Below are 112,635 nucleotides of genomic sequence, written 5' to 3'. Positions count from 1 at the left end.
CCGCCTCGACGACGTCCTCGGTGTCGTGCTCACGCACGGCCACGAAGACCACATCGGTGCCGTCCCGTACCTGCTCAAGCTCCGCGACGACATCCCGCTGATCGGCTCCACGCTGACCCTCGCGCTCGTCGAGGCGAAGCTCAAGGAACACCGGATCAAGCCGTACACGCTCGTCGTGGCCGAGGACCAGACCGAGCAGATCGGCCCGTTCCACCTCGAGTTCGTCGCCGTGAACCACTCCATCCCGGACGCCCTCGCCGTCGCGATCACGACCCCCGCCGGTCGTGTGCTGCACACGGGTGACTTCAAGATGGACCAGCTCCCGCTGGACGACCGCATCACCGACCTCCGTGCGTTCGCCCGTCTGGGCGAGGCCGGCGTGGACCTGTTCCTGCCGGACTCCACGAACGCCGACGTGCCGGGCTTCACCGCTCCGGAGCGCGACATCGGCCCGGTGCTCGAGAACATCATCATGCGCGCCCGCAAGAAGGTCGTCGTGGCGAGCTTCTCGTCGCACGTGCACCGCGTGCAGCAGGTCCTCGACGCCGCCGCGGCCGCGAACCGCAAGGTCGCGTTCATGGGGCGCTCGATGATCCGCAACATGACGATCGCCGCCGACCTCGGGTACCTGCGGGTGCCGGAGAACGTGCTCATCGACACGAAGAAGGCGAAGAACGTCCCCGACGACCAGATCGTCTACATGTCGACGGGGTCGCAGGGTGAGCCGATGGCCGTCCTGGCCCGCATGGCGAACCTCGAGCACCAGATCGAGATCGGCGAGGGCGACACCGTCATCCTCGCGTCGTCGCTCATCCCGGGCAACGAGAACGCCGTGTACCGCGTCATCGACGGGCTGACCAAGCTCGGTGCGAAGGTCGTGCACAAGGGCAACGCGAAGGTGCACGTCTCCGGACACGCCTCCGCCGGCGAGCTGCTCTACTGCTACAACATCCTGCGGCCGCGCAACGTGCTCCCCGTCCACGGCGAGCACCGCCACCTGTACGCGAACGCCGACCTGGCGATCCAGACGGGTGTCCCGCCGCGCAACGTGATCCTCGGGCAGGACGGCATCGTCGTCGACCTGAAGGACGGCGTCGCGACGGTCGCCGGCCAGCTCGACATCGGCTACGTCTACGTCGACGGCTCCACCGTCGGCGAGATCACCGACGCCGACCTGAAGGACCGCCGCGTCCTGGCGGAAGAGGGCTTCATCTCGATCTTCTGCGCGGTGGACTTCACCACCGGACAGTGCGTGATCGGCCCGGAGATCCAGTCGCGTGGCTTCGCCGAGGACGACTCCGTGTTCGACGACGTCCGCCCGCAGATCGCCAAGGCGATCTCCGAGGCCGCCGCCAACGGCACGCGCGACTCGCACGCCTTCGCGCAGGTCGTCCGTCGCACGGTCGGTCGCTGGGTGAACACCAAGCACCGCCGTCGTCCGATGATCGTCCCGGTGGTCATCGAGGCGTAGGGCCCGTTCGCGGGGTGGGCGCGCGTCCGCGTTCGCGTCCGTCCGGCCCGGGAGGCCCGTCCAGCGTCCGTCACGGACGCTGCGGCGGGCCTTCCTGCGTTTGTCCTGAGCGGGCGTTAGGGTTCTGCCCATGGCCGGAGGCACCAAGTCGACCACGCGCTCGCGCGCGTCCACGTCGTCCCGTGGCAACGGGACGCGCGGTTCGTCGCGCACCCAGGCCACGACGAAGAAGCTGCCGCAGGCCGCACCCACGCCGGTGTTCCGCGAGCAGAACCCGCTCGTGACCTTCTGGCTCGCGATGGCGCACGGCGTCGGCGCGATGTTCCGGCTGCTCGGCAAGGAGACCCTCGAGAAGGACCAGCGGCGCGACGGGTTCCCGTTCCTGCTGTTCCTGCTGGCCATCGCCGGCGGCGTCGTCGAGTGGCTCAACCCGACCAACAGCGTCTCCGTCGCACTCGACGCGTACACGTTCGGCGGGCTGTTCGGCCGCCTGGCGTTCGCGCTGCCCGTCATCATGATCGTGTTCGCCGGGTGGCTGTTCCGGCACCCGGCCTCCGTGCACGACAACACCCGGATCGGCATCGGCCTGGGCATCCTGATCGTGTCGATCGCCTCGCTCTGCCACGTCTTCGGTGGCCGACCGAGCGCGGCCGACGGCATGCCCGCGCTGGCCGCCGCCGGTGGGGTGCTGGGCTGGGTGGTCATCGGCTGGCTCGTGACGATCGCGACCGCCTGGGTGGCCGTCCCCGTGGCGATCGTGCTGCTCGTGCTCTCGCTCTTCATCATCACCAAGACGCCGCCGAACAAGCTCGGGCGACGCCTGCACGAGCTCTACGCCTACCTGTTCGGCGCCCCGGCCCCCGCAGCAGAACCCGAGGCCGACGCCGCCGCTGCTGCGGCGGAGCCCGCCGCCCGCGCCCGCACGTCGAAGCGCGGCAAGAAGGGCGACACCGACTTCCAGCTGTTCGACGACCTCGGGTTCGGTGACGAGCAGGCCGCTGCCGAGGCCGAAGCCGGTGGCGACAACGTGCCGTGGTGGCGCCGGAACAGGTCCGGGCGCGAAGAGGACCCGGCGTACGACAGCCCGGTGCTGCCGCCGGCCGCGGGGGCCGCCCCGGCTGCTGCTGCTGTCGCACCAGCTGCGCCCGTCGTGCCCGCTGCGCCCGTCGTGAGCCCGAACGCCGGTGCCGCCGCCGGGCTCGTCGACCTCACGCCGGCCGAGCCCGCGTCGGTCAACCTCAACGACTCCGTCGAGCAGGACCTGCAGGACGCCGAGCAGGCCCTCCGCGCGTTCGGCACCGACGTCCCCGCGCGGCCGGAGCCGACGGCCGACATCCGTCCCGCGGTGCCCGAGGTGCTGTCCGAGCCCGAGATCGTCGACGAGCCCGAGGACATCGACGCCGCCGCCGAGCTCAGCGCGGCCGCCGCCGGTTCCGACGACGATCCGTCGAAGCCCTACCGACTGCCCGCCGCCACGACGCTGAGCTCCGGAACGCCCTCGGTCGCGCGGAGCCAGGCGAACGACGACATCGTCGCCGCCATCACCGGGGTGCTCACCGAGTTCAAGGTCGACGCGAAGGTCACCGGGTTCTCCCGCGGGCCGACGGTGACCCGGTACGAGATCGAGCTCGGCCCCGGCGTCAAGGTCGAGCGCGTCACGGCCCTGTCGAAGAACCTGTCGTACGCGGTCGCCTCGAACGAGGTCCGCATCCTGTCGCCGATCCCGGGCAAGAGCGCCATCGGCGTCGAGATCCCGAACACCGACCGCGAGATCGTCTCGCTCGGTGACGTGCTGCGCTCGAACGCCGCCCGCAAGTCGAAGCACCCGATGACGATCGGTGTCGGCAAGGACGTCGAGGGCGGCTTCGTCGTCGCGAACCTGGCGAAGATGCCGCACCTGCTGGTCGCCGGCTCCACCGGTTCCGGCAAGTCCGTGTTCATCAACTCGATGATCACGTCGCTGCTGATGCGCGCGAAGCCGTCCGAGGTCCGCATGGTCCTGGTCGACCCGAAGCGCGTCGAACTGTCGATCTACGCCGGTGTCCCGCACCTCATCACGCCCATCATCACGAACCCGAAGAAGGCGGCCGAAGCGCTGCAGTGGGTCGTGAAGGAGATGGACATGCGGTACGACGACCTGGCGTCGTTCGGGTTCCGCCACGTCGACGACTTCAACAAGGCGATCGAGAACAACGAGATCGTCCTGCCGGCGGGCAGCGAGCGGAAGCTCAAGCCGTACCCGTACCTGCTCGTCGTCGTCGACGAGCTCGCCGACCTCATGCTCGTGGCACCGCGTGACGTCGAGGAGTCGATCGTCCGCATCACCCAGCTCGCCCGTGCCGCCGGCATCCACCTGGTGCTCGCGACGCAGCGCCCCTCGGTCGACGTCATCACCGGCCTGATCAAGGCGAACGTTCCGTCGCGCATCGCCTTCGCGGTGACGAGCGTCACGGACTCCCGCGTCATCCTCGACCAGCCCGGCGCCGACAAGCTCATCGGTCAGGGCGACGCGCTCTTCCTGCCGATGGGTTCGTCCAAGTCGCTCCGCGTGCAGGGTGCCTGGGTGCAGGAGGGCGAGGTCGCCGAGGTCGTCCAGCACGTCACGCGGCAGGCGCAGCCCGAGTACCGCCAGGACGTCCAGGCCGTGGTGGAGCGCAAGGAGATCGACGCCGACATCGGTGACGACCTCGAACTCCTGCTCGCGGCCGTCGAGCAGGTCGTGTCCACCCAGTTCGGCTCGACGTCGATGCTGCAGCGCAAGCTCCGCGTCGGCTTCGCCAAGGCCGGTCGCCTGATGGACCTGATGGAGTCGCGCGACATCGTCGGGCCGTCCGAGGGCTCGAAGGCCCGCGACGTCCTGGTGACCGCCGACCAGCTGCCCGCGGTGCTCGCGAAGCTCCGTGGCGAGGAGCCGCCCGCCGCGGCCGCTCCGGCAGCGCCGGCCCCGACGCCGTCCGGCGACGGTGACCGCTACGGAGCAGACCCCGTCGGGGACATGACCCGCGGGTACGATGAAGTCCACGACGAGCCCGATGAGGACGCGTGGGGACTGACGGGCAGGGAGTGACGGCGATGACCGCCTCGGACAGCACGAACACCACGCACGGCGCACGGTTCCCGTGGCGCGGGCGGCTGCTGCGCAAGGGCCCCGGCCCGGCGTCCACCGCGAACGTCGCGAACATCATCACGGTGGTGCGCATCCTCATGGCGCCGCTGTTCTTCGTCCTGCTGCTCACCGACGCCGGCAACGACGGGCCGCTGCGCATCTGGGCCGCGGTCGTCTTCGTCGTGGCCATCGTCACGGACAGCGCCGACGGCATCATCGCCCGTCGGCAGAACCTGGTCACGGACTTCGGCAAGCTCGTCGACCCGATCGCCGACAAGGTGCTCATCGGTGGTGCGCTCGTCGCGCTGTCGATCCTGCAGGAGCTGCCCTGGTACGTGACCGTGCTGATCATGGTGCGCGAGATCGGCATCACGGTCTTCCGGTTCGCGGTGCTCTCCGACCGGGTGATCCCGGCCAGCCGCGGCGGCAAGATCAAGACCGTGCTGCAGGCCGTGGCCCTGACGGCAGCGCTGTTCCCGTGGTGGAACCTGGTCGGCGACTGGGCGCACTGGGTCAACGGCATCCTGATGACGGCCGCGTTCCTGGCAACGATCCTGAGCGGGATCGACTACCTCTGGCAGGCATGGAAGCACAACCGCACCACCGCATGACCGGACCCGAGCGCTCGACGCAGGCCGCGCCTCCCGTCCCGGTCGCACCGGGACTCATCGCCGAACTGACGGCGCGGGGCGAGACCCTCGCCGTGGCGGAGTCGCTGACCGGCGGCCTCGTCGTCGCGACGCTCGTCGACGTGCCGGGCGCGAGCGCCGTCGTCCGCGGTGGCGTCGTGGCCTACGCGACGCCCGTGAAGCACTCCGTCCTCGGGGTCTCGGCGGAGCTGCTCGAGACCGAGGGGGCCGTGCACCCCGAGGTCGCCCGGCAGATGGCCGCCGGTGTCCGGATCGCGCTGTCCGTCGACGGGGAACCCGCGACGTGGGGGATCAGCACGACCGGCGTCGCCGGCCCGGATCCGCAGGACGGCAAGCCCGTCGGCACCGTGTACGTGGGGATCGCCTCCGCCGCGGGGGCAGAGGCCTTCGAGCTGCACCTCGACGGTGACCGGGGAGCAATCCGGCACGCCACCGTCTCCGAACTCCTTGCACGGATGTCATCCGAGGTCCGGGGCCGGGAATAGGTCCCGTTTCCACTGGGTTACATCTCACGAAATCTCCAGCAGTACGGCAGCCAGCCTGGCTAACATGCTGCAACCGGCAACGCTATTGTTGCTGAACCCGAACTCGATCCACCGGACCGAGCGGGCGCGGAGACGACAGAGAGGAGGAGTTCTCATGGTTCTCGTTCGTCAGGAAATCGGCGATGTGCTCCGGGACTTCCGCTTGCAGAAGGGCCGGACCCTCCGTCAGGTCGCGTCCAAGGCCAGTGTCGCGCTCGGGTACCTCAGTGAGGTCGAGCGCGGGCAGAAGGAAGCCAGCTCGGAGATCCTCGCGTCCGTCGCGGATGCTCTGGACACGCCCATCTCGACCATCATGCGCGAAGTGGGCGACCGCCTCGCAATCGTCGAGGGGCTGACCCCCGTCCCCGACACGCTCCCGGACGACCTCGTCGCCGAGTTCGACAACGACCTCGCGGTTCGCTGAGCGCACCGCACCGAACGCCCTCGCCGGTCCTTCCCGGCGGGGGTGTTCTGCGTTCCGCCCACGACCACGCGCCTAGGCTGGTCGGATGCGCGTGAGTGAGTTCTGGCGAGCTGTCGACCAGGTGTTCGGTGAGGCCTACGGTTCCGTGGTCACCCGTGACGTCGTGCTCGAAGGGCTCGGCGGTCGCTCCGCCGTGGACGCCCTCGCTGCCGGCATCGACGCCCGCCGGGTGTGGGACGCACTGTGCGACTCGCAGGACGTCCCGATGGACCGTCGGCACGGCAAGGGCCTCGCCGAACCCCAGGACTGAGCGGGTTCCGCGGGGCGGCGCACCCGAAACTGTGTTCGGCGTGTTGCTCGAACGCGTGTTCGATCGGTGGTAGCTTCCTCCACAGCGGCGTCGCCCGGATGTTCCATCCACAGATCGCGTGACCGTCGGCAGTGATGTCGGTGGCTCGCCATAAGTTGATGGACATCGGGAACAGCCCGAAGCCTTGTCGCAGAACCATCGGCCTTGCACCATCGGCCGGCGTGGACGCGACAGCCTACAGGCGGCCGAACACGAGCACGAAGGAGCACCCCATGCCATCACCGGCAGACCGCGAGAAGGCCCTCGAGACCGCACTCGCACAGATCGACAGGCAGTTCGGCAAGGGTGCGATCATGCGCCTCGGTTCGGACGAACGCGCCCCCGTCAACGTCATCCAGACCGGGTCGGTGGCGCTGGACGTCGCGCTCGGCATCGGTGGCCTGCCCCGTGGCCGCATCGTCGAGATCTACGGCCCGGAGTCGTCGGGTAAGACGACCCTCACCATCCACGCCATCGCCAACGCCCAGCGCGCCGGTGGCATCGCGGCCTTCATCGACGCCGAGCACGCGCTCGACCCCGAGTACGCCAAGAAGCTCGGTGTCGACATCGACGCCCTGCTCGTGTCGCAGCCCGATACCGCCGAGCAGGCGCTCGAGATCGCGGACATGCTGGTCCGCTCCGGCTCCATCGACCTCATCGTCATCGACTCCGTCGCGGCCCTCGTGCCCCGTGCCGAGATCGAGGGCGAGATGGGTGACTCGCACGTCGGTCTGCAGGCCCGCCTCATGTCCCAGGCCCTGCGAAAGCTCGCCGGTGGCCTGAACCAGACGCAGACCACGATGATCTTCATCAACCAGCTGCGCGAGAAGATCGGCGTGTTCTTCGGTTCGCCCGAGACCACCTCGGGCGGTAAGGCGCTGAAGTTCTACGCGTCCGTCCGCCTCGACATCCGCCGCATCGAGACGCTCAAGAGCGGCACCGACGCGGTGGGCAACCGCACGCGTGTCAAGGTCGTCAAGAACAAGATGGCGCCGCCCTTCAAGCAGGCCGAGTTCGACATCCTGTACGGCGTCGGCATCTCGCGTGAAGGCTCGCTGCTCGACTTCGGTGTCGACCACGGCATCGTCAAGAAGTCGGGCGCCTGGTACACCTACGACGGCGACCAGCTCGGGCAGGGCAAGGAGAACTCGCGTTCCTTCCTGATCCAGAACCCCGAGATCGCTGCCGACATCGAAGGCAAGATCCTCGCCAAGCTCGGCGTCGGCGGCGCCAAGGCCGAGGACGCCCCGGTCGAGTCGATCGCGCCGAAGCTCGCGGAGCGCAAGGGCGCGTGAGCACCGACCACGACGACGACGGCCTCGCACCGGTCACCGACCTGTTCGGTGCGAGGTCGCGTCGCCGTGCCCCCGTCACCCCCGTGGCGCCGGCGATCCCCGATCCTCCGGTGTCACCGGATGAACCGCGCGACACCGACGGCTGGGCGCTGCCCGAGTCGGACGAAGGTCGTGCGGACGAGTTCCCCGCGTCGTTCGACGCCGATTCGCCGGTGCCCCTGCACGGTGCCCGCGGGCCGGCAGCATGGGTGTCGCCCGTGATCGGTGACGGCAGCGGGCGCTCGAGCCGTGCGGAGCAGGACGGCTACGACTCCGAGACGGCTGACGCCACCACGGCGTCGGTGTTCTCCATCGCCGGCGGCGAGGAGATCGACCCGGCCGACGCCCCCCGTCCGCTCGACGAACAGCGGGCGGACGCCGAACGGCTCAGCCTGCGTGCCCTCGGGCGCAAGGGCGTGAGCGAGTCCGAGATGCGGACCCTGCTGCTGCAGCAGGACCTCGACCCGGACGTGGTCGAGCACGAGATCGAGCGGTTGACCCGTGTCGGGCTCCTCGACGACGTCGCCCTCGCCACCGACCTGGTGGATCGACTGCACGCCCGCAAGGGCCTCGGTCGACAGGGTGTCGTGACCGAGCTCCGTCGCCGGGGGATCGACCAGGTGGCGATCGACACCGCACTCGACGAGGCTGCCGACGACGAGGACGACGAGTTCCTCCGCGCGCAGGAACTCGCCGACAAGCGGGCCCCGCAGATGCGCGGGCTCGACCGGGCGACCGCTGAACGCCGGCTGTCCGGCTTCCTGATGCGCAAGGGCTACAGCTCCGGTGTCGTCCGGATCGCCGTCGCGCGGGCACTCGACGGCGGCGGGAAACGGCCGCCTTCCGGCCGCGGGACCGTCCGTTTCGAGTAGCCGCTCCGACCTACACTGGGACGACCATGGCCACCGTCGAAGCGCGCCCCCGCACCTACGAAGTCCGCACCTACGGGTGCCAGATGAACGTCCACGACTCCGAGCGGTTGAGCGGGTCACTGCAGGCCGCGGGCTACACCGCGGCGGACGGTGCGCAGGCCGACGTCGTCGTCATCAACACCTGCGCGGTGCGCGAGAACGCGGACAACCGCCTGTACGGCAACCTCGGGCAGCTCGCGGGGATCAAGCGCGAGCACCCGGGGATGCAGATCGCCGTCGGCGGGTGCCTGGCGCAGAAGGACAAGAACGTCATCCTCGAGAAGGCGCCGTGGGTCGACGTCGTCTTCGGCACGCACAACATGGGGTCGCTGCCGACCCTGCTCGAGCGGGCGCGGCACAACGACGAGGCGCAGATCGAGATCCTCGAGGCGCTCGACGTCTTCCCGTCGACGCTGCCCACCAAGCGCGACTCGACGCACAGCGGGTGGGTCTCCATCTCCGTCGGCTGCAACAACACCTGCACGTTCTGCATCGTCCCCTCGCTCCGTGGCAAGGAGAAGGACCGCCGTCCCGGTGACGTCCTGGCCGAGATCCAGGCGCTCGTCGACGACGGCGCGATCGAGGTCACGCTGCTCGGGCAGAACGTGAACTCCTACGGGGTCGAGTTCGGCGACCGTCAGGCGTTCGGCAAGCTGCTGCGGGCCACCGGGGCCATCGAGGGCCTCGAGCGCGTCCGCTTCACGAGCCCGCACCCGGCGGCGTTCACCGACGACGTCATCGACGCGATGGCCGAGACCCCGAACGTGATGCCCCAGCTGCACATGCCGCTGCAGTCGGGTTCCGACCGGGTGCTCAAGGCCATGCGCCGGAGCTACCGCAGCGAGCGGTTCCTCGGCATCCTCGACCGCGTCCGCGCGAAGATCCCGCACGCGGCGATCTCCACCGACATCATCGTCGGGTTCCCCGGCGAGACCGACGCCGACTTCGAGGACACCCTGCGCGTCGTCGAGCAGGCACGGTTCGCCTCGGCGTTCACGTTCCAGTACTCGATCCGCCCGGGCACCCCGGCCGCGACGATGGACGACCAGCTGCCGAAGCACATCGTGCAGGAGCGCTACGAGCGACTGGTCGCCCTGCAGGAACACATCACCGCGGAAGAGAACGCACTGCAGGTCGGCCGGAGCGTCGAAGTGCTCGTCGCCTCGGGCGAAGGGCGTAAGGACGACGCCACCCGCCGGCTCTCCGGTCGCGCGGAGGACTCCCGGCTCGTGCACTTCACCGTGCCCGCCGGGTCCGAGGTCCCGCGCCCGGGCGACGTGGTCACCGTCGACATCACCCGTGCCGCACCGCACTTCCTGCTCGCCGACGACGACGCTCCGCTGCGCATCCGACCCACCCGGGCCGGCGACGCCTGGGACCGCGCGCAGGCCGAGAGCTGCGGCGTGCCCACGCCCGCTGCCGCCACGGGCGACGGGCCCCGTCCGGTCTCGCTCGGGCTGCCGACGCTCCGTGTCGGGCGCTGAGCTCCCCGGGGCTGTGCCGACGAGCGCCGCGTCGCCCGCACCCGGTGACGCCGCGGACCTGATCGCAGTCGTCGGGGCGACGGGCACCGGGAAGTCCGACCTCGGCATCGCGATCGCGGAACGGCTGCGTGCTGCCGGCCGGAATGCCGAGATCATCAACGCGGACGCCATGCAGCTGTACCGGGGCATGGACATCGGCACTGCGAAGCTCCCGCCGGCCGAACGGCACGGCATCCCGCACCACCAGCTCGACGTGCTCGACGTCACCGACGAGGCGAGCGTCGCCGCGTACCAGGTCGCCGCCCGAGCCGACGTCGACCGGATCCAGGCCGACGGTGGCGTGGCCGTCCTCGTCGGCGGCAGCGGCCTGTACGTCTCCGCGGTGCTGTTCGACCTGGCGTTCCCGGGCACCGATCCCGCGCTCCGCGCGCAGCTCGAGCGCGAGCACGAGGAGCTCGGCCCGGGCATCCTGCTCGAGCGACTCCGCGCCCTCGACCCGGCGGCCGCCGCGACGATCGACGCGCGCAATCCACGGCGGTTGATCCGTGCACTCGAGATCGCGAGCCGATCCGAGGTCGTGACCCCGAGCCTCCCGGCCGCGCCCCGCGCCTGGCGGCCGTCCCGGATCCTGCACCTGCGGCGTGACCGCGAGCAGCTCGTGTCGGCGCTGCACGAGCGGGCCGCGCGGATGTTCGACGCCGGACTCGTCGACGAGGTCGCGGCGCTCCGTGAGCAGGGACTCGAGCAGGGCAAGACCGCGCGGGGCGCGATCGGGTACTCGCAGGCGCTCGAGGTGCTCGCCGGCACGGCGACCCGCGAGCAGGCGGTCGAGGCGACCGGCATCGCGACCCGGAAGTACGCCCGGCGGCAGGTGTCGTGGTTCCGCCGGTACGCCGAGGCCGAGACGCTCGACGTCACGGGGGCGGACCGCGGCGACCTGTCGGAACTGGCCCGTAGGATCGTGCCGTGACCGAGCTGCACTTCACCAAGGGCCAGGGGACCGGCAACGACTTCGTCCTGTTCGCCGACCCCGACGCCACCGTCGACCTGACCCCCGAGCGGATCCGCGCCATCGCGGACCGGCGCTTCGGCGTGGGCGGCGACGGCGTGATCCGCGCCGTGCGGTCCGAGGCGATCCCCGAGGGGCGGGCGCTCGTGGCCGTCGAGCCCGAGGCGACCTGGTTCATGGACTACCACAACGCTGACGGCACGGTCGCGGAGATGTGCGGCAACGGCATCCGCGTGTTCGCCCGGTACCTGACCGAGTCCGGCCTGGTCGAGCTCGCTCCCGGCGAGACGCTCACCGTCGGCAGCCGCAAGGGGCTGGTCGACATCCGGCGCACCACGAACGGTTTCGCCGCCGACCTCGGCCGCTGGGGCCTGGGCATCGAGGGCGGTGGTTCCGACGACGTGCTCGTCCGGGCGAAGAACCTCGACGGGGCGCGGCCCGGCATCGGCATCGACGTGGGCAACCCGCACGTGGTCGTCGCCGTCGAGACCGAGGACGAACTGGCCGACCTCGACCTGACCTTCCTGCCGGTGCTCGACCCGGCACCGGAGCACGGGGCGAACGTCGAGTTCGTGCTGCCCGGCGACCCCCTCATCAAGGACGGCGTCGGCGAGATCACGATGCGGGTGCACGAGCGGGGGAGCGGTGAGACGCTCTCGTGCGGCACCGGGGCGGTCGCCGCTGCCCTCGCCACGCGCTACTGGGTCGGTGCGGGGGCGCCGGACACCTGGCGCGTGCGGGTGCCGGGCGGCCTGCTGACGGTGCGGATGACGGCGACCGAGGACGGCGAGCACGTCTCGCTGTCCGGTCCCGCCGAGCTCGTGTTCTCCGGCGACCTGACGGTCTGACGGTCTGACGCGGCGCCTCGTTGCCGCTTCGTGAGCAGAAATGGTCGGGTGCCCAGCGGCGACCCGACCATTTCTGCTCACGATGTGAGCGCTCGCGCTCGCGCCCTACGCGCTGCGCTGCACCCGGATCACGCGGAACCCCTTCGCCGTCGACTCCCGCGTGACCGCGAACCCCGAGCCGAGCGCCCCGACGAGCCACTTCTGCAACGAGTCACCCCCGAGGTCCTTCGACACGACGAGCCAGGCGTCGCCCCCGACCTCGAGCCGGGGCAGCCACGTCAGCAGGATCTGGTGCAGCTCGTCCTTGCCGACACGGATCGGCGGGTTCGACCAGATCGTGCGGAAGCGCAGGTCGGCCGGCACGTCGTCGGGCAGCGCGATCGTGACGTTCGACGCCCCCGCAGCAGCAGCGTTGGCGCGCGCGAGCCCGAGCACCCGCTCGTTGACGTCGACACCCCACACCTGGGCGTCGGGGGACTGCAGGGCCATCGTGATCGCGATCGGGCCCCAGCCGCAGCCGATGTCGAGCAGCGCTCCGTCGGCAGCGGGTGCGGGCACCGAACCGAGCAGGACCTTCGTGCCGCGGTCGACGCCGTCGGGGCTGAAGACCCCCGCCGCGGTCGACAGGGTGAGGGGCTGACCGGCGAGCGTGACGTGCACCTGGCGCGGCCGGAGTTCGCTCTCGGGGCTGGCCGAGAAGTAGTGGTCGTTCGCCATGGATGAACCGTACCGGCAACCGAGTGTGTCGGAGGGCCTCCAGAGGTAGCCTGTGCACAGGATGACGGATACCCATCAGCAGAACCACCAGACCAACGACGACAGCGCAGACGGTGTCGTCGAGAGGGTGTTGCGCAACGCAGACCACCGCGCAGCATCGTCCATCTTCGCACCCGCCCAGGCCATCCAGACGCAGTCGGTCGACGACCGCAGTTGGACCGGCGACGGCGACCAGTACGACCGTGAGGACCGTGCGGCGTTGCGCCGTGTCGCCGGCCTCTCCACCGAACTCGAGGACGTCACCGAGGTCGAGTACCGCCAGCTGCGGCTCGAGCAGGTCGTCCTCATCGGCGTCTACCCCCAGGGCGATGCCTCGGAAGCCGAGAACTCCCTCCGCGAGCTCGCGGCACTCGCCGAGACCGCGGGCGCCGTGGTGCTCGACGGGCTCCTCCAGCGTCGGCCGAACCCGGACCCGGCCACCTACCTGGGCAAGGGCAAAGCCCAGGAGCTCGCGATGGTCGTCAAGGCCACCGGCGCCGACACGGTCATCGCCGACACCGAACTGGCACCCTCGCAGCGTCGTGCGCTCGAGGACGTCGTGAAGGTGAAGGTCATCGACCGCACGGCCGTGATCCTCGACATCTTCAGCCAGCACGCGAAGACCCGCGAGGGGAAGGCGCAGGTCGAACTCGCCCAGCTGCAGTACCTGCTGCCTCGACTGCGCGGTTGGGGTGACTCGATGTCCCGGCAGGCCGGTGGCCAGGTCTCCGGAGGCGCTGGCATGGGCTCTCGTGGCCCCGGTGAGACGAAGATGGAGCTCGACCGCCGCAAGATCCACACGCGGATGGCGAAGCTCCGCCGGCAGATCGCCGGGTTCACCCCGGCCCGTGAGGCCAAGCGTGCCGAGCGCAACCGCAACGAGGTGCCGAGCGTCGCGATCGCGGGCTACACCAACGCCGGCAAGTCGTCGCTCCTCAACCGGCTGACGAGCGCGGGCGTGCTGGTGCAGAACCAGCTGTTCGCGACGCTGGACGCCACCGTCCGTCGGACCGAGAGCGCCAAGGGCCGGGAGTTCACGTTCGTCGACACGGTCGGCTTCGTGCGCAACCTGCCGCACCAGCTCGTCGAGGCCTTCCGCTCCACCCTCGAAGAGGTCGGCGACGCCGACGTCATCGTGCACGTGGTCGACGGCTCGCACCCCGACCCCGGTGCGCAGCTGTCCACCGTGCGCGAGGTCATCGGCGACGTCGGTGCGGGTGACATCCCGGAGATCGTCGTCTTCAACAAGGCCGACCTGATCGACGACGCGCAGCGCCTCGTGCTCATCGGACTCGTGCCGGACGCGGTGTTCGTGTCGGCGCGCACCGGCGAGGGCATCCCGGAGCTCCTCAGCGTCATCGAGGACCGCCTGCCGGAGCCCGACGTCGACCTGACGATCGTGGTGCCGTACGACCGCGGCGACCTGGTGTCGTCGCTGCACGACACCGGCTCGGTCGAGTCCGTCGACTACGTCGAGGACGGCACGCGCCTGCGAGTGCGCGTCTTCCAGCGGCAGGTCTCCGAGCTCGAGCCCTACGTGGTCACGCCGGTTCCCACCGTCTGACGGTCACCTCCGGCGGGCGCTGGCGCTGGGAAGCGCTGCCGCGCGGCCTGGAGGCCCGTCACGGGTCCGCCGGACGCCGTCACGTCGCCGAGACGCCCCGGAACACACGAAACGCCGCCGGATCCGGCGGCGTTTCGTCGTGCATGGGGCGTCGTACGGTGACGACGGCGTCTCGCGCTGGTGCAGCGCGAGCCGCGGTCAGAGGGAGCGGAGGACCGCGACGACCTTGCCGAGCACGGAGGCGGCGTCGCCGAGGATCGGCTCGAAGGCGGAGTTGCGCGGCAGCAGCCACGTGTGACCGTCGCGCTGGCGGAAGACCTTGACCGTCGCCTCTTCGTCGAGCATGGCCGCGACGATGTCACCGTTCTCGGCGGTCTGCTGCGACCGGACGACGACCCAGTCACCGTCGCAGATCGCGGCGTCGATCATCGACTCACCGACGACCTTGAGCATGAACAGCTCGCCGGTGCCGACGAGCTGTCGGGGGAGCGGGATGATCTCGTCGACGTGCTGCTCGGCGGTGATCGGGACACCGGCGGCGATCCGGCCGACGAGCGGCACGAGCGTTGTGGCGTCGATGTCCGGGCCGCCGACGTCGGACGACGGTTCGTCGACCAGGACCTCGAGCGCGCGCGGGCGGTTCGGGTCGCGGCGGATCCAGCCACCGAGCTCGAGCTGGCCGAGCTGGTGGGAGACGCTGGAGAGCGAGGAGAGCCCGGCGGCGTCGCCGATCTCGCGCATGCTCGGCGGGTAGCCCCGTGAAGCGATCGACGCACGGATCGCGTCGAAGATCGCCTGCTGCTTCGGCGTCAGCGGCTTCTGGCCCCGCAGTTCGTCCACCACGTCGTCTCGCTTTCGTCGGTGCCGGTCCGGCCGCGGCGGGAATGTCGGTGGTCCCCGTCAGGCTTGTCCCAGTCGATCGAAACAGTATCCGACCAGCCAGGGCCGGACAAACACCTGTTCGAGCGTGTCGCAAGAAAACCCCGCAGAAATCCACTCCCAGGACTTGTGCGTCGTCTGATTCGAAACTATGTTCGGTACACGACTTCGGTTCCACCGAACGGGAAGGCAAGAACGACATGAGCACCATCGCCATCGCTGACATCCAGCGCACCGCGGCGCCCGCCGTGCGTACCCGCCTGCGTCTGACGCGTCGCGGCCGCATCGTCTTCACGACGCTCGCCGCGCTCCCGCTCCTCATCGTCGTCGCCCTCGGCGTGCTGAACGGCGGGCAGGCCTCCGCCGGAGACGCCACCGCCGGCGGCGCACGCACCCAGTTCGAGACCGTGACGATCCAGCCGGGCGAGACGCTCTGGCAGCTCGCCGAGCAGACCGCGCCGAACTCGGACCCGCGTGACTTCGTGCAGGACGTCGTGAGCCTCAACGCGCTCGACGGCTCCGCGCTGCAGGCCGGCGAAGAGCTCGCCATCCCCACCAAGTACACCGACGGCGAGTAGCCACTCGGGCAGCGCCGTCCAGACGGCTGGTCGTCGCACGGTGACAGCGGCCTACGATGGATCGGTGGCATTCACGCTCCAAGACCTCCCGATCCGAGACGACCTGCGCGGGCAGAGCCCCTACGGCGCCCCGCAGAAGCACGTCCGCGTGCAGCTCAACGTCAACGAGAACACGCATCCCGTTCCGGACGACGTCGCTGCTGACATCGTCGAGTCGATCCGGCAGGCCCTGCTGACGGTCAACCGCTACCCGGACCGCGAGTTCACCGAGCTCCGGCAGTCGCTCGCCGACTACCTCGGGCACGACCTGACCGCCGAGCAACTCTGGGCGGCGAACGGGTCGAACGAGGTGTTGCAGCAGCTCCTCCAGGCGTTCGGCGGACCAGGTCGCTCGGTGCTCGGGTTCCCGCCCACCTACTCGATGCACTCGATCCTCGCGTCGGGCACCGGCACCAGGTGGATCCCTGCCCAGCGCGACGACGAGTTCCGCATCTCGCCCGAGACCGTCGTGGCGGCGATCCGAGAGCACCAGCCGGACATCGTGTTCCTGTGCGGGCCGAACAACCCGACCGGCACCCCGCTCGACATCGAGACGATCGCGGCCGCCTACGACGCGACCGACGGCATCGTGATGGTGGACGAGGCGTACGCCGAGTTCATGCCGTCCGACGCCCCGAGTGCCCTCACGCTGCTGCCCGGTCGTGAGCGCCTGGTGGTCTCCCGCACGATGAGCAAGGCGTTCGCGTTCGCCGGTGCCCGGGTCGGGTACATGGCCGCGCACCCCGCCGTCGTCGACGCCGTCCGGCTGGTCCGGCTGCCGTACCACCTGTCCGCGCTGACCCAGGCGGCGGCGATCGCGGCACTCCGGCACGCCCCCGAGATGCTGGCGATGGTCGACGACATCAAGGCGCAGCGCGACCGCATGGTCACCGAGCTGCGGGACATGGGGTACCGCACCTACGAGACCTGGTCGAACTTCGTCCTGTTCGGTGGTGTCGCCGACCCGAACGCCGCGTTCGAAGCGCTGCTCGAGCGCGACGTCATCGTGCGCGACCTCGGGATCCCGAACCACCTGCGGGTGAGTGCGGGGACCGAAGCCGAGACGACCGCGTTCCTCGACGCCATGCGGCAGGTCGCCGCCGAGCAGCCGCCGGTTAGGGTTGAGGCATGACCGCCCGCACCGCCTCGATCAGCCGTTCGACGAGCGAATCGAGTGTCGAACTCGAGCTCGACCTGGACGGCACCGGAACCTCGTCGATCTCGACCTCCGTCCCGTTCTTCGACCACATGCTGACCGCGTTCAGCAAGCACTCCCTGATCGACCTGCGGGTGCGCTCGACGGGTGACACCGACATCGACGTGCACCACACGGTCGAGGACACCGGCATCGTGCTCGGTCAGGCGATCAAGCAGGCCCTCGGCGACCGCTCCGGCATCGGCCGGTACGGCGATGCCCTGGTCCCGCTGGACGAAGCGCTGGCCCAGGCCGTCGTCGACGTCTCCGGGCGTCCGTTCCTGGTGCACTCCGGCGAGCCCGCGGGCTTCGAGTTCCACCGCATCGGCGGCCACTTCACCGGCTCGATGGTCCGCCACGTGTTCGAGGCGATCACGTTCAACGCCGGCATCACCGTCCACGTCCGCGTGCTCGAGGGCCGCGACCCCCACCACATCGCCGAAGCCGAGTTCAAGGCGTTCGCCCGAGCCATGCGCAAGGCGGTCGAGCTGGACCCGCGCGTCGACGGCATCCCCTCCACGAAGGGCGCCCTGTGACAACCGCCAAGCCGAACGTCGTCGTCCTCGACTACGGGTCGGGGAACGTCCACTCCGCCGCCAAAGCACTCGAGCGCGCCGGCGCCGAGGTCACCCTGACCTCGGACAAGCAGGCGGCACTCAAGGCCGACGGCCTGCTCGTCCCCGGCGTCGGGGCGTTCGCCGCCGTGATCGACCAGCTCGAGGGCGTGCAGGGCGGCGAGATCGTCGACCACCGTCTGGCCGGCGGGCGACCCGTGCTCGGCATCTGCGTCGGCATGCAGGTCCTGTTCTCGCGGGGCATCGAGCGTGGTGCCGACGTCGAAGGGCTCGGCCAGTGGCCCGGCACCGTGCAGGAGATCCAGGCCGAGGTGCTGCCGCACATGGGCTGGAACACCGTGCGGGCGCCCGAGGACTCCGTGCTGTTCGACGGGCTGCACGACGAGCGCTTCTACTTCGTGCACTCCTACGGGGTGACCGACTTCCCGCTCGAGGCGTACGGGCCGTTCCGTGCGCCCCGTCTGACCTGGGCCGAGCACGGGCAGCCGTTCATCGCCGCGGTCGAGAACGGGCCGCTCACCGCCACGCAGTTCCACCCCGAGAAGTCCGGCGAGCCGGGCATCCGCCTGCTCTCCAACTGGGTCCGCTCGCTCTGAACCCGGCCGGCACCGGGCGCGACGGCCGTGCCGGACGCGCACCGGGCCTCCCGGCTGTCCGCAGCCCCTTCTCCACCGCAACGAAACCGACAGGACCATGACCGACCTCACCGACACCCCGCCCCTCGTCCTGCTGCCGGCTGTCGACGTCGTCGACGGACAGGCCGTGCGACTCACCCAGGGTGAGGCGGGGAGTGAGACCGGCTACGGCGACCCCGTCGCCGCTGCCCGGACCTGGCGTGACCAGGGTGCCGAGTGGATCCACCTCGTCGACCTCGACGCAGCCTTCGGTCGTGGCGACAACCGCCGGGTGATCGCGCACGCCGTCCGCGAGGTCGAGGGTGTCTCGGTCGAGCTGTCCGGCGGCATCCGCGACGACGCCTCGCTCGAAGCGGCACTGGCGACCGGTGCGGCACGCGTCAACCTCGGCACCGCGGCGCTCGAGAACCCGGACTGGGCCGCGCGGGTGATCGGTGAGTACGGCGAGCAGATCGCCGTCGGGCTGGACGTCCGCGGCACCACGCTGTCGAGCCGCGGCTGGACCGAGGACGCCGGCGACCTGTGGGAGGTGCTCGACCGGCTGGAAGCCGCCGGGTGCGCCCGCTACGTGGTGACCGACGTCACGAAGGACGGCACGCTGCAGGGGCCCAACGTCGAACTGCTCCGCCAGGTGTGCGACCGGACCGACCAGCCCGTGGTGGCCTCCGGCGGGATCTCGACGCTCGACGACCTCCGTGCGCTCCGCGAACTCGTGCCGTACGGGCTCGAGGGCGCGATCATCGGCAAGGCGCTGTACTCCGGGGCGTTCACGCTGCCGGCCGCACTCGACATCGCCTCCGAGTAGCGCCGTGGCGGGCATCTCGAACGGCCGCGGCACCGGGCCGGACGCCGACGACGCGCACACCCCTGGCGGGGCCGCGGACTCGGCGGGCTTCTCGTGGGAAGGCCGCACGTTCGACCACCACGACACCGCGTTCGCCGACGACGACGGACTCGCCGACCCCGCGGTGGTCGCGGCCATCGGTGCGATCGCCGACGGTGCGTCCCAGGCGGCGATCGTCGAGGCGCTCCGGACCGCCCGCCTGCTCATCCCGCTCATCGCCGAGGCCGGTGACGTGGGGGAGACCGATCAGGGCAAGCTCGTCGACAAGACCCAGGAACTCTCGATCGTGACGGTCGCCGGTCCGGACGGTCGCAGCGTGATGCCGGCGTTCACCTCGGTGGACGCCATGCACGCGTGGGACCCGGACGCGCGCCCGGTGCCGGTGGAGTCCCGCCGTGTGGCGATGGCCGCGGCGAGCGAGGACACCCAGCTCGTCGTGCTCGACCCGAAGTCGCCGACCGAGTTCGTGCTGCGTCGTCCGGCGGTGTGGGCGCTCGGGCAGGACCTGCCGTGGACCCCGTGCTTCGAGGACCCCGAGGTGGCCCGCGCCTTCGCGGCTTCGGTCGAGGGAGAGTCCAGCGTCGCCCGTGTCGAACTCGCGCCGGGCGACCCGGTCGGACGGTTCGCCGGGCCGGAGCTGACGGTGGGACTGGCGCTGCACCCGGGGCTCGACCGCGAGCAGGTCGGCGAGCTCGTCGGTCGGCTGCAGCAGCGGTGGTCGACCGACCCCGTGATCGCGGAGCGGGTCGACAGCATGCGCGTCGCCCTGCGCGCTGCCTGACGAGCAGCAGTGCGGCGGTGCGACCCGGCCCAGCCCGAGGTCGCCGGTACGATGACGGGGTGAGCCCGAACCCGACGACCAACCCCACCGGCGCGACCACCCACGGTCCGACGGGGCGTCCCGTCCGGGACTTCCCCGTGCCCGAGGAGCTCGACAGCACCGGCCCCGCCCGCATCATCGCGCTCTGCAACCAGAAGGGCGGCGTCGGCAAGACCACGACGGCCATCAACCTGGGCGCCGCGCTCGCGGAGTACGGCCGCAAGGTTCTGGCCGTCGACTTCGACCCGCAGGGTGCGCTGTCCGCGGGCCTCGGCGTCCGGACGCACGACATCCACACCGTGTACGACCTGCTCATGGGCGCGGTGAAGGACCCGAACCAGGTCATCCAGCCGACGAACACCCCCGGCCTCGACGTCATCCCGGCGAACATCGACCTGTCCGCGGCCGAGGTGCACCTGGTCAACGAGGTCGCCCGCGAGCAGATCCTGGCGAGCGTGCTGCGCAAGGTCGCGAACGACTACGACGTGATCCTGGTCGACTGCCAGCCGTCGCTCGGCCTGCTCACCGTGAACGCCCTCACGGCGGCGCACGGCGTCCTCATCCCGCTCGAGTGCGAGTTCTTCGCGCTCCGCGGTGTCGCGCTGCTCATCGAGACGATCGACAAGGTGCGCGACCGCCTCAACCCGGCGCTCAAGCTCGACGGCATCCTGGCGACCATGTACGACTCGCGCACGCTGCACTCCCGCGAGGTCATGGAGCGGGTCGTCGACACCTTCGACGACCGCGTCCTCGACACCGTCATCGGCCGCACCGTGAAGTTCCCGGACGCCACGGTGTCCGCACGCCCGATCACGCAGACCGCGCCGGACCACCCTGCCGCCCACGCCTACCGGCAGCTCGCACGAGAGCTCGTCCAGCGTGGCGCCGTCGCCTGACGCGGGGTTCCGGGTCCGGCTCGCCAACTTCGACGGACCGTTCGACCTCCTGCTGTCGCTCATCACGAAGCACGAGCTCGACATCACCGAGGTGTCGCTCGGTGCCGTGACGGGGGAGTTCATCCAGTACGTCCGGCAGGCCGAGTCCGCCGACGAGCTCGACGAGGCCAGCGAGTTCCTGGTCGTCGCGGCGACGCTGCTCGACCTGAAGATCGTCGGGCTGCTGCCCCAGGGTGAGCTCGTGGACGCCGAGGACGTGGCCCTGCTCGAGGCCCGGGACCTGCTGTTCGCCCGGCTGCTGCAGTACCGGGCGTTCAAGCAGGCCGCCGACTGGTTCGGGGAGCGCTGGGGCGTCGAATCGCGCCGGCACGTCCGCAGCGTCCGGCTCGAGGAACGGTTCCGCGCGCGGACGCCGGAGCTCGTCTGGACCCTGTCGGTGCAGGACTTCGCCGCACTCGCCGCGCTGGCCTTCGCCCCGCGGGAGATCCCGACCGTCGGCCTCGACCACCTGCACGCCCCGCTCATCAGCATCCGCGAACAGGCCGCGATCGTCGTCTCGATCCTCCGCACCCGCGATGGTGAGGGCGTCTCGTTCCGTGAACTGGTCGCGGGCGTCGACCAGACGGGTATCGTGGTGGCTCGCTTCCTCGCGATCCTCGAGCTGTACCGGAACGCGTCGATCTCGTTCGAGCAGCTCGAGCCGCTCGGGGAGCTGACACTGCGGTGGACCGCCGAGGACTGGTCCGACGAGAGCCTCGCGAACCTGGGAGCCGACTATGACGGATGACGTGCACGACACGTCCAGCGCCGAACCCGGCGGCGCCGACGAGATGGCCGACGCCCGCGCCATCGAGCGCGAGATCCACGAGCGCGCCGCGTCCGAGGCCCACCCCGCCATCCCCATCGACCGGCAGCTCGAGGCCATCCTGATGATCGCCGACCAGCCGCAGTCACTCGTCGCCCTCGGTGCTGCCGTCGGCTCGCCCGTCCCCGCCGTCCGCCAGGCGATCGAACGCCTGGTCGCGGACTTCGACGGCGTCGACGGCACGATCCGCCGTGGTTTCGAACTCCGCGAGGTCGGTGGCGGCTGGCGCTTCTACGTCCGCGCCGACCTGGACCCCGTGGTCGAGCAGTTCGTCGAGGCCGAGCGCCCCTCGCGGCTGTCGCAGGCCGCACTCGAGACCCTCGCGGTCGTCGCCTACAAGCAGCCGATCACCCGCTCGCAGATCGCTGCGATCCGCGCCGTCAACGTCGACGGCGTCGTCCGAACCCTGGTGGCACGCGGCCTCATCGAGGAGTCGTTCACCGACGCCGAGACCGGCGCCATCAACTACGTCACGTCCGACCTGCTCCTGCAGCAGCTCGGCATCAACTCGCTCGACGAGCTGCCGCTCATCTCGCCCCTCCTGGACGACGGTGCGGACGGCTTCGAGCAGAACGAAGGGATCCCCGATGGCAGGGTTTGACGACCGGGGGCGCGGCGCGCCCCGAGACCGAGACGACCGCAACGGACGCTCGGGAGGCCCGGATCGCTCCGGCCGCCCGGCCGGCGGACGCGGTGGGGCCGGCTCCAGTGCCGGTGGCCGCTCCGGCGGGTACGGTCGCGACGACCGCGGGGGCGCACGCCCGCCGCGTGACGACCGCGGCGGCGACCGTGGTGGGTACCGCGGGGCTCCGGCGCCGCGTGACGACCGTGGTGGGTACCGGGGTCGCGACGACCGCGCCGGTGGCGGCGACCGTGGCGGCTACCGCGGCAACTCGGCTCCGCGTGACGACCGTGGTGGCTACCGCGGCCGTGACGACCGTGGTGCGTCCGCTCCGCGTGACGACCGCGGTGGTGACCGTGGTGGCTACCGCGGCAACTCGGCTCCGCGTGACGACCGTGGTGGCTACCGGGGTCGCGACGACCGTGGGAGCTCGGCACCTCGCGATGACCGTGGTGGGTACCGCGGCAACTCGGCGCCGCGTGACGACCGTGGTGGCTACCGGGGCTCCGCTCCGCGTGACGACCGCGGTGGCTACCGGGGTCGCGACGACCGTGGGAGCTCGGCACCCCGCGATGACCGTGGTGGGTACCGCGGCAACTCGGCGCCGCGTGACGACCGTGGTGGCTACCGCGGCCGTGACGACCGTGCGAGCTCGGCACCTCGCGACGACCGTGGCGGGTACCGGGGTCGCGACGACCGATCCGGTGGCGGCGACCGCGGTGGATACCGTGGCAACTCCGCTCCGCGTGACGACCGCGGTGGGTACCGCGGGCGGGATGACCGTGGGGCTTCGGCTCCGCGTGACGACCGTGGTGGCTACCGGGGTCGCGACGACCGCAGCTCGGCTCCGCGTGACGACCGTGGTGGCTACCGCGGACGCGACGACCGTGGCAGCTCCGCTCCCCGCGACGACCGACGCGACGACCGCGGCCGCGACGACCGCCGTACCCCGGACGGCCAGCAGAGCCGCGTCTGGCACAACGGCCGCCGCTACGTCGGCGGCACCACGAGCGTCCGCAACAGCGACCGCACCACGCCGAAGCCGAGCGGGCAGCGCGACGACCGGGGCAACCCGGCCGAGGGCACGCCCGAACGGCCGATCATCGAGGACTGGGACGCGGCGGACGGAACGGCTCCTGCCGGGGCCGAGCCGAGCCTCCAGGCAGAGGGTGAGCGCCTGCAGAAGGTGATCGCCGCTGCCGGCGTGGCATCCCGCCGGGTCGCGGAGAACCTGATCGTCGAGGGCCGCGTGACGGTCAACGGCGAGGTCGTGGACGCCCTCGGGCGCCGCGTCGACCCCGAGAAGGACGCGATCAGCGTCGACGGCGTGCCCGTGCAGATCGACTCGTCGCGGCGCTACATCGTGCTGAACAAGCCGACCGGTGTCGTCTCGAGCCTGCAGGACGAGCGCGGTCGCCGCGACCTGACCGAGTTCGTGGACCGGTACGAGGAGCGCCTGTTCAACGTCGGCCGTCTCGACACCGAGACCTCCGGGCTGCTCGTCCTGACGAACGACGGCGACCTGGCACACGTGCTCGCGCACCCGTCGTTCGGTGTGCAGAAGACGTACATCGCGAAGGTCCACGGCAACGTGAACCCCGCCGTGGTGCAGCGCCTGACCGAGGGCGTCGAGCTCGAGGACGGTCCGATCAAGGCCGACAAGGTGCGGTTGCTCGAGTCCTCGCGGGGTGAGTCGCTCGTCGAGATCACGCTGCACTCCGGCCGCAACCGCATCGTCCGTCGCATGCTCGAGGCCGTCGACCACCCGGTCCTCGAACTCGTCCGCCGGTCGTTCGGACCGCTGCACCTGGGCAGCCTGCCGCCGGGCAAGATGCGCGAGCTCGGCACCGTCGAGGTCGGCAAGCTGCTCAGCACCGTCCGTGACGCGAAGCCGTCCGCTCGTGACGACCGTGACGTCGCGCTCGACCAGGACGACGACGAGTACGAGGACGAGTCGGCGGACTGACCGAACCCGACGCTCGGGCATCGACCGATGCCCGAGCCTCGATCGGTAGGCTTGCCCGGTGACCGACGTGACCCCGACCGACATCGACCGCCGTCTGCGCGGCCCGGTCCGGGTCGTCGGTGCCGGGTTGCTCGGCGCCTCGATCGGTCTCGCCCTGCGCGAGAAGGGCGTGGACGTCGTCCTCGACGACGTCTCGCCCGCCGCACTGGCGCTCGCCGTGGACTACGGCGCCGGGCGTCGACCGGCCGCCGGCGACCAGCCGGAGCTCATCGTCGTCGCGGTGCCGCCGGACGTCGTGGCGATGGTGGTGGAGCGTGAGCTCGCTGCCCACCCCGACGCTGTCGTGACCGACGTCGCCAGCGTGAAGTCCGGGCCGCTCGCCGCCCTGGTGGCGGCCGGGGCCGACGTCTCCCGCTACATCGGGTCGCACCCGATGGCCGGACGCGAGCGCAGCGGTCCGACCGCCGCCCGCGCCGACCTGTTCGTCGGCCGCCCCTGGGTCATCGCCGGGCACGACGGCATCACGTACCAGCGTGCCGCGGTGGTCGAGGACCTCGCGCTCGACGTCGGCGCCACCGTCGTGCCGATGGACTCCGAGTCGCACGACCTCGCCGTGGCCTACGTCTCGCACGCGCCGCAGCTCGTGTCGACGCTGATGGCCTCGCGCCTGCGGGACGCCCCCGACGGGTCGCTCGGCCTGGCCGGCGGCGGCGTGCGCGACGTCACCCGGATCGCCGCGAGCGACCCGGGGCTCTGGGTGCAGATCATCGGGGCGAACGCCGGGCACATCCGGCCGGTGCTCACCGACCTGCGCGACGACCTGTCCCGTGTGATCGACGCGCTCGGCGACCCGGACGGTGCCGGATCGCCGCGCACCATCGCCGAGACCATCGCCGACGGCAACCGCGGGGTCGAACGACTCCCCGGCAAGCACGGCACCACCAAGCGCTTCGCCCAGGTGGTCGTCCTGGTCGACGACACCCCCGGGCAGATCGCCGCACTCCTGACGTTCATCGGGGAGATCGGCATCAACCTCGAGGACATGCGCCTCGAGCACTCACCGGGCGCACAGATCGGCATCGTCGAGGTGTCGGTGCTGCCCGAGCAGGAACAGCGACTCGTCGAGGAACTCGAGGGGCGCGGATGGAGGATCGCAGCAGCATGGGCCTGAACGACGACACGAACGCAGCGACGAACGACTCCGGTGTGACCGGCGGGCGCGCTCCGGCCGGCGGGACCGACGGGCCCGACTCGGGCTTGCCGACCCCGACCCCCGGCGACGGGGCGTGCGGCGGTGCTGAGGGTGGCCCCCTCGGTGGTCCCGCTGGCGGCCTCGGCGAACCCGGCGGGGAGCCCGGCTCGACCAGCGCCCCGATGCCGTCCGGCCTGGCCGACGGCGCCTACGTGGCGAAGATCGTCATCGCGGTCGACGGCCCCGCCGGCAGCGGCAAGTCGAGCGTCTCCCGTGCGGCCGCCCGCGCCCTGGGCTACGGCTACCAGGACACCGGCGCCGCCTATCGTGCGCTCGCGTGGCACGCCCTGCAGCAGCGGGTCGACCTCGATGACGCCGCGGCGATCCTGGCGAGCTGGGACACCTTCGACTACGCCATCGGCACCGACCCCGACGACTACTACGTCAAGGTGGGGGAGACCGACGTGACCGAGGCCATCCGCACCCCCGACGTCACCGGCGCGGTCGCCCACATCGCGAAGCTCCCGGACGTCCGGAAGCGCCTGGTCCAGCTGTTCCGCAACGTCATGCGGAAGACCGATGCCCCGGGCATCATCACCGAGGGCCGGGACATCACCACGGTCGTCGCACCCGACGCCGAGGTCCGGATCCTGCTGACGGCCGACGAGTCCGTTAGAATGGCCCGACGCTCGGCAGAGGTCACGACCCAGTCGGCCGCCGAGACCTCCGCAGCACTCGCTCGTCGCGACGCGGCGGACGCGAAGGTCGTCGACTTCATGAACGCCGCCGACGGCGTCACGACGCTCGACTCCACCGACCTCGACTTCGACCAGACCGTGCAGGCGGTCGTCGACCTGGCCCGCGCGGCCACGCACTGACGCACGACCGGACGGCCTCGGCCGCCTGGTCACACCACGGCCGGACCCCCGGCCCCGGCCGGCAACGGCCACCGACACCGCGGCCCCGGCCGCTCGCGAGGAACCCAAGATGGCTCAGCTGGACAACCCGGACAACGACGACTTCCCCCGGTACGACGACGCCCTCGGCGAGCGGCTCGCCGGACTCGACGAGGCCGAGGCCGAGCAGCGCGCGACCGCGCTCCGCGCCGGACTCGAGGAGTACGACCTCGAGGATGAAGACCTCGCCCTGCTCGAGGCCGGTCAGGTCGGCGAGGACGGCGTCCACTACCTGCCCGCCTACCCGGTGCTCGCGATCGTCGGCCGTCCGAACGTCGGCAAGTCCGCGCTCGTGAACCGCATCCTCGGTCGTCGTGAGGCCGTCGTGCAGGACGTCCCCGGCGTCACCCGCGACCGCGTCAGCTACAAGGCCGACTGGAACGACAAGCGCTTCACGCTCGTCGACACCGGCGGCTGGGAGCCCGGTGCCGAGGGCATCAACGCCTCCGTCGCCGCGCAGGCCGAGGTCGCGATCGACCTCGCCGACGCCGTGCTGTTCGTCGTGGACGTCACGGTCGGGATCACCGCCACCGACGAGCACGTCGTCAAGATGCTCCGCGGCACCGACCGCCCCGTCATCGTCGTCGCGAACAAGGCCGACGACGAGCGCCGTGAACTCGACGCCTACGAGCTCTGGAACCTGGGGCTCGGCGAGCCGCACCCGGTGTCGGCCCTGCACGGTCGCGGCGTCGCGGACCTGCTCGACCTGATCATCAAGACGCTGCCCGACACCTCGGCCGTCGCCAAGCAGGAGGTCGGCGGCCCCCGCCGCGTGGCCATCCTCGGCCGCCCGAACGTCGGCAAGAGCTCGCTGCTCAACAAGGCCGCCGGTGAAGAGCGGGTCGTCGTGAACGACATCGCCGGCACCACCCGCGACCCGGTGGACGAGCAGATCGAGCTCGGCGGCAAGGTGTGGCGCTTCGTCGACACCGCCGGCATCCGCAAGCGCGTCCACATGCAGCAGGGCGCCGACTTCTACGCCTCGCTCCGCACCACCGCAGCGCTCGAGAAGGCCGAGGTCGCCGTCGTCGTCCTCGACGTCACCGAGCCGGTGTCCGTGCAGGACCTCCGCATCATCGACCTCGTCCTCGAGTCCGGCCGTGCCCTCGTGCTGGCCTACAACAAGTGGGACCTGCTCGACGACGAGCGCCGCCGCTACCTGGAGCGCGAGATCGAGCAGGACCTGGCGCACGTCGCCTGGGCCCCGCGCGTGAACATCTCCGCCCGCACCGGCCGTCACCTCGAGAAGCTCGTGCCGGCGCTCGAGACCGCCCTCGAGTCGTGGGACACCCGCATCCCGACCGGCAAGGTCAACGCCTTCATCGCCGAGCTCGTGCAGGAACACCCCCACCCCGTGCGCGGCGGCAAGCAGCCCCGCATCCTGTTCGGGACCCAGGCGTCGAGCCAGCCGCCGACCTTCGTGCTCTTCACGTCGGCGTTCCTCGACCCGCAGTACCGACGCTTCATCACGCGTCGACTCCGCGAGGTGTGGGGCTTCTCCGGCACGCCGATCAACGTCAACATGCGGGTGCGCGAGCGCCGGAAGCGCTGAGCGCTCCCACCCGTCACGCAGAACGCGCCTCGATCCGTCGGGGCGCGTTCTGCGTTCGCGGTCGGTCTGGAGGCCCGGGGCCGGTCCGGCGCGCCGGTGCGGCATCATGGGTGCGTGCGTACCGGGCCGTGGGCAGCGGACCGACGTCGGCTCGCCCTGGTGGGTGTCCTCGTCGGTGTGGTCGTCGTGGGTTCGGTGTCCCTGTGGACGATCTCGCACGCACCGGACGACGGCGACTCGGTCACCCGTGCCGACCCCGTGCCCTCCGAGCCGGCGCGGTCGCCCGACGTCCGACTGCCGCCGGCCAACGGCCTCGAGGAACCGATCGAGCCCGAACCCGTCCGTCCGGTCGACGGTTCGCCCATCGACCCGTGGTGGCGCCGCGTCCCGCCGGTGTCCGGTGACATCCTCGGCATCGGGGCTGCGGCCTCCGGGCACGTCCGGATCGCCGCGAACACGAGTGACGAGACCCTCGCGGTGGAGATCGACCACCTGGAGACCGGCGGGGACGGCCCGGTCGACGTCGTGCTGTCCGCGGGGACGGTGCGCGGTGGCTCGAAGCCGGTGTGGACCCCCGCCGGGGAGTCCTACGACCTGTTCCAGGCCGCCGGGGTCGAGCAGGGGCTGACCGTCGTGCTCAGCGACCCGTGGTCACTGCCCGACGAGGTCCGTTCCCTGGTCCTGCTCGACGCCGACACCGGCACCGTGCTGGGCGGCGCGGCACTCGTCCCGTCCGACTGAGCCGTCGCCGACCCGGGCTGCGTCTGCGGGGGGCCTCGGGATGGGGCACCATGTACTGGTGACGCAGCAGAACGACGGACTCGGTGTGCTCGCCGACCGTGTGTGGTGCCGTCTGCGACTCGACCGGTTGGCCGGAGGTCGACAGGCCGGCTACGTGATCCGCGAGGACATGCTCGAACACCCGGACACTGTCCGTTCGTTCCGGTGGATCCGGTGGCTGCTCGTCGCGGAGACCGTCGTCGGCCTCACCGCCATCGTGGTCGCCGTGCTGCTGACCCGCGCAGGGGAGTCCCTGTCGTGGGCGGTGTGGTTCCGGTCCACCGTGGTGCTGCTCATCACCCTGACGCTCTACGTGTTCGCCTGGCGGGCACAGCTCGGGTACTACTGGGCGTACCAGCGGCTGCGGTTGTTCAGCCGGATCTTCCCCATCGTGACGCTGATCGTCGCGGCGATCCCCGGGCTCTACCCGTTCTGGATGGTCATCGAGCAGATCCTGTTCTCGGTGCTCATGGTCGGCATCGGCGACGTGCTGACGAGCGACCACATGCGGGCCACGTTCCCGAAGCCCGCGCGGCGCTAGGGCTCCGGCGGGCGGTGGACCGGCTCCGCGACAGAACACGAGTCGATCGACGCGTGGACTGTCGCAAAACAGATGTGGGGGCGGCGCGAGCGGGCTACGCGACCGTGGCCAGGGCGAACGGGAGCACGGCGGAGGCCCCGGCGCGCCGGAGCTCCCGGCCGGCGACGGTCATCGTCCACCGGCTGTCGACCAGGTCGTCGACGAGCAGCACCGGGCCCTCGTGCGCCTGCAGGGCGGCGGCGAGCGACGGATCGACCACGAAGGTGTCCCACACGCCGGACAGTCGGTAGGCGCTGTTCGTCGCACCGTCGCCACGAGGGGTCCCGCCGGCACGGCCGAGCGTGCCGAGGAACTGCAGCCGCCCGATGGTGGACAGTGCCCGGGCGAGGGACCCCACCAGTTCGGGCCGTGACCGCGAGGACATCGCCACGACGCCGGTCGGCCGGGCCTCCCACGGCCAGTCCTTGAGCGCCCGGACACAGCCGTCGACGAGTTCGCGCGAGATCGGGGCATCGGGGGTGGACGTCGAGAACAGCGCACGCAGGGGACCGCCCCAGCCCAGGTCGGTCAGACGCGCCACCGCACGGCCGGGCTGCACGAGCTCGTCCGCGCCGATCTTGCCCCGCACCGAGACCCCGAGCGACGACATCCCCGAGGGCCACTGGGCACGCGGAGCGATCTCGACGCCGACCTTGTCGAGCGCGGCCGCGGCCCCGGACGAGTCGGTGTCGGACACGGCGGTCGGGAACCAGGCACCGGCGCAGTTGTCGCACCGGCCGCAGGGCTCGGCCGAGGGGTCGTCGAGGTCCTGCTGCAGCAGCTGCATGCGGCAGGCCGACGTGGACTCGTAGTCGAGCATCGACGCGGCCTCCGCAGCGCGGGCCGCTGCGACCCGCTCGTACCGGGGCGCGTCGTACTCCCACGGCTGCCCGGTCGACACCCAGCCGCCGGTGACGCGTCGGACGGCGCCGTCGACGTCGAGCACCTTGAGCAGGAGTTCGAGGGTGGAGCGCTTGATGTCGACCAGGCCCTCGAGCGCCACGGTCGACATCGCGGTGTCGGTGGACAGGGCACTGAGCACGGCGGCGGCGCGGGCCTCGGTCGGCATCGAGGCGCTGGCGAAGTACTGCCAGATCTCGCGGTCCTCACGTCCGGGCAGGAGCAGGACGTCGGCGTTGTCGGTCGCACGACCCGCACGACCGATCTGCTGGTAGTAGGCGACGGGCGACGAGGGCGCTCCGACGTGCACGACGAACCCGAGGTCGGGCTTGTCGAACCCCATGCCGAGCGCGCTCGTGGCGACCAGGGCCTTCAGCTCGTTGCCCTTGAGCTGCTGTTCGAGCTGTTCGCGCTCGTCGGTGTCGGTGCGCCCGGTGTAGGCACGGACGGCGTACCCGTTGTCGCGCAGCAGTCGTGCGATGTCCTCGGCTGCCGAGACGGTGAGCGTGTAGATGATGCCGCTGCCGGGCAGGTCGCCGAGGTGCGCGAGGAGCCACCCGAGCCGCTGCCGGGCATCGGGCAGCGTCAGCACGCCGAGGCGCAGGGACTTGCGAGCGAGGGACCCGCGGATGGTGAACACCGGGTCGGCCGGACCAGCGGTGAGCTGTTCGGCGACGTCCTCGACCACGCGCTCGTTCGCCGTCGCGGTGGTCGCCAGGACGGGGACGCCGTGGGGGAGCGACCGGATGAGCTCGGCCAGTCGGCGGTAGTCCGGCCGGAAGTCGTGGCCCCAGTCCGAGATGCAGTGCGCTTCGTCGACCACGAGCATCCCCATCCGGGCGATCAGGGTCGGCATCTGCTCGTCGCGGAACTTCGGGTTGTTCAGCCGCTCGGGGGAGACGAGGAGCACGTCGACCTCGTCACGGGCGAGGGCGGCCTGGGTCTCGCCCCACTCGTGGGCGTTCGCGGAGTTGATCGACACCGCGCGGACACCGGCCCGCGCGGCAGCGGCGACCTGGTCACGCATCAGGGCGAGCAGCGGCGAGACCAGGACCGTCGGGCCGCCCCCGCGTCGGCGCAGCAGCAGCGTCGCCAGGAAGTACACGGCGGACTTGCCCCACCCGGTGCGCTGCACGACGAGGGCGCGCTGCCGGTGCTCGACCAGCGCCGAGATGGCCTCGAGCTGGCCGGGGTGGAACACCGCGTCGGGGCGCCCCGTGAGCGCAGCGAGCGCCTGCTGCGCCTCGGCGGCGATGTCCGCAGAGGGGGACACGGAAGACGACGCGGTGGACCCGACACCAAGACCAGACATGCCCCCATGCTGTCAGGAGCAACCGACGAAACCCGACCCGCGCCTCCAGGCTGTGGACAACCGGACCAACCGGGCCCTACTGGTAGGTGACCAACGACGGTGTCGGCCTCACGTCCTGCATGGTCTGCGCGGGCGTCAGCATGGGCATGTCCTCGTCGTAGAAGTTCTTCCAGCCCCAGTGCAACCCCTCCGGCGCGCCCTGGTGCAGTGCCTTCCACGTCGCCTGCTTGTCCGGCTGCGACCCCTGCCCGTCGACGTGCACGAGCATGTCGAGCTCCGGGTGGGTCTGCAGCGCTGAGCGGTCCTGGATCATCGACAGCCGGAACTGGTGCAGCACCAGGGCCTTCGGCGGCAGCCCCTCGTCGCGCACGAGTCCAGCCAGCCACGAGGAGACCTCGTTCACCTCGGACGCCGAGACACTCCCGATCTGCTTGAGGGGCACCTGGTCCTTCGTCAGCCGCCACTCCGGGTCGAGCGCCAGCCAAACGCCGGGCTTCTTCAGCAGCGACTCGTACTTCTTGGCCTGCGACAGGAAGTCCGACCGACCCGGCTGCAGGTCGATGATGACCGGCATGTCCGCATCGTGCGCGGCGTCGACGTAGGGCTCGAGCGTCGACACCGGCAGCTCCGTCGAGTAGTCGCCGTCGGCTCCGGCGTCCCCCGCGGCGACGGTCGCGATGACCTCCATCGCCGGCGTCACGAGCTCGTCGGACTCGGCCCGGTACGGCTTCGCGACCTGCTCGGCACGCTGCACGGTCTCCTTCGGCCCCTGCTCACCGAGCACGCCCAGCGCCGGCGCCCCCGGAGCCCCGTACAGCGCGACGTACCGGTGCCCGTCGAACGGTCGCTGGCCGCCGTTCCGCAGCTGGAACCCGCCCTCGGCAGCCCGGACCGTCCACTCCGGGTCCGGCAGGGCGTCGAACGCCGCGCCGACCAGGACGGTCGGGTGCTTCGCCCGCTCGTGCAGCGCGGTCACCACGTCGGGTGCGGCAGCCGGGTCCGTCACGCCCTTCGGCATGGTCACGACGCGCGCGCCGGCGGCCTTCGCGGTCGCCACGGCAGCAGCGTCCGCACTCGCGTCCGCCACCACCACGGTCGCCTGCCGGGAGGCCCGGGTCGACTCCGGCGCGTCACCGCCGTCCGGCGCCTGCCGCTGTTCGACGTCCGTGTCGACCGACACGTCGCCCTCGGCCTGGTACCAGTCGGCGTCGAGCCGGTCGAGCTCGCGGGCGACGGCGGCGCTCGTGTCCTTGGTCGTCACCAGCACCGGGACGTGTGCGCTCGCCGCAGCCTTCGCCGCATCGCGGATGCCGTCGGTGTCGCCGGCCCGGGCCACGACCGCTCCCGGGGCACTTGCGAACAACGCCTTGCTGACGCGGACCGACCGGGCTGCGGCGTCCGAGGCGTCGGCCACCGTGACGGTGTCGGCCGAGGCCTTCGCCAGGGTCGGGCGGCTCGTGTCCGGTCCGCTCGACGTGCACCCGGCGGCTCCGAGCAGCAGCCCGGAGACCGCGATCGCGACCAGGAGACGAGGGGTGGAACGAGAACGCATCGAGCCACCATACGAGCCAGACGGAGAGGTCCCTGGGAATCCGACGGGTGTCGTCTCGTAGAAGGGAGGCATGCCCCACCACCCCGACGACCGCCCGCTCATCGGACCGGTCCGGTCGCCCGAGGTGCACTGCATGACGCTCAACGTGCGTCGCCGCGTGCCGCGACAGCCGACCCACCCCGACGCCTGGGAGCGTCGCCGAGAGGCCGTGCTCGCGCTCGTCGCGTCCGAAGCGCCCACCGTCCTCGCCGTCCAGGAGGCCCTGCCCACGCAGGCAGACGACCTGACGTCCGGCCTCGGGTCGGGTTGGGAGCCCGTCCTGGCCGGACGGGGAGCGCGCGGCGGTGGCGAACAGGTCGGCCTGTTCCTCGACCGCTCCCGCCTCGACGTCGTCGAGCGCCGCACCTGGGCGCTCTCCCGCACGCCCCACCGCCCCGGCTCGCGGTCGTGGGCGACGTCCTTCCCCCGGCACGCCGTCGGAGCCGTCGTCGACGACCGCGCGACCGGCGTTCGGTTCCTGGCGATCGCCACCCACCTCGACGTCGCCTCGCCGTGGGCCCGAGTCCGCTCCGCCGAACTGCTCGGCCGGATCGTCCGGCAGCGCGGCCTGCCCGCCGTGGTCATGGCCGACTGGAACAGCCCGGCCGGTTCCGCACCATGGCGAGCCCTGGCGGAGGCGGGGGTCGAGGACAGCTGGGGGCGGGCCTCCAGGCAGGTGGGTGAGCCCTACGGGACGTACCCGCACTACGGGAGTCCGCGTGTCGGTGGCCGGCGGATCGACGGGGTGCTCGTGACGTCCGAGGCGGAGGTGGAACGCGTCGCGGTCGACGTGCGGCGGCCGGGCGGCGTGTGGCCGTCCGACCACGCTGCCGTGCACGCGGTCGTGCGGTGGGCGTCGTGATCGCGACACTCGGACCGACGTTCCTGCGGCCGCGGTTCCTGGTGGCCGACGTGGTGCGGGCGCTGACGCTCGTGAGCGTCGTCGTGGCGAGTGTCGGGTGGGGCGGGACGGCGTTCCCGGTCATGGCGCTGGCGCTGCTCGGGGTCGTGGTGCCGCGGATGCTCGGGCTGCGACCGGCGTTCGACGTGGCGGTGTGCGTGCTCGTGCTCGTCGCCGGGTGGTCGAGCGTGCTCGAGTGGTACACGACGGTCTTCCTGTGGGACAAGTTCATGCACGTCGTGCTGACGGGGCTGCTCGCGGCGGTGCTCTACGTCATCGGTGCGGACCTGCGTGCGGTGCCGGCGCCGCACGCCGAGCGCCGGGTGGTCGTCGCGGTGCTCGCGCTGTGTGCGGGACTCGCGGTCGGGGCGGTCTGGGAGATGGGGGAGTGGCTCGGGCACAACTTCGTCGACTCGAAGATCTTCGTCGGGTACGACGACACGATCGGGGACCTGGCGGCGGACGGGTCCGGCGGGTTGCTCGTCGGGCTCGGGTTGCCGTGGTTGGCGGCGCGGCGGGAGGTGGTGCGGCCGGGCTGAGCGTGTCGTTCGGGTCGCGTTGCTTCGACTCGCCGTGGCACGGAGGGGGTCTGACGTCCGCTATGCTGGACCGGTCGCTCGCGCTCCGGTCGGACGCGGGCGAGGATCCTCAGGGGTCCTGAGTTCTCCGGAACTCGCGGGCTGTGGCGCAGCTTGGTAGCGCACTTGACTGGGGGTCAAGGGGTCGCAGGTTCAAATCCTGTCAGCCCGACCGAAACGTGTCCGACACGACGACAGAAGCCCACCGAGGATCTCGGTGGGCTTCTTCGTTCTCATGGCTGTCGTTGGGTCGTACGCATGGGGTGCCTCACTGCGACGTTTAGCGGACCACCCGTGTGCGACATGGGTCTTCTGACCCCTGCGGCCCGGTCGATTCAGACACCGCGTTGCGCGACGGGACCGGCTTACGAGACGTTCCTACCGGGGCTCGTCACCGAACGAGTGCCTTTGTCCATCGAGGCGAGTCGGACACCAGCTCATGACGGCGACGATAGATTCGCGGCATGACCCCTCGACGCGTTGTACTCGTGACGCTGGGTGCACTGGTCATCATCATCGGCTTCGTGTTGATGGCCCACTCGGACAGCAGGCTCGACCGTCTGGTGGCTTTTCTCGTCATCTTCGCCGGGTTCGCTCTAGTCGTGTTCACCACGGCTCGACCGGGCCAAGCGGCGCTCGCCCGCTACTGGAGCAAGTACGAGAAGAAGTAGCCACGACACATGTCACTCCTGCCGGACCGTTGAGCGCTCGTCATGCAGGACACGGTCAGGGCCGTCAGCCCCGCCCGGTTGTGGATCCCTATCGGCAGCCGATCCGACCTCACCTGCCGTCACTCGGCGGCCCCGGTAGAGTCGGTGCGAACGCCGAAGCGGACGAGATGGGGGATCTCGATGCGCAGGATCGTGTCGGTTGCAGTGATGGCCGTTCTCGCTTGCACCGTTGTCGGTTGCACTGACAGTTCCAAGCCTGACGTCACTCCGGCCCCATCCTCCGACCAACCGTTGGCTTCGGCATCTGCGGTCTCCGAGAGTGCTCCGGCCGAAGATCACGAGAGGACCGTGACGGCGAATGGAAGCGTCACCGGCGGTCCCTCATCATTCGTCTACACCGTGGCATCGGGGGACGCCGTGACAGGAATTGCTGCGCGTTTCGGTCTCTGCACTGCCGACATTTACCTGGCCAATGAAGACCCAGAGGTATATGGGCACGAGCTTGCGGTCGGCCAGCAGCTCACTATTCGCCGGATGGTCGGACCGGGTCATACAACGGAGCAGTGCGACCAGCCCTACCCAGACGGCGTGTACTGACCATGCGAGAGCGAGACTTGCAGGGTCCGCCTACCCAGCACGGCTGGAAGTCAACACCAAGTGCGGTGTTGTTCTGGGGACTCGCGGTGGTCGGGCTGCCCATCATGGCCGGCGCGTGGTTGTGGCTCAGTCTTGCCTCGTTAGAGGAAGCTACAGAACAGCCGAAGGCCGTTGTTGCGGGCACCACTATGGCTGGCACGACGCTGCTCGTGGGCGGCAACCCGCTGGCGCTCACCCATGTCCTCGGACTGGTCGTCCTTGGCGCGGTAGCAGTCAAGGGACGGTGCCACCGGTGGACGGGAATGATCGCAACCCTGGTTGCAGTTGCTGTCGCCTCCGCGGCTGGGATCGCGTTCGTATTGATCCTGAACGGCGGGCAGCTGCTCACTCCAGTGAGTGGTTCATACGCCCCGTAGCCGCTACCGGCGCGCAACATGATGCTGAGGTCCCTCGACACGTGTGGGCCGACGAGGCCAGATGAGTTCCGGCGTCCAGTAGCGCATCGGCTACTGAGACATTTGGGCCGGTTCTATGAGCCGGTCACACTTCGTGTCATAACGATGCTGCCGTAGCGCTTACCGGGGAAGCGCACGTCGTCGACGTGCTCGAATCCCCAACGCGCGTACATGGCGACAAGGTGCTCGGCCGGTGCCGCAGTGTCGAGTCCAATCCGCGTGATACCGTTCCTCGCGGCCCACGCGCACGCGACGTCGAACAGCGTTCTGGCGACGGCGCGACCGCGCAGTTCCGGCCCGACCGCCACTTGGCACAGCCATCCGGTGCCTGGCTTCTGAGCATGCTCCGACAGTGAACGGACGTCGTCCGGTGGAGGCGCGGACATCGTCATGCTCGCTGCGACACGGCCGTCGTTCTCCACAATCCAGCAGACGCCCCCTGCCACCCGCTGACGGGTCGTCTCGACGTCCTGGGTCGCTGCGGTGAAGTTCAATCCCGCATCTTGAAGCTCTCGGTAGGCCGAGTTCAGAAGAGCCGTCAGCTCCACTGCGTCCTCAGGACGGAAAGGACGCGGCTCGACGTTGGTAGTCACCCTGCAAGCCTAGGAGGCTGCCTCACGGTAAGCCGGTCCCGCCCGCCGACGCCCGGATCGAAATCGGCTACTGGACTTCTTCTTCCTCCCCTTGAGCTGAGGGATTTGCCCTATCCGCTTGCGCGGGTGGGACGACGCACGCCTGTCGCCCTGATCTCCGCATCGCCTTTCTTGCTCGTCTCTTGACAGATCCACAGGTTGGGGTCGAAGGTGAGTGTCATGGGGACGGATCGGGGGGCTGGCGCTGAGGACCAGCCCGCGGAACGGCTTGAGCGCCTCGTTGCTGAGTCGCCCGGGTCAGTGGTTTCTGCGCCGGAGCAGGCGCAAACCTCTCGTCGAGTCCTCGGTGCGGTGGGCTTGCTTGCGGGTATCGGTGTTGTTGTGGCCGTGGGGTTGGTTGCCGTTTGGAACTTCGTGTTGTCGCACGTTGTGCGTGCGGCCATGAGTCATTGGGCCGGTTAGTAGAGATCTGAGGCACGTCCAGCATGGGCAGGGCCGTGTGGGCGTCATTTGGGGGAGAGATGGCTGAGTTGTGGTTGCGTCGACGTTCGTTCCGTACCACCGCAGTGGCGGTTCTGGCGTGCGTGGCAGTGTTTGCGGGAGGTCCAGCACTGGCTGCCGCGCCGCCTGCTGCGGATCCGGACGCCTCGTTGCCGCCGGTTCAGAGCCAGGGGGATGCATCGCAGCAGGTTCCGGAAGGCGACCGGCGTCAGGCTCTTGGATCTGAGTGGGCGTCCTCGGGAGATGCCGCGTATCAGCTGGTGGGGACGGCTGACGGTCTCGCGGTGGTGCGCGGCACCGCGAAGGCGGGGTACCGCTGGGAGACGTTGGCGCAGATCACCGTTCCGGGTGTTGAGACGGACCGGTGGATTGGGAACTTCTGCCTGACCGCTGATGCGTCGCGCATGGTTGTGGTTTATGCCCCGCGGACGACGACGAACTCGGAGCAGGGGTTCGGGGAGGGTGCCTGGGCAAGTGTCGTGGACACGAAGACGGGGGAGCAGTCCTCTCTCGGCCGGGGGTACAGCATCTCGTATTCCAATCCGGGCTGTGGAGCAGGGCAACGAGTCGCTTTGATGCGGTCCGTGGACGATGCGACGTCAATTGCGAGCTTTGACGCGGTGGACAAATCGAGCCAGTGGACGGCTGACATCCGCGGCAGCTGACATCCCCCGTGCCACTTGCCGACGGGTCAGTGCTCGGCGCCACTGCTGGGAAGATTGTTCGAGTCCGTGACGGTGGTGCGGTGGAAATGGTCGCCAAGACAACCGGTACCGCCTTTGATTTGGTCGTCGCCGGAAGTCGGCTGACGTATGCCGAGTACAAGGGTGCGACCGCCACGGTGAAGACGGGGACAGTGCCCGCGACGGGGACGGCTGCGCTCCGCTCACTTGGCTCCGGGAAACTTGAACAGGTCGGGGTTGCAGCGGATTCCCGCGGCCACACCTACGTCCTCGGCGACCTCAAGGCAGCTGGTTCGGTCCCGGATGGGATCCGTACGGCACCAGAGGTGCAGCCGGGTGCGGACATCTCGACGACGGGGCTAGTGGCGACAAGCGACGCGGCATCCCCGTCCACCCTTGGTGGTAGCGCCGCTGGTGACGCAACGATCGGGGTGCAGTCTCTCGAGACGGGGAAAGCCACAACGCTCGAAGTCCCTCCGGCGGGCGGGGACGTGACTTCTTCGCCAGTCGGTTCTCCTGCCGCATCACGGTCTCGGGTCGCCGCGGCTGCGGTGGGCTCGAAGTCGAATCCATCCGAAACGGAGCGCACGTGCGCGGTGCCCCGCAACGACCCGCGCGCACAGGCGCTGCAGCCCAAGCCGCGGCAGGTCGAGTGGGCCGTCAACCGGATCGTCTCCGGCCAGCTGACCATCTCTCGCCCCGCGAACTGGAACAGCACCGGCATGGCCGCGTACAAGCCAGCAGACCTGTTCCCGACGAAGGCGCTCTCCGGCGGCGGACGCATCCCCTCGCAGGTGCTCCTCGGGATCCTCGCGCAGGAGTCTAATTTGTGGCAAGCGTCCCGCTATACGAAGCCTGGAGCGACCGGGAACCCGCAGATTGGCGTGTTCTACGGCAACCCGCAGGCCGCAGGTGTGAATGACAACGCGTTCTGGGCGGTGGACTTCTCGAACGCCGACTGCGGCTATGGAGTCGGGCAGGTCACCGACGGGATGCGTCTCGCCGGCCGCGAGCAAGGCCGCGTTACCGCACTTCCGGTCGCGAAGCAGCAAGCCATCGCCCTCGACTACACGGTGAACATCGCTGCTGCGGCGCAGATCCTGACGGACAAGTGGAACCAGAGCCGCGCCGACGGCACCACCATCAACAACGGCGACCCGACGAAGATCGAGAACTGGTTTGCAGCGGCCTGGGCGTACAACTCCGGCTACCACGCGAAGGGAGAGCCCGAGTCGAACGGCGCGTGGGGGCTTGGCTGGCTGAACAACCCGGTCAATCCGGCCTACCCGGCGAACCGGAAGGCCTTCCTCGATGGCAACGCGGCGGACGCCGCACACCCACAGGACTGGCCCTACCCAGAGAAGATCATGGGGTTCGCGGCGAACTCGCTGACCTTAACCGAGAAGCAGACCGCCGACGCACCGCCGACCGAAGTGGGCGGGTACCGCACCGCCTGGTGGAACGGCACCGACGAGACCGCTCCGAAGAACCGCACGGCGGTGAAGCCCCCGCTGACAACCTTCTGCCAGCAGGGCGTAAACGAGTGCGCACCGATCTACACCGGCTACTGCTCCCGCTCCGACCTGCACTGCTGGTGGCATGGAAACGCGACCTGGAAGAAGGACTGCGACACCACCTGCGGCAACGAGCTCTACCGGTTCGCCCCCGCTGCCGACTACATGACCGAACAGCCCAACGGGGAAAGCTTCCCGCCTGCCTGCACCCGTACCGGTCTGCCGAGTACCGCGCGAGTCATTGACGACGTCCCGATCACGACGGACGCGGGAACCCTCACCGCCAACCCGACGAGAGCTGGATGCTCTCGAGTAGCCACAGAGGGGTCATTCCGATTCGACTTCGGTGCTGCCGGTGCATCCGGTTCGTACCCGTCGAAGATCGACACGCACCAGCTCGGCGGCGGCTTCAACGATCACTTCTACTTCACCCACACGTGGGCATCCAACAACACCCCGGCCTCTTCCGTGACTGGCACGTGGACGCTCGGCGGCAGTCTCAAACAGTGGGGAAGAGTCTGGATCCACACCCCGGACAACGGGGCATGGGCGAAAGACGCCCGCTACGACATCAATCTTGGCGACGGACGCACCAAAACCCGTGTGCTCCCACAACGCAACTGGTCCAACAAGTGGTCATCCGTTGGGGTGTTCCAGTTCAATGGCACACCGTCGGTATCGCTGTCGAACATTACGAACGACGCCGACGACAACGCCGCACGAGACGACGTCGCGTGGGACGCCGTCGCATTCGAGCCGCTGTCCGCGAAACCGAAGGACATCGTGGTCAACATCGGCGACTCGTACTCCTCGGGCGAGGGAGCGCCAGGTGACACCCCTGGCGGCTACATCCCGGTCAGCGACACCAACGGTGATGATACCTACTACCAAAACGCATGCCACCGCTCGGTGAACTCCTGGACCAACCGGGCCGTCTTGCCCGGAGCGACAGCCACTGTGGCCAGCCGCGACAGCACACGCGACGCCACGCTGGACTACCACTCCGTGGCGTGCTCGGGCGCGCAAGCGACGAATCTGCTGACGACGAAGCAATGGGAACCACCGCAGCTGTCGCAGGGGTACCTCGATGAGAACACCACCCTGGTGACGATGTCCATCGGGGGGAACGACATCGGGTTTGGCGACATCATCCGCGGTTGCATCTTCAAGGGTGTCTGCGAAGACAAGCAGAAGCCTTCCGCATACGCGGCACTCGACATTCTCAAGGGCCGCCTCGACGCCACCTACACCGAGATCAGGCGGCAAGCACCAAACGCCAAGATCGCGGTGATGGGCTATCCGAACATTTTCGAGGACGGCGTCAAATGCGTCGCGGGGATGAAGGAAGCCGACCAGGCGTGGCTCGTACAGCTCGGCGTCGACCTGAACCAAACGATCAAGGATCGCATCACGGCGCAGAACGCGGGCGCGAAGATGGTGTTCATGGACCCGGCGCCGGTGTTCAAGGGGCACAACGTCTGCAGCGCAGACCCAGCCATCCACACAACTCTGCCGATCGTCACGAACCTTTACGGTGCCCGGCGCAGCGGCGAGAAGGCCTGGTTCAACATCCCCGTTACCGAGGGCGCAGACGCGATCTTCGCGGTGTCGCAGCAGAGCTTCCACCCGAAGGTTCTCGGTACTGGCTACGAAGCGAAGCTGCTCGAGGCAGCCCTCAAATAGCAGCCCGCCGCTTTCAGACCAGGCGCCACTCGCCGCAGCACGGGTGGACGGCCGTCACAGAATGCTGCTGTCACAAGGGGATAACTATGGAACTGACCAGCAACCGCCGCATCGTCGCGACACTGCTCGCGTTCGGACTCGCCGCCGGCGCCCTCGTCGGGGGAAGCCAGACCGCCGGCGCCAGCCCGGCTGCCGCGGCCACCACCGCCGCTGCGTGCACCGACGGAGGCGAGACAGCGGACAACTTCGTCGCGTACAACATGTACGTTGAACTTCGCCGCAGCGCCAAGTGCGGAGGCACCGCCTGGTTCCGCATCAACTACAACGGCGGCGGCATCCAAGGCAACGGCGAAGTCACGCTCCAGCTCAAGTCCCGCACCGGGACCGTCTCGTCGGTATACACGAAGGACGTCCTCAGTGCCAGCCCGTCCTGGGTGAGCCCGTACTACACCGGTTACAGCCAGGCTCGGTTGGTCTACAAGAACAAGTCCGGTGGTGTCGCCAACCGCACGGGAGGGTGGAAGTCGATCTACCAGGAAGCACGGTAGTTCGACCACTTACGACTGAACGGGCTTTGAGGCGTCCTATCTCAGGGCCCGTTCAGCGCTTCATCCGACACCCTCGGGGAACGATGCATGGCACTGATCCACCTGATGACCCGGACCCTTCACATGACGGATATCCAGCCGTTGCCCGACCGAGAGTTCCTGCCCTAGGACGTCGTCATTGCTCAGGTAGATGTCCGCAGTGCAGATGCCAAACCGCTGCGCGATCGCTATCACCGCGTCTCCTTGTGCAACCCGGTACCTGTACCCGTTCCCGTCAGCGGTGCTCGATCCCGCGGCGCCGGCACGAGATCCCAGATCAGAGGGATCCGCAGAGACAACCCCCACGGGAGTCGACGAGTCGGACGGCGTAGCCGTTGGCGACGCCGATGGGAGTGGCGACTCTCGATGCGCGGTGCAACCGGTCAACAGGACCCCGCTTACAACAGCAACGACCACTGCCGTAGTCACTCGATTCACTCTGCCCCCTTAGCTCAGTGGACCCAGCATAAGGCGCGCCTTCGACAGGGCGACTCGCCGCCCGGTGGACGACGTCTTGCATCACTTCCAGCCCGCTGACATGCTCCGAGAAGCAGCATTATCGGAACCGGGCCGCGCCGACTCGGTATCCGTGTGCGCGCATGGCGGCTTCGACGGCGGTGGTGATCAGCTTGCGCTGCTCGGTGTTGTCGCCGGCGGTGAGGGCGTCGAGTTGCACGGTGCCGATCGGCGTGGTGCTGTCAAGGATCGCGACGAGCTGCTCGAGGGGGAGCTGGCTACGGGTGTGGAGGGTGTGCAAGTGGCGGGCGATACCGTCGCGGAGATGCTGTTGGAGCTCCTTGGTGAAGGTGGCGTCGTCGGCGTGTACCCAGCCGGCCTGTCGGTAGGTTCGGCGGGTGGCATAGACAGTGCGTGCGAACGTTGCGGCCGCAGCAAGGCCCGCCAGGACCCAGGTGGCGGTCGTGCCGACGGCAGCGAGCCCAACTGTGATGATCACGCCGCTGATCAGCGTGGCGAGGATCCATGGCACGTCGGATCGTGTTGCAGCGTGCGCGATGCTACGGGCGGTGTCGGCGATCGCGGTGACTTCTGATGCTGCTGGTTTCGGGACGGGAGCGCGGCTGATGGGTTCGTAGGTGGTTGCAGTCCGTTGAAGGGGAGTCGTGGAGCGGATCCGTGTGAGGTCCTCGTCGATTGCGAGGTCACGTCCTGGGTCCTGGCCCGGTGCGGTGAGATAGCTGCGGGGGACCCCGTAGAGGTCCGCGATCGCGGCGAGGGTCTCCGGGGCGATGCGGTCGACGCCGGTCGCGTAGGCGGCAGCGTCGGGGTCGACGGGTTGTCCGCCGTGCTCGACGAGTGACCACACCAGGCGAGCTCGTGGGGGAGTGTCGGCACCGTCGAGTGTGATCGCCATCATTGCTAGCCGATGTCGGAGCGTTCTGCGCGGGTCAACGTGCCGGGTCATCAGCTCGACAGACGGAGATACCGGATGATTGTGCGCCTGGTCTTCATCCCGTGAGGGTACTGCCGGGGCGGAGACTCCTCGCGTCTACGCGTACTGTCGACGCCGCCTCTGCGACGCGCAGCCCCGGAAGAGCGACCGCACGCTCGAGTGTTCCGCTCTCACGTTGGTGTGTTCGATGCCGCCCCTGGCCTGCTCGGCGCGATGTTTCCCGGTCTCATTTACCTATAGGTTTCCGAGACACTGGCGTGAGACACATTGTGGCGTTCAGGTCGCCGCCGAAGCATCTAAGGAAGCCGAGAAGGGGGACATTCTCGGCGTCATCGGCACAGTCATCACGAACTGGCAACAGGTCCCAGAACTCGTCGGGCAGGAGTATGCGCTCCGCCGGCAGGTGCAGGCGCACAATGACAACGTCACGACGACCCTCGCAAGCATCGCCTCGGAGTTCGACGGCATCACCCCATCGACTGTGAACGCGCATCCGGTTCATCTCGCATCGACGACCTCCTCGAAGGACGCATCCGACGGCAGTGGCAACTGGTTCGAGGACGCCTGGAACACCACGAAAGCAGCGGTCGGCATCGGCGGCGCTGTTCTCGGTGCGGAAGCGGATGCGGCCTGGCCGTACGTGCAGGACGCTGCCGGAGTGGCGGGGAACATCTTTGCGTCGATGGGGAACGCGATGGTGAACCATCCAGACGAAGTCGTCGAGCTTCTCGGCGGTTTGGCATTGCTGGCCGGTGGGGCGGCGGTCGAGGGTGGTGGTGTCGCCCTCGACCTCACCGGCGTCGGGGCTGTGGCTGGGGTCCCGTTGAACGTTGCCGGTGCTGCGGTGATGGCTGCAGGGGCGGGGTTGGCTGCTTCGGGCGGAATTCCGCTCGGCGTGCACGCGATGACCGATGATCGGCTCACGCCGAACCGCACCGATCACGTGGACGCCTGGAAGAAGGAGCAGAACGAGAAGCACCCGGAGCGGAACAAGGACGGTACGTACCGGTCCGAGGGGAACAAGCAGGCTCACGCGGACGTTAAAGCTAAGGAGCGACAGGGTGTCGAGGAGGTCGCTGAGGACGCTGGCCTGCCCTACCGCACCGACCAGGTCAAAGCGCGAGTTGATGGTGCTCCGAATGGCCGGTTCTTCGACGGGCTGATGGAGAAGCCGGACGGGACGTGGGCAGGGATCGAGGTGAAGAGTGGCGGTGCGACGCGCAACGCCGAGCAGCGATCCTTCGATGGTCTGCTCACCTACAGGAACCCTGCATACGCCACGATTGACGGGAAGCTCCTGAAGAGCACATCCGTCATCCTCAAGAAAGTACCCTGACTCGGTTGCGGGCAGCGCGGCCGGATCTGCGCGACTTCCGCGCATACAGAACGTGACAACGGCGGAGGCCACACCTGTTCATCAACACCACCAACAGTGAGCGAGAATCCCAGCTCACGGCGGACTTCCGACCGATCAGGGACCAGCTCCGGCGGATGCTCGGTTTGCTGGACGGGCAGAGCGATGGTCGATTCGCGTACGCTATTTGGTGGCTGCCGGACGACGCTGGTTGGCCGGATGCTCCTGACTACGAGGCCGGCGAGTACGACCTGAACTACCTCCAGGCAGGCGGCACCGCTGAGCGGATGAGCGTCGATGCGCAGATCGTCGACGGTGGGCAGATGCGTCACTTCATCGTGGGTCGCGACCACGACGTCGACGAGCCGCTGACGGAGTCGGTGACCGTTGCGGGCACCGAACACGCACGCCACCCCGCCGAGGTGTTCGACGCCGACGAGGCCACCGAACTGTTCTTTCACTACTACGAGCACCGCGGCACCGTTCCCGACGGGTACGTCCTTCGCCCCCTCGACCTCTCCTAGCTTTCGAAACTAATTCGAGGGGCCGAAGGTGTTCCTGTCGGACCGCGCTGCCTTGGAGACCTTCTACCGCCGCAACGGACTGGCCCGTCGAAGCCGATGACGCTGCCCGATAGCTGATTGCTCAAGGGTCGGAGTCGGGCCTGGCGGATGCCGCCGTGGCTAGATGCGATCCTTCCCAGCTGCAGGAGAAAGGCCGTCGATGAGCAGCTGCACCAGGCGGCTGGCCAAGGGGCGTTGACTCTCGTGGCCGGCGATGACGGTGATTGGGTCGAGTGACCGGATGCCGCGGTCCTGGTGCGCAGGGGAGGGAACGCTTGCTACCGCCCGACAGGGGTGCGCGGTGGGAAAGGGACCAATGGCACCTGTTGGAAGTGGGATGAAGAAACTCGGCTACTGGGCTGCAACGATCCTGATCAGCGACGCAGCTGCATCGGTGGTTCTGCGCTACGCGGCGATCAACGGAAACGGATAGGTCGCTGAGTACGAGGGTGAGCTGCTCGAACTCGATGGGCATGAGATCAGTGCCGTCTTCACCCATCTCGACATCCGACCACTCCTCGCGCGCGCTGGCCACGCGGCACGCCAACGCTTCGACGGGCCCGTAGCCGATGTCACCTACACCGACCCGGAGACGTTGAGCACGCTGACTCGCGCTCTGGCGCTTGTCGAGGGCGGCGAGCAGCTAGATGTGTCTTACGATCCACAGACCGAGTTCGTGCGCTCCGTTCGCAGGTTCGCTGCGGAACAGATCTGCGAGAGCGTCGAAGTGTCCGTCGACTGAGATCCGTGTCAACTGCCCATCGCCACCGAGAGCGCTCAGTCCCCTCCGGTCCCTCCCCACAGTCCAGTGGGCTCGTGCGGACCGTGCGGTGAACGATCCTTCAACGGAGCATCGCTTTGCTTGCGCCCGCGGTTGGTCGCACTTACGCTGCCCGAATGTGGTGGTGGATCGGAACCGGCTTGGTCTTGGCGGTGCTCCTCGTGCTGTGGTTCGTCATGCACCGCTACACGAACTTTGGCTCTCGGGCGGCGAAGTTCGAGGGGACTGACCCCGAAGTCGCGGAGGCCCTTCGGCAGGCCGAGGCTGACATCGCGCGGGGGCGCATGTACTTCTGACGCTCTCAAGGGCCAGCGAGCCCACGGCCGTCCGGTAGCCGATCGGCTATCGGATGGGATCAGTGCTCAGCGGGCCGTAGGCAAGAAGGCTTCCCAAAGGAGCTCGCCGTCGACCAGAGCGCTCGTGGGTGCAAGCCCGGTCCGTCGCGCCACGTGCATCGAGGCGGTGTGATCGGGATGGATGAAAGCCCTGATGTGTCGGACGTCGATCGAACGCAACCACGTCACGACGGTTGCTGCTGCCTCGACGGCGATCCCTCGACCCTGTTCCTCTGGCGTGACCAGCCAGGCGAGGTCCGCCACGAGGCCGTCCTCCTTGCGCTCGAGGGTGGCCTGCACGAATCCGATCGCCGGTCCGCCGCAGGCAGGACGGACGATCCAGTTCAGCCAACCCGCGCTGCCGTCCTCAGACTGGCCCTGGGATTGGCGGCGGTACCGTGCGCCCAGTTCGTCGAGGGTCGGTGGCTCGCCACCAGTGAACCGGTAGAGCTCTGGTGGAGCCAGGGCGGTCAGCATCTCGCTTGCGTGGTCGACGGCAAGCGGTTCCAGGGCGAGGCGATCCGACTGCAGGGGATCAGCCTTTGGCCACGACATGTCCTGAGCTTTGCAGATCGCGAACGGCGTGGAGTGCCCCATGCAACATCCACACTGACCACGGCCTGACTCCGCACCTGATCACGAGAGCGGCTGTCGCCGGATCCACACGGTCACCCCGAGGTGAGCGATGCCGGTCGCAGCGAGACAGACCATCGCCCACCCGATGACGCCGTGCCTGGTGGCGACCAAGAAGATCCCGAAGGCGAGGACGAGGCCGACCAGGAGCGCACCGGCCAGGAACAACAGCAGACTGGTCACGGGGCTGGCGTTCAAGGTGAGCTGCGCGTCACGCACCCAGGCCGGGGTCCGCACACGCTTCACGAGGATCGCGACCGTGCCCACCAGGATTGCGATGCTCGCTGCGAGCAGACCTGCTTCAGCCATGGCGAGATGGTACCGGCGAAGGTGCATGCTTCGGCTGGTCCGCGGCCTCGAACACCCCGGCTGACGCTGACAAGATGAGTTCGTGCAGATCGAAGACGTGGACGAGCGGCACTACGGCACCGAAGGCGAGCGTGACACATTCGTCGTGCACTTCTTCCATGCGCTGAGCGGCGAGATGGTCGCGCCCGACTGGGACGCCACGAGTTGGTCGGTCAGTGTGATTCGCGTCACCGACGCGACGTACCGTGCGGCGTTTGCAGAGGCCCGGCGGATCGCCGCAGGCGAGGTGTTGCCGACACTGTTCTCGGTGTCCCTCGAGACCGCGGAGCCGAGTGGTCCTGGGATCCTGCGACTGTTCTGCACCGACCTCAACATGGAGGGACTCGAGCTCGAGCCCGATTCGCATGCGGCGAAACGGGAGATGTTCACCGAGTTCTTCAGCCGCGACCGTTCTGCGCACGCGTGATCGGGGATCTGGAGCGCAACCGCTGACGGGCTGGAGGCCCGGTGCCAGCTGGCACCGTGCCTCCAGTCCGTCACGTGCCGCGCGCGATGAGCTGCTCGTGTTGTAGCTGCAGTCGACGTCCACATCGCTGTGCAACGCGCTCGCTGTGGGTGACGATCACGAACTTGGTTCCCGCTTGCTGCAGCCGATCGAAGAGGGCGAGCACGTCGTCTTCGGTCGTCTCGTCCAGTGCGCCGGTGGGCTCATCGGCGAGGACGACGGTAGGGCGCTTCGCGATGGCTCGAGCGATCGCGACGCGCTGCGCTTCTCCTCCTGACAGTCGTCGTGGGCGCTTGCCAGCGAGGTGACTGATGCCGACCGCCTCGAGGGCGTCATGTGCTCGGGCGGCAGAATCAGCGCGAGCAGGAACGCCGAGCCGGACGTTGTCGAGCACGCTGCGGTCGCTGAGGAGGCTGTGGTCCTGGGTGACGATGCCGATGTGTCGCAGTCGGTGCGCCGCCATCCTCCGTGCGGTGCGCTCGAGCACGCCCCCGTCGTGCTCGTAGGTCCCGCCGAAGTCCGCGTCGAGGCCGGCGAGGATCCGGAGGAGCGTGCTCTTGCCGGATCCGCTCCGCCCGGTGATCGCGACCGAGTGATCGTCTTCATGAAGGTCGAAGTCGAGTCGGTCGAACAGTGCTCGGGTCGATCCGTCGGGCTCGGTGATGGTCTTGGAAACGTCGCGCAGCACGATCATCGTGGGGTACCTCTTCGGCGTTGGGTGGTCAGTTCGATGCGGACGGCTCGTCGACCGAGTACGCCGTCCGCCACACACCAGAGGAGCAGGGCGGTGCCGGCTCCGAGTCGTGCCATCGCACTGTCGTTGGGGAGCAGCGCGCTGGACGCGAGGAACAGCCCGAGCGCGGCGGTGTACTCGGTCAGGCGGCTTGCGCGGAACAGTCGGTTCGTGGCATCCGGGCTCCTCCCGAGGAGATGGTGCACCCGTGCCACTGGCGCTCGACGGTGATGCAGGAGCCGGTGGAGGAACGCCGTGATGATGCCCACGCCCGTGGTGAGGACGGCGAGCAGCGCGGTGACGAGCACCAGGTTGTCCTGGATGAGCTGGCGGACGAGGGAGAGCTGCACGAGGTAGGCCGGAACTCCGAGCAACGTGTACGACCGGAAGCCGGTGCCGTCTCCGATCGCGTCGAGACGCGCGACGACGCCTCCGAAATCGAGGCTGTGATCGACGGCGAGATCCGCGTTGAGCACCTGGAACACCAGGCGCCCGAACAGCTCGGGATCCAGCCGGTCGAGTGCTGCTCGGTCGAGTCCGGCGAGTGTCGGCGGGTAGGGCACGATGATGGTGTCATCGAGGTAGTGGTTGGCTTCACCGCGGAAGTACATGGCGCTGTTCGGTTCGAGGAAACCGACGACTTCGAGCTCCTGCTCCTGCAGGATGACCGCTCCGGTGAGTCGCTCTCCGAGCTCGTACACGCCGCGGTACTCGTGGCCGAGCAGCACCGGGATCCGGCCGGATCCCCAGTCGACAGCGCTCCACTCGATCGGCTTGCCGTCCTGCACGGAGAGCCCCGCGAACTCGTACGCGGTCTCGTTGAGCTGGATGGACTTGATGTCCTGGACGCTCCGTCCCGACTCGTCCTGGTACTTCCCGTTGAGTGTGTACTCGGTGCCGTAACCGACGTCGAAGCGGTCGTCGCCGCGGAAGTCCTGAGCGGTGACGGGCTGGTCGTACGAGGAGATGAAGTCGAATCCGGGCTCGTCATCGACGCGGTCGACGAACGAGGCGACGTCGTCGAGCGCGTGCTGGTCTCGCCGGATCGCTTCGAAAGCATCCGGGCCGAGATCGTCGACCACTGTGTAGAGGTCGACGTCGGCATCAGCGGACAGGCCCTGGGCCACGGCCTGCGATGTGGACTGGGTGAACGACGCCACGTTGTACCAGCAGAGTGTGAGCAGCACGAGCAGGACGATCTTGGCGACGATGATCGCCCAGTTGGACCGGAGGTCGTTCAGCAGTTCCATCGACGGCTTCCTTGCAAGAACGAAGCGACGGACGCGGCAAGCACGACGGTTCCGACCGCGACGACTGCGGCGGTGACGTCGAGGTCGAGGATGGTGGTCTGCCTGACGACTGCTGCGCCCGCGAGGGCGGTCGTACAGGCGGCGGTGCCGATCACAGCGACTCTGGCGGCCGCGCTGCGCAGGGTGTTCAGCGGTCGGATCCCGGTGGTGAAGCGGACGGCGGCGGTGCGGAGTTCCCATCGTCCAGCCTGAAGACCTGCGACCACAGCGATGAGCATGACGACGAGCGCGCCGAGGCCGACAAGGACCGGCGACACGGCGTCGACGTTCGTCCTGCGGTTCGTGCCGTCGTCGATCATCTCGACGCTCCTGCCGGGGAACGCTGCGCTGTAGTGGCGGGCGCTGCTCGGGCCGTCCAGGAGTAGTCGCTGTGGTGACGCCGAGAACCGCGACGGATCAGCGAGGACCACATCGTCGGACAGCAGGCTGTCGCCCCGGACGCCGAGTCGCCCCACCACGTTGTAGGTCTTGCCACCGACGGTGATGTCCTCGTCGCGGACGTCGACGGCAGCGCCGACGAGGGCCTCACCGGGACGCCCGGTCAGAGCGTGCCCGTCGTGCAGTGGGACGTCTGTCCACTGTCCGGACAGGACCGCAACAGCGCGGACACCATCCTCGAGTTCCACGAACACCTTGGTTCCCGGTTCGAACGCGCTCCGCGCACGCTCGAGATCGTCGAGCGTCGCGGTCACCCACGCGCTCTGGCCCGTACGGAGGTCATTGCCTTCCGCGGCGATGACACGTCGGCGAGCGTCGAACACCCCGATCAAGACCGTCAACAGCATGGCCAACAGGAGCAGGCCCGCGATTGCCGTGATCTGTTGCTTCGTCACGGCTTCTCCTCACTGACCGGTGTACGACCGTTAACATGTCAGACCGAGAGCTCTTTGTCGAGGAGGCGCGTCGTCAGTGGCGACCGAGCTGCGAGCGTGCGACGGAGCGGTGTCCGTCTAGGATCGGCGCATGGTCGGATCTGACGGCGAGCACGGGTCCCCTTGACGGCCAACGCCTCGCTGCTCGGCAGCTACCTCCGGGCGCGACGCGCGGCGCTCAGTCCGTCCGACGTCGGTCTTCCGGCGGACGACCGGCGCCGCGTCCAAGGCCTCCGGCGGACCGAGGTCGCGCAGCTCGCCGGCATCAGCACGGAGTACTACGTGCGGCTGGAGCAGGGCCGGGAGCACGTGCCCTCGGCCCAGGTGATCGCGGCCCTGGCGCGCGCCCTTCGACTGGATGCCGACGGGGCGGCGTACCTCAGGAGCGTGGCGGATCCGGCTCCGGCACCGGCTGCCACGGTGCGCGGCCGGCAGCTGAGCGGCGACGAACTCCGACGGCTCGTGCGCCGTTGGGACGGCACCCCGGTCTTCGTCGCCGATCGGAACCTCGACATCGTCGCGTCGAACGCGCTGTGCGAAGCGATCGGCGGCGGTGTCCTGAGCCGTGGGCAGAACCGGATCGAGTACGTGTTCTCCGAGGCCTGCCGCGCGAAGTACCCGGCCGAGGAATGGCGTGCACGGGCCACGCAGATCGTCGCTGTCTTCCGGCTCAGCGCCGACCCCGGCGACGACCGGATGCGCGAGGTGCTCAGGGGGCTGATGACGCACTCCGCCGAGTTCGCGGACCTCTGGGAACGGCACGACGTGGCGATCCTGACCAACGGCACGTTCGTCCAGGACGTGCCGCCGTTCGGGCGGCTCGACTTCGAGTGGGAACTCCTCGTCGTCCCGGGGACGGACGGACTGACGATCACGCCACTGTTCCCCTCCTCGCCCGAGAGCGTTGCAGCGGTCGCGTTCCTCCAGGCGCAGGCGCAGGCACAGGCGCAGACGCAGGTGGCTCCTCCCTCGCCATCGTGACGTCGATCAGCGGCAGAACGGACGCGGCGCACGCGAGCGAGCGGGCGATGCCCGCGGTCGCCGCTGCCGCCGCATCGCGGTCCGGTGATCGGGGATCTGCAGCCCGACCACGGACGGACGGGAGGCCCGGTGCCAGCTGGCACCGTCCCTCCAGGCACGGCCGTCACCCCGCTGGCGCGGTGCGCCGGTACCGGCTGGTGGGGCCCACCTCCCGTCCGTCCGTCATCCGCCCGTGACGGGTGACCGCTCAGGCGGGCTCAGGCACGCGCCCGGCGCCGCCGGCTCCGCAGCGTCCACACGAGTCCACCGGCCGCGAGCAGTGCCGCCGCCAACAGCCCGAGGGGGAGCAGGTTCGCGCCCGTCCAGGCCAGTGCGCCGCCCGGGTCGCTGCCCGCATCAGCGCCACCGTTGCCCGGCGCTGCCGCGCCCGGCGCACCGGATCCGTTGTCATCCGGCGTCGGAGCGCCGCTGCCCGGCGTGCCCGCACTCGGCGACGTGGTCGGCGTCGGAGCAGCCGCAGCCACCACGGTGAAGGCGGCCCGAGCCAGGGCCACACCGTCGACCGATGCGGTGACGGTCACCCGACCGGACGCGGTGCCGGGCACCCGCAGGTCGGTCGAGAACGCACCACTCGCGTCGGTGTGTGCGGTGACCCCACCGATGCGTGGCGCGGTCGCCAGCGCCACGTCGGTATCCGCCGGGAACCCGGCGCCGGTCACGGTCTGCGTGGCGCCCGCGTCCACCCGAGGCGACTCAACCCGCAGGACCGGGGTCGCCGCCGCCGTGCTGCTGAAGGCGACGACGGTTCGCTTCGTCACGGACCGTTCGTCGACCGGCACGCTGATGGTGCGGGTGTCGGCGTCGTAGGTCCAGGCGGTGTCCGCGATCACCCGGCCGTCGATGGTGACGGTGCGGGGGCGGTCCGCGTTCGTGAACGTCGCCGTCCACGATCGGTCCCGCACCTGGCCGGCGAAGGAGCCGTCGGCAGGGGCGATGGCGAGCGAGCCGCCGGTCGCCTGCTGCGTGTAGCGGACGGCGGTGGAGGCGCTGTCCGCCGTGGCCTTCGCGGACGCGGCTGCCGTGGTCATCGCGCTCGACTTCGCGGCGCCGTCAGCGGCGCTGTCCTCGCCGGCGTCTTCGTGCAGGTCGAACGAGCCGTTCGCGCCGGTCGCCACCGTCAGGGTGACGGCGTCGAGCGGTGCGGCGTCGTTCTTGACCTGCTCCGTCCGGGTGGGGACGATGCCACCGCTCTTCACGAACACGGGCATGCTGTTCAGGTCGGTCGTCACGTCGGCGGTGGTGCCTCCGGCGTACGTCTTGCCGGTGAACCAGTCCGTCCACGAGCTGCCGGCCGGGAACCAGACGGAGCGGGTCGCCTTGCCGGAATCGTCGTTCGCGGTGGTGACCGGGGCGACGAGGACGTCCGGGCCGTACAGGTACTCCGAGCCGGCCTGGGCGTAGGACTCCTGCGCCTCGGGGTACTGCAGGTAGAGCGGCTGCAGGATCGGGGTGCCCGTCTCGGTCGCCTGGGCGGCGAGCGTGTAGGTCAGGGGGACCAGGGCCTCGCGGAGGTTCAGGAACCGCTTCGCCGATGCCTCGGCAGCGGCCGGGTACTGCCACGGCAGTCGGTCGCTGTGGTTGCTGTGCAGGCGGTCGATCGGCTGGAAGGTGCCGAGCTGCACCCAGCGGGCGTAGAGGTCCTCGGGCAGCTGGGTCGTGCCCTCTTCGGCGCCCTCGATGCCGTACTGCGCACCGTTGTGGCCACCGATGTCGTGGCTGACCGAGGCCAGGCCGGTCGCGGCGGACTCACCGGGGGTGTAGCCGACCTCGGCGAGCAGCATGTCCCACGACGACGTGGTGTCGCCGGTGAAGTGCACGGTCGTGCGCTTGTCCGCCCACGGGCCGGTCGGGACCGCCTGCGGGTTGCCGTAGCCACCGGCCGTCAGCGAGCCGTACGCCCGCGAGAACGCGAGCCCCCGGCCGCCGAGTGCCTGGTCCGTGTACTTCGCGTACTGCTGGTTGATGAACGCGTCGGGGGTGACGCCGTTCGCGGAGTACTTCGAGTTCTCGCTGCAGCACCAGTCGAGCCACCACATGTCGACGCCCTTCGGCTGCAGCGAGGTGTGCAGGTCGAAGTAGGCCTTGAGCTGGTCGGGGTCGGACCAGTCGAACAGGTACCGGTCGCCGTCGCCCTTGGTGAGCTTGCCCTTCGCGGTGGCCTGCGCCTTCGCGAACTGCGGGTCCTGGCTCGAGATCGACGGGTGGATGTTGAGGGTGTTGTGGATGCCCTCGGCGTGCCAGTCGGCGAGCAGGCCGGTCATGTCCGGGATCCGGGACGGGTCGACCGACCAGCCGTTCCACTTGCTGTCGCCCTGGTTGGTGGGGCTGCCGATCTTGTAGTCGGTGTCGATCGCCATGACGTCGACGGGGACGTCCTCGTCGTCGAACTGCTTCGCGATGGCCAGGTAGTCGGCCTGTGAGCGGTCGTAGTACTCGGAGTACCAGACGCCGTACGCCCAGCGGGGGAGCAGCTTCGTCGGACCGGTCAGGACGGCGAGCTCCTGCAGGGCATGGCGGTAGTCCGAGCCGTACGCGAAGACGTAGCCGTCCTGGTAGCGCTCGCCGCCGTGGTCGCCCGCGGGGGTGATGGTGTCGGTCGCCTGGTCGTACAGCGCCGAGGCGCTGTCGTCGAGGAGCGACCAGCCGTCCTGGTAGAGCAGACCCGGGTTCGTCTTCACCGATCCGTTGGCGGTGTCGAGGTCGCGTCGGTACCCGCCGAGCGGGGCGTGCGTGGCGAGGACCGGCGACGCGGTGTCGACCACGGCGACGGTGTCGAAGTTCACGTTGCAGTTGTTCGCCACGGTCGGGCACCCGATCACGACGTCGTTCGTGCCGGCGGCCAGCTGCACCGGCACGGTGGCGGTGTTCCAGTAGTCCCAGCCGCTCGTCTTCGGGAGCGGTGCAGTGGTCGACTGCTGACCGGTCGGGGCCGCGGTGAGCGTCGGCGCCCCGGCGGAGCCGTTGGCGTAACGGACCTGCAGGGCGTAGTCGCCCGCGGCCGGCACCCCGGTGACGTGGGTCGTCAGCTGCGCCCCGGCACGCTCGAACCCGGCGACGAAGCCGTCCCCGGCGAAGCCGTTGTGGTTCGTGGCGGTCGTCGCCGGAGCGGTGCGTGCCGAGTCCTCGGCCTGGCACACGGTGCCGAACGCGCAGTCCTCGCCGGTGACCGTGGTCGACGGTGCCGGGTAGGCGGCGCCGGTGCTGACCAGGGCCAGGCTGTCGACGTTCACCCGGCCGGAGTCGTCCGCGGTGCGTTCGATGCGCACGCGGTGCTCGCCCGCCGTCAGGTCGAGGGTCGTGGCGGCGGTGGTCTTCCAGTCGTCCCAGTTCGCGCCGGGTGCGAGCCGGATCGTCTTCGCGGCACCGCCGTCGACGGTCACGCTGAGGGTGCGGGTGGCGACCTGGCCGTCGCCGCCCTGCGAGTTGGCGTAGCGCAGGGCGAGGTCGTACGAGCCGGCACGTTCCGCCGTGGTCGTGAAGGTCATCGCGTTGCCGACGGACTCGAAGCCCGCGGCGAACCCGGCTCCGGTGAAGCCCGTGTGGTCCGTGGCGAGGGACAGACCGGTGAGCCCGAGCGTCTCGGCCTCGCAGAGCGACCCGATCGTGCACGAGGGGGTCGGCGTCGACACCCACGGCGTGCCGGTGACCCGCTGCCCGGAGGCCGTGGTCACGGTGGTCTGCAGGGTGTCCTGCGTGAAGGCCCCCGAGCCCTCCTTGTACCGGACGGTCATCGCGCCCGTGTCGAGGGTCAGCCAGCCGTCCCGCTCGGTCTTCGTGAACGTCGTGGGTCCGAAGTCGTCGCGGCCGATGACGTTGAAGGTGCTGCCGTCGGTGAACTGCGAGTCACCCGCGTACTCGGTGCGGATCAGGGTGGGGGAGAGCACCTCGAACCGGGCCTGGCCCGAGACGACGGTGCGGTCGGCTGCGGGCTCCGCGGCGGCCGGGATCGCGGCGATCCCGAGCATGCCGAGGGCGGTCGCAGCGACGATGCCCGACGACAGCGCACGGCGCAGCCCTCGGGAACGGAAGGAGATGGGGCGCAAGTGGGTGCTCCTCGTGGACGTCGTCGTCCATCGGGCCGTGCAACGGCCGTGACCTGCGGGCCGTCCCTGCGGCGGCCCGTTTACAACGCTGTAAACCATACGACGCGGATGGCCCCCGAGGAAGGGGCAGCCGTCGGCGGCTCGTTTCGCGGCTCCCGCCACACCGGTCAGCGTCGTGGTCGCGTCGTGCGCGGCCCTGGACTCGAGCCGCTGACGGACTGGAGGCACGGTGCCAGCTGGCACCGTGCCTCCAGGCTCGGCCGTCACCCCGCTGGCGCGGTGCGCCGGTACCGGCTGGTGGGGCCCACCTCCAGGCTCGGCCGTCACCCCGCTGGCGAGCGCCGTTCGTGGAGGGTTGCTGCAAGCATTCGCTCCCGCGTTCCGCCTCGTGTGCTCGGCCTGGGTGACGGAGAACGAAGATGGCCGGCTGAGAGTTCTCGGCCCGCCCCTACGACGCGAGCATCTGCGCCACCACCGCGTACAGCTCCTCGGGGCGGCCGGCGAGCATCTGCTTGATCAACGCGGTCTGCTCGTCGACGACGACCTCGTAGTCGTCGCGCTCGACCCCGTCCAGGGTCGCGCGCGCCACGTCCGCCGGGTCGGTCTTGGGCATCGAGATCCCCGCGGTCATGTCGGTGTCGGCCACTCCGAGGTGCACGGACATCACCGCGGTCCCTTGGCCGGCCAGCTCGTGCCGCAACGCGTTCCCCATGTTCCACAGGGCGGCCTTCGACACCGCGTAGGCGGAGGCTCCGGGCATGGCGAGCCACGAGGCACCCGAGGCGATGTTCACGATGCTCCCACCGCCGTTCGCCGCCAGGACGGGGGCGAATGCGCGGATCACGGACAGGGTGCCCCAGACGTTCGTGTCCATGTCGGCGTGCGCTGCGTCCAGGTCGCCCAGCAGGGTCGCCGTGGTCGCGATCCCGGCGTTGTTGATCAGGAGATCGACGTCGGTCGCGACCGCGGCGGCCGCTGCGACGGACGCGGGGGAGGTGAGGTCGAGGGCGAGACGCTCGACGCCCTCGAGGTCGATCAGTTCAGGGCGTCGGGCGGTGGCGTAGACCTTCGCCCCGCGGGCGATCAGCTGCGCGGCGAGGTGACGTCCGATACCGCGGTTCGTGCCGGTGACGAGGGCAATGGCTCCAGAGAGGTTCATGCCGCTACGGTAGAACCTGACGTCAACGTGAGAATCAAGCCCGAGGGACAGAACGATGCGGATCGGTGAACTCGCAGAACGGGCCGGCGTCAGCGTCCGGTCGCTGCGGTACTACGAGGAACAGGGCCTCCTCGAGTCCGAGCGGACCACGGGCGGACACCGGGAGTACCGCGAGCCCGATGTCGCGCGGGTGCGCTTCATGCAGATGCTCTACTCGGCGGGCATGCCGAGTCGTCGGATCGTGGAAATCCTGCCCTTCCTCGACACGGGGGTCGCGACGCGGACGATGCTCGACCACTTCGACGAGGAGAGCGATCGCATCCGACGCCAGATCGAGGCCCTCGGTGCCACCCATGACCGCCTCGCGCGGCTCCGCGACATCGCGGCGGAGTCCGTCGCTGGGCGACCACCGGAGGAGTGCCGCTCGTCCGCGAACGCCGCCGCCGCCTGAGCCGCTCCGCCTAGTTGGCGGCGTCGGGCCTGCTGAACAGGTTGACGACGTTGCCGTCCGGGTCGCGGACCAGTGCGGAGCGGTTGCCCCACGGCATCGTGGTCGGCTCCAGGACGACGTCGTCGCTGCCGAGCTGCAGTCCGGCGAAGTCGCCGTCGACGTCGGCAACCTCGAACTCGATGAACACGGAACGGTTCGTCGCGGGCGTCAGCGCGCCGCTGAGCATGGCGACCGTGGCGGTGCTGGCGATCGCGAGGGTCCCACCCGGGCCGGTGAACTGCGCGAAGACCGGTGCGGGGCGCTCGGCCGGCTGGCCGGTGATCCGCTCGTAGAAGGCGACCATGCCCTCGAGGTCGTCGGTGATGATGCGGACGGATGCGAACGACATGGGGTTCCTCACGGTGGTGCGATTGACTCGGAGCGACCAGCTTCACCGGCCGCCACGACACCGTCCTGTCGGTGTTTCCGGAAACCGACCGCGTTTCCGGAAACCGACCGCGCTAGTCGTCGAGGACCGGCCGGAGCCGTCCGTACTGGATCGCGAGGTCCTCGGATCGCAGGACGCGCTGCGCCGGCCGCTCGTCGGTGACCTCGACCGACAACATCCGGTCGCCGCGGAACGCCCGCACCCCGTCGCGGGTCCGGCACCAGGCGATCAGGTACCACTGACCGTCCTTCCCGATCGACCCCAGCGGTTCGACGTCGCGGACGGACTCCGCTCCGCCGGCGTCCCGGTACCGGAGTCGCACCACCCGATCCGCGCGCAGGGCCGCCGCGAACTCGGCCGGGACGACCGTGTCCTCGTCGTCCTCCAGGAAGTGAACCCGGGACGCCAGTGCGCTGGCTCGTGCGGCGTCGCCGGCGGGCATCACCGCGAGCGTCTTCCTGGCCGCGGTCTGCGCCGCCTGCCGGAACGGACTGCGCCCCAGCGAGCCGAGCCCGATCAGCACCGCGAGGGCCTCGTCCGGCGTGAAGCCCGCCGGGCCGAGCGTCGCGGACGCGTCGATGACGTACCCGCCGGTCCGGCCGGGCTCCGCCCAGATGGGCAGACCCGCCTGCTGCAGCGCGGAGATGTCCCGTTCGATGGTCCGGACCGACACCTCGAACCGCTCAGCGAGACGACGCGCGCTCCGCGGCAGTGGGGAGACGGCGCGCAACTCCTCCACGAGGCCGTAGAGCCGATCGGTGCGATTCACCAGGCCATCTTCGCTGTCGTGCCGATGTTCCGTCAGATCCACGCCGTCTCCTCTGCCACGTGACGGACTGGAGGCACGGTGCCAGCTGGCACCGTGCCTCCGGTCCGTCCCTGGGTCGCGCCCAGGGCGTGTCAGAACGACGCGATGCGCCGGATGACCAGCGCGAGCCTGGCGCAGGGGGAGGAGAGCCGGCGGCTGGCTCGGGCGTCGATGGAGCAGGGCGAAGAGGTGAAGAAGATCTCGTCGTGGGCGGCGATCCTGTTCGCGCCCACGTTGGTCGCGTCGATCTACGGCATGAACTTCGAGCACATGCCCGAGCTGCGGTGGGTGTGGGGGTACCCGGCGGCGATCGTCGCGATGGTGCTGTTGGCGGTCGTGCTGTGGGCGGTGTTCAAGCGGCGGCACTGGCTCTGAGCGTGCGTGACGACGGACTGGAGGCGTGGTGCCAGCTGGCGCCGTGCCTCCAGTCCGTCGGTCAGTCCGTCCAGGTCTGCTGGACGAGCGCTTTCAGGAGGCCGTCGGTCGGGACGTTCGACTGCGTGATCGAGATCCAGGTGTCGCCGCGCACGAAGAACGTGTGCGTCGTCTCCACCCGGTCCGAGTAGTACATCGCCGTCTCGGTCTGCTGGCACGAACGTCCAGCGAGCGTGTCGGTGCAGGTCCAGCCCTTGCCTGCGAGCGACTGGAGCCGGGCCTGGAGGACGCCTCGGTCGACGGTGCCCATCCCGAGGAAGAGGTTGTCGACGTCCTCGGTGCTGCCGCTCGGCGACCAGTGGCAGACCAGCGTGGCGTCCGCGGTGAACGGTTCCTCCGGGTCGACGTAGTAGTCGGTCTTCCCACCGGGAACCGCGGGTCGGAGCTGGTCGAGCACCAGCGAACCGAACAAGCGGGGAGCGTCGGCGGCCGGCACAGCATCGGTGCACGCCCCGGGGATCGTCGCCGTGGTGTCGGCCGGCGCGGGGGTCGGCGTGATGCGGGCCGCGGACGGGGACGGTGACCCGGTCGGTGCCGGTGTCGGCGGTGCAGAGGACGGCGTGGGTGCGGGTGCTGCGGCGAAGGGCGTCGGAACGAGTCCGAGCGCCACCGAACCGCTCGCGGTGCCGATGCCGAGCACGGCGATCAACGCCACGATGAGGCCGACGCGACGGTGTGTGGAAGCCGGGCGTGGCTTGTCGTGCATGCCCCGGACGACCTGCTGCCGCATGCCGGCGAGCATCCGCTGCATCTCGTCGCCTCCGGGCGGCTCGTTGCTCATCGGGGACCCGTGGTCGGTTCGTCGTTCATCGCTCATCGTTCGTCACCGCCTTCTTGATCCGTGCACGGGACCGCCACACGCGCTGTGTGACGGCGCCGACGCTCATGCCGAGCAGGTCGGCGGCCTCGGCGTAGGAGCGGCCCTCGATGAGGCAGAGCTCGCACACCTGGCGATCGAGTGGTGCGAGCGCGTCGATCTCGGCGCGGACCCACCGCAGTCGCTCGCGGGCGTCGTCGTCCGGCTCGGGCGCGGCGAGCTCGTCGGGCAGGTCGACACCCTCGTGCCGTCGCTGTTGTCGCCGCAGGTTCGCGGCGTGGTTCCGGCACACGACGAGCAGCCACGGCAGGAGTGACTCCCCGGGGACCTCCACGGTGTCGGCTTTCTGCCACAGGGTCAGGAACGCGTCCTGCACGATCTCCTCGACGTCCATGCGCCGCGTGACCAGTGCCCACGTGTACCGGGTCATGGTCTCGGCGTGACGGTCGAACAACGCGGTGACCGCACTGCGGTCGCCGCGCGCTGCTGCCGCCACGAGCGCGCTGTCCGGCTCGGCTGATCGGTTCATGTCCACCCCCTTCACTCCGCAGTGTGCACGGAGGGGACATCCTCACAGATCGGTCGCCACCGGGCGTGTCGCGACCGGGGTCGCCGCTCCGACCGGCACCGTCACCGATCGCGAGGGCACCCTGCCCTGGTGACGGCGCGGCGGTCCCCACGCCGTGACGGACTGGAGGCGCGGTGCCAGCTGACACGGCGCCTCCAGTCCGTCCGCTGGTCGCGTCGCGCGACCGACGCCGGCTTGTTCACCCAACCGACGCATGCGCGTGGCAGGGTGGTCCGGGGCATCGTCGCCCGCAGCCCAGCCAGCCGCCAGCGGAGCACGATGCCAACACCCGACCTGATGATCGTCACGGACCTCGACGGGACGTTCCTCGACCACCACGACTACTCGTTCGACGCGGCCCTGCCGATGCTGGAACAGCTGCGGGCGGACGACGTCCCCGTCGTGTTCTGCAGCAGCAAGACGCGTGCCGAGATCACGGTGCTGCAGGCACGCACCGGGCTCGACGGACACGCGTTCGTGGCGGAGAACGGCGCGGTCGTCGTCGGACCGGCGGGCGACGTGCTGGTCGGACCGGTCGCCGGTGAGCTCGAGCGGCTGCACGCGGAACTCGACCGCGTCCGCCAGTCACTGGAGCTGCGGTTCGAGACCTTCGGCGGCGTGACCGACGCGGTCGTCGCCGCGTGGACCGGCCTCGACCTCGAAGCGGCCGGACGAGCGCAGCAGCGCGAGGCGTCCGAGGTCCTGCTCTGGCACGCCGAGGACGACGACCGGGCGGACGCGTTCCGCGCGGCGCTCGCCGCGGTCGGCCTCGACCTGGTGCGCGGCGGCCGGTTCTGGCACGTGCTGCCGGCCGGCCGCGACAAGGGCACGGCGGTCCGGACGTTGATCGTCGACCACGAGCGTCGGACGGGCACCGTCCCGCGCACGATCGGACTCGGTGACGGCCCGAACGACACCGCGCTGCTCGACGCCGTCGACTTCGCCGTCGTGGTCCGCGGACACGGACCGGCCCCCGGACCGCTCGCCGACGACCGCCCCGAGCGCGTCCACCGCACGACCGCCCCCGGCCCGCAGGGCTGGACCGAGGGCCTCACCCGGTTCACCACCCCGTCCGTCAGGAGCCACCGATGAGCGACTTCCACCAGAACGGCGTCATCACGACGTTCCACGACCTCGGTCGCCGCAGCACCGCGAGCCTCGAAGAGGACCTGCGGGGCTTCGCCGAGAAGCGCCCGATGAGCCTGATCCTGCCGGCGCTGTACTCCGAGCTCGAGCGTCCGGCCCTGTCGCGGATCGTCGACGAGCTGGCCGAGGCCGACTGGCTCAGCGAGATCGTGATCGGGCTCGACCGGGCCGACCGCTCGCAGTTCGAGCACGCCCGCGAGTTCTTCTCGCGGCTGCCGCAGCGGCACCGGATCCTCTGGAACGACGGGCCGCGACTGCGTGAGCTCGACGCCGAGCTGGAGCGCGCGGGCCTGGCACCGGGGGAGCCCGGCAAGGGCCGGAACGTCTGGTACTGCACCGGGTACGCCCTGGCGTCGGAACGGGCGGACTGCATCGCCCTGCACGACTGCGACATCACCACCTACGAGCGGGGCATGCTCGCGCGGCTGTTCTACCCGGTCGCGAACCCCGCGTTCGACTACGAGTTCTCGAAGGGCTACTACGCCCGCGTCGCCGACGGTCGGATCAACGGCCGCGCCGCGCGGCTGCTCGTCGGGCCCCTGCTCCGCTCGCTCCGCCAGGTCTACGGGGAGTCCGAGTACCTGGAGTACCTCAGCAGCTTCCGGTACCCGCTGTCCGGCGAGTTCGCGATGCGTGCCCACGTGCTGAACGGCCTGAAGATCCCCGGCGACTGGGGACTCGAGATCGGGATGCTCTCCGAGGTCTACCGCGACTACGCGACCCGGCAGGTGTGCCAGGTGGAGATCGCCGACGCGTACGACCACAAGCACCAGCCCCTCGCCGAGGCCGACGGCACCGGCGGCCTCGCCCGGATGGGCAACGACATCGTGCAGTCGCTGCTCCGGAAGCTCGCGACGATGGGCGTCCCGCTCACCTCCGACTCGTTCCGGGTGCTCAAGGCGACGTACTACCGGAACGCACTCGACATCGTCGAGGTGTACCGGCACGAAGCCGAGATGAGCGGGCTCGCGTTCGACCAGCACGCCGAGGAAGCCGCCGTGGAGCTCTTCACCAAGGCGATCCTCGACGCCGGCGGCGCCTTCACGGCGCGGCCGAACGACAAGCCGTTCATCCCGAGCTGGAGCCGGGTGCGCTCAGCGGTGCCGGACGTGCTCGACCGGCTGCGGGACGCGGTGGAGGCAGACCAGCAGGACTGACCGGTTCGCTCGACCGGGTGACGGCGTCGACGAAGCCGTCAACGACCAGACCGGCGCAAGCCGTCGAGGGGGACCCACCCTGGCTGCGAGCGTTGCCACGATCGGAAACGGTCGATGCGCCCCTGCGCGGCTGCCACGGCAGGCCGAGCCCGCCGGATCACGCGGCTCCGCAAGACGAGGAAGCCCGAGCCCACGAGGACGAAGAAGCCCGCCAGAGCCAGCCCCGTAAATCGGATCGGACCGACTACCGACCAGCCGATCGAGGCGCCGCCGAGCGCACACAGCACACACCCCCAGAACAACAGTCGGCTCGCGGTGTGCCGGAAGGTCCGGACGAGCCGTTCATCGTGTTCGATCGTCGGCGTGCTGCCGGGCTCTGACTCTGCGAACCCCACCCGGAGCCGCATCACGAGCCCCAGATGACGTACGCGACGACCCCGAGGACGACGACACCGCCGATGGGAACGAAGAAGATCCAGTCGTTCCGGATCGGCGCGCTACCCGGTCGATGGTCTCGCTGGAACGGGGCGACCGGGTTGCCGCTGACCCCGGGGAGGAAGTCGGTCGAGTGCTGTCGGACCGGTTCTTCGGGACGCTGGTCGTGCATGTGACTCCCCAGAGTCGACGGGTGCTGATGACCCTCGCGTTGATCTTGCCCGACATCGAGTGCCGTGACCACCACCGGTGCAATCGGTCGACTCGTCATCCGTGCTGCGGGTCCCACGCGTCGGATCTCGGCGCCCAGCCGAGTGCCGGACCCAGCCGCTCGGCGATGTCCGTGATGATCTGCGCGTAGTCGTCGGGCTCGAACGAGAACGGGAGTGCGAAGGCGACCTCGGTGACGGCCTGGTAGCCGACGTCGGCACGGAGCCGGTCCGCGATCTCGGCCGACGTGCCCACCAGGTCGGCGGCGAAGAGCATCCCGGCGGGGCCCTGCGGCACGCCGACGCGACCCGAGCGGCTGTCGACGTAGGCGCGGTAGCGGGCCGCTTGCTCGGCGGTCGCGGTGTCGGTGGGGATGACGACCAGGCCCTGCGAGATGCGGGCGGCAGCGGGGTCGGGGTGGACGTCGAGGTAGGCGTCGATCTGGGCGCGCTGGTTCGTGGCGAAGTCCGTGCCGACCTCGCTGCGGGTGACGCTCGAGGTGAGCAGGTGGAAGCCGTTCTCGCCCGCCCACACGGCCGACTTCGTGCTGCCCGTGCCGTACCAGATCCGGTCGGCCAGACCGGCGCTGTGCGGCTGGACGGTGCTCGCGAACTCCTCGATGCCACGCCGTTCGACGGTCTCGGTGGCCGTCACCGGGTCACCGCGCACCAGGTCACGGAAGCGCAGGAGCCGGTCGTTGCCGAGGTCCTCGTGCTCCAGGGTGTCGGGGTAGATCGCGTCGCGGTACAGGTCGAAGTTCATCGGCGTGCCGACCGAGAACCCCGGGTTCAGACGGCCGCCGAGCAGGACGTCGACCGTGCTGAGGTCCTCCGCCAGGCGGAACGGGTTCTCCGCGCCGAGCGGGGTGACGGCGGTGCCGAGGTCGATGCGCGAGGTGCGCTGCGAGGCGGCCGCCATCACCGGGACGGGGGAGGAGATGCCGTGCTGCAGGTGCCGGTGGCGCAGCCAGGCGCTGTCGAAGCCCAGGGTCTCGGCGCGCTCGATCACGCGCAGGGTGTCCTCGTGGCCCTCGGACGGTCGGGCGGGGTCGAACGACCCGATCGTCAGGAAGCCGAGCCGGTGCAGGGGAGTTCCGTCGAGGGGCATGGGTCGATCGTGCCAGATGCGTCGTCCGTTGCGGTTGTCGGTGACCGTCGTGCAGCCGCCGGGTCAGTCGCCGCTCTCCTTGATCAGCGCTTCGACGTTGTTCCCGTCCGGGTCGGACACGAACGCGGTGTACGCGTGGTACTCCGGCCAGTAGCGCGGCTCGTGCCGTGACACCCCGCCGGCGGCGACGGCCTCTCGGTGGAAGGCATCGACCTCGCTCCGTGAACCGGCCTCGAACGCCAGGTGGAGTCCGCGCGTCGTCGCCTCGGGGGTCCGGGCGGTCTCGAGTGAGACGCTCGGGGTGTCGTGCCCGTGCTGCCAGAACTCGGCGACGACGTCCGTCCGGTAGCCCGCCCCGATGCCGAGGGGCGCGAGGGCGGAGGTGTAGAACGCGTCGCTCGCGGCGAAGTCGCTGGCGAAGACGCCCAGGTGGTGGATGAGCTGACGACCCGGCATGGGACGACCCTAGGCCGCCGTCACGGCATCCGTCCGGGCAGTGTCCCGGTCCCGCTGGCAGGCTGGATCCGTGCACATCACCCTGGACTCCGCGACCGACATCGTCATCTCCGGCATCCGCTTCCCGGAGGGCAACCGCTGGCACGGCGGTCGGCTCTGGTACTCCGACATGCACACCGGCCAGGTGTTCTCGGTCGACCCGTCCTCGACCGACGGCCCCCGGCTCGAGGCCACCGTCGACGGGCAGTCGTCGGGGCTCGGCTGGCTCGCCGACGGGCGGTTGATCATCAGCTCGATGGAGTCCCGCACGGTCGTCGCCGTCGAGCCGGACGGCAGCACCTCGGTGTTCGCCGACCTGTCCGCGATCGAGTCGTCGCTCGTGAACGACCTGGTCGTCGACGCCCAGACCGGCCGGACCTACATCGGCGCCTTCGGGTACGACCTGTACGCGGGCGAGGAACTGCGCCCCGGCCCCCTCTACGTGATCGACCCCGACGGCTCCGTCCGCCTGGCCGCCGAGGGCCTGGTGTTCCCGAACAGCGCCAACATCCTTCCCGGCACCCGGACGCTGGTGGTGAGCGAGACGTGGGGTGGCCGGCTCACCGCGTTCGATATCGAGGACGACGGTTCGCTGACCGGGCGGCGCGAGTGGGCAGCCCTGCCCGGTGGCGTGACCCCGGACGGCAGCACCGTCGACCGTGACGGCGCGATCTGGGTCTGCTCGGTCGACACGGGGGAGTTCCTGCGGGTCGTCGAGGGTGGCGAGGTGACGGACCGCATCGACGCACCCGGGGACTGCGCGATCGACTGTGCGCTCGGTGGCGAGGACGGCCGCACCCTCTACCTGGCGACCGCCGACAGCTACGACCCGGCTGTGACGGCGACGACGCGCGCCGGTCGGATCAGTTCGGTGCGGGTCGAGGTCCCCGGGTGGTGAACCCGAGCGACCTCGCCGAGGCGACGCGTCGTGCCGAGTACCTGGTCGAGCACGGGCCGACGGTGGTCGTGATGTCGCAGCAGGCGGGGTTCGCCGGCCTGTCGATCCTGTGGGCGTTCATCAGCGTTCCCTCCGTGCTCCGCACCGAATCGGTGATCTGGTTCCTGTTCGCCCTGGCCGGAGCGGTCGTGAACGTGACCGCATGGGTCGGTGCTCGACGCCACCGCAGGCTGCTGCCGTACCTCGTCGAGACGCCGGAACAGCCGCTCGGCGCGCTCACCCCGGCGGACCGCAAGTCCGTGAGACGACAGGTCAGCGGACGGGCACCGGTGCCGCTGGAGGCCGTGCCGCTCGTACGGGCGATGCTCGCGTGGCAGCGTCGGTCCACCCGGACCTCGGCCCCGACCCTGGTCGGCACCGGGCTGAGCCTGTTGGGACTCGGCGGCGCCGCGGCCACGACGTTCGGTTGGGGTTTGGCGTTCCTGGTGTTCATCGCCGTCGTCGTGGTGTTCGTCACGGTCGCGACGGTGATCGGCGTGCGTCGAAGCCGCCGAGTCCTGGCCCAGATCGATCGGGCGGGCGCGCCCGTCTCCTGACCTCGTGCGCGTTGCTTCCACCGCGTTAGCGTGGTGCGGGGAGGTCGTGGTGGACAGTCCAGGTTGGTGGGCGGCGATCGGCTGTGCCGTGCTCCTGCTCATCGTCGACGCGGCGATCTGGGGCATCGTGTCGGTCGCTGCGGACGGCATGGGGCGGAACCGTGCGGCGGGCATCCGGCTGCCGTCACTCATGCGGAGCGACGCGGCCTGGCGCGCTGGGCACGTCGCCGCCCGCCGGGTCATGCGGCCGTTGCTCATCGGTGCCGCGGTCGTGGCGATCGTGTCCGTTCCGGCCCAGCTCATCCCGGCGCTCTACGTGGTGCTGCTCGGGCTGTTCTTGGCGACCACGCTGGCGGCGCTCGTCGTCGGTGCGGTTTCGGCATCCCGCGCTGCGGACAGCGTTCCGCGCGACGGTTGATCGGAGCGGCCATGCTGGTCCCATGTCGGACGAGGTGGTCGAGCAGGAGTGGTTCCGAGTCGTCCTGCGCTCCGTCGGCGGATCGGTCGACCGGATCGAACGGCTGCACGGCGGAGCGGTGAACCACACCTATCGGGTGGACCGTGCGGGTGCTGCTCCGGTCGTACTGCGTTTCCCGGTTGACCCGCTTCGACAGGACGAGTACCCCGTCGAGTCGTGGGCCGCACGAAGCGCGAGCCGGGTCGGCATCCCGGTCCCCGAACCGCTCGCCCACGGGTCGGAGGGCGGTGTCCCCTTCTCGGTGTCGGAGTACGTCGCACCTGACCCACGACCGATCGACCGCCCGTGGCGGTGGCTCGGTAGCGCCGCGCGAGCCGTCGCCATGATCCCGCTCGTCGATGCGCCTCGGTCGTTGTTCACGAGGTTCGGCGACGACCTCCGGCTCGCCTGGACGGCGCACCTCGACTACAACCTCGATGCGCTCGGCGACGACGATCCGCTGCTCCGTGACGGTGCCTACGCGTCGCCGGACCGGTTGCGTGATCGTCTCGCTCCGCTGTCGGAGGCGCAGTTCGAGTTCGGGCTGGCCCACGGCGATCTCGCACCTCGCAACCTGATCTCCCGCGGTCCGGGCCAGCGGCCGGTGCTCATCGACTGGGGCGCCGCGGAGACCGGGCCGGCACCGTGGACGGATGCCCGCCGGGTGTTCACGTGGACGTTCATCGACGGGTCCGTCACCCGCGCGGACCACGACGACTTCATGACGGCTGGCGGACTCACGTCGGACGACGACCACCGGCGGCTCGCGTCGATGACTGCGCTGCACCTGCTCGACGTCACACGGTGGGCGCGTGACCGGCGACCGGACCTGTACGACGAGTACCTCGGACGCTGCCGCATCGGACTCGAGCGCATCGAGGAGATCGTCGGACCGGCCTAGCCCACGCGGCCCCGACCCGAGCGCGTCCGCTCGGTGCGAGGTTGCACACGTGGTGCGAGGCATCCGGGGTCGCACCACGTGTGCAACCTCGCACCAGACGGAACCGGCGCCAGGCGACCGGGGCGACACGGACGGCGCGCACCGCCCGCCACCACGCGCACCCGCGTCACCCGCACCCCTCCGGGTACGGCAGACTCAACGGACAAGCATCCAGGAGTGATCGTCATGTTCGTCGCCGCCATCGTCTTCCTCGTCATCGCGCTCGTCGCGCTCTTCTTCCGAACACGCACCTACTCCACCCCCGCGCGACCGGCCACGCCCGGTCGCGAGGCACGTCCAGCCGTCCCGACCCGCCGCCCGAACCTCATCGCGACGTGGACAGCAGCAGCCGCCGGCGTCCTGTTCGTCGGGCTCACGCTCGGCAGCACCCTGTACGCGCAGGACACGGGCGAGTCGAAGGTGCAGGTGGACATCTCCGGCAACATCGTCGGGCAGACCACGGACTCCGGGTTCCACTTCAAGGCACCGTGGGCCACGCTCCACACGTTCAACATCCGGAACCAGACCGTCACCTACATCAACGCGGTGAACGGCTCCGACTCGGACAACAACGGCAACGTCCGCTCCGGCCCGTACGTCACGGTGCAGGACCAGGACGGCGTCTCGTCGAACGTCAGCCTGAACCTGCAGTACAGCATCGACGCGAAGTCGGTCACCGACATCTACCGGTCGTACAAGACCGAGGAGAACTTCAAGACGCAGTTCATCGGCAACTCGGTGCGCAGCGTCGTCCGCCAGGTGCCGAACGACTTCACCACCATCGAGCTCATCACCAAGCGCGGCACCGTCGAGAAGGCGATGATCCAGGCGCTCGAGACGCGGTGGAAGGGCTCGGGTGTGCACGTCGACAACTTCGCCCTGCAGGAGATCACGCCGCCGAAGTCGGTCATCGACGCGTACGCCACCGCGCAGCAGGCGCAGATCCAGGTCACGAAGGAGCGCGCGCTCCTGGATGCCAAGAAGGTGCAGGCGCAGCAGCAGGTCGCCGAGGCGCAGGGTCAGGCCGACGCCAACGAGGTCCTCAACGAGCACCCGCTGTCCGACGCCGCGCTCAAGCAGCGCGAGATCGAGGCGCTCAAGAGCGCCGGCGACAACGGCTCCCTGATCGTCGTGCCGCAGGGCACCGACAACATCCTCAGCCTGCCGGGGACCTCCGGTTCGAAGAGCAAGTGACGGCGTCGAGCCCCTGCACGGCGCTCAGTGCCCGAGTTCGACCAGGAGCACGCCGACGATGATCAGTGCGATCCCGCCGAGCATGAGCGCCGTGAGCGGTTCGCGGAAGAGCACCCGTCCGAGGATCGCGGTCAGGGCGACGCCCGTCGCGGCCCAGATGCCGTAGGCGACCCCGATCGGCAGGCCGAGCGTCAACGCCACGGCGAGCAGGCTGAACGCGATGAGGTACCCCGCGACGACGGCGACGTACCAGATGCGTTTGCCGTCCGTCGCGAGCTTGAGGCTGATCGTCGCACCGACCTCGGTGACGATCGCGATCGCGAGCAGGACCCACCCCATCAGCGGGCTTCCTGCTCACGACGTGCGAGCGCCCGCTGGGACCCGATCTCGACCAGGAGCACGCCCACCGCGATGAGCGCGATCCCGATGATCATCGTGAGCGTCAGGGCCTGCCCGAACAGGACGGCGGCGAGCACCGCGGTCAGCGCGACCCCGGACGCGCCCCAGATGCCGTAGGCGACCCCGACGGCCATGCCGCTCCGGAGCACCCGGATGAGCATCCGACAGCGACGACGGCGTACCAGGCGGGTTGCTCGACGGCCGCCTGCATCGACAGGGCACCCGTGACCTCGGCGACGATCGCGATCCCGAGGAAGAGCCACTTCACGAGGCACCTCCGCCGACGAGGCTGGCGATCGCCCGAGCCGCCGTGGCGACGGTCTCGGAAGCGGCGGTGTCGTCGCGGTCCGCGAGCCACGACCCACTGACGCCGTCGGCCGTCGCGATGAGCAGACGTGCGACCTGCTCGACGGGTACCACCCACGTGATCCCGTCCTCGTCCGACCAGGCGTCGACGTGGACGCGGACGGCCTCGAGGTACGCACCCTGTTCCCACGCGGCGAGCTCTGCCAGGTCGGCATCGCGACGGGAGTGCGTGACGAGTTCGACGAGGGCGAGCGCGGTCGCCGGGTCGCTCCGGGTCCGTCCGAGGTGCGCCGTCAGGCCGGCGGCGATCCGCTCCCGTGGGTCGAGCCGTCTGCTCGGTGTCGCGAACGCGGCTGCCATCGCACCGCGCAGCTGCCGTTCGAGCACCGCCCGGAACAGCGCCGACTTCGATGCGAAGCAGTAGTGGAACGCGCCGTGCGGCAGTCCGGCGGCGGTGGTGACGGCGCGCGTCGTGAGCGCGGCGATCCCGCCGTCGCGCAGGACGGCGATCGCGGCGTCGACGAGTTGCTGCCGCCGCTCCTCGATGCTGCGGTGCTCTTGGTGGAGGGTCATGGACCGACCGTACTGCCGGACTTGGCCAGATGGCCAAGTCCGGCAGTGAACTGTCAGGGACGACGGACGGGAGGCACGGTGCCAGCTGGCACCGTGCCTCCCGTCCGTCCGCGTGGCGGGGTCCAGGGCCCCGCTCAGGCCGCGCCGTGACTGGCGCGGCTGCGCCGCGAGAGCGAGTCGATGATGACGGCCAGCAGCAGGACCGCGCCGGTGATCATGTAGCGGATCGACGAGTCGAGGCTCAGCAGGGTGAGCCCGTTCGAGATCGACTGGATCACGATGATGCCGAGCAGTGCCGACCAGGCGCTGCCACGGCCACCGAACAGGCTGGTCCCGCCGATGACGGCTGCGGCGATCGCGTTGAGGTTCGTGTCGCCGGCGCCGGACGACAGGCTCGCCGAGTTCAGTCGGGCGGCGGCGAGGATGCCGCCGACGGTGGCGAAGAGCGAGGTCAGCATGAACACCGAGATGTAGATGCGGTTCACCCGGATGCCGGAGCGCCGTGCGGCTTCGACGTTGCCACCGACCGCGAAGACCGAGCGGCCCCAGCGGGTGCGCTTCAGCACGAAGTTCATCAGCACGACCAGCACGATGAAGAACACGAACGAGGTGCCGGTGCCGAAGTCGCGCGACAGGTACCAGACCATCAGTGCGAGGCCGAGGAACAGGGCGACGGCCTTCACGACGGTCAGGGACATCGCTCCGGTCGACAGTCCGGCACGACGGCGACGGGCAGCGCGACGGACCTCGGTGAAGAAGAGTCCTCCGGCGGCCAGGACGGCGAGCAGGTAGGCGAGCCACGGCGGCAGGTACGAGGCCGAGGCGAACTGCACGATCGGGGAGTCGTACGGCAGGTTGATCGAGCCGTTCGGGCCGAGGATGAGCAGCTGCAGCCCGAGGAACCCGAGCAGACCGGCGAGCGTGATGACGAAGCTCGGCACCCCGAAGCGGGTGAACAGCAGGCCGTAGAGCAGACCGGCGGCGGCACCGACGGCCAGGGCGACGGTGAGCACGAGCCACAGCGGCCAGCCGAGCGTCGTGAGGCCCTGGCCGAGGATCGCGGCGGAGAGCCCGCTGACGCTGCCGACGGACAGGTCGATCTCGCCGAGCAGCAGCACGAGGACGATGCCGATCGCGATCGTGCCGACCGCGGCGCACTGCAGGGCGAGGTTGACCAGGTTGCCCGGGGACAGGAAGTCGGGGGAGAGCGCCTGGAACACCGCCCAGATGACGATGAGCCCGACGACCACCGGCAGCGAACCGATGTCACCGCCGCGCACTCGGCGGACGAAGGCCTTCGCCGCGCCGCCGATCCCCTGGTCGCGCAGGAGCCGCTCGTCCTGCAGGTCCGCGGCCGAAGGAGTCGGGGTCGCCGCGGTGAGGGTCTCGTCGGTCTTGCTCATGCGCTGGTCTCCTGCTCGGTGCGGGCGGCGGCGCGACGGGTGACGGCGTTGTCGGTGGCGCCGGTGATGGCCGCGATGATCTCCTCGTAGGAGACGTCGTCGATGCGGAACGTGCCGTTGTTGCGCCCGAGACGCAGGACCGCGACCCGGTCGGCGACGGCCTGCACGTCCGCGAGGTTGTGGCTGATGAGGACGACGCCGAGCCCGCGCTCGCGCAGGCGTTCGACGAGGTTCAGGACCTCGGCGGTCTGCGCGACGCCGAGTGCGGCGGTGGGCTCGTCGAGGACGACCACCTGCGGGTCGCCGATCAGCGAGCGGGCGATCGCCACGGTCTGCCGCTGCCCACCGGACAGCGACGCGATCGGGATCCGCACCGACGGGATCCGGGCGGCGAGCTGCTGGAGGAGCTCCCACGAGCGGCGCTCCATCTCCTCTTCGTCGAGGAACGGGTGGGCGATCTCGCGACCGAGGAACAGGTTCGAGACCACGTCGAGGTTGTCGGCGAGGGCGAGGTCCTGGAACACCGTGGCGATGCCGAGGGTCTGGGCCGCGGCGGGGTTCGGGACGGTGACCTCGTCGCCGCCGAAGGTGATCGTGCCGCCGTCCGGTGTGTATACCCCGGCCAGGATCTTCACGAACGTCGACTTGCCGGCGCCGTTGTCGCCGACGATGGCGACCACCTCGCCCGGGTAGACGTCGAAGTCGATGTCGCTGAGGGCCTGGACGGCGCCGAACCGCTTGGTGATCCCGCGCAGGGACATCACCGGGTCGGCGGAGGGGTGTGCTGCTGGTGACGCGTTGCTCACGGGTGTCGTGCTCACGGGTGTCGTCCTCGATCGGTGAGGCCCGCCCGGTCCGCAGTCGGACCGGGCGGGCAGAGGGGGTCGGGCCTACTTGATGCCGGCGCTGTCGCAGGCTGCCTTGTACTGCGCGGTGCAGATCTTCGACACCTCGTACAGGCCGTCCTTGACCACCGTCGACTGGACGTTGTCCGTGGTGACGGCGACCGGGTCGAGCAGCGTCGACTGGACGCTGGCGCCGCCGGCGGTGTCGACGGTGGTGTCGCCCTTCGGGGTCTCACCCTTGGCGAACTGGATCGCCAGGTCGGCGGCCTTCGACGCCTCGGGCTTGAAGGCCTTGTAGACGGTCATGTACTGCTCACCGGCGAGGATCCGCTGGATGCCCGCGAGCGAGGCGTCCTGCCCGGTGACGGGCGGGAGCTCGGTGACGCCGGCCGACTTCAGGGCCGCGATGACGCCGCCGCCGGTGTCGTCGTTCGCCGCGTAGACGCCGGTGATCTTGTCCTTGCCGAGCTTGCTGATCTGGCCGGCTGCCCAGTCCTGCGCCTTGGCGGGGTCCCATCCGGGGGTGTCGTACTCGGCGAGCACCTTGTAGCCGCTGTCGTCGATGACCGAGTGCGCGCCCTTCTTGAACTGCGAGGCGTTGTTGTCGGTGGGGGAGCCGTTCACCATGATGATGCCCGAGCCCTCCGGGACCTTCTTCGCCTTGAGGGCGTCAACCAGGGCCTGGCCCTGCAGCTCACCGACCTTCTCGTTGTCGAACGAGATGTAGTAGCTCAGGTCGGGGCTGTTGATGAGCCGGTCGTAGGAGATCACCGGCACCTTCTTGGCCTTCGCCTGCTGGACGATGGACGCTGCGGCCTCGCCGTCGAACGGGTCGAGGACCAGGACCTTGACGCCCTGCGTGAGCATCGACTGGGCCTGCTGCAGCTGCTTCGACGCGTCGCCGTCGGCGTTCGCGTAGATGACCGAGCAGCCGCTGCACTGCTTCTTCACCTCGGCGGTGAAGAGCGGACGGTCGGCGCTGGCGTAGCGGGCGGTGACGGAGTCGGGCAGGAGCAGGCCGATCTTGGCCTTCGACACGTCGCCGCCGCCTCCGCCGGAACCGGTCCCGGCGTCCGCGCCGTTGGAACAGCCCGCCAGGGTGGTGATCGCGAGCAGCAGGGCGCTGACGCCCAGCATCGCTCGTGTGGTGGATTTCTTCATTGAAACGTCCTCCAACAGTGGACCGCCCCCATCGGCGGTGCCCTGAGTGTGACAGCGAGCGTTCTTGGCTGCAAGAGTTGAACGCAAGGACCGCGCGCCGTGACGAAAACGTTATCCGGAGGGCGCGGGGCGGCCAGGCCAGCGGCGGGGCGGCCACGTCGGCGGGCGCGTGGGGCCCGGCAGGGAGCGTCTCCGCTCAGCGTGCGCGCGTCACGTCCACGGCTTCGATCGCCAGCGCCAATGCGCCGGTCACCGAGGCCTTCTCGCCGAGCTGCCCCTGCACCACGTCCGGCGTGCCGTCCACGTCGACGATCAGTGACGACTCGAGGGCGTGCCGCATCGGGCCGAGCAGGAGTTCCCCGGCTCGTGCGAACTCGCCCGTGACCACCACCCGCTCCGGGTCGAGGACGTTGCACAGGCCCACCGCCGCCGAACCGATCGCGCGCCCGGCGTCCGCCACGGCGCGCATGCAGACCTGGTCGCCGCCCATCGCCCGCAGGATCAGGTCCGCCAGCTTGAGGGTGCCGACCTCGTCGCGGACGCCCTCGAGCACCGCGGGCGCGCCGGCGATCGCCTCGAGGCACCCGCGGTTCCCGCACCGGCACAGGGGCCCGTTCGGCAGGACGGGGGTGTGCCCGAACTCACCGGCGATGCCGTGGTGCCCACGGAACAGGTGTCCGCCCAGCACGAGTCCGGCACCGATGCCGTTGCCGACGTCGAGTGTCACCACGGTGTCGCGGCCACGGGCCGCCCCGCTCCGGTGTTCCGCCAGGGCGGCGAGGTTGGCGGAGTTGTCGACCTGCACGGGCTTGTCCATCCGCCGGGCGAGCGACTGGCCGAGCGCGATGCCGTCCCAACCCCGCAGGATCCCACCGCGCGCCGTCATCCCCGTGCGGGCGTCGATCGGGGCGGCCACGGCCAAGCCGACGGCGAGCACCTCGTCCATCGACGACTCGATCGACTCCACCATGTCCAGCACGAGCAGCGCGGTCTTGTCGAGCTCGGCGTCGGCGCGGTGGTCGCGGGCCAGGGGCATGTGCCGCTCGGCGAGGACGGCGCCGTTCAGGTCCGACAGCGCCAGCCGCAGGTGCCGCGGCGAGACGTGCACCCCGGCGACCAGCCCGAGGCCGTGCGGCAGGGTCACGCGGAGCGCCCGACGGCCGCTCGAGGTGCTCGGCGTCGCGTGCAGGGCACCGGTCGCGACGAGTTCCTTGACGATGTTCGAGACGGTCGCGGGGGAGAGTCCGGTCACCCCGGCGAGCTCGACCTGCGTCAGCCCGCCGTGCCGCTTCACCGCGCTGACGACCCGGCCCCGGTTGGCTTCACGCAGTGAAGCTTGGTTTCCCGGACTGCGGCGCGGCTCTGACACGGGGACAGCGTAACGGGCGGGTCCGGAACGCTCGCCGTGACGGACTGGAGGCACGGTGCCAGCTGGCACCGTGCCTCCAGTCCGTGCCCGGCCGCGTCCACGGCCCGCACCCGTCGTCAGACGCGTCGCGCCGTCCGGTCGAGGCGCGGGGTCGTGATGCCCAGGGTGGCGGCGGTGCGCCGGACGTCCGCGAGGACCGCCAGGGGTTCCGCGGCGGTCGGGTCGTCGTGCGCGGCGAGGCTCGCGCGCGCGATCGGGACGCGCGCCGTGGCCGCGGCGACGAGCGTTGCCGTCGTCCCCGGCAGTCGGACGGGCAGGGTCGTGGAGCGGTGTCGGGAGAGGTCGACGCCCCGTGCCTCCAGGACCGGCAGGAGTTCCCGACCGATCAGGAACGCCTCGCGGAGCGCCTGCCGATCCCCGACCATCGTCGCCAGGCCACCGCTCTGCAGGGCCTGTGCGAACATGCCGGCGTCGAGCACGAAGTGCAGCCACAGCCATCCGCGGATGTCGTCCTCGTCCTGCACGGTGAACCCCGCCCGCTGGAACACCGACCGCACCAGCTCCCGCCGGTCCGGAGCCGTGCCGGTCGTCCCGAGCCGGACCGAACGGAGGACGGCACCGTGCAGGACCCCGTCGGCGTCGAACCCGCCGCCTGCGCCCGGGAACCCGAACAGCACCCGGTCCGCGGCGAGCGGTGCGACCGCGGCGAGGGGTTCGTCCCACACGTTGCCGAGGACCAGCACCGTGGCGTGCCCGATGTGGGGCGCCAGGGTGGCCACGGCCTCCTGCAGCCGGTGGTGGCCGACGCTGAGGACGACGAGGTCGTACGCGTCCGCCGTGTCGACCGACTCGACCAGTCGCGTCGGCGACGTCGATCGGGTGCGCCGACCCAGGGGTCCGCGGCGACCGTCGATGACGTCGGTCTGCACGCTGTCGCCGTACTCGGCAGCACGCCCCGGCCGCACCAGGTGGTCGACCTGGTGCCCGGAGTGCTGGAAGGCCTGGCCGTAGATCGTGGCGATGACGCCCCGGCCGAGCATGAGGATCCGCATCAGGCACCTGTCCGCTAGTCTGGAGACGATCTCCACTTGGAAGATATGGAGATTGTTTCCACTTGTCAAGGAGGCTCCATGCCGGTCGAAGAGTCCCTGCCTGGCGAGAAGCCGATGCGCGCCGATGCCCGTCGGAACCGCGACGCGATCGTGGCCGCTGCCCGGACGGCGTTCGAGCGTGACGAGCAGCTGCGCTTCGACGACTTCGCCGGGCGCGCGGGAGTCGGCGTCGGCACCCTCTACCGACACTTCCCGACACGCGAAGCGCTAGCGGCTGCGGTCTACCGGGGTGAGGTCGACGTCCTCTGCCGGCGTGCTCGTGACTCGACGCGCCCCGCGGCTGAGAGCCTCGACGACTTCCTGCGCGGGTTCGTGGAGTACGTGGTCGACCACGCGGCGCTCGCCCGCACCCTCGCCGCCGTGGTCGACGCCACCACGCAGGCCGAGGGTGGGGGAGACCTGGAGCGGACGCTCGCCGAGCTGATGGCGCGCGCTGCCACCGACGGGACCATCCGGTCCGACGTCGCCCCCGGGACGGTGCTCATGCTGCTGCACGGCATCGGGGCCGGGATCGATCGCCCCGGGTGGGCGACGGAAGCCCGTGCTGCCGCCGACCTGATCTCCCGAGGGCTCCGCGCCGGCTGATCCGTCAGCGCAGTCGCGCCGCGGGAGCGGTGCGGGCACGGAGCAGGCGGGCACGGAGCAGCACGGCCGCGCTCGCAGTTGCGGCGAGCACGACGAGTGACCACGCCACCGCGCCCACCGCGCCGGCGGGGTGGACCACCGACTGTCCGACCGCGGCCTGCACGGTGAGGAGCACGGTGCCCGCCGCCCACGCGACCGCGACGACGACCACGATCCGCACCTGCGTGGTCGGGTCCGCCAGCCACGGCAGGCGCCGACCCGCGGCGGCGACCAGGAGCGCCACCAGCGGGAGCACCTGCAGGGCGTGCATGCCGACGAAGTGGGCGACCCGGTAGTCGCCGCCGACGGTGCTCCACCCGAGCAGCGGCACCCCGGGGCCGCCATCCGCGATCCCCACCGTGTGGGCGCCGACGATCCCGTCCGGGGCGGTGGGCTGGGTGGGGGTCGGGCCGGTCATCAGGAACGCGACCCCGATGCCGCCGAGCGCGATGACGGCACCGGCGCGGACGGCAACCGTCAGTGCCGGGGTGGGCAGGCGCAGGAAGAACAGCGCGATCGAGGTGACGAAGGTGCAGAGGTAGAGCGTCGTGATCGCCACCGCCATCACCGCCCACACCACCACGTGCACGCTGTTCGACACGTTGAAGTGACTCGTCGTGCCGGTGGCGGCGGCCCACACGATGAGCACCTGTTCCACCACCAGGGCCACGGCGACCACGGTGCCGAGTCGGCGAGCCAGCGTCTGCCACTTCGGCAGGTGGGCGATGAGCCACGCCCACGTGACGGCGTAGAGCAGGATCGACAGCGAGAACTTCAGGGGCTTCATCCACGCCGGTGCTCCGAGGATGGTCCGGGGATCCACGACGAGTCCGACGAGGCAGACCGCGGTGGACACGACCATCAGGCCGGCCACGGCCATGAGTGCCGGGTGCCACGCGACCGCTCGGCGGACGGCGGCGATCACCTGGTCACGCTCCGGGCGCGCAGCAGGGCGGCGGCCACGACGTCGGCGGTGGGGGTCGGGTGCACGCCGAAGGTCTGCTCGAACGCCGACGAGTCGAAGACGTAGGGGTCGGTGTACTGGTACCGCAGCTCGAGCGTCTCGCGGGCGGACGTGTTGAACAGCGCACCGAAGCGCAGCGTGGCCGACGACATCACGGCCGTGCGAGCGGCGGGTACCCCGGCGAGCTCGACGTACTGCCGCCCGGTCAGCGCCGGGGCGGTCGGCAGGTGCCAGGTCCGGCCCGTCGCGCGGTCGTCGGTGCCGAGGACCACGAGCGCGTCGCCGATGTCGGGCGTGGCGGTGAGGGAGTGCGGCTGGTCGGCGTCGAGCAGCCAGGTCGGGCGCTTGCCGGCGGCGATCCGATCGACGACGAACCCGTTGAACACGCTCGTCGTCGCCCCGGGGCCGGTGAAGTCGGCGCTCCGCCCGATGGTGACGGCCAGTCCGCGGTCGGCCGCGGTCCGCAGCTGCTCGAGGGCGGCCGCGCGCACCGCACCCTTCCGGCCGGAGGGGTTGATCGGGGTCGCCTCGGTCATCGGCCCGGACACGCGGCCGTAGGCGTAGACGTTGTCGAGGTACACCAGGTGGGTGCCCTCGGCCAGGGCTGCCTCGACGGTGTTGTCGACGATCCGCGGCCACTGGTCCGTCCAGACCCTCGACGAGTACGGCAAGCCGGCGACGAGGTACGCGACGTCGGCGCCGTGCAGTGCGCGGCGGACCGCGGTGGGGTCGAGCAGGTCGGCGATGACGTGGTCGGTGCGGGCGTCGGCGCTCTTGCTCTCGTCGTTGCCCGCCGTTGCTGGTGTCGACGGGCGCCGGCCGACGGACACGGCGGCGACGTCGTGCTCGCGGAGGGCTCGGAGCGTCTCGCGCCCGACGACACCGTTGCCGCCCAGGACGACGTGCAGCGGAGCGGTCATGCGCCGGCCTCGTCCGTCTCGGCGACGGGGAACAGGTCGTGGGTGGCGTCCTGCTGCGCCAGGCGCCGGAGTCCTGCGAAGAGCGGATCGCCGAGGACGGTCCCGATCACCATCAGCTCCGCCATCGCGGTCCGGCCGTCGCGGGCCTGCAGCGCGGCGACGTCGGCACGTGCCGCGCTCGCCGCTGCCGACACGTAGGCGTCGAGGTAGTCGTCCGGAGCGTCGAACCCGATCGTGCGCAGCCCGTCGAGCGCCCGGGCCGCGGTCTCGAGTCCCGGGTTGTCCGACGTCGCGCACCAGCCGGCGGCCGACACCCGTTCCTCGATCCGGCTACGGGCCTCCGGGGTCGCCTCGGACTCGGGGGAGCGCGGGGTGGTCATCGCGTACTGGGCGACGGCGAAGACCTCGGCCAGCGGTGCGGTCTCGGCGTCGAGCACGGCCAGGACCTGCTTCGTCACGGCGACCGAGAGCCCGCCGGTCTCCAGGAGGGCCCGCACGAGCCGGACCCGTCCGACGTGCCGGTCGTCGTAGGCGGTCTGGTTCGGCGCCGACTTCTCGCCGGGAGGTAGCAGGCCTTCGCGTTGGTAGTACTTGACGGCGGTGACCGGCGTGGACGCCGCTCGGGCAAGTTCAGATATTCGCACTATCGGAGAGTAGCGGTATCTACTTGTGTCCACAAGGCTCTCGCCTCCGAGTGGGCAGGTGAGGGTGTGTCAACCTGCCAGTCCGCCTGTGTCTGCGCGCAGATCGGCACGCGGGGAATTGTCATGTCATACTCAGCGAAGCAGCACGACCGGCCGTCGGCGGGTCCCTGCTCGCAGGGCTTCGTCTCCTGCACTTGCCGCTCCCAGCAGGTCGAGCACCACGTTCTCCGGTCGATGCGCCGCGCCCTTCCCCGGGGCCTGGCCGCCAGCAGTTCATCGAGCTGTCCGCCCGCACGTGGTCGACGCAGATCCGACGTTCGACGTCGCAGAGAGCACACCATGAAGAAGATCATCACCGCCTCGATCATCGGCGCAGCGGGCGTCGCCCTCCTGCTCGGAGGCGCCGGCACCTTCGCGCTCTGGAACTCCAGCGCCGAGACTGCCGGGGGCACCATCGTCGCCGGCGCGCTCTCGATCAAGCCGACCACGCAGGCGGCGAGCTGGACCGTCAACGGCGGGTCGCCGCTCTCGACGCTGGACGGCTACCCGATCGTGCCGGGCGACGTCGTCACCTACTCGCAGGACATGGTCGTCACCGCGAACGGCAAGGGCCTGAAGGCCACCCTTGCCGTGGACCCGGCCTCGGTCGAGGCCACCTCGACGTCGGCCCCGGCGGACGTCGCTCTGGCGAAGTACCTGTCGGCGAACGCGGTGCTCACCGCGTCCGGTGACGGGGTCTCCGGTGCCGCTGCGCCGTACACGGTGACCGGGCAGACCGGCTCGCAGCAGGACGTCCGCGTCGGCGTGACCATCGCCTTCCCGAAGAGCACCACCCCCGGTGTCGAGGACGGCACGCAGAACGGGTCGGTCGACCTCGACGCCATCGCCGTGACCCTGACCCAGGCATGAGCCGCCGGCGCCGAGGGGGCGCGATGACCGGCTGGCCGACGGCGACGTTGCTCGCCGTCGCCGCGGTGGGGATCGTGGCGGTCGTCGCCATCTCCACCGACGGTGGCACGTTCGCCCTCCTCAGCGCCCGGTCCTCGACCGAGCCCGCGACGATCACCGCCGGGTCCGCGGACCTGTCGCTGAGCAGTCTCGCGCTGCCGTCCGCACCCCTCTACCCCGGTGCCACCGAGTTCGGCGTGGTCACCGCGACGAACACCGGCGACGTCCCCCTCGACCTCGGCGTCGCGATGGCGCGAGCCGGCACGACGACGTCGGCCTCCGGTGTCCGCAGTGACCTGCGGGTGACCGTCGGTGCTGCGACGTCGGCGGCCGTGTGCCGGGCCGGCGGCGTGCGCCCCACGTGGTCCGGCACGCTCGACTCGACCTCGCCACGGTCCGCGGGTATCGCACTGCCCCCGGGTGCCGCCGTCGTCCTCTGCCTCGCTGTCGCGATGCCGGCCGATGCAGCCGCCTCGCAGCAGGGCCTCGCCACCGACTTCACCACGACCATCAGCGGGACGCAGGCAGGATCATGACCGACCGCACTCCACGTCGACGCGTGCTCCTGCTCGGAGCGACGGCCGCCGCGGTCGTCGCGCTCGAACTCGTGAGCGGCGGGACGGCGTGGGCGACGTGGACCGCCCCCGCGCAGTCCGTCCGGGCCGCCGCGACGACCGGCTCCGTCTCGGTCGGCATCCGCGGTGTCGAGGACCTCGCCACCACGTACTCATCGGCCGCGCTGTCCCACACGGCGCTCGTCACGGTGTCGAACTCGGGGTCCGTCCCCGCCACCACCTCGCTCTCGCTCGCAGCGACCGCCGGGTCAGCGGTGTCGAGCGCCGTCCGGGTCGACGTCTGGCAGTCCACGAACGCCAACCCCTGCTCCGGTGCTCCGTCGAGTGCGGCGATCACCGGTTCGGGCACGACGATCGCCCCCGTGGTCGCCACCCTCGCCGCCGGCGCGAGCCGTTCGACCTGTGTGCGGACGTCGGTCAGCCAGGGCCAACGCTTCGACCTCTCCGGAGGCTCGACCACCCTCGACGCGACCGTCACCGCCCGTCAGGGGGCCTGGGTCGGCACCGCGCACGCCCGCGCCGCCCAGAGCGTCGCCGACACCGTCACCCCGTCGGTGCCGTCGAAGACCGCCGAGACCGACAGCAGCATCACCGTCACCTGGGCAGCGCCCGCGGACACCAGCGGCATCGGGTCCTACGCCGTGTACCGCGACGGCGTCCTGGTCAGCGTGACGTCGGCGTCCGTCCGGTCCTTCACCGACATCGGTCTGCAGGTCTCGAAGTACTACGCGTACACGGTGCGAGCGGTCGCCAGCGGGGCGGGCGGCCACGCGTCGCCGTCGTCTCCCGGCATCCAGCACGCCACCGGCTGGTACACATCGACGAGCCGGTACGTCCTGCGGAACGACGCCACCGGCACGTGCGTCGCGAGTGGTGGGTCGGCGTCCGGCTCGCCGATCACCACGACGTCCTGCACGACCAGCGCGACGCAGACCTGGCGCTTCACGCCCGAGGATGACTGGCTCCGGATCACGTCGCCCTCGAATCCGTCGCTGTACTGGGACGCCCCGAGCGACCGGTCCGCCCTGCTCCGTCCCGACAACGACATCAGTGCCCAGAAGTGGACGGCCGAAGCGGTCGGCGCGGGCAGTGGGCTCTTCCGGTTCCGCAACCGGAACGACCTCTGCCTGACGGCGTCGAACGGGTCCGCCACCACCAACCCGATGACGGTCGCCGACTGCAGCACGTCCGGGCTCCAGCTGTTCTCCCTCCGGGCCACGTCGTGACGACCGCAGTGCCGCAGTCGCAGTCGCAGCCGGAGCCGGAGCCGCAGCCGCAGGGTGCCCGCTGGTCGAGCGCCCTCCGGCTGCTGGGGCAGACGGCCGCGGTCCTGCTCCTGATCGTCGTGGTCGGGCTCGCGGCGCTGGCGATCCTCGTGCCGCGGATCACCGGTTCGGTGCCGCTCACCGTGCTGACGAGCTCGATGGAACCGGGGATGCCACCGGGCACCCTGGCGGTCGTCCGCCCGGTGGACCCCTCGGACATCGGTGTCGGCGACATCGTCACCTACCAGATCCGGGTCGATCGGCCCGGCGTGATCTCGCACCGGGTGGTCGCCGTCGCGATCGGGGCCGACGGTCGCCGCCTGTTCACGTTCAAGGGCGACAACAACTCCGCCGTCGATCCCGAACGGGTGGTCGCCGCGCAGGTCATGGGCCGGGTCTGGTACTCGATCCCCGGCCTGGGGTTCGTGAACACCGCCGTCGCGGGCGACGCGCGCGCCTGGCTCGTGCCGACGCTGGGCGGCGTGATGATCGGCTACGCCCTGCTGCTGGTGATCCGCTCGGTCGCCGTCACCGGAGCCCGCGGAACGTCGCACGGACGTCGTCGACGAGCAGCTCCGGCTGTTCGAGCATCGCGAAGTGCCCGCCGCGCGCGACCTCGTTGAAGAACACCAGGTCGGTGTACCGGCGTGCTGCCCAGCGGCGCGACCGGCGGACGTACTCGCCCGGCATGATGCTCAGGCCGACGGGCAGGGTCAGCGGCTCCTCGACGGTGCCCGGGGTGGCCCAGCCGGTCCGCGTCGCCTCCCAGTAGATGCGCGCCGAGGACGCGGCGGTGTTCGGCAGCCAGTACAGCATGACGTCGTCGAGGATCTCGTCGAGCGGGAAGAGCCGCTCGGCATCGCCGTGTTCGTCGTGCGAGCCGCCGACGTCCTGGAACATCGCGTAGATCCACGACGCCAGCCCGACGGGTGAGTCCGCCAACGAGTACCCGATGGTCTGTGGGCGGGTCGACATCTGCTGCGAGTAGGCCGACAGCTCGCGCCAGTAGTGGCCGCTCTCCTGCAGCATGACCTGCTCGTCGGGGGAGGCGTTCCGCGCCTCGTCGTCCGTCGGCATGAACAGCGCCATGTTGAGGTGGATCCCGGCGAGCCCGATGTCCCCGGCGGCCTGCAGGGCTGCGAGCTCCGCGGTGACGGTGGCGCCGAGGTCACCGCCCTGGGCGAACCAGTCCGTGTACCCGAGCCGGGACATCAGCACCGACCAGGCCTTCGCGGTCCGGGCGGTGTTCCACCCGGTCGTCGTCGGCTTCCCGGAGAAGCCGAACCCGGGCAGGCTCGGGATCACGACGTGGAAGGCGTCCGCCGCGTCGCCGCCGTGCGCCACCGGGTCGGTGAGCGGACCGATCGCGTGGCGGAACTCCAGGACGGAACCGGGCCAGCCGTGGGTGAGCAGGAGCGGGCGGGCACCGGGGATGGCGGACCGGACGTGCAGGAAGTGGACCTCGAGCCCGTCGATGTGGGTCGTGTGCTGGCCCCAGCCGTTCAGCAGTGCCTCGGTCCGGCGCCAGTCGTACTCCGTCGTCCAGTGTTCGACGAGGGCGCGGACCTTCTCGAGTCGGGGCCCCTGCGAGGTGTCCTCGACGGTCTCGGCATCGGGCCAGCGGGTGGTCAGGAGACGGCGGCGCAGGTCGTCGAGTTCCGCCTGGGGGACGTCGAGGGTGAACGGGGTGATGGCTGCGGTGTCCGACATGGGGTCCTCGGCTGCTCGGCGTCAGGGCGGTTGTCCGTCTTGATCGCAGATGATCTTTGCACAAGACGATCTTGTTCCGGTACGGTCTCCGGTATGGACAGTCCGACGCCGACCGACGCGCTCCCCGAGATCGACTGGGGTGCCGAGGGCATCGAATCCGAACTCGGGTGGGCGCTGCCGCTGGCGCTCCAGGGCTTCACGCGGCTGGGCAGCGAGGCGGTCGCCGACGTGCCGGGTGGTCCCCGTGGCTACCAGGTGCTCGTCGCGACCACGACCGAGGAGCCGTCGTCGCAACTCGGGCTCGCGCAGCGCCTCGGGATCGACAAGACCCAGATGACCTACATCGTCGACGCGCTCGAGGCGGGCGGGTTCGTCGAGCGCCGCCCCGCCCCGACCGACCGGCGGGTGCGGCAGGTCCACCCCACCGACGCCGGCCGTGCCCTGCTCGCCCGGACGCGGTCCGCCCTGCGCGGCGCCGAGGGCGTGCTCATGCGGCACCTCGACGACGACGAACAGACGACACTGCGCCGGCTGCTGGCCCGCGTCGCGCTCACCGCCGGGCTCGGCACCGCCGGACCGGACCAGGCGGACCCCACGTTCCAACACCCCCTCGCCGTCCCGGAGCGATCCCGACGGCGCACCGCGACGACCACGTCGACCACCACTGCAGTGAGGCCCCGCCCATGACCACCACCATCCTCGTCGCCGGCGCCACCGGCGACCTCGGGCACCGCATCGTCCGCGAGCTCACCCAGCACGACGTGCGGGTCCGGGTCCTCACCCGGCCCGGCAGCAGGACCGCCGGAGAGCGCTTCGGCGACGACGCCCGTGTCGACGTCGTCGCCGCCGAGTACGGCGACCACGACGCCCTGACCCGGGCCGTGAGCGGCGCCGACGTCGTGGTCTCCGCCGTGAGCGGGACCCGCCCGGTGATCGTCGACGCCCAGCGCGCGCTGCTCGCGGCGACCGTGGCGGCGGGCGTCCGGCGGTTCATCCCGTCCGACTACTCGGCTGACTACCGGCGGATCACACCCGGCACCAACCGCAACTTCGAGCTGCGGCGCGAGTTCGCCGCCGACCTCGATGCGGCCCCGGTGCAGGCGACCTCGATCCTGACCGGCATGTTCACCGACCTGCTGACCGGCGAGGCCCCGATGATCCTGTCCGGCCGTCGGCTCGTGCTGTTCTGGTCGTCGGCGGACCAGGTGCTCGACTTCACCACGAAGGACGACGTCGCGAGGGTCACGGCCCTCGCTGCCCTGGACGACGATGCTCCGCGGGTGATCGAGATGGCGGGTGACCAGGTCACCGCACGCGACGTCGCACGCACCATGAGCGAGCTGACGGGGGAGCGCTTCCGGCTGCAGTGGGCCGGCACGACCGGGACCCTGTCCGCGATGAGCGCCGTCGGCCGGCGCCTGTCGAAGAACCCTGACGAGACGTTCCCGGCATGGCAGGGGATGCAGTACTTCGTGAGCATGTTCAGCGGGCAGGCGCAGCTGCACCACGTCGACAACGACCGCTACGGCGTGCAGTCGTGGACGAATGTCCGTGACGTGCTCCGCGCGCACCTCAGTGGGCAGGGCCACCCGGCGACGGACTGACGGGCGCGGTGTGCGGTCGTCGGCGGCGGAACAGGAACGCGAGCCCGACGACGACGACCGGCACCAGCGCGAGTGCGGCGAGCCAGACGAGGACGTCCCACTCCGGTGAGAGCGGCACGCCGAGCGCACTCGACGAGGTCCGCCAGACCTGGTCGCCGGGCCCCTCGTGCTCGTCGGCCCCGGTGACCGGGAACAGCAGCGCCGTCACCAGCGCCCAGCCCGCCAGCACCACGACGGCGATCAGCGTCCAGGGACGCGCAGCGGACGGGGCGGACATCTGTGTCACCGGACCGCAGTCCGCGGGCGCTCGGCCCGGGTGCTCCACCACCTGGCGACCAAGGCTGCGGCACCCAGTGCGAGCCCGACCACGCCTGACCCGAGACACGGGACGAGGACGAGGCCGAGGCTGATGTTCGCGCCGCCGCCCTCCGGGCCGTAGGACGCGTCGTACATCAGCGCCCCGACGCCGAGGAACCCCACGGCGAGGAGCACGGTGCTGACCCAGTGGAGTGTGCGGGCTGTGGTCATGGTGGTCGTTCCCCTCGGAAGTGTGGTTGACGAATCCTCGCACGGCCGTTCCGGCGCACATTCCCGGAGCGAAATCAGTCGCTCGGCACGCGGCCGGCTCGGGCCGCCCGGACGATCTGCCAGCCGCAGACCGCGAGCACGACCGCGCCGGTGACAGCCGCGACCCACGTGCCGGCGACTCCGATCATCGGCGTGGTCGTGCAGGAGGTCGCGCCCGCTCCGGGGACGGCGTCGAGACAGGTGGTCGTCTGGACCAGCAGCAACATCGACACCGTCACGGTGACGACCACCGCGACCGTGGCCCACCCCACCACTCGTTCCACCGTGCGCTCCGTCCTGCCTGCCATCGGTGGCTCAACCATGCCGCACGCCGGGCCGGACCGGTGTCTCGATCCGGCAACGACTCGACCGTACCGACAGGCGGACGGGAGGACCGGTGTCAGCTGGCACCGGGCCTCCCGTCCGTCAGCCGCTCACGGTGACCGCATCGCTCGCGCCCGACTGATCGCCACCACCTGCGGGTGGTGGCGGTCAGTCGGTCAGCAGCGTGTAGACCTTCGCGATGACATCGCCCTCGATGAAGCAGATGTCCATGCCGGACACGACGGGCGGTGCTCCCTCGGGGCCGAAGTGCCAGGCGAGGTACCCCATCCCGTGGTTCTCGTAGACCGGGCCGGCGGGCGAGAACACGAACCCGGGGGCCTGGTCGAGCAGGCGCTGCGCCTTGGCGTGCAGGGCCTCGTGGCCGGTGACGACCTCGTCAGGGTCCAGGAACACGACGTCCGGGGCGTACGTCCGCTCGATCGCGGCGCGGCGACGCTCGGGGTCCCGCTCCCCGAACACCTCGAACAGGTTGGCGTGCATGAGCGATTCGAGCGGTTGCGACATCGTGTCTCCGTCGGTTGTCGGCTGTTCGGTCGAGTGTGCGTGAAGCGGGGGCGTCAGCGCTACCGGATCTCGAGGTCGTACAGCGAGTAGCCGTACGGGGTCGCCCGTTCGACACCGTGCACGCGGACGTACCGCCACGAGCCGTCCAGGGCGTGCCGGTCGGTCCTGCCGTCACCGTCGGTCTCGGTGGCGAGGGTCGTCCACCCGTCGTCGCCCGCGTTCCGCGCCTCGATCCGGTAGGAGCGTCCGAAGGCGTCCTCCCACCGGAGCACCGCGCCGTGCAGGCGGTGCGGTGCGCCGAGGTCGACGGCGAGCCACTGGTCGTCGGTGTGCCCGCTCGCCCAGCGCGATCCCGGGTCGCCGTCCACGGCGTTCCGTGCGGGGACGCCGTCGCCCTCGTCGGCCGATGACGACACGGTCGCCCGTCGTGCCAGGTCCGGCGTCGGTTCGCCCTGCGTCGAGGTGACGCGGAGGTCCCAGAGGGAGACACCGAACGCAGTGTGCCGGCGGTCTGCGACGACCCGGACCCAGCGGCCGGTGACGTCGTCGCCCTCCAACCGGTGGATCACCTCGCCGCCGGTCCCGTGGGCTTCTTCCGCGACGGTCCGCCAGGGGGCGTCTTCGTCGTCGCGGACCTGGACGCGGTAGGCCTCGGCCCACGCGGCCTCCCAGTCGAGCTGCACCTGGTCGATCGGCACGACCTGCCCGAGGTCGACCGCCAACCACTCACCGTCGCGTGCTGCGCTGGCCCACCGGGTCCGGTCGTCGCCGTCCACCGCGTTGCCGCCGGACAGGTCGCCGCGCTCGTCCGACGAGGTGGTGACGGGCTTGCCGGCGGCCACGTCACGAGAGCGGGCGGGTGCCGTTCCGCCGTCGTCGTCACCGTCGGTCGCCTCGTCGAGGGTCGTGACGGTGGCCGTCCCGGATGCTCCTGGCACGGTGGCCGTAACCGTCGCGGTCACGCCGCCCTCGGTCGCTGCGGTGACGACGCCGTCCGGTTCGACACTTCCGCCGCCGTCGACGGCCCACTCCGGGCGGTCCGCGGCGAGCCGCCCGCCGAACCCGTGGCGGTCGAACCCGTAGGCCGCCATCCGGACCGTGTCACCGGTGCGGACGGTCGCGGTGCGCGGCGCGACGAGGACGTCCTCGACGTCGACGGTTGAGGCCGCCGGGGTGCCGGACACGTGCACCTCCCAGATGGAGTACCCGTACCCGGTGAGGCGGTCGGTCAGGTGCAGGCGCACGAACCGGGCGGTCTCGCCCACGGGCACCGTGTCCATGTCGGCCGTTGTCTTGTCGACGGTCCGCACGTCGCGCCAGGGGCCGTCGGCGGTGTCCCGGACCTGCAGCACGTACCGTGCGGCGGCGGCGTTCTCCCAGTCCACCCGCACGGTGTCGACGTCGGTCAGCCGCCCGAGGTCGATCGTGTAGTCGACCTCGTCCACACCGTGCGCGCTCTCCCACCGGGTGCTGCGGTCCCCGTCGACGGCCTTCCCGGCGACGTTCCCGCCGTCCGAGGAGCTCGCGTCGACGTCGGCACCCGCTGCGGCGTCGGGGATCGACGTCACCGAGGCGACGACCGCCGAGCCCTCGACACCGCCACCGGTCGCGACGACGTACCCGGAGCCCGCGGCGGTGGTCGTCACGGTGCCGTCGGTCCCGGCGCTTCCGGCACCGGTGTACGACCAGGTGACGTCGGCGGGCAGGGCCGCCGGGTCGCCGTACTGGTCGTGGCCGGCGGCACGGAACCGCTGTGGCGTCCCGACGACGAGCCGGTCGAAGCCGGGCGTGACGTCGAACCCGGTGAGGACCGGTGCCGGTGCGACCCGGAAGGCGTACGACCCGTGCACGCCGCCGATCGTGGCGGTTACGGTCGCCCGCTCCGCGCGCTCCGGTGCACGGTGGACGCCGTCGGCGCTGATCGTGCCGGTGTCGGTCGACCAGGTGACGTCGTCCAGCGCGACGGTGGCGCCGTACTGGTCGTAGCCGGTGGCGGTGAAGGTCGTGGTCGCACCGGGGACGATCGTCTTCGGGGCGCCCTCGGTGCTGACGACCACCTCGGTGAGCCGCGCGTCCAGGTGCGACGTGATCTGCGTCTGCGCCGGGACCGCGATCTGGCCGATCACCTCGGTGCCCTCGTAGACGTCGTACGTGTGCTGCACGGTGTCGGGGTTGTCGAGCACGTAGCTGATCGTGCCGTCCGGTGCGCGGAACACCTGGCTGAGCGGGTCCGAGGTGTGGCGGTCGGTGACCTCGGTGCCGACGGTCCGGTTCGACATCGCCTGGTGGTAGACGAGGCCGGCCATCGACTGTCCGGTCACGGCCGGGTCGTCGGCGGCCCACAGTGCGGCGTGCACGTCGGCGTAGGTGTCGGGGTCGTACTGCCCGAGGAACCCGAGGACGACGTTGCCGAGGGCGTCACCCATGCCGCTGAACACCCGCGCGGCGTGCTCGGTGTCCTCGCCCGGGGTGTGGTCGGTGAGGTCGACGCCGTACAGCTGGTCAATGGTCGCGGTGTCGGCGCGGAAGTCGTCCACCAGGAACGGCATCAGCGGGGACGGCGTCGGCCAGTCCTGGGGCTTCCGGTCGGCGGTGGGACCGTCGAGCTCGGTGGGCACCAGCGAGTCGGGCAGGTTCTCCGGGGTCCAGTACCGGTCCGGGAACACCACCCGTCCGTCGTCGTCCACACTCACCAGCGGGGTGTCGGTGGCCGGGTCGTACAGGGGGTTCGCCGCGGTTCGCCGGGTGACGTACCCGGGGTGGTTCGTCTCGACCGCGCGGATCGCGTCCTGCAGCTCACCGATCGCGGCCGGGCGGTCGCGGGTGATCTTCACGTCGCCGTAGCTGCCGACGCCCCACCACTTCTTCGTGAGCATCTGGATGCGTGCCGCGTTGCCGTCGGTGACGCCGGCCTGCCCGATGGACTCCGGGCGGGCGGCCATCATCTCGCGCATCAGTGCCTTCGAGAAGCCCGGGTCCCAGCCGAAGTAGTCGAACCACGGGGCGATCGGCATCCACTGGATGCCGGAGATCCAGGCGGGGTCGCCCGAGAAGTACGTGGCGTGGGCCTGCCCGGAGTCGAACAGGATCCCCGCCTGCCCGTGCTCGTACTCGTCCGGGAACGCGCCGTTGCCGTCGTACGACGCCGAGGCGGGGTTGCCGCGGACGTTCTGCCAGTAGTCGCGGACGGCCGCGCGTTCGGTGACGTACTGCACCGCACCGGCGGCCTGCATCTCGTCGTCGCCCAGGACCGAGCCGAGCAGGAAGAGCCCCGCCTCGGACTGGATCGCCTCGGACGACGACTCCTGGTTGTTGCCGCCGGGTGACGACACACCGCCGGCGTTCGACCGGCCCTCCCAGATGCCGAACGTGCGCATGTGCGGGAACCGGGCGTCGTCGCGGTCCCAGTTCGCGTACTGCTTCGCGACGAGTGTCGCCATGCCCTGGTACTTCGCGGCCCACTCGTGGTCGACCCGGCCGAGCATGGCGGTCGCGACGGCGAAGTACCCGTAGTGGAAGTGGTTGTCGTTGAACTGGGCCGACCCGTACGAGTCGGCGAACCCGATCAGGGCCTTCCACGTCGGGTACATCGCGAAGAAGTGCTCCGCTTCGCCGTCCGTGTACGTGTACCAGTCGGTCAGGGCGCGCTCGAGGGTGTCCTGCAGCGTCCGGGCGTCCTCGGTGGCACCGATCTGCCGCGCGATCGTCATGTACTCGGCGAGCTGCAGGACGTCCTTGCCTCCCCAGTAGGTGTCCCCGCCGTACGTCGTCTTCGCGGCGTAGTCGTGCAGGTACTCGCGCATGACCTGCTCGGAGTACGGGTCGTCCGCGACCGCCTCGGGTGTGGCACCGATCGGCGTGATGCCCGTGAACGCGTAGTCCAGGGTCCAGCCGTCGTGGCCGACGGTGGTCCGCATGGTGCCGCGCGGGGTCTCGTACGTGGCGCCGGTGAAGCGCAGGTTCGTGGTGGCGTCGGCGTACTGGTGCTGCAGCCAGCCCTGCACGGTGTCGTGGTTGTCGCCCTGCAGCGGGTCGGTGCGGATCGCCCACTGCTGGCGGACGTTCGCCGCCGCCGGGTCGTACGAGTACGTCATCGTCGTGTCACGGGGGACCGCGAAGGCGGTGCGGTGCAGGTCGTCGAGGGACAGCCCCTGCTCGGGCACCGCGCTGAGCACCAGGTAGGGCGTGCCGGATGAGGCCTCCAGCGCGTTCCCGACACGGGTGAAGGTCGTCCCGTCGGGGGCGTGCACGCCGAAGACGTGGCCGTCCTGGCGGATCTCGAACCGGTCCGTCGTCACCGGCAGGTCGAGCGGTTCGCCGTCCCCGTCGGTGATCTCGGCACCGTCCTGCAGGGTGAGGCGCGGGGTCATGCCGTGGAACTCGAACCACTCGTACGGCGAACCCTGCACGCTCGTGACGTCCATGTACTGCCCGCCCGGGCCGTCCTGCGGCATCCGCCAGCTGACGTTCCAGTCGCCCCAGCGGAGCGCATCGGCCTGCTTCGCCCGGAACGTGGTCGCGAAGCGGTCATCGAGGCCGTCCGGGGCGTCGGTGAGCAGGACCTGGTCGACCAGCACGTGTGCCCACCCGGCACGCAGGTCATCGACGATCCGCAGCTGCGCGGACTGCCCTCGGTGGGCGGAGACGTCCCAGCTGTCCCAGCGCAGCTGTTCGCTGTCCGTCCCGGTGCTGCTCGCCACGACGTCGCCGTCGACCAGGAGCTGCACGGCTTCGTGGTCGGGGTGTCGGCCACCGCCGACCAGGAACGCCAGGGTCGAACGGTCGATCGTGAACGCCGGCGAGGTGAGCGTGCCGGTCGCGCCGTCGCCGTCCTCGTCGCTGAACGAGTTCAGGAAGCGTCCGCCGAGCCACCCGGAGACCGTGCTCTGCCCGGCGGCCGTCCCCGTGGCCGTGCCGGTGAACGCGTCACCGGTCGCGGTCCAGCCGTCGGGCAGGCCGTCCTCGAAGTCGGCGAGGGCGCGGTCACTCGCGTCGGGGGTCGGCTCCACCGTCCCGCCCACCGTCACCGGGGACTCCAAGCGCATCGCTGTGCCGTCGCTGTTCCACCGCGTCGGGATCGTGAGCTTCGTGCCCGCGGCACTGTTCGACGAGACGAACGGGTACGCCCACATGTCGCCGGAGTACTTGCTGACCAGCAGGTCCGTCCACCACTGGTTCGTCGGCACCGGCTCGCCGTCCTTCGACGGGTCGATGTACAGCTCCTGGTCGAGCGTCTTCCGCACGTCCGCGATGTCGGTGATCTCGTCGGGCGGGGTCGGCGCGTAGGAGCCGGAACCCACCTGCACGCCGTCCGCGGCGGGACCGACGCGGGACGAGCCTCCAGGCTGTTCCTGTGGTGCGGCCACCGCAGCGGTCGGATCGGCCGGTGAGCGCGGGGTGTCCGAGGTCGCGGCGTGCGCCGGGGTGACGGCGAACGCGAGCAGCGTGGCGGCGGTCAGTGCGCCGGCGGTGGCGCTGACGGCCGCTCGGCGGAACGACCTGGGACGGACGGCGGGACGCGGTGAGGTCACCGGGACTCCTGTCGGAGGGGTTCAGCCGGACACGACGTCCACGGCCGAGACGGGCTGGGTCTGGTGGTGCGGGGCCTGCACACGGACAGATCGGCAGGGCCGGTCCCGCCGTCAGCAGTCCGCGTTCTGGGGATGCCCTACCGTTGGCCCCATGCCGACCATCGGACTGCGCCGGATGGTGCCGCGCGACCCCGACCAGCGACACCGCGCCGCGAGCCCCCTGGAGCTCCTGTTCGACCTGGTGTTCGTCGTCGCGGTGGGCTTCGCCGCGACGAACCTGCACGAGATCGAGCTCGAGGGACACGTCGCCTCCGCCGTCCTGGCCTACGGGCTGGTGTTCTTCTCGATCTGGTGGGCGTGGATGAACTTCACCTGGTTCGCCACGTCGTTCGACACCGACGACTGGCTCTACCGGGTGATGACCTTCGTGCAGATGGCGGGGGTGCTCGTCCTCGCCGCCGGGGTGCATGCGGCCATGGTCGAGAACGACTTCACGATCGGCGTCATCGGCTACGTCGTCATGCGGCTGGCCCTGGTCGGGCAGTGGATCCGCGCCGCCGCGTCCTCCACCCGCTACCGGCGGACCGCCACCCTGCACGCCGTTGGCATCACGGTCGTGCAGGTGCTCTGGGTGGTCTCCCTGGCCCTGCCCGACGACGTCTGGTCCTATGCGGCACCGTTCCTCGTGCTCGCCGAGCTGTCCGTGCCGATCTGGGCGCAGACCTCGACGGGGACGGCCCCGTGGCACACCCGGCACCTGGCCGAGCGGTTCTCCCTGTTCACCCTCATCGTCCTGGGCGAGGGGCTGGTGGCCTCGGCCGGCGCGGTGATCGACGCCCTCTCGCACACCGAGCACCTCGGGGCCCTGCTGGCGCTCGCCGGGTGCGGGCTGGTGATCACCGTGGGCATGTGGTGGATCTACTTCTCCCGTGAGCAGCACGCACACATCCGCTCGCTGCCCACCGCGCTCGTGTTCGGCTACGGCCACTACTTCGTCTTCGCCGCCGCCGGTGCCCTGCCCGCCGGCATCGAGGTCGCCGTCAGCGCCGACGCCGGACACGTCGCGCTGTCGTCCGCCTCGGTCGCCGCGACCGTCGCGGTGCCGGTCGCGGTGTTCGTGCTGTCGATCTGGGCGCTCGCGATCCGGCCGTCGCTGTCGGCGCGGGCCAACGCCGTCGTGGTGGTCCTGGTGCTCGTGGTCCTCGCGGCGATCGCGGTGCCAACGGTGTCGCTGCCAGTCACGGCGCTCGCCGTGGTGGCGGTCGTCGTGACACTCGAGGTCGCGTCCGCACGGACCGACACCTGACGCACTGACGGACGGGAGGCACGGTGCCAGCTGGCACCGTGCCTCCCGTCCGTCAGGTGGTCGCGTCGACGGCCCGTGCGCGGTTCCGTCTCTGGTGCGAGGGCACGTTCGTCGCACCGACTACGGAACCTCGCACCACACCGCGCGCGCCGCGCGGCTCGTCAGCGCTCCGGCTGCTCCGTCGCGGGCCCGTCGTCCGCTGCCGGTCGCGCGTCGAGGCTCGGGTCGACCGCCGGGTCGGCCGAGACCGACTCTGGCCGCACCGGGAAGTCGTCGAGCGCGCCCGCGCCCACCGTCGGGGCCGCGGTTCCGCGGCCGCCGCGCACGCGGTTCTTCACCGCGGCCCAGGGGCGGCCGAGGCCGGACCGTGCCGGACGCTCGGTCGGTGCCTCGACCTCGAGGCCGTAGTAGGCGCCGACGTGCTCGAGCAACACCTCGCGCTCGGCCTTGTCGTAGGCCCGGCGCTCGCGCGTGAAGGCGATGATCGTCGACCAACAGGTGAGCAGCAGGACGATGCTGAACGGCAACGCGGTCGTGATCGCCGCCGTCTTCAGGGCGTTCAGTCCACCGCTGAGCAGCAGGGCGACGGCGAGCAGCGCAGCGACAGCGGCGAAGAAGACCCGCAGCCAGTTCTTCGGCTCGATGTCACCGCCCGACGCGATCATCGCCATCACGAGCGACCCGGAGTCCGACGAGGTCACGAAGAACACGCCGATGAGCAGGATCGCGCCGTAGGTCAGGACCATGCCGGCGGGCAGGTCACCGAGGACCGCGAACAGCGAGCCCTCGATGTCGACCGAGCCGTCCGAGCCGATCAGGCCACCCGAGCCGTCGGTCTGGCGGTGGATCGCGGTGCCGCCCAGGACGGCGAACCACAGGAACGTGAGCGCGGTCGGCACCAGGAGGACGCCGAACACGAACTGTCGGACCGTGCGGCCCTTGGAGATGCGGGCGATGAAGACACCGACGAACGGCGCCCACGACATCCACCAGCCCCAGTAGAAGGTGGTCCAGGCGCCCTGCCAGGCCTCGCCCTCGGCGCCCTGCTGCGCGGTGACGTTGAACGACAGACCGACGATGTTCTGCAGGTAGGAGCCGATCGACTGCACGAAGTCACGCAGCAGGAACTGCGTCGGGCCGACGATGAGCACGAACAGCAGCAGTGCGGCGGCGAGCAGCAGGTTGAAGTTCGACAGGATCTTCATGCCCTTGGTCACACCGGTGACGAGCGAGACGATCGTGACGGCCGTGATCACCGCGATGATGGCGATCTGGCTGACGATGCTGCTGTCGGCGATGCCGGCGCTCTCGAGTCCGGCGCCGATCTGGATGACGCCGAGGCCGAGCGAGGTCGCCACACCGAACAGCGTGCCGACCAGGGCGATGACGTCGATCAGGTTGCCCCAGCCGCCGCGCACGCGGTTGCCGAGCAGCGGCTCGAGGGCCCAGCGGATCGACACCGGACGACCCCGGCGGTGGATCGCGTACGCCAGGGCCAGGCCGAGGACGACGTAGATCGCCCACGCGTGCAGGCCCCAGTGCAGGAACGTCTGGGTCAGTGCCTGCTGCGCGAGCTCCTTCTCGTTCCCGGTGACGCCGGGGCGCGGGGAGGCGAAGTGGCTGAGGGGCTCGGAGACGCCGTAGAAGACGAGGCCGATGCCCATGCCGGCGGCGAAGAGCAGCGAGAACCACGAACCGGTCGAGAACTCGGGCTCGTCCTGGTCCTTGCCGAGCTTGATGTCACCGAAGCGGCTGAAGCCGACGAACAGCGAGAAGCCGACGAAGAACGCGGCGATCAGCACGTAGTACCAGCTGAAGTTCTTGACGATGCCGTCCTGCAGACCGAGGAACAGCGCCTCGGCGGTGGAGGGGGAGATCAGGGTGAAGGCCACGAACCCCAGCACGATGACGGCGGCGGGCCAGAACACCCACCGCCGCAACTGCGGCGTCGTGGTCACGGGTCCGGGCAGGGGAGGAGTGGTGCTTGCCATGCGGTCCATGGTGCCTGCTCGCGATCCTGTGTGTTCGCCCAGGCGTGTCGTGGTTCAGAAATCGCGCGCGGACTCCGTGGGGTTCCCCCGGCCGACCCGGGCGAGGTGGAGCCTCCGTGACAGCCGGATCACGGGACGGATGAGCAGCTGGACGCTCCCGATCAGGAACAGCCAGGTGCCGGCCGTCGTGGTGCTCTCGGAGAAGAAGAGGACGCTGCCGACGATGAACCAGAGCGCCACCATCACGTCGTTGATGATGCTGATCGTCTCGTAGACCCCGCGGATGCGGAGCTCCTCGTGCCCCACCCGGAGTGCGATGTCCCGTTCGTCCTCAGCCATCAGACGATCCTGCCAGCTCCGTGCCGTGTCCGTCCCGGTGGGCGCGGCGCGCGGCGGTGGACGCGCTGCGCGGCGGACGGGAGGCGCGGGGCGGGCTGGCGCCGTGCCTCCCGTCCGTGGGGCGCACTGACCACTGCCACATGCGATTACAACGTTGACGTACGCTTTACAGCGCTGTAAACAGGAGCCTGCGCGACGATGCGCGACGAGGGAGAGACCCGATGGTGGGAAGCAGGACCGCAACACTCCAGGCGGCGGTGAGCCGGCGGGGGTTCCTCGCGGGCGCGGCCGGTGGCATCGCACTCGGCACGATGGCGCTCGCCGGGTGCGCGACCCCGGGGCGTGCCGCCGGTGGTGCCACGACGCTCCGCTTCTACGAGCAGAAGCAGGAGGTCATCGCGTACTTCGACAAGCTGCTGCGGCGGTTCGAGGGGGAGCACACCGGCTTGTCGGTCGTGCACGACAACACGTCGGCCATCGCCCCGCAGTTCGTCCGCGGCGAACCGGCGGACGTCGGGTGCTTCAACGACAACCTCGAGCTCGCCCGGTACATCTCGCGCGGCGTGCTCAGCGACCTCAGCGACCTGCCGTCGGCAGCGCGGGTCCGACCGGACATCGACACCCTGACGAACCAGTACGCGAAGTTCGAGGACCGCACGAGCGTGCTGCCGTACTCGCTCGCGGCGGCCGGGGTGATCTACAACAAGCGCATCTTCGCCGAGCACGACCTGCCGGTCCCGACGACGTGGGACGAGTTCGTCGAGGTCTGCCGGACACTGCAGAAGGCTGGCGTCACGCCGATCTACGCCACCGACCGGGACACCTGGACGCTCTGGCAGGGCCTGTTCGACTACTCGGTGGGCAGCCTCGTCGACACCGGCTCGTTCTTCCGGAAGATGAAGGCCCTCGGCGCCGACGTCGGCCCGGACTCCGAGGTGTCGTTCGAGAAGGACTTCGCGGTGCCGATGGAGCGCGCGAAGACCATCTCGTCGTTCTTCAACCGCGACCACGCCACCCGGGCCTACGCCGACGGCAACCTGGCGTTCGGCAAGGGCGAGGCCGCGATGTACCTGCAGGGCCCGTGGGCGCTCGGGCAGATCGCGCTGATCGACGAGAAGCTGCCCGTCGGCACCTTCGCCCTGCCGGTGTCGAACGACCCGGCCGACCGCAAGGCCCGGGTCAACATCGACCTCGGGCTCTGGATCCCCACGGCGTCCGAGCACCCGGAGCAGGCGAAGGAGCTCGTCGAGTTCCTCATGCAGCCCGAGGTCATCGACGCCTACAACCGCGACAACCTGGCGTACTCGCCCCGCATCGACGCACCACCGCAGCAGGACGAGCGCCTCGCCGGCCTGCAGCAGTACGTCGACGACGCGGCGTTCTACCAGGGCGCCGGCACCTTCATCCCCACGTCGATCCCGCTCGGCAACTACCTGCAGTCGGCGATCCGGAGCGGGGACTTCACCTCGATGCTGCAGCGGCTCGACTCGGACTGGCGGCGGCTCGCCGGCCGTTCCGCGACGGTCTGAGCCGGACCAGGACACAGGAGTCACCATGACCATGCAGACCCCGCTCTCCCGCGACACCGACCCGGACACCTCCGGACCGGCGACCGACGCAGCCCGCACGCACCGGCGTGTGGGTTCCCGCGGTGTCGGTTCACTCAGCCGCACCGAGGGCATGTACTACCTGTTCCTCGTGCCGGCCCTCGTGCTGTTCACGGCGTTCGTCGTCGCCCCCGCCTGCGTCGGCGTCTTCTACAGCTTCACCGACTACCTGGGGTTCGGGCAGTGGGACTTCATCGGCGTCGAGAACTACAAGGCGCTCGTCTCCGACCCGGCGATCCTGGCGTCGTACGGCTTCACGCTCGGCTTCGCGGCCGTCACCGTCGTCGTCACGCAGGTCGTCGCGCTGTCCCTGGCGATCGCCCTGGCGAAGAAGATCCGGTTCGCCGCCGGGTTGCGGTCGGTGTTCGTCATCCCGATGGTGATCTCGGGGATCATCGTCGCCTACGTGTTCAACTTCCTGTTCTCGAACACCGTGCCGGCCCTGGCCACCAGCGTCGGCTTCGGCCCGCTCGAGCAGAGCATCCTCGGCGACCCGAACCTCGCCTGGCTCGCGATCGTGATCGTGTCCGCCTGGCAGACCGTGCCCGGCGCGCTCCTCATCTACACGGCGGGGCTGACGTCCATTCCCGAGGAGCTGTACGAGGCCAGTGCGCTCGACGGCGCGACCGGCTGGAAGCAGCTCCGCTCGATCACGCTCCCGCTGCTCGGCGGCTTCATCGTCATCAACACCGTGCTCGGTGTGAAGGGGTACCTCGGCGCCTACGACGTGATCGTCGGTCTGACCAACGGCGGCCCCGGCAGTGCGACGAGCAGCGTCGCGATGACCATCTTCGGCGGCTTCACCGGCGGCGACTACGCCTACCAGATGGCGAACGCGACCGTGTTCTTCATCATCACCGTCCTCATCTCCGTGCTGCAGCTCGCGGCGACCCGCGGAAGGAACCTGCGACTCGCATGACCGCCATCGACACACGACCCCCGACCGACACCCGCGCCGTGACCACCGGCGGTGGAGGGCGTTCCGGCCGCGGCCCCCGCCGACGACTGGGCGGCACGAACTGGACGCTGACCGTGGTCCTCGGCCTCGCGTCGCTGACCGTGCTCATCCCGCTGTACGTGACGCTCTCGATGGCGTTCAAGACGACCGAGCAGTCCGTCGACGGCAATGCACTCTCGCTGCCGTTCCCGTTCAACCCGGGCTCGTTCGCCGAGGCCTGGCAGCTGACCCGGTTCCCGGTGTCCTTCTCGGTGTCGCTGGGCGTCGCGGCGCTCACCGTCGTCGCCACGCTGCTGCTCAGCTCGTTCGCCTCGTACGCGATCGTCCGGAACTGGCACAAGCGGTTCTTCCGGTACTCGTTCGTCTACCTGCTCGCGGCGATGTTCCTGCCGTTCCCGGTGGTGGCGCTGCCGCAGATCAAGCTGACCGCCGAGATCGGCCTCGACAACCCGATCGGCGTCGGGATCCTGCACGCCATGTTCCAACTGTCGTTCAGCGTGCTGCTCTACTCCGCGTACCTGCGGTCGATCCCGGTCGAGCTCGAGGAGAGCGCCCGCATCGACGGGGCGTCCACGTGGCAGATCTTCTGGCGGATCATCCTGCCGCTCCTCGGCCCGATGAACGCGACGGTCGGCATCTTCGCGTTCCTGGCATCGTGGAACGACTTCATGATGCCGTCGCTCATCACGGCGGATCCGGGGTTGCAGACCCTGCCCGTGGTGCAGAACATCTTCCAGAGTCAGTTCGGCACCAACTACAACGTCGCCTTCGCCTCGTACCTGATGGCGATGGCGCCCACGATCATCGTCTACCTGTTCGCGCAGCGCTGGGTCATCAGCGGCGTGACGCAGGGCGCGGTCAAGAGCTGAGAGGCACCACGTGAGCAGCAGCAGCACCGGCACCAGCACCACCGGCACCACCGGCACCACCGGCGCCGTCCTCCCCACCATCCGTCCGTTCCCGGGCTCGGACCCGGTCGCCGACCCCGCAGCCGTCGTCACCGGCGACCACTGGCGCATCACCGTGCTCGACGCCGGGGCGTTCCGCGTCGAGTGGAGCGACGACGGCGGGTTCGAGGACCGCGCATCGACCTTCGCGATGCGCCGACGCCTGCCCGTGCCGGCCTTCACCGTGGAGCGGACGGTCGCCGCCGACGGCACCGGCACCGGCACCGCCGCCGGCGTCGTCGTCACCACGGACCGCGCCCGCCTGCGCTACGACGGCCGTCCCTTCAGCCCGAGCGGCCTGGTCGTCGAGACCACCGGCCCGGACGCCAACCGCTGGCGCTGGGGGCAGGAGCCGCGCGACCTCGGCGGCACCGGCCGCACCCTCGACGACGTCGACGGCCGGATGCCGCTCGAACCGGGGATCCTGGCCCGCGACGGCATCACCGCGCTCGACGACAGCGAGTCGTTCCTGTTCGCGGACGACGGCTGGATCGGCACGCGGGTCCCCGGGCGCCGCGACGTCACGGTCTTCGCGTACGGCCGTGACTACGACGCCGCACTCCGCACGTACCACGCCGTCTCCGGCCCGCCGTCGCGGATGCCGCGGTGGGCACTCGGCAACTGGTGGAGCCGGTACCACCCGTACAGCGACACCTCGTACCTCGAGCTGCTGGACCGCTTCGCCGACGAACACCTGCCGTTCTCGGTCGCCGTCATCGACATGGACTGGCACCGGGTGGACTCCGTCCCGCCGCGCTTCGGCAACGGCTGGACGGGGTACTCCTGGGAGCCGTCGCTGTTCCCGGACCCCGAGGCCTTCCTCGCCGAGCTGCACCGCCGGGGGATGCGCACGACGCTGAACCTGCACCCGGCCGACGGCGTGCGGGCGTTCGAGGACGCCTACCCCGCGGTGGCGCGGGCGATGGGCGTCGACCCGGAGACCGAGCAGCCGATCCCGTTCGACCCGACGGACCGGCGGTTCCTGCAGGCCTACTTCGAGCAGCTGCACCGCCCGCTTGAGGAGCAGGGAGTCGACTTCTGGTGGATCGACTGGCAGCAGGGTCGTGAGACCGGGCTGCCCGGGGTCGACCCGCTGTGGCTGCTCAACCACTTCCACCTGCTCGACTCGGCGCGACACGCGCCGTCGGGCGGAGACGCAGCCGCAGTCCCGGCCCCCGTCGACGGCATGACCTTCTCGCGCTACGCCGGCCCCGGCAGCCACCGGTACGCCGTCGGGTTCTCCGGTGACGCCGTCGTCTCGTGGGCGTCCCTGGCGTTCCAGCCCGAGTTCACCGCCACCGCCGCGAACATCGGCTACCCCTGGTGGAGCCACGACATCGGCGGCCACACCCGCGGCGTCCGCGACGACGAGCTCGCCACCCGCTGGGTGCAGTTCGGGGTGTTCTCACCGATCATGCGCCTGCACTCCGCGAACAACCCGTTCATCCGCAAGGAGCCCTGGGTGTTCCCGGCCGAGGCCCGCGCCGCGATGGGCGAGGCGCTCCGCTTCCGTCACCGCCTGGTGCCGTACCTGCACACCATGAACCACGGCACCGCCGAGGGAACCGCGCTGGTCCGGCCGCTCTACCACCTGGAGCCGCGCCGCGACGAGGCGTACCGGGTGCCGAACACCTACGCGTTCGGCTCGGAGCTGCTCGTCGCCCCGATCGTCGTACCCCGCGACCCGGTCAGCCGCCACGGGGTCGCCCGGGCCTGGCTGCCGCCGGGCACCTGGACCGACGTCTTCACCGGCACGGTGTACGCGGGCGACCGGTTCGTCGACCTGCACCGCACGCTCGACACGGTGCCGGTCCTGCTGCGCGCCGGTGGGATCCTGCCGCTCGCCGCGGCCGATCAGCTCGACGCCACCGTCAACCCGACGGCGTTCGAGGTCCTCGTCGCACCGGGTGCGGCGGGTGACTTCACCCTGGTCGAGGACCACGAGGGCGAGGGCATCCGCACCGCCCGGACCCGTCTGACCTGGGACCCAGAGCACGCCGAGTTCCGGGTGCACGCCACCACCGGAGCCCTCGACGTCGTCCCCGCCCACCGCGACTGGCGGATCACGTTCCTCGCCGCACCGGCCGACGGGCAACCGACATCGGCACGCTGGGCCGACCGGTTCTCGGTCGACGTGTCCGTCGACTCGGCGTCGGGCGGATCGGTCACGCTGGTCGGCGCTCCGGTCGTCGGTGTCGACGCGCGGGAGGCCGTGCGGCGGGTCCTCGAGGGCGCGCAGGCCGGCAACCCGGAGAAGCTCGAGGCGTGGGAGGTCGTGGCCAAGGACCTGCCGCGTGCGGACCGCATCGTCGAGCTCGGCACCGTCGGGCTGCCCGACGCCCTGCGGGACGTCGTCGTCGAGCTGCTCGGCAGCGTGCACCCGGGGGAGTCGGCTCCCGCAGGCCGCTGACGGCACGCGACGGGGGACGAGGCGGAGGGGCGGCTCGTGGCCGGGCCCGCCACGTGCCGTGGGACCGGCCGCACTGCAGACTGCAGACTGCAGACTGGAGGCTCGTGGCCGGGCGCGCGCCGGGCCTCCCGTCCGTCGTCAGGCGCCCCGGTGCGCCGCCCGGTCGGACGTGCCGTCCGCGTACGGCGCGCTCTCGCCGACGAGCAGGCGGTGGCCGACCGTGACCAGCCTGCCGGGCACGTCGGAGCCGTCCATCCGCTCGACCAGCAGGTCGAGCGCGGTGTCGGCGAGGGCGACCGTGTCGGGCGCGACGGAGGTCAGGCTCGGCACCAGGCTCGACCCGAGTCCGACCGCGTCCCACCCGACGACGGCGACGTCGCCGGGGGCGTCCAGGCCGCGCAGGCGCATCGCCCGGAGCGCCCCGAGCGCGGCCAGGTCGTCGCGGCAGAGCAGACCGTCGACGCGGAGTCCGGCGTCGAGCGCGGCGCCGAAGGCGACCTCGGCACCGGCGGCGTCACCGACCTCGCGGGGGACCAGCAACGCGTCGTCGAGCGGCAGACCCGCGGCGACGAGTCCGGCACGGTAGCCGTCCAGACGCAGTCCGGACGTGCGCGACGACGGACCGGTCTCGTGCCCGAAGAACCCGATGCGGCGGCAGCCGAGCGCCACGAGGTGTGCGACGGCCTCGGTGGCGGCCCCGGCGTTGTCGATGACGACCTGGTCGGCGTGCGGGGGCCGGACGTCCTCGCCGAGGAACACCACGGCGGTGTCCCCGCGGATCCGGTCGATGGCCTCGGGCGTGAGCACCTGCGGGTGGATCACGACCCCGTCGACCACACCGGCCTCACGTCCCCGCACCGCTGAGCGTTCACCGTCGGGGTCGCCGCCGGTCTCCTCGAGCAGGAGCTGGTAGCCGCGGTCGGCGCACACCCGCGAGAACACGTGGGCCAGTTCGGCGAAGTACGGACGCCGCAGGTCGGGGAACGCGAAGGCGAGCATGTTCGAGCGTCCGGTTGCCAGGGACCGGCCCGAGACGTTCGGGCGGTAGCCGAGCTCGTCGATCGCGGCCTGCACCCGACTGCGCATCGGGTCGCTGACGTGCTGGTAGCCGCGGACGACGTTGGACACGGTCTTCATCGAGACGCCGGCGTGTGCGGCGACGTCCTGCAGCGTGACCTTGCCCATCCGCTCACCGTAGCGGGCGGAGGGGGTCGTGGTTGCTCGCCCGCGGTCGTGCGTGCTCGCCCGCAGTCGGGGTTGCTCGCCCGCAGTCGTCAGGGGACGAGTCGGCGTTGCACGATCGCGCGGGCGACCTCGGAGAGCTGCTCGTGGTGCTCGAGCGCGTACCCACGGATCACCGCGAAGGCGTCCTCGATCGAGACGCCGCGCAGGTACGACACGACGCCCTTGGCCTGCTCGATCACCTCGCGCGAGCCGATCGTGCGCTGCAGCTGCGCGCGGACGACCTCGTGCTCGCGCAGGGACCGTTCGTGCAGGATGCCGATCGTCGCCACGTCCGCCAGGGCTCGGGCGACGCGCAGGTCCGACTCCACGAGCGCACCGACGCCGGCCCCGAACAGGTTGAGCGTGCCGATGACGTTGCTCCCCAGCCGGAGCGGGACGGCGTGCACCGACCGGAACCCGAGCGCGAGCGCACCCGTGCGGAACATCGCCCAGTCCGCCGGGGCGACGTCGATGTCCGGGCACGTCACGACTCGTCCGGTCGCGAACGAGGTCATGCAGGGGCCGGCCTCGGCATCGAGCTGCAGCACCTCGACGAGCCGGGTCGCCTCGGAGGTCGAGGCCACGACCTCGAGCTCCTGGTCGTCGTTCGCCAGCAGGATGCCCGCGGCGTCGATGCCGAGCACGTCGACGCACGTCTCGACCAGGGTCTGCAGCAGCTCCACGACGTCGTAGGCGTCCACCAGGGTGTCGGCGAGCGACGTGAACGTCTCGAGGATCCGGGCTTCTCGGCCTGCCGTCGTCACTGGACCTCCTCGATCAGGTCGCCTCGCTTCTCGAACCGGACCGTGCCGTCGAGGATCTCCTCCGCCACCCGCCGCATCGTCGTCCGGCGGGCGAAGGCGTGGCCCTGCAGCAGCAGGTAGGCGTCCTCGGGGCTGATGTCGAGCTGCGCGAGCACGACCCCGGTGGCCTGGTGCACCACGCGCCGCGACGACGGGCTCCGATCGAGCAGGGCGTCGTCCCCGTCCGCGATGGAGCGGAGCGCCCGGCGCAGGACCCGGCGGCTGACGGCCGAGGCGAGGGTCATGGCCTGCCGCACGGTGTCGCCCTCGATCGTCGCGGGCTGCGGCACGTACACGTCGATCGCGCCGAGCGGGAACGGCCCGAAGGCGACCGGGAACGCGAAGACCGCGCCGACGGGTTCGCTCCGGACGGCTTCGTTGAATGCGGGCCACGCGGAGTTCGGTCGACGGACGACGTCGGTCTCCAGCACCGGGGCATCGGTCGCGAGCGCGGCCCAGCAGGGACCCTCGGACAGGTCGAACTGGATCTCGTCGACGCGGGTGGCGACTTCGTCCGTCGCGGACACGGTCTCGCTCGGGCACAGGTCACCGAAGGTCGAGATCGAGACACCGCCCATCGGCAGCGCGAGCGCGAGCGGCCGACTGAGTTCGTCGTCGGCGATCTCCGCCGACCGGAGCGCACGGAGTGCACGCTCGAATGCGTCATCCATGGGCGCCTTCCCTGCCGTCTGTCGATCGTACGCGCTGGTCGGTGTCGGACGATCCGGACTGCGCAGGCGTGTTCGGCGGTGGGCCGGCGCGCCAGGCCGGCAGCTCTGCGGGCGGGTACGACCCCTGCTCGTCCTGCACCCGGAGCATCGCGTCCAGGGCCACAAGCGTCACGCCGGAGGTCTCGCGCACCACCGTCCGCACCGCGTTGCCGAGCAGGAACGCCATCAGGTCCTCGCTGCCGCCGTCCGGCCGGTAGTCCCGCCACGGACCGGCCCCCGCTCGCTGCAGCGCACCGGCGAGCACCGCCTTCGCGTCGTCGACGTCGACCTCGCAGTCGAGCACCAGGCGGAAGCGCCGCTGGTTCCGGTCCGACAGGCTCGGTGCGCCGTCCTCGTCGTCCTCGTCGTCCTCGGGAACGAAGGACCGCAGCGCCGACGAGGGCGCGATGCCGTACGCCGCACGGAACGCCGCAGCCATCCGGCCCGCGTTGCTGAACTGCCAGCGTTCGGCGATCTCCGCGATCGTCCGCCGGTCCGGCGCACCGGAGGCTTCCTGCAGGTCGCGACGGACACCCTCCAGGCGCACGGCGCGCAGGAAGGTTCCCGGGGACTGCCCGATCTCGGCCTGGAACCGCTTCTGCAGGCTCCGCGGCGACAGCTGCACGGCCGCGGCGACGTCGGCGACGGTGATGTGGGTCGCAGCCTGCTCGTGGACGAACCGCATCGCATCCCGGACCGCACGCGAGAGTCGGGGCGGGCCGTCCTGGGTCGCGCTGCTCCCGTCGCTCATGCGCCGACCGTACGGGACCCGCCGACGGCGCGCTCCCAGGGCACCGATCGAGGCGACGGATGATCCACCTTGCGCGGTACGAAGTCAACCCCTGACATGACCGGAATCGTCCTGTCGATACTGAAAGTGTCTCGTGCATCGCGGTCGAAGTGATGCGCCACATCGAACCGACAGGGAGGGCGCGATGGGACACCGCCAGGGATCCACGACCGTGATGACCGAGGCCGCCGTCTGGCAGCAGGTCGTCCACACCGATCGGATCCGTGCGCTCGCCGCGACGGACCCGACGGACATCCGCGTCCAGCCGGTCGACGCCGGGTGCTGGCGGGTGGTCGACGCCGCAGTTGCATGGGGGGACCCCGACATGCTCCTCGGCTTCATCGAGCGCACGGTGGACGGTTTCGACTGCACGCTCATGGCGGCGCTGCACGAGCACGACCGGCGAGCGAGCCTGCAGGACGCCCGCGCCTGGTTCGAACACCGCTGCGGACAGCGCTTCGACGAGGCACCGTGCTGACCGCGGTCCACGGGACCGACGCCGCCCGGACCGTCACCGCGAGGATCGACGCGCAGCGACGCCGCACCGAACGATCCGGTACCGACCGGGCCTTCGCCGCACGCGTGCTCGCCCAGGCCGGGCACGGCCGTGACGTGCGCTTCGACGTCGAGGACGACGCCTTCCGGCTGCCGTTCCGGTTCCGCTACCGGACCCGACGGGACGGTTGCGTGAGCCTCGTCACCGCGTCGGCGACCTCCGGCTTCTCCGGGGTCTTCGAGCCCATCGACCGCATCGTCGTCGGGTGGTCGAGCACCGGAGGTGTCCACATCGCCGTCGAGGACGGCGTCGTCCTCGAGACCCGCCCGGGCACGCCCGTCCTGATGCCGACGTCCGGGGAGTTCTCGGTGCGCGCCCCGAAGGGCACGCTGCAGCTCGTGAGCATCGACCGGTCGCTCCTCGACCAGGTGCGCTCGTCGCTGGGAGCAGCGTCCGAACTGCCGACGCGGGGTGCCGAGCCCGCCGTCGCTGCCCTCGAACACCTGCGCCGGTGCGTCGAGCAGGTGGCCGTCACCGCGACGCGCGACGGGTTCACGTCCGGTGCCCGGACCGGTGCGCAGGTCGCGCTGGTCGAGGCCGTACTCGGAGCCTTCGGCGTGCGGACGCCCGCGGTCCTCAGCCGGGCGGTGACGCCGTCGACGGTCGAGCTCGCCGAGGCCTACCTCGACGGACACTGCGAGCGGACGTTGTGCCTGGCCGACATCTGCGACGCCGTGGGCGTGAGTCCGCGGACCCTGCAGACGGCGTTCATGCGGGAGCACGGTGTCTCACCGATGACATTCCTGCTGCGGATGCGGCTCGACCGGGTGCACGCTGTGCTGGAGTCCAGCAGCCGGCAGGAGACGAGTGTGAGCGAGGCTGCGATGGCCTGGGGCTTCCGGCACCTGGGGCGGTTCTCGGGGACGTACTTCCGCCGGTTCGGGGAGTACCCGGGGCAGACGTTGCGTGCATCGTCCGGTCGGTGCGCGGACGGTCCGGAGCGCCACGCGGGCTGAGTTCGCGCATCGCGCAACGTGTTCTGGACACCACGGTGAACACGCAACTTCGGCCCCTAGGGTCGCCGCAAGCGCAATCGCGTGAACTCCCTCGAACCGGTTGAAGGACCGATCCGTACCGGAAGGCGGTCCACATGACCACCACTCCGCTCGCTCCGGGTTACACCCGCACTCGTCCCGCTACGGGGGCTCGCAAGGGCACCTCGACCTACTCCGCGCTCCTGGCGCAGGTGAAGGAGAACGGCCTCCTGCGCCGTCGTACCGGTTTCTACTGGGCACTGTTCGGCGCACTCGTCGGCAGCCTCGCCCTCACCTGGGTCGCGTTCGCGTTCCTGGGTGACTCGTGGTTCCAGCTCATCGTGGCCGGTGCGCTGGGCGTGCTGTTCACGCAGTTCGCGTTCCTGTCGCACGAGGCCGCGCACCGTCAGGTGTTCGAGTCCCAGAAGTGGAACGACCGCGCTGGCCGCTGGCTCGGCACGTTCCTGGTGGGACTCAGCTACTCGTGGTGGATGAACAAGCACACCCGCCACCACGGCAACCCCAACACCGTCGGCAAGGACCCGGACATCGCCCCCGACGGCATCCGGTTCCTGCCGGAGGACGCCGCCGCCGTCAAGGGCGGCGCCATGAAGACCTTCATGCGCTTCCAGGGATGGCTGTTCTTCCCCCTCCTCACGCTCGAGGGCCTGAACCTGCACCGCTACGCCGTGATGTCGATCGTCACCGGCAACGGCACCAAGGCCGACAAGAAGCACCGCCTCATCGAGGGCGCCCTGCTCGTGGCGCGGTTCGCGATCTACCTGACGGTGGTGTTCTGGTTCCTGCCGTTCGGGATGGCGTGTGCGTTCCTCGGGGTGCAGCTGGCCGTGTTCGGCGTGATGATGGGGGCCTCGTTCGCCCCGAACCACAAGGGCATGCCGACCATCGCGCACGACGCGAAGGTCGACTTCTTCTCCCGCCAGGTGCGCACCTCGCGCAACATCCGTGGCGGCTGGTGGGTGTCGTTCCTGATGGGCGGGCTGAACTACCAGGTCGAGCACCACCTGTTCCCCTCGATGCCGCGTCCGGCGCTGAAGCAGGCCCGCCTGCTCGTCCGTGACCACTGCGACACCCTCGACGTGCCCTACACCGAGACCACGCTGCTGCGTTCCTACGGCATCGTCGTCCGGTACCTCAACCGCGTCGGCCTCGCCGCCCGCGACCCCTTCGCGTGCCCCATGGTCGCGCAGCTGCGCATCCACTGACGCCGTGCTGACCGCCATGCCCACGGGCACCGTCAAGTGGTTCGACCACAGCAAGGGGTTCGGCTTCATCCACCCCGACGACGGGTCCCAAGACCTGTTCGCGCACTTCTCCAGCATCGTCGCGGCGACCGGCTCCCGGCCGCTCGCCCAGGACGACCACGTGCAGTACGAGATCGGGCCCGGCAAGAAGGGTCCGCAGGCGGACAACATCTCGATCATCCGCTGATCGGCACCACCAACGAGCAACGCCCCGACCGGTCCGGTCGGGGCGTTGCTCGTTGTGCGCGTCGCCGTCGCTGGCCGAGCCTCGCTCCGCTGGACGGACCGCGCGTCCCGGCACCCGCAGCCTGTCGTCGGAACCGAGTCTCGGCAGGAGCCGCCGGCCCGGCGCACCACGAGCTCGGGCCGTGATCTCGCGCCGAACGACAGTCCACGCCCCGTGAACCACGCAAGGTGTCGCTCAGCCCGAAACGAGGCGGGCGTTCACTCGCTCATATCGACGCTGGCCCTGTCGAGATCTTCGGTCTCGGAAGCACGGGCCTCCAGCGCATCGGTGTGATCAACGGTCGGACAAGGAGCCCCGATAGCAGGGCGAGAACGAAGCGATCCGGACGGTCAGTGATTCGTTGTCGACAGTGACCAGGTATCGCTCGCCGGTGCCGCGGCTGAGCGCGAGCCGTTCGAAGCCCTTGCTGGTCCGGTCCGTCTCGGCAGTGAACGAGGAGCCCGTTGAGAACTCGGACCGTATCTGGCCGTACGCGGGATCCGCTGCTTCTGACTTCGTCAGCCGCAGGGTGATGCCGCCGGCAGACTGCACCTCTGAATCAGAACATGCGAGCAGTACCCACTTCCGAGTTGCCTCAGACGAAACCTTCTCGGCGTCGAACGTGTCGGCGATCTTTCGTTGCACAGCATCCGTGCGCTCCTCGGCCGCAGCACGGGCCTCCGCTTGCTCGGAACCGGATGAGGTCGTCGGTGTTGCCGTCGTGGGTTGCCCTCCGGTGCATGCGCTCAGTGCGAGGGCGATGATCGCCCCGATGGCGGATGAGATGGCCGGGTGTCTGGTCACAGGAAGATCTCCTCCACGAGGTCGTCAAGGACGTCCGGGTTTCCTTCGATCCGAGCAACCTTGTCGTGCTGGCCCATGAGGTTCCGGAATCGTACAAGTTCACGTCCTCGGGCGGCGGCCGCAGTACTCGCCGTGGCCGAACGCAGGGTTCCGACGAGGATTGTTCCTGTCCCACACCCCGCCCGCCCCCGCTTGCCCGACCTGCAGGATGTCGACGTAGGAGTAGTCCGTGTAGGTGGCCTGTCTGTTGGGCTGCCACATCTCCACGGCCGCCGAGGCGGGCGTTCACTCAGTCGTCGTTCAACGAACCCGGGAAACACTGCGAGAACGACGACAACCGGACTTTCTTGGTGTCGTTGTAGATCGTGACGAGGTACTGGTCGTCGTTCGTCCCGGTGAGCGTCAGTCGCTTCGCGCCCTTGCCGGTCGTGTCAGTGGCCGCCGTGTACCCGTCGTCCCGCACAGCGGCGGTGATCGCGTCGTAGGTCTCATCGACGTCCACTGGGCGCGCCAGCGTGATGGCGGCGCCGCCCGCTGCCGAAACAGTGGTGTCCGAGCAGGCCAGCAGCGTCCAGTCGATCGTGCGGCTGCTGGCGACCGCGTCGTCCGGGATCGCACCGATCACCCGGTCCTGGATCTCCGTCGTGCGACGTTCGGCAGTTGTCCGGGACACCGAGGCGGTTGCGCCCGGCTCGTGTTGTTCCTTCATCGATGGTCCTCCAGCGCAGGCAGTGATGGACAGTGCGAACGTCGTCACGAGACCCGCGACGAACCAGGCGGAGCGGGTGGTCACTCGAAGATCTCCTCGGCGAGTTGGTCGAGGACGGCGCGATTGCCCTCGATGCGTGCGACCTTGTTGTGCTGGTCCATCAGGTTTCCGAAATCGTACGGGTTCACGTCGGTCGGTGCCGGACCGTAGTACTCGTCGTGGCCGAACGCCGGGTTCCACCGTGGATTGTTGCCGTCCCAGACTTGTCGGGTGCCCTGCCCGAGCTGCAGGATGTCGTAGTAGGAGTGGTCCGTGTAGGTCGTCATCGGGTTGGGCCGCCAGGTCGGCGGCATACCCGCTCCGGACAACGATGTGACCTGCCCGTACTGGGTCCCCAGGGTTTCGGACGTGGTGATGTTCGCCAGACCCCAGCTGTGTCCGATGGCAGTTCGCTGCGTGTTCGCGAGGTTCGGGTCCACATCCAGTCCTGCTGACAGTTGGCGGAGTCGTTCAGCCGGGGCCAGTGCGAAGTTGGGGTCGTTCGCCTCGTTGACGCCGGCTGGCCCAGGGGTCTCCTCGCCGGGGAAGACGCCGTCCTTCGCCACGAGGACCACCGTGTCATCGGGCGACTGGTTGTGCAACCACTTGCCGACCTGTTGCACGCTGCCGTTGTAGAAGGACTCGACATTGCTGAAGGTCCCGGGCACGTACGTGATCACGTGCTCCGTGTCCGGTGAGGGCGTGCCGATCATCTCGATGATCCGATGGTCCTTCGGGTCGTACAGGTACAGCTGGGTCTTCGGCGGCTCGGCCGTGACGCGGAGCAGGTACTTCTCCTCGAGCGCCAGCCGGTCGATCTCGTCCTTGGTCGACTTGTCGGTCCGACCGGAGAGCGCCTCGGACCAGGCCAGAGCCAGTCGGAGCGCCTGGAGCCGAGACTGCACGGCTGAGAGGCGGTTCCCCGCGAGGTTCTTGTTCGCCGCAACGCGCGCCGCGGGCGGGAGGCCGTTCAGTCCGCCGAGCACCGACGGCACTGCTGCGATGAGTGCCTGCTGCTCGGGGGACAGGGTTGCGTCGTCGCCGTTCCCGAGTGACTGCCACCACGCACGCACCGCGCCGGGGTCGGCCTGCTGGATGGTCTCGACGACTTCGGGGTGGGCCTTCAGGAACGCTGCTGCCTCGTCAGCGCTCATACCCTGGAGCAGGGCGAGCAGCGTCAACGGGGTCGCACTCGCGATGTCGGACCCACTCAGCTTCTGGGGAAGTCCGTTCGCCTGACGGGCCGAGAGCGCGTCGATGCACCGCCGGTCGGCCGCACGACGCTGCTCGACGAGCGCGTCCCACTCCATGTCGAGGGACCGGGTCGTCGCGACTGCGTGGGACAGCTGGTCGTCGGCCCGGTTCGCGGTGGACTGCAGTGCAGCGCCCGCCTCGGGTGTCGTGGTGGCGTCCTTCGCAGCCGAGCGTGCTGCGTCGCGAGCCGTCTCGGACGCAGTCTGGGCGGACGCGAGAGCCGCTGCGGCCGAAGCCCGGGTGATCTCGAGCCGCTGTTGCTCCTGCTGCACCGCCTCGAGGTCCATCGCGTACCGCTCCAGAGCGGATGCCTGCTCGACGAGCGCAGCCCGGAGCATCATCGTGTCCGCGCCGAAGTCGCCGATGTTCGACAGGAACGGTTCCTTCGCGCGTCCCTTCCAGTCGGCGCTCTGGCCGTCGCTCGCGATGTCACGTAGGGTCCGCTCGACGTCCTGCAGCTCATCAGCCTTGGTGCGTCGCGCAGTCGCCAGCGCCGCGACGGCGGCGGTGTCGCCAGCTCCGGGATCGGTGGTCGTCCAGGACATCAGCGACCGCCAGACCGGCCCGCGAGGTCGTCCTCGACCGCGGAGATCTTGGTTGCCACCTCGCGCGGGTACTGCCCGATGGCGCTGAGGGACTGCGCGAGCACTTCGGCACGGTCGGTGATGGCGGTGCCCGCCGTCCCCAGCGCGTCTGCGACCTCGGCCGACCCGAGTGCGTCCTCTCGCGGATCGCTGAAGGTCCGGTCGAGCCGGACCGCCTGCGGTACCGGCGTCAAGGCGTTCGTCAGCGCATCGAGCGTCGTCTCGTCGACCTGCAGATCCCCCATCGGTCACCCCTCCCGTGGCCCTGCAACGACCATAGCAGCGGTCGCCACCGCACGCGGTGGGGCTGTGGAAGCGCCGACGAGACGGACTGGAGGCGCGGTGCGGTCTGGCACCGCGCCTCCAGCCCGTCGTTCCTCACGTCCACCGCAACCGACGCAAGTCGGCCCGGACCGCGCTGCTGCGTGGTCCGGGCCGACTGCGGTGTTGCGGCAGGTGTTACTTGATCTGTGCGGTGATGGTGGCGGTGCCGACGAGCAGGCCGCGCTTGACGGCGTCGGTGCCGAAGGTCTTGTTCAGCAGGCCGGCGGCGTCTTCGGAGATGTGGACGGTGGTGCCGGTGAGGATGGCGTTGTCGCCCTCGAGCTGG

At 70.2% G+C, this 112,635-nt stretch carries 112 protein-coding genes and 1 tRNA gene (1 of these 113 only partly in view); 65 read left to right on the top strand and 48 right to left on the bottom strand.

From position 1 onward, the window contains the following. From DEI98_RS11110 to dapF, 11 genes are all read left to right on the top strand, one after another. Positions 1-1,471 carry the 3' portion of a ribonuclease J gene (locus DEI98_RS11110; protein WP_027464761.1) on the top strand. The gene continues 206 nt to the left of window position 1, outside the view, so 1,471 of the gene's 1,677 nt are visible here — the last part of the coding sequence; the start codon falls outside the window, past its left edge; it ends in the stop codon at positions 1,469-1,471. Between the two features lie 130 nt (positions 1,472-1,601). Next, positions 1,602-4,538 carry a DNA translocase FtsK gene (locus DEI98_RS11105; RefSeq protein WP_111100770.1) on the top strand — a complete coding sequence of 979 codons (2,937 nt, stop codon included), beginning with the start codon at positions 1,602-1,604 and terminating at the stop codon, positions 4,536-4,538. A 5-nt stretch (positions 4,539-4,543) separates the two neighbouring features. Further along, on the top strand, positions 4,544-5,188 hold the full coding sequence (pgsA, locus tag DEI98_RS11100) for a CDP-diacylglycerol--glycerol-3-phosphate 3-phosphatidyltransferase (protein ID WP_071405653.1): 645 nt from the start codon (positions 4,544-4,546) through the stop codon (positions 5,186-5,188). Further along, positions 5,185-5,712 carry a CinA family protein gene (locus tag DEI98_RS11095; RefSeq protein WP_111100769.1) on the top strand — a complete coding sequence of 176 codons (528 nt, stop codon included), beginning with the start codon at positions 5,185-5,187 and terminating at the stop codon, positions 5,710-5,712. Before pgsA ends, DEI98_RS11095 begins: the two co-directional genes overlap by 4 nt. A gap of 154 nt (positions 5,713-5,866) precedes the next feature. Next, the gene (locus tag DEI98_RS11090) at positions 5,867-6,175 is read left to right on the top strand and encodes a helix-turn-helix domain-containing protein (protein WP_027464765.1); all 309 of its coding nucleotides are present in this window, start codon (positions 5,867-5,869) and stop codon (positions 6,173-6,175) included. Positions 6,176-6,260: 85 nt separating this feature from the next. After that, positions 6,261-6,485 (top strand): DUF3046 domain-containing protein, encoded by a 225-nt coding sequence (locus DEI98_RS11085; protein ID WP_017885915.1) that lies wholly within the window; start codon positions 6,261-6,263, stop codon positions 6,483-6,485. Positions 6,486-6,757: 272 nt separating this feature from the next. Beyond that, the gene (gene recA, locus DEI98_RS11080; RefSeq protein WP_027464767.1) at positions 6,758-7,819 is read left to right on the top strand and encodes a recombinase RecA; all 1,062 of its coding nucleotides are present in this window, start codon (positions 6,758-6,760) and stop codon (positions 7,817-7,819) included. Then, on the top strand, positions 7,816-8,730 hold the full coding sequence (locus tag DEI98_RS11075; RefSeq protein WP_111100768.1) for a regulatory protein RecX: 915 nt from the start codon (positions 7,816-7,818) through the stop codon (positions 8,728-8,730). Before recA ends, DEI98_RS11075 begins: the two co-directional genes overlap by 4 nt. Positions 8,731-8,756: 26 nt before the next feature. Next, entirely contained in the window at positions 8,757-10,253 is a 1,497-nt protein-coding gene (miaB, locus tag DEI98_RS11070; protein WP_111100767.1) for a tRNA (N6-isopentenyl adenosine(37)-C2)-methylthiotransferase MiaB, read from the top strand. Then, positions 10,240-11,223: a tRNA (adenosine(37)-N6)-dimethylallyltransferase MiaA gene (gene miaA, locus DEI98_RS11065; RefSeq protein WP_375334816.1), complete on the top strand. Its 984-nt coding sequence runs from the start codon at positions 10,240-10,242 to the stop codon at positions 11,221-11,223. The genes miaB and miaA overlap by 14 nt, the downstream gene beginning before the upstream one ends. Beyond that, a complete protein-coding gene (gene dapF, locus DEI98_RS11060) occupies positions 11,220-12,110 on the top strand; it encodes a diaminopimelate epimerase (protein WP_111100766.1) in 891 nt (296 codons plus the stop codon). Before miaA ends, dapF begins: the two co-directional genes overlap by 4 nt. Positions 12,111-12,215: 105 nt before the next feature. Here the strand turns inward: dapF and DEI98_RS11055 are convergent, their stop codons facing one another. Then, the gene (locus tag DEI98_RS11055) at positions 12,216-12,827 is read right to left on the bottom strand and encodes a class I SAM-dependent methyltransferase (RefSeq protein ID WP_111030469.1); all 612 of its coding nucleotides are present in this window, start codon (positions 12,825-12,827) and stop codon (positions 12,216-12,218) included. Between the two features lie 61 nt (positions 12,828-12,888). Between DEI98_RS11055 and hflX the strand changes: the two genes are divergently transcribed. Beyond that, on the top strand, positions 12,889-14,430 hold the full coding sequence (gene hflX, locus DEI98_RS11050) for a GTPase HflX (protein ID WP_111100765.1): 1,542 nt from the start codon (positions 12,889-12,891) through the stop codon (positions 14,428-14,430). Positions 14,431-14,628: 198 nt separating this feature from the next. On the opposite strand, the gene lexA is transcribed toward hflX, so the two are convergent. Further along, entirely contained in the window at positions 14,629-15,273 is a 645-nt protein-coding gene (lexA, locus tag DEI98_RS11045; protein WP_027464773.1) for a transcriptional repressor LexA, read from the bottom strand. A gap of 236 nt (positions 15,274-15,509) precedes the next feature. Here lexA and DEI98_RS11040 point away from each other — a divergent pair, with 236 nt between their 5' ends. The 15 genes from DEI98_RS11040 to DEI98_RS10970 all read left to right on the top strand — a co-directional run bounded on the left by DEI98_RS11040 (position 15,510) and on the right by DEI98_RS10970 (position 29,365). After that, the gene (locus DEI98_RS11040) at positions 15,510-15,887 is read left to right on the top strand and encodes a LysM peptidoglycan-binding domain-containing protein (protein ID WP_111094677.1); all 378 of its coding nucleotides are present in this window, start codon (positions 15,510-15,512) and stop codon (positions 15,885-15,887) included. Positions 15,888-15,951: 64 nt separating this feature from the next. Further along, a complete protein-coding gene (locus tag DEI98_RS11035; RefSeq protein ID WP_111100764.1) occupies positions 15,952-17,058 on the top strand; it encodes a histidinol-phosphate transaminase in 1,107 nt (368 codons plus the stop codon). Further along, positions 17,055-17,657 (top strand): imidazoleglycerol-phosphate dehydratase HisB, encoded by a 603-nt coding sequence (gene hisB, locus DEI98_RS11030; protein ID WP_027464776.1) that lies wholly within the window; start codon positions 17,055-17,057, stop codon positions 17,655-17,657. Before DEI98_RS11035 ends, hisB begins: the two co-directional genes overlap by 4 nt. Then, entirely contained in the window at positions 17,654-18,292 is a 639-nt protein-coding gene (hisH, locus tag DEI98_RS11025; protein ID WP_111100763.1) for an imidazole glycerol phosphate synthase subunit HisH, read from the top strand. The genes hisB and hisH overlap by 4 nt, the downstream gene beginning before the upstream one ends. Positions 18,293-18,389: 97 nt before the next feature. Beyond that, entirely contained in the window at positions 18,390-19,136 is a 747-nt protein-coding gene (gene priA, locus DEI98_RS11020) for a bifunctional 1-(5-phosphoribosyl)-5-((5-phosphoribosylamino)methylideneamino)imidazole-4-carboxamide isomerase/phosphoribosylanthranilate isomerase PriA (RefSeq protein WP_017885902.1), read from the top strand. 4 nt (positions 19,137-19,140) lie between these two features. Next, complete coding sequence (locus DEI98_RS11015) at positions 19,141-19,956, top strand: SseB family protein (protein ID WP_111054281.1); 816 nt, start codon at positions 19,141-19,143, stop codon at positions 19,954-19,956. 59 nt (positions 19,957-20,015) lie between these two features. Continuing rightward, positions 20,016-20,891 (top strand): ParA family protein, encoded by an 876-nt coding sequence (locus DEI98_RS11010; protein WP_017885900.1) that lies wholly within the window; start codon positions 20,016-20,018, stop codon positions 20,889-20,891. Continuing rightward, positions 20,875-21,678 carry a ScpA family protein gene (locus tag DEI98_RS11005; RefSeq protein WP_171907825.1) on the top strand — a complete coding sequence of 268 codons (804 nt, stop codon included), beginning with the start codon at positions 20,875-20,877 and terminating at the stop codon, positions 21,676-21,678. Before DEI98_RS11010 ends, DEI98_RS11005 begins: the two co-directional genes overlap by 17 nt. Continuing rightward, positions 21,668-22,357 carry an SMC-Scp complex subunit ScpB gene (scpB, locus tag DEI98_RS11000; RefSeq protein WP_246520983.1) on the top strand — a complete coding sequence of 230 codons (690 nt, stop codon included), beginning with the start codon at positions 21,668-21,670 and terminating at the stop codon, positions 22,355-22,357. The genes DEI98_RS11005 and scpB overlap by 11 nt, the downstream gene beginning before the upstream one ends. A 1,198-nt stretch (positions 22,358-23,555) precedes the next feature. After that, positions 23,556-24,344 carry a pseudouridine synthase gene (locus DEI98_RS18895; protein ID WP_231495626.1) on the top strand — a complete coding sequence of 263 codons (789 nt, stop codon included), beginning with the start codon at positions 23,556-23,558 and terminating at the stop codon, positions 24,342-24,344. Between the two features lie 58 nt (positions 24,345-24,402). Beyond that, positions 24,403-25,515, top strand: coding sequence for a prephenate dehydrogenase (locus DEI98_RS10990; RefSeq protein WP_111100761.1), 1,113 nt, complete (start codon positions 24,403-24,405; stop codon positions 25,513-25,515). A 203-nt stretch (positions 25,516-25,718) separates the two neighbouring features. Then, a complete protein-coding gene (gene cmk / locus DEI98_RS10985; RefSeq protein ID WP_051596569.1) occupies positions 25,719-26,414 on the top strand; it encodes a (d)CMP kinase in 696 nt (231 codons plus the stop codon). A 109-nt stretch (positions 26,415-26,523) separates the two neighbouring features. Next, the gene (der, locus tag DEI98_RS10980) at positions 26,524-28,044 is read left to right on the top strand and encodes a ribosome biogenesis GTPase Der (RefSeq protein ID WP_071405612.1); all 1,521 of its coding nucleotides are present in this window, start codon (positions 26,524-26,526) and stop codon (positions 28,042-28,044) included. 114 nt (positions 28,045-28,158) lie between these two features. Beyond that, positions 28,159-28,785, top strand: a complete 627-nt coding sequence (locus DEI98_RS10975) for a hypothetical protein (protein ID WP_146243505.1) — start codon at positions 28,159-28,161, stop codon at positions 28,783-28,785. A gap of 58 nt (positions 28,786-28,843) precedes the next feature. Next, complete coding sequence (locus DEI98_RS10970) at positions 28,844-29,365, top strand: hypothetical protein (protein WP_111038884.1); 522 nt, start codon at positions 28,844-28,846, stop codon at positions 29,363-29,365. A gap of 94 nt (positions 29,366-29,459) precedes the next feature. Here DEI98_RS10970 and DEI98_RS10965 read toward each other — a convergent pair whose 3' ends face one another. Together DEI98_RS10965 and DEI98_RS10960 are read right to left on the bottom strand one after the other, a co-directional pair. Beyond that, positions 29,460-31,616 (bottom strand): ATP-dependent DNA helicase RecQ, encoded by a 2,157-nt coding sequence (locus tag DEI98_RS10965; protein ID WP_258370803.1) that lies wholly within the window; start codon positions 31,614-31,616, stop codon positions 29,460-29,462. A gap of 76 nt (positions 31,617-31,692) precedes the next feature. Continuing rightward, the gene (locus DEI98_RS10960; RefSeq protein ID WP_111100759.1) at positions 31,693-33,168 is read right to left on the bottom strand and encodes a hypothetical protein; all 1,476 of its coding nucleotides are present in this window, start codon (positions 33,166-33,168) and stop codon (positions 31,693-31,695) included. 70 nt (positions 33,169-33,238) lie between these two features. Here DEI98_RS10960 and DEI98_RS10955 point away from each other — a divergent pair, with 70 nt between their 5' ends. From DEI98_RS10955 to DEI98_RS19045, 5 genes are all read left to right on the top strand, one after another. Continuing rightward, on the top strand, positions 33,239-34,069 hold the full coding sequence (locus DEI98_RS10955; RefSeq protein ID WP_111100758.1) for an endonuclease/exonuclease/phosphatase family protein: 831 nt from the start codon (positions 33,239-33,241) through the stop codon (positions 34,067-34,069). Beyond that, positions 34,066-34,647: a hypothetical protein gene (locus DEI98_RS10950; RefSeq protein WP_146243504.1), complete on the top strand. Its 582-nt coding sequence runs from the start codon at positions 34,066-34,068 to the stop codon at positions 34,645-34,647. Before DEI98_RS10955 ends, DEI98_RS10950 begins: the two co-directional genes overlap by 4 nt. Positions 34,648-34,784: 137 nt before the next feature. Continuing rightward, a tRNA-Pro gene (locus DEI98_RS10945) sits at positions 34,785-34,858 on the top strand. A gap of 292 nt (positions 34,859-35,150) precedes the next feature. Then, positions 35,151-35,357: a hypothetical protein gene (locus DEI98_RS10940; protein ID WP_146243503.1), complete on the top strand. Its 207-nt coding sequence runs from the start codon at positions 35,151-35,153 to the stop codon at positions 35,355-35,357. Between the two features lie 42 nt (positions 35,358-35,399). Then, positions 35,400-35,954, top strand: coding sequence for a LysM domain-containing protein (locus tag DEI98_RS19045; RefSeq protein WP_111046586.1), 555 nt, complete (start codon positions 35,400-35,402; stop codon positions 35,952-35,954). A gap of 529 nt (positions 35,955-36,483) precedes the next feature. On the opposite strand, the gene DEI98_RS10925 is transcribed toward DEI98_RS19045, so the two are convergent. Beyond that, positions 36,484-37,002 carry a GNAT family N-acetyltransferase gene (locus tag DEI98_RS10925; RefSeq protein ID WP_111046585.1) on the bottom strand — a complete coding sequence of 173 codons (519 nt, stop codon included), beginning with the start codon at positions 37,000-37,002 and terminating at the stop codon, positions 36,484-36,486. Between the two features lie 521 nt (positions 37,003-37,523). Between DEI98_RS10925 and DEI98_RS18375 the strand changes: the two genes are divergently transcribed. From DEI98_RS18375 to DEI98_RS10910, 3 genes are all read left to right on the top strand, one after another. Then, positions 37,524-38,168: a hypothetical protein gene (locus DEI98_RS18375; RefSeq protein ID WP_146243502.1), complete on the top strand. Its 645-nt coding sequence runs from the start codon at positions 37,524-37,526 to the stop codon at positions 38,166-38,168. Between the two features lie 80 nt (positions 38,169-38,248). Beyond that, positions 38,249-41,383 (top strand): SGNH/GDSL hydrolase family protein, encoded by a 3,135-nt coding sequence (locus DEI98_RS10915; RefSeq protein WP_111100754.1) that lies wholly within the window; start codon positions 38,249-38,251, stop codon positions 41,381-41,383. 86 nt (positions 41,384-41,469) lie between these two features. After that, on the top strand, positions 41,470-41,931 hold the full coding sequence (locus tag DEI98_RS10910) for a hypothetical protein (protein ID WP_111100753.1): 462 nt from the start codon (positions 41,470-41,472) through the stop codon (positions 41,929-41,931). A 60-nt stretch (positions 41,932-41,991) separates the two neighbouring features. Here DEI98_RS10910 and DEI98_RS19040 read toward each other — a convergent pair whose 3' ends face one another. Beyond that, positions 41,992-42,276 (bottom strand): LysM domain-containing protein, encoded by a 285-nt coding sequence (locus DEI98_RS19040; protein WP_375334726.1) that lies wholly within the window; start codon positions 42,274-42,276, stop codon positions 41,992-41,994. Between the two features lie 250 nt (positions 42,277-42,526). After that, positions 42,527-43,294 carry a hypothetical protein gene (locus DEI98_RS10905; RefSeq protein WP_146243500.1) on the bottom strand — a complete coding sequence of 256 codons (768 nt, stop codon included), beginning with the start codon at positions 43,292-43,294 and terminating at the stop codon, positions 42,527-42,529. Between the two features lie 274 nt (positions 43,295-43,568). Between DEI98_RS10905 and DEI98_RS10900 the strand changes: the two genes are divergently transcribed. From DEI98_RS10900 to DEI98_RS10890, 3 genes are all read left to right on the top strand, one after another. Next, positions 43,569-44,717 carry a hypothetical protein gene (locus DEI98_RS10900; RefSeq protein ID WP_111100751.1) on the top strand — a complete coding sequence of 383 codons (1,149 nt, stop codon included), beginning with the start codon at positions 43,569-43,571 and terminating at the stop codon, positions 44,715-44,717. Between the two features lie 155 nt (positions 44,718-44,872). Continuing rightward, positions 44,873-45,259, top strand: a complete 387-nt coding sequence (locus tag DEI98_RS10895; protein WP_111100750.1) for a hypothetical protein — start codon at positions 44,873-44,875, stop codon at positions 45,257-45,259. 936 nt (positions 45,260-46,195) lie between these two features. Next, positions 46,196-46,375 carry a hypothetical protein gene (locus tag DEI98_RS10890; protein WP_111092345.1) on the top strand — a complete coding sequence of 60 codons (180 nt, stop codon included), beginning with the start codon at positions 46,196-46,198 and terminating at the stop codon, positions 46,373-46,375. A 66-nt stretch (positions 46,376-46,441) separates the two neighbouring features. Here the strand turns inward: DEI98_RS10890 and DEI98_RS10885 are convergent, their stop codons facing one another. After that, a complete protein-coding gene (locus DEI98_RS10885; protein ID WP_258370802.1) occupies positions 46,442-47,011 on the bottom strand; it encodes a GNAT family N-acetyltransferase in 570 nt (189 codons plus the stop codon). A 39-nt stretch (positions 47,012-47,050) separates the two neighbouring features. After that, entirely contained in the window at positions 47,051-47,356 is a 306-nt protein-coding gene (locus DEI98_RS10880; protein WP_111100749.1) for a hypothetical protein, read from the bottom strand. Positions 47,357-47,438: 82 nt separating this feature from the next. Between DEI98_RS10880 and DEI98_RS10875 the strand changes: the two genes are divergently transcribed. Then, complete coding sequence (locus tag DEI98_RS10875) at positions 47,439-47,822, top strand: hypothetical protein (RefSeq protein WP_111100748.1); 384 nt, start codon at positions 47,439-47,441, stop codon at positions 47,820-47,822. Positions 47,823-47,892: 70 nt separating this feature from the next. Here DEI98_RS10875 and DEI98_RS10870 read toward each other — a convergent pair whose 3' ends face one another. From DEI98_RS10870 to DEI98_RS10860, 3 genes are read right to left on the bottom strand one after another with little or no spacing between them, the layout of a single operon-like run. Continuing rightward, the gene (locus DEI98_RS10870) at positions 47,893-48,555 is read right to left on the bottom strand and encodes an ABC transporter ATP-binding protein (RefSeq protein ID WP_111100747.1); all 663 of its coding nucleotides are present in this window, start codon (positions 48,553-48,555) and stop codon (positions 47,893-47,895) included. After that, positions 48,552-49,844 carry a hypothetical protein gene (locus DEI98_RS10865; RefSeq protein WP_111100746.1) on the bottom strand — a complete coding sequence of 431 codons (1,293 nt, stop codon included), beginning with the start codon at positions 49,842-49,844 and terminating at the stop codon, positions 48,552-48,554. Before DEI98_RS10865 ends, DEI98_RS10870 begins: the two co-directional genes overlap by 4 nt. After that, complete coding sequence (locus DEI98_RS10860) at positions 49,832-50,737, bottom strand: hypothetical protein (protein WP_111100745.1); 906 nt, start codon at positions 50,735-50,737, stop codon at positions 49,832-49,834. The genes DEI98_RS10865 and DEI98_RS10860 overlap by 13 nt, the downstream gene beginning before the upstream one ends. 162 nt (positions 50,738-50,899) lie before the next feature. Between DEI98_RS10860 and DEI98_RS10855 the strand changes: the two genes are divergently transcribed. Next, positions 50,900-51,757 (top strand): helix-turn-helix domain-containing protein, encoded by an 858-nt coding sequence (locus DEI98_RS10855; protein WP_111100744.1) that lies wholly within the window; start codon positions 50,900-50,902, stop codon positions 51,755-51,757. A 257-nt stretch (positions 51,758-52,014) separates the two neighbouring features. On the opposite strand, the gene DEI98_RS10850 is transcribed toward DEI98_RS10855, so the two are convergent. Together DEI98_RS10850 and DEI98_RS10845 are read right to left on the bottom strand one after the other, a co-directional pair. Beyond that, positions 52,015-55,860 carry a TIM-barrel domain-containing protein gene (locus tag DEI98_RS10850; protein ID WP_220037075.1) on the bottom strand — a complete coding sequence of 1,282 codons (3,846 nt, stop codon included), beginning with the start codon at positions 55,858-55,860 and terminating at the stop codon, positions 52,015-52,017. Between the two features lie 448 nt (positions 55,861-56,308). After that, complete coding sequence (locus DEI98_RS10845) at positions 56,309-57,019, bottom strand: SDR family oxidoreductase (RefSeq protein WP_111100743.1); 711 nt, start codon at positions 57,017-57,019, stop codon at positions 56,309-56,311. Positions 57,020-57,074: 55 nt separating this feature from the next. On the opposite strand from DEI98_RS10845, the gene DEI98_RS10840 reads away from it, so the two are divergent. Then, on the top strand, positions 57,075-57,470 hold the full coding sequence (locus DEI98_RS10840) for a MerR family transcriptional regulator (RefSeq protein WP_111100742.1): 396 nt from the start codon (positions 57,075-57,077) through the stop codon (positions 57,468-57,470). A 10-nt stretch (positions 57,471-57,480) separates the two neighbouring features. Here the strand turns inward: DEI98_RS10840 and DEI98_RS10835 are convergent, their stop codons facing one another. After that, entirely contained in the window at positions 57,481-57,858 is a 378-nt protein-coding gene (locus DEI98_RS10835) for a VOC family protein (RefSeq protein ID WP_111094649.1), read from the bottom strand. Between the two features lie 112 nt (positions 57,859-57,970). Continuing rightward, on the bottom strand, positions 57,971-58,666 hold the full coding sequence (locus DEI98_RS10830) for a YafY family protein (RefSeq protein WP_111100741.1): 696 nt from the start codon (positions 58,664-58,666) through the stop codon (positions 57,971-57,973). A gap of 153 nt (positions 58,667-58,819) precedes the next feature. On the opposite strand from DEI98_RS10830, the gene DEI98_RS10825 reads away from it, so the two are divergent. Further along, the gene (locus DEI98_RS10825; protein WP_375334815.1) at positions 58,820-59,080 is read left to right on the top strand and encodes a CorA family divalent cation transporter; all 261 of its coding nucleotides are present in this window, start codon (positions 58,820-58,822) and stop codon (positions 59,078-59,080) included. A gap of 61 nt (positions 59,081-59,141) precedes the next feature. Here DEI98_RS10825 and DEI98_RS10820 read toward each other — a convergent pair whose 3' ends face one another. Both DEI98_RS10820 and DEI98_RS10815 read right to left on the bottom strand, forming a co-directional pair. Next, positions 59,142-59,921 (bottom strand): hypothetical protein, encoded by a 780-nt coding sequence (locus tag DEI98_RS10820; protein WP_111100739.1) that lies wholly within the window; start codon positions 59,919-59,921, stop codon positions 59,142-59,144. Between the two features lie 25 nt (positions 59,922-59,946). After that, positions 59,947-60,486, bottom strand: coding sequence for an RNA polymerase sigma factor (locus DEI98_RS10815; protein ID WP_083389453.1), 540 nt, complete (start codon positions 60,484-60,486; stop codon positions 59,947-59,949). Positions 60,487-60,804: 318 nt separating this feature from the next. Between DEI98_RS10815 and DEI98_RS10810 the strand changes: the two genes are divergently transcribed. Together DEI98_RS10810 and DEI98_RS10805 are read left to right on the top strand one after the other, a co-directional pair. Further along, positions 60,805-61,617, top strand: a complete 813-nt coding sequence (locus DEI98_RS10810; protein WP_146243499.1) for a mannosyl-3-phosphoglycerate phosphatase — start codon at positions 60,805-60,807, stop codon at positions 61,615-61,617. Further along, on the top strand, positions 61,614-62,828 hold the full coding sequence (locus DEI98_RS10805) for a glycosyl transferase (RefSeq protein WP_027464806.1): 1,215 nt from the start codon (positions 61,614-61,616) through the stop codon (positions 62,826-62,828). Before DEI98_RS10810 ends, DEI98_RS10805 begins: the two co-directional genes overlap by 4 nt. 406 nt (positions 62,829-63,234) lie before the next feature. Here DEI98_RS10805 and DEI98_RS10795 read toward each other — a convergent pair whose 3' ends face one another. The 3 genes from DEI98_RS10795 to DEI98_RS10785 all read right to left on the bottom strand — a co-directional run bounded on the left by DEI98_RS10795 (position 63,235) and on the right by DEI98_RS10785 (position 65,036). Further along, the gene (locus DEI98_RS10795; protein ID WP_111057409.1) at positions 63,235-63,435 is read right to left on the bottom strand and encodes a hypothetical protein; all 201 of its coding nucleotides are present in this window, start codon (positions 63,433-63,435) and stop codon (positions 63,235-63,237) included. A 95-nt stretch (positions 63,436-63,530) separates the two neighbouring features. Next, positions 63,531-64,580 (bottom strand): LLM class flavin-dependent oxidoreductase, encoded by a 1,050-nt coding sequence (locus tag DEI98_RS10790; protein WP_111100737.1) that lies wholly within the window; start codon positions 64,578-64,580, stop codon positions 63,531-63,533. 63 nt (positions 64,581-64,643) lie between these two features. Further along, positions 64,644-65,036, bottom strand: a complete 393-nt coding sequence (locus DEI98_RS10785) for a VOC family protein (RefSeq protein ID WP_111100736.1) — start codon at positions 65,034-65,036, stop codon at positions 64,644-64,646. 70 nt (positions 65,037-65,106) lie between these two features. On the opposite strand from DEI98_RS10785, the gene DEI98_RS10780 reads away from it, so the two are divergent. The 5 genes from DEI98_RS10780 to DEI98_RS10760 all read left to right on the top strand — a co-directional run bounded on the left by DEI98_RS10780 (position 65,107) and on the right by DEI98_RS10760 (position 69,160). Next, a complete protein-coding gene (locus tag DEI98_RS10780) occupies positions 65,107-65,973 on the top strand; it encodes an SMP-30/gluconolactonase/LRE family protein (protein WP_181438016.1) in 867 nt (288 codons plus the stop codon). Continuing rightward, positions 65,970-66,569 carry a hypothetical protein gene (locus DEI98_RS10775; protein WP_146243498.1) on the top strand — a complete coding sequence of 200 codons (600 nt, stop codon included), beginning with the start codon at positions 65,970-65,972 and terminating at the stop codon, positions 66,567-66,569. The genes DEI98_RS10780 and DEI98_RS10775 overlap by 4 nt, the downstream gene beginning before the upstream one ends. Before the next feature lie 49 nt (positions 66,570-66,618). Then, entirely contained in the window at positions 66,619-66,987 is a 369-nt protein-coding gene (locus DEI98_RS10770) for an SdpI family protein (RefSeq protein ID WP_146243497.1), read from the top strand. Between the two features lie 22 nt (positions 66,988-67,009). Beyond that, positions 67,010-67,927 carry a phosphotransferase family protein gene (locus DEI98_RS10765; protein WP_111100733.1) on the top strand — a complete coding sequence of 306 codons (918 nt, stop codon included), beginning with the start codon at positions 67,010-67,012 and terminating at the stop codon, positions 67,925-67,927. A 225-nt stretch (positions 67,928-68,152) separates the two neighbouring features. Then, on the top strand, positions 68,153-69,160 hold the full coding sequence (locus DEI98_RS10760) for an SPFH domain-containing protein (RefSeq protein ID WP_152377666.1): 1,008 nt from the start codon (positions 68,153-68,155) through the stop codon (positions 69,158-69,160). A 24-nt stretch (positions 69,161-69,184) separates the two neighbouring features. Here DEI98_RS10760 and DEI98_RS10755 read toward each other — a convergent pair whose 3' ends face one another. From DEI98_RS10755 to DEI98_RS10720, 8 genes are all read right to left on the bottom strand, one after another. Beyond that, a complete protein-coding gene (locus tag DEI98_RS10755; protein ID WP_111100732.1) occupies positions 69,185-69,499 on the bottom strand; it encodes a multidrug efflux SMR transporter in 315 nt (104 codons plus the stop codon). Continuing rightward, the gene (locus tag DEI98_RS10750) at positions 69,499-69,720 is read right to left on the bottom strand and encodes an SMR family transporter (RefSeq protein WP_309147104.1); all 222 of its coding nucleotides are present in this window, start codon (positions 69,718-69,720) and stop codon (positions 69,499-69,501) included. Before DEI98_RS10750 ends, DEI98_RS10755 begins: the two co-directional genes overlap by 1 nt. Positions 69,721-69,823: 103 nt before the next feature. Next, positions 69,824-70,438, bottom strand: coding sequence for a TetR/AcrR family transcriptional regulator (locus DEI98_RS10745; RefSeq protein ID WP_111100731.1), 615 nt, complete (start codon positions 70,436-70,438; stop codon positions 69,824-69,826). A gap of 134 nt (positions 70,439-70,572) precedes the next feature. Beyond that, positions 70,573-71,841, bottom strand: a complete 1,269-nt coding sequence (locus DEI98_RS10740; protein ID WP_111038919.1) for a sugar ABC transporter permease — start codon at positions 71,839-71,841, stop codon at positions 70,573-70,575. After that, on the bottom strand, positions 71,838-72,602 hold the full coding sequence (locus DEI98_RS10735) for an ATP-binding cassette domain-containing protein (RefSeq protein WP_111038920.1): 765 nt from the start codon (positions 72,600-72,602) through the stop codon (positions 71,838-71,840). The genes DEI98_RS10740 and DEI98_RS10735 overlap by 4 nt, the downstream gene beginning before the upstream one ends. Before the next feature lie 129 nt (positions 72,603-72,731). Further along, complete coding sequence (locus tag DEI98_RS10730; RefSeq protein WP_111100730.1) at positions 72,732-73,847, bottom strand: sugar ABC transporter substrate-binding protein; 1,116 nt, start codon at positions 73,845-73,847, stop codon at positions 72,732-72,734. A 196-nt stretch (positions 73,848-74,043) separates the two neighbouring features. Beyond that, entirely contained in the window at positions 74,044-75,216 is a 1,173-nt protein-coding gene (locus tag DEI98_RS10725; protein ID WP_071246751.1) for an ROK family transcriptional regulator, read from the bottom strand. Between the two features lie 116 nt (positions 75,217-75,332). Continuing rightward, positions 75,333-76,268, bottom strand: coding sequence for a ketopantoate reductase family protein (locus DEI98_RS10720; RefSeq protein WP_111100729.1), 936 nt, complete (start codon positions 76,266-76,268; stop codon positions 75,333-75,335). A 78-nt stretch (positions 76,269-76,346) separates the two neighbouring features. On the opposite strand from DEI98_RS10720, the gene DEI98_RS10715 reads away from it, so the two are divergent. Then, the gene (locus DEI98_RS10715; protein ID WP_111100728.1) at positions 76,347-76,913 is read left to right on the top strand and encodes a TetR/AcrR family transcriptional regulator; all 567 of its coding nucleotides are present in this window, start codon (positions 76,347-76,349) and stop codon (positions 76,911-76,913) included. Positions 76,914-76,917: 4 nt separating this feature from the next. On the opposite strand, the gene DEI98_RS10710 is transcribed toward DEI98_RS10715, so the two are convergent. The 3 genes from DEI98_RS10710 to DEI98_RS10700 are packed head-to-tail and all read right to left on the bottom strand — an operon-like array spanning position 76,918 to position 79,480. Continuing rightward, positions 76,918-77,877, bottom strand: coding sequence for a hypothetical protein (locus DEI98_RS10710; RefSeq protein WP_258370801.1), 960 nt, complete (start codon positions 77,875-77,877; stop codon positions 76,918-76,920). Next, on the bottom strand, positions 77,874-78,836 hold the full coding sequence (locus tag DEI98_RS10705; protein WP_111100727.1) for an NAD-dependent epimerase/dehydratase family protein: 963 nt from the start codon (positions 78,834-78,836) through the stop codon (positions 77,874-77,876). The genes DEI98_RS10710 and DEI98_RS10705 overlap by 4 nt, the downstream gene beginning before the upstream one ends. After that, positions 78,833-79,480 (bottom strand): MerR family transcriptional regulator, encoded by a 648-nt coding sequence (locus DEI98_RS10700; protein ID WP_111100726.1) that lies wholly within the window; start codon positions 79,478-79,480, stop codon positions 78,833-78,835. The genes DEI98_RS10705 and DEI98_RS10700 overlap by 4 nt, the downstream gene beginning before the upstream one ends. A gap of 339 nt (positions 79,481-79,819) precedes the next feature. Between DEI98_RS10700 and DEI98_RS10695 the strand changes: the two genes are divergently transcribed. The 4 genes from DEI98_RS10695 to DEI98_RS10680 are packed head-to-tail and all read left to right on the top strand — an operon-like array spanning position 79,820 to position 82,891. After that, positions 79,820-80,389, top strand: coding sequence for an alternate-type signal peptide domain-containing protein (locus DEI98_RS10695; protein WP_111033128.1), 570 nt, complete (start codon positions 79,820-79,822; stop codon positions 80,387-80,389). 23 nt (positions 80,390-80,412) lie between these two features. Continuing rightward, positions 80,413-80,964: a hypothetical protein gene (locus DEI98_RS10690; protein ID WP_111100725.1), complete on the top strand. Its 552-nt coding sequence runs from the start codon at positions 80,413-80,415 to the stop codon at positions 80,962-80,964. Then, entirely contained in the window at positions 80,961-82,229 is a 1,269-nt protein-coding gene (locus tag DEI98_RS10685) for an RICIN domain-containing protein (RefSeq protein WP_111100724.1), read from the top strand. Before DEI98_RS10690 ends, DEI98_RS10685 begins: the two co-directional genes overlap by 4 nt. Then, positions 82,226-82,891 (top strand): signal peptidase I, encoded by a 666-nt coding sequence (locus tag DEI98_RS10680; protein ID WP_181438015.1) that lies wholly within the window; start codon positions 82,226-82,228, stop codon positions 82,889-82,891. The genes DEI98_RS10685 and DEI98_RS10680 overlap by 4 nt, the downstream gene beginning before the upstream one ends. On the opposite strand, the gene DEI98_RS10675 is transcribed toward DEI98_RS10680, so the two are convergent. Continuing rightward, complete coding sequence (locus tag DEI98_RS10675; RefSeq protein WP_111100722.1) at positions 82,797-83,978, bottom strand: epoxide hydrolase family protein; 1,182 nt, start codon at positions 83,976-83,978, stop codon at positions 82,797-82,799. The genes DEI98_RS10680 and DEI98_RS10675 overlap by 95 nt on opposite strands. 93 nt (positions 83,979-84,071) lie before the next feature. On the opposite strand from DEI98_RS10675, the gene DEI98_RS10670 reads away from it, so the two are divergent. Both DEI98_RS10670 and DEI98_RS10665 read left to right on the top strand, forming a co-directional pair. Beyond that, positions 84,072-84,665 carry a MarR family winged helix-turn-helix transcriptional regulator gene (locus DEI98_RS10670; protein ID WP_071404274.1) on the top strand — a complete coding sequence of 198 codons (594 nt, stop codon included), beginning with the start codon at positions 84,072-84,074 and terminating at the stop codon, positions 84,663-84,665. Then, entirely contained in the window at positions 84,662-85,582 is a 921-nt protein-coding gene (locus tag DEI98_RS10665; RefSeq protein ID WP_111100721.1) for an NmrA family NAD(P)-binding protein, read from the top strand. The genes DEI98_RS10670 and DEI98_RS10665 overlap by 4 nt, the downstream gene beginning before the upstream one ends. On the opposite strand, the gene DEI98_RS10660 is transcribed toward DEI98_RS10665, so the two are convergent. From DEI98_RS10660 to DEI98_RS10640, 5 genes are all read right to left on the bottom strand, one after another. Further along, positions 85,551-85,859: a hypothetical protein gene (locus DEI98_RS10660; RefSeq protein WP_111100720.1), complete on the bottom strand. Its 309-nt coding sequence runs from the start codon at positions 85,857-85,859 to the stop codon at positions 85,551-85,553. The genes DEI98_RS10665 and DEI98_RS10660 overlap by 32 nt on opposite strands. A gap of 5 nt (positions 85,860-85,864) precedes the next feature. Then, positions 85,865-86,110: a hypothetical protein gene (locus DEI98_RS10655; protein WP_111100719.1), complete on the bottom strand. Its 246-nt coding sequence runs from the start codon at positions 86,108-86,110 to the stop codon at positions 85,865-85,867. A 74-nt stretch (positions 86,111-86,184) separates the two neighbouring features. Beyond that, positions 86,185-86,433 (bottom strand): hypothetical protein, encoded by a 249-nt coding sequence (locus tag DEI98_RS10650; protein WP_146243495.1) that lies wholly within the window; start codon positions 86,431-86,433, stop codon positions 86,185-86,187. Between the two features lie 208 nt (positions 86,434-86,641). Then, positions 86,642-86,998: a nuclear transport factor 2 family protein gene (locus DEI98_RS10645; RefSeq protein ID WP_258370799.1), complete on the bottom strand. Its 357-nt coding sequence runs from the start codon at positions 86,996-86,998 to the stop codon at positions 86,642-86,644. 59 nt (positions 86,999-87,057) lie between these two features. After that, on the bottom strand, positions 87,058-92,529 hold the full coding sequence (locus DEI98_RS10640; RefSeq protein WP_111100717.1) for a discoidin domain-containing protein: 5,472 nt from the start codon (positions 92,527-92,529) through the stop codon (positions 87,058-87,060). Positions 92,530-92,680: 151 nt separating this feature from the next. On the opposite strand from DEI98_RS10640, the gene DEI98_RS10635 reads away from it, so the two are divergent. Continuing rightward, positions 92,681-93,835 carry a low temperature requirement protein A gene (locus DEI98_RS10635; protein WP_181438014.1) on the top strand — a complete coding sequence of 385 codons (1,155 nt, stop codon included), beginning with the start codon at positions 92,681-92,683 and terminating at the stop codon, positions 93,833-93,835. A 161-nt stretch (positions 93,836-93,996) separates the two neighbouring features. Here DEI98_RS10635 and DEI98_RS10630 read toward each other — a convergent pair whose 3' ends face one another. Both DEI98_RS10630 and DEI98_RS10625 read right to left on the bottom strand, forming a co-directional pair. Then, positions 93,997-95,826: a BCCT family transporter gene (locus DEI98_RS10630; RefSeq protein WP_258370798.1), complete on the bottom strand. Its 1,830-nt coding sequence runs from the start codon at positions 95,824-95,826 to the stop codon at positions 93,997-93,999. Between the two features lie 54 nt (positions 95,827-95,880). Further along, positions 95,881-96,165 (bottom strand): YrhK family protein, encoded by a 285-nt coding sequence (locus DEI98_RS10625; RefSeq protein ID WP_111100716.1) that lies wholly within the window; start codon positions 96,163-96,165, stop codon positions 95,881-95,883. 257 nt (positions 96,166-96,422) lie between these two features. Between DEI98_RS10625 and DEI98_RS10620 the strand changes: the two genes are divergently transcribed. The 4 genes from DEI98_RS10620 to DEI98_RS10605 are packed head-to-tail and all read left to right on the top strand — an operon-like array spanning position 96,423 to position 102,087. Further along, on the top strand, positions 96,423-97,694 hold the full coding sequence (locus DEI98_RS10620; protein WP_111100715.1) for an ABC transporter substrate-binding protein: 1,272 nt from the start codon (positions 96,423-96,425) through the stop codon (positions 97,692-97,694). Between the two features lie 25 nt (positions 97,695-97,719). Further along, positions 97,720-98,691: a carbohydrate ABC transporter permease gene (locus DEI98_RS10615; protein WP_111033103.1), complete on the top strand. Its 972-nt coding sequence runs from the start codon at positions 97,720-97,722 to the stop codon at positions 98,689-98,691. Beyond that, positions 98,688-99,599: a carbohydrate ABC transporter permease gene (locus DEI98_RS10610; RefSeq protein WP_071405803.1), complete on the top strand. Its 912-nt coding sequence runs from the start codon at positions 98,688-98,690 to the stop codon at positions 99,597-99,599. The genes DEI98_RS10615 and DEI98_RS10610 overlap by 4 nt, the downstream gene beginning before the upstream one ends. 10 nt (positions 99,600-99,609) lie before the next feature. Next, on the top strand, positions 99,610-102,087 hold the full coding sequence (locus tag DEI98_RS10605) for a TIM-barrel domain-containing protein (protein WP_111100714.1): 2,478 nt from the start codon (positions 99,610-99,612) through the stop codon (positions 102,085-102,087). Positions 102,088-102,225: 138 nt separating this feature from the next. Here DEI98_RS10605 and DEI98_RS10600 read toward each other — a convergent pair whose 3' ends face one another. From DEI98_RS10600 to DEI98_RS10585, 4 genes are all read right to left on the bottom strand, one after another. Beyond that, positions 102,226-103,272 carry a LacI family DNA-binding transcriptional regulator gene (locus DEI98_RS10600; RefSeq protein WP_111094627.1) on the bottom strand — a complete coding sequence of 349 codons (1,047 nt, stop codon included), beginning with the start codon at positions 103,270-103,272 and terminating at the stop codon, positions 102,226-102,228. 89 nt (positions 103,273-103,361) lie between these two features. Further along, positions 103,362-104,075 carry a GAF and ANTAR domain-containing protein gene (locus DEI98_RS10595; protein ID WP_111100713.1) on the bottom strand — a complete coding sequence of 238 codons (714 nt, stop codon included), beginning with the start codon at positions 104,073-104,075 and terminating at the stop codon, positions 103,362-103,364. Beyond that, positions 104,072-104,785 (bottom strand): GAF and ANTAR domain-containing protein, encoded by a 714-nt coding sequence (locus DEI98_RS10590; protein ID WP_110864821.1) that lies wholly within the window; start codon positions 104,783-104,785, stop codon positions 104,072-104,074. Before DEI98_RS10590 ends, DEI98_RS10595 begins: the two co-directional genes overlap by 4 nt. Next, the gene (locus tag DEI98_RS10585) at positions 104,778-105,575 is read right to left on the bottom strand and encodes a helix-turn-helix transcriptional regulator (protein ID WP_111100712.1); all 798 of its coding nucleotides are present in this window, start codon (positions 105,573-105,575) and stop codon (positions 104,778-104,780) included. The genes DEI98_RS10590 and DEI98_RS10585 overlap by 8 nt, the downstream gene beginning before the upstream one ends. Before the next feature lie 184 nt (positions 105,576-105,759). On the opposite strand from DEI98_RS10585, the gene DEI98_RS18680 reads away from it, so the two are divergent. The 4 genes from DEI98_RS18680 to DEI98_RS10570 all read left to right on the top strand — a co-directional run bounded on the left by DEI98_RS18680 (position 105,760) and on the right by DEI98_RS10570 (position 108,596). Then, on the top strand, positions 105,760-106,092 hold the full coding sequence (locus DEI98_RS18680) for a hypothetical protein (protein WP_181438013.1): 333 nt from the start codon (positions 105,760-105,762) through the stop codon (positions 106,090-106,092). Then, complete coding sequence (locus DEI98_RS10580; RefSeq protein ID WP_181438012.1) at positions 106,086-107,126, top strand: AraC family transcriptional regulator; 1,041 nt, start codon at positions 106,086-106,088, stop codon at positions 107,124-107,126. Before DEI98_RS18680 ends, DEI98_RS10580 begins: the two co-directional genes overlap by 7 nt. 134 nt (positions 107,127-107,260) lie before the next feature. Continuing rightward, on the top strand, positions 107,261-108,370 hold the full coding sequence (locus DEI98_RS10575) for an acyl-CoA desaturase (RefSeq protein ID WP_110864824.1): 1,110 nt from the start codon (positions 107,261-107,263) through the stop codon (positions 108,368-108,370). Positions 108,371-108,386: 16 nt separating this feature from the next. Beyond that, positions 108,387-108,596, top strand: a complete 210-nt coding sequence (locus tag DEI98_RS10570) for a cold-shock protein (RefSeq protein ID WP_071405807.1) — start codon at positions 108,387-108,389, stop codon at positions 108,594-108,596. A gap of 333 nt (positions 108,597-108,929) precedes the next feature. Here the strand turns inward: DEI98_RS10570 and DEI98_RS10565 are convergent, their stop codons facing one another. The 4 genes from DEI98_RS10565 to DEI98_RS10550 form a co-directional block, all read right to left on the bottom strand. Continuing rightward, the gene (locus tag DEI98_RS10565; RefSeq protein ID WP_146243494.1) at positions 108,930-109,439 is read right to left on the bottom strand and encodes a hypothetical protein; all 510 of its coding nucleotides are present in this window, start codon (positions 109,437-109,439) and stop codon (positions 108,930-108,932) included. 289 nt (positions 109,440-109,728) lie between these two features. Continuing rightward, positions 109,729-110,148, bottom strand: coding sequence for a hypothetical protein (locus tag DEI98_RS10560; RefSeq protein WP_146243493.1), 420 nt, complete (start codon positions 110,146-110,148; stop codon positions 109,729-109,731). An 80-nt stretch (positions 110,149-110,228) separates the two neighbouring features. Beyond that, positions 110,229-111,986, bottom strand: coding sequence for a hypothetical protein (locus DEI98_RS10555; protein WP_111100708.1), 1,758 nt, complete (start codon positions 111,984-111,986; stop codon positions 110,229-110,231). Continuing rightward, positions 111,986-112,270: a hypothetical protein gene (locus tag DEI98_RS10550; RefSeq protein WP_042540440.1), complete on the bottom strand. Its 285-nt coding sequence runs from the start codon at positions 112,268-112,270 to the stop codon at positions 111,986-111,988. Before DEI98_RS10550 ends, DEI98_RS10555 begins: the two co-directional genes overlap by 1 nt. Positions 112,271-112,635: the final 365 nt, after the last annotated feature.

It is taken from the genome of Curtobacterium sp. MCLR17_034 (assembly GCF_003234485.1).
GTDB classification, from domain to species: Bacteria; Actinomycetota; Actinomycetes; order Actinomycetales; family Microbacteriaceae; genus Curtobacterium; species Curtobacterium flaccumfaciens.
The sequence above is the reverse complement of the archived record's forward strand: the minus strand, read 5'-3'. Positions and strand labels throughout refer to the sequence as shown.

Coding starts and splice junctions, on each gene's coding strand:
- DEI98_RS10660 (WP_111100720.1), bottom strand. CDS start 85,859: ATGTCCGCCCCGTCCGCTGCGCGTCCCTGGACGCTGATCGCCGTCGTG.
- DEI98_RS10845 (WP_111100743.1), bottom strand. CDS start 57,019: ATGAACCTCTCTGGAGCCATTGCCCTCGTCACCGGCACGAACCGCGGT.
- DEI98_RS10825 (WP_375334815.1), top strand. CDS start 58,820: ATGACCAGCGCGAGCCTGGCGCAGGGGGAGGAGAGCCGGCGGCTGGCT.
- DEI98_RS10910 (WP_111100753.1), top strand. CDS start 41,470: ATGGAACTGACCAGCAACCGCCGCATCGTCGCGACACTGCTCGCGTTC.
- DEI98_RS10550 (WP_042540440.1), bottom strand. CDS start 112,270: ATGGGGGATCTGCAGGTCGACGAGACGACGCTCGATGCGCTGACGAAC.
- DEI98_RS10820 (WP_111100739.1), bottom strand. CDS start 59,921: ATGAGCAACGAGCCGCCCGGAGGCGACGAGATGCAGCGGATGCTCGCC.
- hflX (WP_111100765.1), top strand. CDS start 12,889: ATGACGGATACCCATCAGCAGAACCACCAGACCAACGACGACAGCGCA.
- DEI98_RS10960 (WP_111100759.1), bottom strand. CDS start 33,168: ATGCGTTCTCGTTCCACCCCTCGTCTCCTGGTCGCGATCGCGGTCTCC.
- DEI98_RS11090 (WP_027464765.1), top strand. CDS start 5,867: ATGGTTCTCGTTCGTCAGGAAATCGGCGATGTGCTCCGGGACTTCCGC.
- DEI98_RS11105 (WP_111100770.1), top strand. CDS start 1,602: ATGGCCGGAGGCACCAAGTCGACCACGCGCTCGCGCGCGTCCACGTCG.
- DEI98_RS10790 (WP_111100737.1), bottom strand. CDS start 64,580: ATGCCCCTCGACGGAACTCCCCTGCACCGGCTCGGCTTCCTGACGATC.
- DEI98_RS10880 (WP_111100749.1), bottom strand. CDS start 47,356: ATGGCTGAAGCAGGTCTGCTCGCAGCGAGCATCGCAATCCTGGTGGGC.
- DEI98_RS10625 (WP_111100716.1), bottom strand. CDS start 96,165: ATGGCTGAGGACGAACGGGACATCGCACTCCGGGTGGGGCACGAGGAG.
- DEI98_RS10615 (WP_111033103.1), top strand. CDS start 97,720: ATGACCATGCAGACCCCGCTCTCCCGCGACACCGACCCGGACACCTCC.
- DEI98_RS10695 (WP_111033128.1), top strand. CDS start 79,820: ATGAAGAAGATCATCACCGCCTCGATCATCGGCGCAGCGGGCGTCGCC.
- DEI98_RS19045 (WP_111046586.1), top strand. CDS start 35,400: ATGCAGGACACGGTCAGGGCCGTCAGCCCCGCCCGGTTGTGGATCCCT.
- DEI98_RS10835 (WP_111094649.1), bottom strand. CDS start 57,858: ATGTCGTTCGCATCCGTCCGCATCATCACCGACGACCTCGAGGGCATG.
- DEI98_RS10750 (WP_309147104.1), bottom strand. CDS start 69,720: ATGCTCATCCGGGTGCTCCGGAGCGGCATGGCCGTCGGGGTCGCCTAC.
- DEI98_RS10760 (WP_152377666.1), top strand. CDS start 68,153: ATGTTCGTCGCCGCCATCGTCTTCCTCGTCATCGCGCTCGTCGCGCTC.
- DEI98_RS10765 (WP_111100733.1), top strand. CDS start 67,010: ATGTCGGACGAGGTGGTCGAGCAGGAGTGGTTCCGAGTCGTCCTGCGC.
- DEI98_RS10645 (WP_258370799.1), bottom strand. CDS start 86,998: ATGTCGCAACCGCTCGAATCGCTCATGCACGCCAACCTGTTCGAGGTG.
- DEI98_RS10840 (WP_111100742.1), top strand. CDS start 57,075: ATGCGGATCGGTGAACTCGCAGAACGGGCCGGCGTCAGCGTCCGGTCG.
- DEI98_RS10575 (WP_110864824.1), top strand. CDS start 107,261: ATGACCACCACTCCGCTCGCTCCGGGTTACACCCGCACTCGTCCCGCT.
- DEI98_RS11095 (WP_111100769.1), top strand. CDS start 5,185: ATGACCGGACCCGAGCGCTCGACGCAGGCCGCGCCTCCCGTCCCGGTC.
- DEI98_RS10885 (WP_258370802.1), bottom strand. CDS start 47,011: ATGGGGCACTCCACGCCGTTCGCGATCTGCAAAGCTCAGGACATGTCG.
- DEI98_RS10570 (WP_071405807.1), top strand. CDS start 108,387: ATGCCCACGGGCACCGTCAAGTGGTTCGACCACAGCAAGGGGTTCGGC.
- der (WP_071405612.1), top strand. CDS start 26,524: ATGGCTCAGCTGGACAACCCGGACAACGACGACTTCCCCCGGTACGAC.
- pgsA (WP_071405653.1), top strand. CDS start 4,544: ATGACCGCCTCGGACAGCACGAACACCACGCACGGCGCACGGTTCCCG.
- DEI98_RS10630 (WP_258370798.1), bottom strand. CDS start 95,826: ATGGCAAGCACCACTCCTCCCCTGCCCGGACCCGTGACCACGACGCCG.
- DEI98_RS10890 (WP_111092345.1), top strand. CDS start 46,196: ATGTGGTGGTGGATCGGAACCGGCTTGGTCTTGGCGGTGCTCCTCGTG.
- DEI98_RS11055 (WP_111030469.1), bottom strand. CDS start 12,827: ATGGCGAACGACCACTACTTCTCGGCCAGCCCCGAGAGCGAACTCCGG.
- scpB (WP_246520983.1), top strand. CDS start 21,668: ATGACGGATGACGTGCACGACACGTCCAGCGCCGAACCCGGCGGCGCC.
- DEI98_RS18375 (WP_146243502.1), top strand. CDS start 37,524: ATGGCTGAGTTGTGGTTGCGTCGACGTTCGTTCCGTACCACCGCAGTG.
- DEI98_RS10735 (WP_111038920.1), bottom strand. CDS start 72,602: ATGTCCCTGCGCGGGATCACCAAGCGGTTCGGCGCCGTCCAGGCCCTC.
- DEI98_RS10870 (WP_111100747.1), bottom strand. CDS start 48,555: ATGATCGTGCTGCGCGACGTTTCCAAGACCATCACCGAGCCCGACGGA.
- DEI98_RS10590 (WP_110864821.1), bottom strand. CDS start 104,785: ATGGATGACGCATTCGAGCGTGCACTCCGTGCGCTCCGGTCGGCGGAG.
- DEI98_RS10755 (WP_111100732.1), bottom strand. CDS start 69,499: ATGGGGTGGGTCCTGCTCGCGATCGCGATCGTCACCGAGGTCGGTGCG.
- DEI98_RS11040 (WP_111094677.1), top strand. CDS start 15,510: ATGAGCACCATCGCCATCGCTGACATCCAGCGCACCGCGGCGCCCGCC.
- hisB (WP_027464776.1), top strand. CDS start 17,055: ATGACCGCCCGCACCGCCTCGATCAGCCGTTCGACGAGCGAATCGAGT.
- DEI98_RS11085 (WP_017885915.1), top strand. CDS start 6,261: ATGCGCGTGAGTGAGTTCTGGCGAGCTGTCGACCAGGTGTTCGGTGAG.
- DEI98_RS10715 (WP_111100728.1), top strand. CDS start 76,347: ATGCCGGTCGAAGAGTCCCTGCCTGGCGAGAAGCCGATGCGCGCCGAT.
- DEI98_RS10895 (WP_111100750.1), top strand. CDS start 44,873: ATGCTCGGTTTGCTGGACGGGCAGAGCGATGGTCGATTCGCGTACGCT.
- DEI98_RS10555 (WP_111100708.1), bottom strand. CDS start 111,986: ATGTCCTGGACGACCACCGATCCCGGAGCTGGCGACACCGCCGCCGTC.
- DEI98_RS10785 (WP_111100736.1), bottom strand. CDS start 65,036: ATGCCGGGTCGTCAGCTCATCCACCACCTGGGCGTCTTCGCCAGCGAC.
- miaB (WP_111100767.1), top strand. CDS start 8,757: ATGGCCACCGTCGAAGCGCGCCCCCGCACCTACGAAGTCCGCACCTAC.
- DEI98_RS10900 (WP_111100751.1), top strand. CDS start 43,569: ATGCCGCCCCTGGCCTGCTCGGCGCGATGTTTCCCGGTCTCATTTACC.
- DEI98_RS10720 (WP_111100729.1), bottom strand. CDS start 76,268: ATGCGGATCCTCATGCTCGGCCGGGGCGTCATCGCCACGATCTACGGC.
- DEI98_RS10600 (WP_111094627.1), bottom strand. CDS start 103,272: ATGGGCAAGGTCACGCTGCAGGACGTCGCCGCACACGCCGGCGTCTCG.
- DEI98_RS10635 (WP_181438014.1), top strand. CDS start 92,681: ATGCCGACCATCGGACTGCGCCGGATGGTGCCGCGCGACCCCGACCAG.
- DEI98_RS10965 (WP_258370803.1), bottom strand. CDS start 31,616: ATGTCTGGTCTTGGTGTCGGGTCCACCGCGTCGTCTTCCGTGTCCCCC.
- priA (WP_017885902.1), top strand. CDS start 18,390: ATGACCGACCTCACCGACACCCCGCCCCTCGTCCTGCTGCCGGCTGTC.
- DEI98_RS18680 (WP_181438013.1), top strand. CDS start 105,760: ATGGGACACCGCCAGGGATCCACGACCGTGATGACCGAGGCCGCCGTC.
- DEI98_RS10940 (WP_146243503.1), top strand. CDS start 35,151: ATGACCCCTCGACGCGTTGTACTCGTGACGCTGGGTGCACTGGTCATC.
- DEI98_RS10745 (WP_111100731.1), bottom strand. CDS start 70,438: ATGACCCTCCACCAAGAGCACCGCAGCATCGAGGAGCGGCGGCAGCAA.
- cmk (WP_051596569.1), top strand. CDS start 25,719: ATGCCGTCCGGCCTGGCCGACGGCGCCTACGTGGCGAAGATCGTCATC.
- recA (WP_027464767.1), top strand. CDS start 6,758: ATGCCATCACCGGCAGACCGCGAGAAGGCCCTCGAGACCGCACTCGCA.
- DEI98_RS10740 (WP_111038919.1), bottom strand. CDS start 71,841: ATGAGCAAGACCGACGAGACCCTCACCGCGGCGACCCCGACTCCTTCG.
- DEI98_RS10560 (WP_146243493.1), bottom strand. CDS start 110,148: ATGAAGGAACAACACGAGCCGGGCGCAACCGCCTCGGTGTCCCGGACA.
- DEI98_RS10585 (WP_111100712.1), bottom strand. CDS start 105,575: ATGAGCGACGGGAGCAGCGCGACCCAGGACGGCCCGCCCCGACTCTCG.
- DEI98_RS10705 (WP_111100727.1), bottom strand. CDS start 78,836: ATGACCGCTCCGCTGCACGTCGTCCTGGGCGGCAACGGTGTCGTCGGG.
- DEI98_RS10685 (WP_111100724.1), top strand. CDS start 80,961: ATGACCGACCGCACTCCACGTCGACGCGTGCTCCTGCTCGGAGCGACG.
- DEI98_RS10610 (WP_071405803.1), top strand. CDS start 98,688: ATGACCGCCATCGACACACGACCCCCGACCGACACCCGCGCCGTGACC.
- DEI98_RS10665 (WP_111100721.1), top strand. CDS start 84,662: ATGACCACCACCATCCTCGTCGCCGGCGCCACCGGCGACCTCGGGCAC.
- DEI98_RS10810 (WP_146243499.1), top strand. CDS start 60,805: ATGCCAACACCCGACCTGATGATCGTCACGGACCTCGACGGGACGTTC.
- DEI98_RS10865 (WP_111100746.1), bottom strand. CDS start 49,844: ATGGAACTGCTGAACGACCTCCGGTCCAACTGGGCGATCATCGTCGCC.
- DEI98_RS10690 (WP_111100725.1), top strand. CDS start 80,413: ATGACCGGCTGGCCGACGGCGACGTTGCTCGCCGTCGCCGCGGTGGGG.
- DEI98_RS10655 (WP_111100719.1), bottom strand. CDS start 86,110: ATGACCACAGCCCGCACACTCCACTGGGTCAGCACCGTGCTCCTCGCC.
- DEI98_RS10955 (WP_111100758.1), top strand. CDS start 33,239: ATGCCCCACCACCCCGACGACCGCCCGCTCATCGGACCGGTCCGGTCG.
- DEI98_RS10670 (WP_071404274.1), top strand. CDS start 84,072: ATGGACAGTCCGACGCCGACCGACGCGCTCCCCGAGATCGACTGGGGT.
- DEI98_RS10815 (WP_083389453.1), bottom strand. CDS start 60,486: ATGAACCGATCAGCCGAGCCGGACAGCGCGCTCGTGGCGGCAGCAGCG.
- DEI98_RS10675 (WP_111100722.1), bottom strand. CDS start 83,978: ATGTCGGACACCGCAGCCATCACCCCGTTCACCCTCGACGTCCCCCAG.
- DEI98_RS10795 (WP_111057409.1), bottom strand. CDS start 63,435: ATGCACGACCAGCGTCCCGAAGAACCGGTCCGACAGCACTCGACCGAC.
- DEI98_RS10805 (WP_027464806.1), top strand. CDS start 61,614: ATGAGCGACTTCCACCAGAACGGCGTCATCACGACGTTCCACGACCTC.
- DEI98_RS10730 (WP_111100730.1), bottom strand. CDS start 73,847: ATGAAGAAATCCACCACACGAGCGATGCTGGGCGTCAGCGCCCTGCTG.